117 protein-coding genes, 4 pseudogenes, 2 riboswitches and 1 other annotated feature (2 of these 124 cut by a window edge) are annotated in these 115343 nt (G+C 36.6%); of the genes and pseudogenes, 42 read left to right on the top strand and 79 right to left on the bottom strand.

Annotation, left to right across the window (positions count from 1 at the left end; translation table 11 throughout):
- The 4 genes in view from AC1M36_RS04520 to narI are tightly spaced (at most 19 nt apart) and all read left to right on the top strand, a layout consistent with a single transcriptional unit that may run on beyond the window.
- A protein-coding gene (locus AC1M36_RS04520; protein WP_336450462.1) for a nitrate reductase subunit alpha crosses the window boundary here: on the top strand, positions 1 to 2104 show its 3' portion. Its footprint begins 1580 nt before the window's first position; only the last 2104 of its 3684 coding nucleotides appear in the window; its start codon lies off the left edge, out of view; the stop codon is at positions 2102 to 2104.
- Entirely contained in the window at positions 2094 to 3569 is a 1476-nt protein-coding gene (gene narH, locus AC1M36_RS04515; protein WP_336450463.1) for a nitrate reductase subunit beta, read from the top strand. The genes AC1M36_RS04520 and narH overlap by 11 nt, the downstream gene beginning before the upstream one ends.
- 19 nt (positions 3570 to 3588) lie before the next feature.
- Positions 3589 to 4119 (top strand): nitrate reductase molybdenum cofactor assembly chaperone, encoded by a 531-nt coding sequence (gene narJ, locus AC1M36_RS04510; RefSeq protein ID WP_336450464.1) that lies wholly within the window; start codon positions 3589 to 3591, stop codon positions 4117 to 4119.
- 17 nt (positions 4120 to 4136) lie between these two features.
- Positions 4137 to 4835 (top strand): respiratory nitrate reductase subunit gamma, encoded by a 699-nt coding sequence (narI, locus tag AC1M36_RS04505; protein ID WP_479845619.1) that lies wholly within the window; start codon positions 4137 to 4139, stop codon positions 4833 to 4835.
- A 70-nt stretch (positions 4836 to 4905) separates the two neighbouring features.
- On the opposite strand, the gene AC1M36_RS04500 is transcribed toward narI, so the two are convergent.
- The 6 genes from AC1M36_RS04500 to AC1M36_RS04475 all read right to left on the bottom strand — a co-directional run bounded on the left by AC1M36_RS04500 (position 4906) and on the right by AC1M36_RS04475 (position 9344).
- A complete protein-coding gene (locus AC1M36_RS04500; RefSeq protein WP_336450466.1) occupies positions 4906 to 6276 on the bottom strand; it encodes a YHYH domain-containing protein in 1371 nt (456 codons plus the stop codon).
- Between the two features lie 210 nt (positions 6277 to 6486).
- The gene (locus AC1M36_RS04495; RefSeq protein WP_336450467.1) at positions 6487 to 6612 is read right to left on the bottom strand and encodes a hypothetical protein; all 126 of its coding nucleotides are present in this window, start codon (positions 6610 to 6612) and stop codon (positions 6487 to 6489) included.
- Positions 6613 to 6706: 94 nt separating this feature from the next.
- Positions 6707 to 7021: a hypothetical protein gene (locus AC1M36_RS04490; protein ID WP_336450468.1), complete on the bottom strand. Its 315-nt coding sequence runs from the start codon at positions 7019 to 7021 to the stop codon at positions 6707 to 6709.
- A 17-nt stretch (positions 7022 to 7038) separates the two neighbouring features.
- Complete coding sequence (locus AC1M36_RS04485) at positions 7039 to 7263, bottom strand: spore germination protein (protein WP_336450469.1); 225 nt, start codon at positions 7261 to 7263, stop codon at positions 7039 to 7041.
- A 91-nt stretch (positions 7264 to 7354) separates the two neighbouring features.
- On the bottom strand, positions 7355 to 7660 hold the full coding sequence (locus AC1M36_RS04480) for a rhodanese-like domain-containing protein (RefSeq protein WP_336450470.1): 306 nt from the start codon (positions 7658 to 7660) through the stop codon (positions 7355 to 7357).
- 562 nt (positions 7661 to 8222) lie between these two features.
- A complete protein-coding gene (locus tag AC1M36_RS04475; RefSeq protein ID WP_479845618.1) occupies positions 8223 to 9344 on the bottom strand; it encodes a homoserine O-acetyltransferase family protein in 1122 nt (373 codons plus the stop codon).
- A gap of 203 nt (positions 9345 to 9547) precedes the next feature.
- On the opposite strand from AC1M36_RS04475, the gene AC1M36_RS04470 reads away from it, so the two are divergent.
- The 5 genes from AC1M36_RS04470 (at position 9548) to AC1M36_RS04450 (ending at position 14467) form a co-directional block, all read left to right on the top strand.
- Positions 9548 to 11479 carry a spore germination protein gene (locus AC1M36_RS04470; protein WP_479845617.1) on the top strand — a complete coding sequence of 644 codons (1932 nt, stop codon included), beginning with the start codon at positions 9548 to 9550 and terminating at the stop codon, positions 11477 to 11479.
- Positions 11480 to 11496: 17 nt separating this feature from the next.
- Entirely contained in the window at positions 11497 to 12591 is a 1095-nt protein-coding gene (locus AC1M36_RS04465; protein ID WP_336450474.1) for a spore germination protein, read from the top strand.
- The gene (locus AC1M36_RS04460; RefSeq protein WP_336450475.1) at positions 12567 to 13646 is read left to right on the top strand and encodes a Ger(x)C family spore germination protein; all 1080 of its coding nucleotides are present in this window, start codon (positions 12567 to 12569) and stop codon (positions 13644 to 13646) included. Before AC1M36_RS04465 ends, AC1M36_RS04460 begins: the two co-directional genes overlap by 25 nt.
- Positions 13647 to 13769: 123 nt before the next feature.
- Positions 13770 to 13955 carry a hypothetical protein gene (locus tag AC1M36_RS04455; protein ID WP_336450476.1) on the top strand — a complete coding sequence of 62 codons (186 nt, stop codon included), beginning with the start codon at positions 13770 to 13772 and terminating at the stop codon, positions 13953 to 13955.
- 83 nt (positions 13956 to 14038) lie between these two features.
- The gene (locus AC1M36_RS04450; protein WP_336450477.1) at positions 14039 to 14467 is read left to right on the top strand and encodes a pyrophosphohydrolase domain-containing protein; all 429 of its coding nucleotides are present in this window, start codon (positions 14039 to 14041) and stop codon (positions 14465 to 14467) included.
- A gap of 410 nt (positions 14468 to 14877) precedes the next feature.
- On the opposite strand, the pseudogene AC1M36_RS04445 reads toward AC1M36_RS04450, so the two are convergent.
- The 14 genes and pseudogenes from AC1M36_RS04445 to AC1M36_RS04380 all read right to left on the bottom strand — a co-directional run.
- Positions 14878 to 15299: pseudogene (locus AC1M36_RS04445) on the bottom strand (hypothetical protein); the annotation flags it as partial.
- 146 nt (positions 15300 to 15445) lie between these two features.
- Positions 15446 to 17854, bottom strand: a complete 2409-nt coding sequence (leuS, locus tag AC1M36_RS04440) for a leucine--tRNA ligase (protein ID WP_479845616.1) — start codon at positions 17852 to 17854, stop codon at positions 15446 to 15448.
- A gap of 66 nt (positions 17855 to 17920) precedes the next feature.
- Positions 17921 to 18184 (bottom strand) — a binding site (T-box leader).
- A gap of 50 nt (positions 18185 to 18234) precedes the next feature.
- The gene (locus AC1M36_RS04435) at positions 18235 to 19428 is read right to left on the bottom strand and encodes an MDR family MFS transporter (RefSeq protein ID WP_336450479.1); all 1194 of its coding nucleotides are present in this window, start codon (positions 19426 to 19428) and stop codon (positions 18235 to 18237) included.
- 153 nt (positions 19429 to 19581) lie between these two features.
- Positions 19582 to 20739: an MFS transporter gene (locus AC1M36_RS04430; protein ID WP_336450480.1), complete on the bottom strand. Its 1158-nt coding sequence runs from the start codon at positions 20737 to 20739 to the stop codon at positions 19582 to 19584.
- A 299-nt stretch (positions 20740 to 21038) separates the two neighbouring features.
- Positions 21039 to 22271, bottom strand: coding sequence for a cation:proton antiporter (locus tag AC1M36_RS04425; protein ID WP_479845615.1), 1233 nt, complete (start codon positions 22269 to 22271; stop codon positions 21039 to 21041).
- Positions 22272 to 22274: 3 nt separating this feature from the next.
- On the bottom strand, positions 22275 to 22772 hold the full coding sequence (locus tag AC1M36_RS04420) for a cation:proton antiporter regulatory subunit (protein ID WP_336450482.1): 498 nt from the start codon (positions 22770 to 22772) through the stop codon (positions 22275 to 22277).
- Positions 22773 to 22813: 41 nt separating this feature from the next.
- Positions 22814 to 23380 carry a tyrosine-type recombinase/integrase gene (locus AC1M36_RS04415; protein WP_336450483.1) on the bottom strand — a complete coding sequence of 189 codons (567 nt, stop codon included), beginning with the start codon at positions 23378 to 23380 and terminating at the stop codon, positions 22814 to 22816.
- Between the two features lie 498 nt (positions 23381 to 23878).
- On the bottom strand, positions 23879 to 25744 hold the full coding sequence (locus AC1M36_RS04410; RefSeq protein ID WP_336450484.1) for an ABC transporter permease: 1866 nt from the start codon (positions 25742 to 25744) through the stop codon (positions 23879 to 23881).
- A 16-nt stretch (positions 25745 to 25760) separates the two neighbouring features.
- On the bottom strand, positions 25761 to 26522 hold the full coding sequence (locus AC1M36_RS04405; RefSeq protein ID WP_336450485.1) for an ABC transporter ATP-binding protein: 762 nt from the start codon (positions 26520 to 26522) through the stop codon (positions 25761 to 25763).
- A gap of 139 nt (positions 26523 to 26661) precedes the next feature.
- On the bottom strand, positions 26662 to 27024 hold the full coding sequence (locus AC1M36_RS04400) for a VOC family protein (RefSeq protein WP_336450486.1): 363 nt from the start codon (positions 27022 to 27024) through the stop codon (positions 26662 to 26664).
- A gap of 44 nt (positions 27025 to 27068) precedes the next feature.
- Positions 27069 to 27878, bottom strand: coding sequence for an AraC family transcriptional regulator (locus AC1M36_RS04395; RefSeq protein ID WP_336450487.1), 810 nt, complete (start codon positions 27876 to 27878; stop codon positions 27069 to 27071).
- Between the two features lie 107 nt (positions 27879 to 27985).
- The gene (locus tag AC1M36_RS04390; RefSeq protein ID WP_336450488.1) at positions 27986 to 29011 is read right to left on the bottom strand and encodes a DUF418 domain-containing protein; all 1026 of its coding nucleotides are present in this window, start codon (positions 29009 to 29011) and stop codon (positions 27986 to 27988) included.
- Positions 29012 to 29147: 136 nt separating this feature from the next.
- Positions 29148 to 29297, bottom strand: coding sequence for a glycogen biosynthesis protein GlgD (locus tag AC1M36_RS04385; RefSeq protein ID WP_241815049.1), 150 nt, complete (start codon positions 29295 to 29297; stop codon positions 29148 to 29150).
- Positions 29298 to 29313: 16 nt separating this feature from the next.
- Entirely contained in the window at positions 29314 to 29577 is a 264-nt protein-coding gene (locus AC1M36_RS04380; RefSeq protein WP_336450489.1) for a YtzC family protein, read from the bottom strand.
- Positions 29578 to 29688: 111 nt separating this feature from the next.
- Between AC1M36_RS04380 and mnmL the strand changes: the two genes are divergently transcribed.
- The 6 genes from mnmL (at position 29689) to AC1M36_RS04350 (ending at position 35181) form a co-directional block, all read left to right on the top strand.
- Positions 29689 to 30648 (top strand): tRNA modification radical SAM protein MnmL/YtqA, encoded by a 960-nt coding sequence (gene mnmL / locus AC1M36_RS04375; protein WP_336450490.1) that lies wholly within the window; start codon positions 29689 to 29691, stop codon positions 30646 to 30648.
- Complete coding sequence (gene mnmM / locus AC1M36_RS04370) at positions 30645 to 31217, top strand: tRNA 5-(aminomethyl)-2-thiouridylate-methyltransferase MnmM (RefSeq protein ID WP_336450491.1); 573 nt, start codon at positions 30645 to 30647, stop codon at positions 31215 to 31217. The genes mnmL and mnmM overlap by 4 nt, the downstream gene beginning before the upstream one ends.
- Before the next feature lie 191 nt (positions 31218 to 31408).
- Entirely contained in the window at positions 31409 to 32302 is an 894-nt protein-coding gene (locus AC1M36_RS04365; RefSeq protein ID WP_336450492.1) for an ABC transporter ATP-binding protein, read from the top strand.
- Complete coding sequence (locus AC1M36_RS04360) at positions 32271 to 32963, top strand: ABC transporter permease (RefSeq protein WP_336450493.1); 693 nt, start codon at positions 32271 to 32273, stop codon at positions 32961 to 32963. Before AC1M36_RS04365 ends, AC1M36_RS04360 begins: the two co-directional genes overlap by 32 nt.
- Positions 32964 to 33015: 52 nt before the next feature.
- Positions 33016 to 33696 carry an aspartate/glutamate racemase family protein gene (locus AC1M36_RS04355; protein ID WP_479845614.1) on the top strand — a complete coding sequence of 227 codons (681 nt, stop codon included), beginning with the start codon at positions 33016 to 33018 and terminating at the stop codon, positions 33694 to 33696.
- 174 nt (positions 33697 to 33870) lie between these two features.
- Entirely contained in the window at positions 33871 to 35181 is a 1311-nt protein-coding gene (locus AC1M36_RS04350; protein WP_336450495.1) for a PepSY-associated TM helix domain-containing protein, read from the top strand.
- A 52-nt stretch (positions 35182 to 35233) separates the two neighbouring features.
- Here the strand turns inward: AC1M36_RS04350 and AC1M36_RS04345 are convergent, their stop codons facing one another.
- The 4 genes from AC1M36_RS04345 to AC1M36_RS04330 form a co-directional block, all read right to left on the bottom strand.
- Positions 35234 to 35542, bottom strand: coding sequence for a hypothetical protein (locus AC1M36_RS04345; RefSeq protein ID WP_336450496.1), 309 nt, complete (start codon positions 35540 to 35542; stop codon positions 35234 to 35236).
- Between the two features lie 211 nt (positions 35543 to 35753).
- Complete coding sequence (locus AC1M36_RS04340) at positions 35754 to 36098, bottom strand: PH domain-containing protein (RefSeq protein WP_336450497.1); 345 nt, start codon at positions 36096 to 36098, stop codon at positions 35754 to 35756.
- 140 nt (positions 36099 to 36238) lie between these two features.
- Positions 36239 to 37300, bottom strand: coding sequence for a tetraprenyl-beta-curcumene synthase family protein (locus AC1M36_RS04335; RefSeq protein WP_336450498.1), 1062 nt, complete (start codon positions 37298 to 37300; stop codon positions 36239 to 36241).
- A 36-nt stretch (positions 37301 to 37336) separates the two neighbouring features.
- Entirely contained in the window at positions 37337 to 38140 is an 804-nt protein-coding gene (locus tag AC1M36_RS04330; protein WP_336450499.1) for an alpha/beta hydrolase, read from the bottom strand.
- 74 nt (positions 38141 to 38214) lie between these two features.
- On the opposite strand from AC1M36_RS04330, the gene AC1M36_RS04325 reads away from it, so the two are divergent.
- From AC1M36_RS04325 to AC1M36_RS04315, 3 genes and pseudogenes are all read left to right on the top strand, one after another.
- The gene (locus AC1M36_RS04325; protein ID WP_336450500.1) at positions 38215 to 38727 is read left to right on the top strand and encodes a gamma carbonic anhydrase; all 513 of its coding nucleotides are present in this window, start codon (positions 38215 to 38217) and stop codon (positions 38725 to 38727) included.
- A 146-nt stretch (positions 38728 to 38873) separates the two neighbouring features.
- Entirely contained in the window at positions 38874 to 39407 is a 534-nt protein-coding gene (locus AC1M36_RS04320) for a phosphatase PAP2 family protein (RefSeq protein ID WP_336450501.1), read from the top strand.
- A 12-nt stretch (positions 39408 to 39419) separates the two neighbouring features.
- Positions 39420 to 40565, top strand: a pseudogene (locus tag AC1M36_RS04315) (glycosyltransferase family 4 protein).
- 195 nt (positions 40566 to 40760) lie between these two features.
- On the opposite strand, the gene AC1M36_RS04310 reads toward AC1M36_RS04315, so the two are convergent.
- Positions 40761 to 41369, bottom strand: a complete 609-nt coding sequence (locus tag AC1M36_RS04310; protein ID WP_336450502.1) for a molybdenum cofactor guanylyltransferase — start codon at positions 41367 to 41369, stop codon at positions 40761 to 40763.
- Entirely contained in the window at positions 41366 to 41875 is a 510-nt protein-coding gene (locus AC1M36_RS04305) for a MogA/MoaB family molybdenum cofactor biosynthesis protein (protein WP_336450503.1), read from the bottom strand. The genes AC1M36_RS04310 and AC1M36_RS04305 overlap by 4 nt, the downstream gene beginning before the upstream one ends.
- Before the next feature lie 419 nt (positions 41876 to 42294).
- Here AC1M36_RS04305 and AC1M36_RS04300 point away from each other — a divergent pair, with 419 nt between their 5' ends.
- Complete coding sequence (locus AC1M36_RS04300; RefSeq protein WP_003208786.1) at positions 42295 to 42474, top strand: hypothetical protein; 180 nt, start codon at positions 42295 to 42297, stop codon at positions 42472 to 42474.
- Positions 42475 to 42582: 108 nt separating this feature from the next.
- Here the strand turns inward: AC1M36_RS04300 and metK are convergent, their stop codons facing one another.
- Positions 42583 to 43782: a methionine adenosyltransferase gene (metK, locus tag AC1M36_RS04295; protein WP_336450504.1), complete on the bottom strand. Its 1200-nt coding sequence runs from the start codon at positions 43780 to 43782 to the stop codon at positions 42583 to 42585.
- A 166-nt stretch (positions 43783 to 43948) separates the two neighbouring features.
- Positions 43949 to 44070: riboswitch (SAM riboswitch) on the bottom strand.
- A 229-nt stretch (positions 44071 to 44299) separates the two neighbouring features.
- Here metK and pckA point away from each other — a divergent pair.
- Positions 44300 to 45886, top strand: coding sequence for a phosphoenolpyruvate carboxykinase (ATP) (gene pckA, locus AC1M36_RS04290; protein WP_336450505.1), 1587 nt, complete (start codon positions 44300 to 44302; stop codon positions 45884 to 45886).
- 483 nt (positions 45887 to 46369) lie between these two features.
- Here pckA and AC1M36_RS04285 read toward each other — a convergent pair whose 3' ends face one another.
- Positions 46370 to 46741, bottom strand: coding sequence for an ATP synthase subunit I (locus AC1M36_RS04285; RefSeq protein WP_336450506.1), 372 nt, complete (start codon positions 46739 to 46741; stop codon positions 46370 to 46372).
- A 260-nt stretch (positions 46742 to 47001) separates the two neighbouring features.
- On the opposite strand from AC1M36_RS04285, the gene AC1M36_RS04280 reads away from it, so the two are divergent.
- Entirely contained in the window at positions 47002 to 47223 is a 222-nt protein-coding gene (locus AC1M36_RS04280; protein ID WP_174100125.1) for a hypothetical protein, read from the top strand.
- 28 nt (positions 47224 to 47251) lie between these two features.
- Here AC1M36_RS04280 and AC1M36_RS04275 read toward each other — a convergent pair whose 3' ends face one another.
- Together AC1M36_RS04275 and AC1M36_RS04270 are read right to left on the bottom strand one after the other, a co-directional pair.
- Positions 47252 to 48157: a DMT family transporter gene (locus AC1M36_RS04275; RefSeq protein ID WP_336450507.1), complete on the bottom strand. Its 906-nt coding sequence runs from the start codon at positions 48155 to 48157 to the stop codon at positions 47252 to 47254.
- A gap of 112 nt (positions 48158 to 48269) precedes the next feature.
- A complete protein-coding gene (locus AC1M36_RS04270) occupies positions 48270 to 48593 on the bottom strand; it encodes an iron-sulfur cluster biosynthesis family protein (RefSeq protein WP_336450508.1) in 324 nt (107 codons plus the stop codon).
- 305 nt (positions 48594 to 48898) lie between these two features.
- On the opposite strand from AC1M36_RS04270, the gene AC1M36_RS04265 reads away from it, so the two are divergent.
- Positions 48899 to 49135, top strand: a complete 237-nt coding sequence (locus AC1M36_RS04265) for a hypothetical protein (RefSeq protein ID WP_336450509.1) — start codon at positions 48899 to 48901, stop codon at positions 49133 to 49135.
- Between the two features lie 433 nt (positions 49136 to 49568).
- On the opposite strand, the gene AC1M36_RS04260 is transcribed toward AC1M36_RS04265, so the two are convergent.
- Together AC1M36_RS04260 and AC1M36_RS04255 are read right to left on the bottom strand one after the other, a co-directional pair.
- The gene (locus tag AC1M36_RS04260) at positions 49569 to 50195 is read right to left on the bottom strand and encodes an HAD family hydrolase (protein WP_336450510.1); all 627 of its coding nucleotides are present in this window, start codon (positions 50193 to 50195) and stop codon (positions 49569 to 49571) included.
- 24 nt (positions 50196 to 50219) lie between these two features.
- Positions 50220 to 50978, bottom strand: coding sequence for a DeoR/GlpR family DNA-binding transcription regulator (locus AC1M36_RS04255; protein WP_336450511.1), 759 nt, complete (start codon positions 50976 to 50978; stop codon positions 50220 to 50222).
- Positions 50979 to 51116: 138 nt separating this feature from the next.
- Between AC1M36_RS04255 and AC1M36_RS04250 the strand changes: the two genes are divergently transcribed.
- A complete protein-coding gene (locus AC1M36_RS04250; RefSeq protein ID WP_336450512.1) occupies positions 51117 to 51770 on the top strand; it encodes an HAD family hydrolase in 654 nt (217 codons plus the stop codon).
- A gap of 19 nt (positions 51771 to 51789) precedes the next feature.
- On the opposite strand, the gene AC1M36_RS04245 is transcribed toward AC1M36_RS04250, so the two are convergent.
- Positions 51790 to 52155 carry a winged helix-turn-helix transcriptional regulator gene (locus AC1M36_RS04245; RefSeq protein WP_336450513.1) on the bottom strand — a complete coding sequence of 122 codons (366 nt, stop codon included), beginning with the start codon at positions 52153 to 52155 and terminating at the stop codon, positions 51790 to 51792.
- A gap of 129 nt (positions 52156 to 52284) precedes the next feature.
- On the opposite strand from AC1M36_RS04245, the gene AC1M36_RS04240 reads away from it, so the two are divergent.
- Positions 52285 to 53661 (top strand): MFS transporter, encoded by a 1377-nt coding sequence (locus AC1M36_RS04240; protein WP_336450514.1) that lies wholly within the window; start codon positions 52285 to 52287, stop codon positions 53659 to 53661.
- A gap of 253 nt (positions 53662 to 53914) precedes the next feature.
- Here the strand turns inward: AC1M36_RS04240 and AC1M36_RS04235 are convergent, their stop codons facing one another.
- The gene (locus AC1M36_RS04235) at positions 53915 to 55135 is read right to left on the bottom strand and encodes an ATP-binding protein (RefSeq protein WP_336450515.1); all 1221 of its coding nucleotides are present in this window, start codon (positions 55133 to 55135) and stop codon (positions 53915 to 53917) included.
- 12 nt (positions 55136 to 55147) lie between these two features.
- Positions 55148 to 56380, bottom strand: coding sequence for an ATP-binding protein (locus tag AC1M36_RS04230; protein WP_336450516.1), 1233 nt, complete (start codon positions 56378 to 56380; stop codon positions 55148 to 55150).
- Positions 56381 to 56730: 350 nt separating this feature from the next.
- Here AC1M36_RS04230 and AC1M36_RS04225 point away from each other — a divergent pair, with 350 nt between their 5' ends.
- The 4 genes and pseudogenes from AC1M36_RS04225 to AC1M36_RS04210 all read left to right on the top strand — a co-directional run bounded on the left by AC1M36_RS04225 (position 56731) and on the right by AC1M36_RS04210 (position 61675).
- Positions 56731 to 57540, top strand: coding sequence for an alpha/beta fold hydrolase (locus tag AC1M36_RS04225; RefSeq protein ID WP_336450517.1), 810 nt, complete (start codon positions 56731 to 56733; stop codon positions 57538 to 57540).
- Positions 57541 to 57905: 365 nt separating this feature from the next.
- Positions 57906 to 59444 (top strand): spore germination protein, encoded by a 1539-nt coding sequence (locus tag AC1M36_RS04220; RefSeq protein ID WP_336450518.1) that lies wholly within the window; start codon positions 57906 to 57908, stop codon positions 59442 to 59444.
- A pseudogene (locus AC1M36_RS04215) lies at positions 59441 to 60542 on the top strand (endospore germination permease). Before AC1M36_RS04220 ends, AC1M36_RS04215 begins: the two are co-directional and overlap by 4 nt.
- The gene (locus AC1M36_RS04210; protein ID WP_336450519.1) at positions 60539 to 61675 is read left to right on the top strand and encodes a Ger(x)C family spore germination protein; all 1137 of its coding nucleotides are present in this window, start codon (positions 60539 to 60541) and stop codon (positions 61673 to 61675) included. The pseudogene AC1M36_RS04215 and the gene AC1M36_RS04210 overlap by 4 nt, the downstream one beginning before the upstream one ends.
- 170 nt (positions 61676 to 61845) lie before the next feature.
- On the opposite strand, the gene AC1M36_RS04205 is transcribed toward AC1M36_RS04210, so the two are convergent.
- The 16 genes from AC1M36_RS04205 to fdhF (AC1M36_RS04130) all read right to left on the bottom strand — a co-directional run bounded on the left by AC1M36_RS04205 (position 61846) and on the right by fdhF (AC1M36_RS04130) (position 78200).
- On the bottom strand, positions 61846 to 62223 hold the full coding sequence (locus AC1M36_RS04205) for a hypothetical protein (RefSeq protein ID WP_336450520.1): 378 nt from the start codon (positions 62221 to 62223) through the stop codon (positions 61846 to 61848).
- 153 nt (positions 62224 to 62376) lie between these two features.
- Positions 62377 to 62733, bottom strand: coding sequence for a Na-translocating system protein MpsC family protein (locus AC1M36_RS04200; RefSeq protein WP_336450521.1), 357 nt, complete (start codon positions 62731 to 62733; stop codon positions 62377 to 62379).
- 22 nt (positions 62734 to 62755) lie between these two features.
- Complete coding sequence (locus AC1M36_RS04195; RefSeq protein WP_336450522.1) at positions 62756 to 63166, bottom strand: phosphate-starvation-inducible protein PsiE; 411 nt, start codon at positions 63164 to 63166, stop codon at positions 62756 to 62758.
- Between the two features lie 373 nt (positions 63167 to 63539).
- Positions 63540 to 64019 carry a helical membrane plugin domain-containing protein gene (locus AC1M36_RS04190; protein WP_336450523.1) on the bottom strand — a complete coding sequence of 160 codons (480 nt, stop codon included), beginning with the start codon at positions 64017 to 64019 and terminating at the stop codon, positions 63540 to 63542.
- The gene (fdhF, locus tag AC1M36_RS04185) at positions 64019 to 66973 is read right to left on the bottom strand and encodes a formate dehydrogenase subunit alpha (RefSeq protein WP_336450524.1); all 2955 of its coding nucleotides are present in this window, start codon (positions 66971 to 66973) and stop codon (positions 64019 to 64021) included. Before fdhF (AC1M36_RS04185) ends, AC1M36_RS04190 begins: the two co-directional genes overlap by 1 nt.
- Positions 66974 to 67256: 283 nt before the next feature.
- Complete coding sequence (gene moaD / locus AC1M36_RS04180) at positions 67257 to 67493, bottom strand: molybdopterin converting factor subunit 1 (protein ID WP_336450525.1); 237 nt, start codon at positions 67491 to 67493, stop codon at positions 67257 to 67259.
- 3 nt (positions 67494 to 67496) lie between these two features.
- Entirely contained in the window at positions 67497 to 67961 is a 465-nt protein-coding gene (locus tag AC1M36_RS04175) for a molybdenum cofactor biosynthesis protein MoaE (protein ID WP_336450526.1), read from the bottom strand.
- A gap of 51 nt (positions 67962 to 68012) precedes the next feature.
- A complete protein-coding gene (locus tag AC1M36_RS04170; RefSeq protein WP_336450634.1) occupies positions 68013 to 69302 on the bottom strand; it encodes a molybdopterin molybdotransferase MoeA in 1290 nt (429 codons plus the stop codon).
- A gap of 20 nt (positions 69303 to 69322) precedes the next feature.
- Positions 69323 to 70339, bottom strand: a complete 1017-nt coding sequence (locus tag AC1M36_RS04165; RefSeq protein WP_336450527.1) for a MoeB/ThiF family adenylyltransferase — start codon at positions 70337 to 70339, stop codon at positions 69323 to 69325.
- A 195-nt stretch (positions 70340 to 70534) separates the two neighbouring features.
- A complete protein-coding gene (gene moaA / locus AC1M36_RS04160) occupies positions 70535 to 71551 on the bottom strand; it encodes a GTP 3',8-cyclase MoaA (RefSeq protein WP_336450528.1) in 1017 nt (338 codons plus the stop codon).
- Positions 71552 to 71600: 49 nt separating this feature from the next.
- The gene (fdhD, locus tag AC1M36_RS04155) at positions 71601 to 72404 is read right to left on the bottom strand and encodes a formate dehydrogenase accessory sulfurtransferase FdhD (RefSeq protein ID WP_336450529.1); all 804 of its coding nucleotides are present in this window, start codon (positions 72402 to 72404) and stop codon (positions 71601 to 71603) included.
- A gap of 93 nt (positions 72405 to 72497) precedes the next feature.
- Positions 72498 to 73547, bottom strand: coding sequence for a P-loop NTPase (locus AC1M36_RS04150; protein WP_336450530.1), 1050 nt, complete (start codon positions 73545 to 73547; stop codon positions 72498 to 72500).
- 780 nt (positions 73548 to 74327) lie between these two features.
- Complete coding sequence (locus AC1M36_RS04145) at positions 74328 to 74471, bottom strand: hypothetical protein (protein WP_336450531.1); 144 nt, start codon at positions 74469 to 74471, stop codon at positions 74328 to 74330.
- A 48-nt stretch (positions 74472 to 74519) separates the two neighbouring features.
- Positions 74520 to 74729, bottom strand: a complete 210-nt coding sequence (locus AC1M36_RS04140; protein WP_336450532.1) for a heavy-metal-associated domain-containing protein — start codon at positions 74727 to 74729, stop codon at positions 74520 to 74522.
- Positions 74730 to 74746: 17 nt separating this feature from the next.
- Positions 74747 to 75244: a helical membrane plugin domain-containing protein gene (locus AC1M36_RS04135; protein WP_336450533.1), complete on the bottom strand. Its 498-nt coding sequence runs from the start codon at positions 75242 to 75244 to the stop codon at positions 74747 to 74749.
- Positions 75219 to 78200: a formate dehydrogenase subunit alpha gene (gene fdhF, locus AC1M36_RS04130; RefSeq protein ID WP_336450534.1), complete on the bottom strand. Its 2982-nt coding sequence runs from the start codon at positions 78198 to 78200 to the stop codon at positions 75219 to 75221. The genes AC1M36_RS04135 and fdhF (AC1M36_RS04130) overlap by 26 nt, the downstream gene beginning before the upstream one ends.
- A 557-nt stretch (positions 78201 to 78757) precedes the next feature.
- On the opposite strand from fdhF (AC1M36_RS04130), the gene AC1M36_RS04125 reads away from it, so the two are divergent.
- Entirely contained in the window at positions 78758 to 78976 is a 219-nt protein-coding gene (locus AC1M36_RS04125) for a PCI domain-containing protein (protein WP_336450535.1), read from the top strand.
- A gap of 292 nt (positions 78977 to 79268) precedes the next feature.
- Here AC1M36_RS04125 and AC1M36_RS04120 read toward each other — a convergent pair whose 3' ends face one another.
- Complete coding sequence (locus AC1M36_RS04120) at positions 79269 to 81086, bottom strand: acyltransferase family protein (protein WP_336450536.1); 1818 nt, start codon at positions 81084 to 81086, stop codon at positions 79269 to 79271.
- Between the two features lie 571 nt (positions 81087 to 81657).
- Here AC1M36_RS04120 and AC1M36_RS04115 point away from each other — a divergent pair.
- Positions 81658 to 82167, top strand: coding sequence for a DinB family protein (locus tag AC1M36_RS04115; protein ID WP_336450537.1), 510 nt, complete (start codon positions 81658 to 81660; stop codon positions 82165 to 82167).
- Positions 82168 to 82292: 125 nt separating this feature from the next.
- Here the strand turns inward: AC1M36_RS04115 and AC1M36_RS04110 are convergent, their stop codons facing one another.
- From AC1M36_RS04110 to AC1M36_RS04100, 3 genes are all read right to left on the bottom strand, one after another.
- The gene (locus AC1M36_RS04110; RefSeq protein ID WP_479845675.1) at positions 82293 to 83132 is read right to left on the bottom strand and encodes a metallophosphoesterase; all 840 of its coding nucleotides are present in this window, start codon (positions 83130 to 83132) and stop codon (positions 82293 to 82295) included.
- A 322-nt stretch (positions 83133 to 83454) separates the two neighbouring features.
- Positions 83455 to 83688, bottom strand: coding sequence for a hypothetical protein (locus AC1M36_RS04105; protein WP_336450538.1), 234 nt, complete (start codon positions 83686 to 83688; stop codon positions 83455 to 83457).
- A 1-nt stretch (position 83689) separates the two neighbouring features.
- The gene (locus AC1M36_RS04100) at positions 83690 to 83986 is read right to left on the bottom strand and encodes a DUF3986 family protein (protein ID WP_336450539.1); all 297 of its coding nucleotides are present in this window, start codon (positions 83984 to 83986) and stop codon (positions 83690 to 83692) included.
- A 175-nt stretch (positions 83987 to 84161) separates the two neighbouring features.
- On the opposite strand from AC1M36_RS04100, the gene AC1M36_RS04095 reads away from it, so the two are divergent.
- Genes AC1M36_RS04095 through AC1M36_RS04085 form a run of 3 tightly spaced genes read left to right on the top strand, consistent with a single transcriptional unit; the run spans position 84162 to position 86687 of the window.
- A complete protein-coding gene (locus tag AC1M36_RS04095) occupies positions 84162 to 85112 on the top strand; it encodes an ABC transporter substrate-binding protein (RefSeq protein ID WP_420792325.1) in 951 nt (316 codons plus the stop codon).
- Positions 85113 to 85123: 11 nt separating this feature from the next.
- Entirely contained in the window at positions 85124 to 85888 is a 765-nt protein-coding gene (locus tag AC1M36_RS04090; protein ID WP_336450541.1) for an ABC transporter ATP-binding protein, read from the top strand.
- Positions 85881 to 86687, top strand: coding sequence for an ABC transporter permease (locus AC1M36_RS04085; RefSeq protein WP_336450542.1), 807 nt, complete (start codon positions 85881 to 85883; stop codon positions 86685 to 86687). The genes AC1M36_RS04090 and AC1M36_RS04085 overlap by 8 nt, the downstream gene beginning before the upstream one ends.
- Before the next feature lie 57 nt (positions 86688 to 86744).
- On the opposite strand, the gene AC1M36_RS04080 is transcribed toward AC1M36_RS04085, so the two are convergent.
- Positions 86745 to 86972, bottom strand: coding sequence for a hypothetical protein (locus AC1M36_RS04080; protein ID WP_336450543.1), 228 nt, complete (start codon positions 86970 to 86972; stop codon positions 86745 to 86747).
- Positions 86973 to 87142: 170 nt separating this feature from the next.
- Positions 87143 to 88267, bottom strand: coding sequence for a recombinase family protein (locus AC1M36_RS04075; protein WP_336450544.1), 1125 nt, complete (start codon positions 88265 to 88267; stop codon positions 87143 to 87145).
- A 260-nt stretch (positions 88268 to 88527) separates the two neighbouring features.
- Here AC1M36_RS04075 and AC1M36_RS04070 point away from each other — a divergent pair, with 260 nt between their 5' ends.
- Positions 88528 to 89178, top strand: a complete 651-nt coding sequence (locus AC1M36_RS04070) for an HAD family hydrolase (RefSeq protein WP_336450636.1) — start codon at positions 88528 to 88530, stop codon at positions 89176 to 89178.
- A 310-nt stretch (positions 89179 to 89488) separates the two neighbouring features.
- Here AC1M36_RS04070 and AC1M36_RS04065 read toward each other — a convergent pair whose 3' ends face one another.
- The 6 genes from AC1M36_RS04065 to dapA form a co-directional block, all read right to left on the bottom strand.
- Positions 89489 to 91579, bottom strand: a complete 2091-nt coding sequence (locus AC1M36_RS04065) for an N-acetylmuramoyl-L-alanine amidase (protein WP_336450545.1) — start codon at positions 91577 to 91579, stop codon at positions 89489 to 89491.
- 451 nt (positions 91580 to 92030) lie between these two features.
- Positions 92031 to 92510: an antimutator 8-oxo-(dGTP/GTP)ase gene (mutTA, locus tag AC1M36_RS04060; RefSeq protein WP_336450546.1), complete on the bottom strand. Its 480-nt coding sequence runs from the start codon at positions 92508 to 92510 to the stop codon at positions 92031 to 92033.
- An 85-nt stretch (positions 92511 to 92595) separates the two neighbouring features.
- On the bottom strand, positions 92596 to 92913 hold the full coding sequence (locus AC1M36_RS04055) for an HAD family hydrolase (protein ID WP_174100110.1): 318 nt from the start codon (positions 92911 to 92913) through the stop codon (positions 92596 to 92598).
- 304 nt (positions 92914 to 93217) lie between these two features.
- On the bottom strand, positions 93218 to 94525 hold the full coding sequence (locus AC1M36_RS04050) for an MFS transporter (RefSeq protein WP_479845613.1): 1308 nt from the start codon (positions 94523 to 94525) through the stop codon (positions 93218 to 93220).
- Between the two features lie 80 nt (positions 94526 to 94605).
- Entirely contained in the window at positions 94606 to 96090 is a 1485-nt protein-coding gene (locus AC1M36_RS04045) for an aldehyde dehydrogenase family protein (protein ID WP_479845612.1), read from the bottom strand.
- Between the two features lie 19 nt (positions 96091 to 96109).
- Complete coding sequence (gene dapA / locus AC1M36_RS04040) at positions 96110 to 97006, bottom strand: 4-hydroxy-tetrahydrodipicolinate synthase (protein WP_336450549.1); 897 nt, start codon at positions 97004 to 97006, stop codon at positions 96110 to 96112.
- A gap of 256 nt (positions 97007 to 97262) precedes the next feature.
- Between dapA and AC1M36_RS04035 the strand changes: the two genes are divergently transcribed.
- Positions 97263 to 97820: a helix-turn-helix domain-containing protein gene (locus tag AC1M36_RS04035; protein WP_336450550.1), complete on the top strand. Its 558-nt coding sequence runs from the start codon at positions 97263 to 97265 to the stop codon at positions 97818 to 97820.
- Between the two features lie 85 nt (positions 97821 to 97905).
- Here AC1M36_RS04035 and luxS read toward each other — a convergent pair whose 3' ends face one another.
- Complete coding sequence (gene luxS, locus AC1M36_RS04030) at positions 97906 to 98379, bottom strand: S-ribosylhomocysteine lyase LuxS (RefSeq protein ID WP_336450551.1); 474 nt, start codon at positions 98377 to 98379, stop codon at positions 97906 to 97908.
- Between the two features lie 326 nt (positions 98380 to 98705).
- On the opposite strand from luxS, the gene yidD reads away from it, so the two are divergent.
- On the top strand, positions 98706 to 98942 hold the full coding sequence (gene yidD / locus AC1M36_RS04025) for a membrane protein insertion efficiency factor YidD (RefSeq protein WP_336450552.1): 237 nt from the start codon (positions 98706 to 98708) through the stop codon (positions 98940 to 98942).
- On the opposite strand, the gene AC1M36_RS04020 is transcribed toward yidD, so the two are convergent.
- Entirely contained in the window at positions 98939 to 99502 is a 564-nt protein-coding gene (locus AC1M36_RS04020) for a beta-class carbonic anhydrase (RefSeq protein WP_336450553.1), read from the bottom strand. The two genes, yidD and AC1M36_RS04020, sit on opposite strands and share 4 nt — an antisense overlap.
- A gap of 222 nt (positions 99503 to 99724) precedes the next feature.
- Between AC1M36_RS04020 and AC1M36_RS04015 the strand changes: the two are divergent.
- Both AC1M36_RS04015 and cydB read left to right on the top strand, forming a co-directional pair.
- Positions 99725 to 101070 (top strand): annotated as a pseudogene (locus tag AC1M36_RS04015) (cytochrome ubiquinol oxidase subunit I).
- Positions 101060 to 102088: a cytochrome d ubiquinol oxidase subunit II gene (cydB, locus tag AC1M36_RS04010; RefSeq protein WP_336450554.1), complete on the top strand. Its 1029-nt coding sequence runs from the start codon at positions 101060 to 101062 to the stop codon at positions 102086 to 102088. Before AC1M36_RS04015 ends, cydB begins: the two are co-directional and overlap by 11 nt.
- 44 nt (positions 102089 to 102132) lie before the next feature.
- On the opposite strand, the gene AC1M36_RS04005 is transcribed toward cydB, so the two are convergent.
- Entirely contained in the window at positions 102133 to 102348 is a 216-nt protein-coding gene (locus AC1M36_RS04005) for a spore germination protein (protein ID WP_336450555.1), read from the bottom strand.
- Positions 102349 to 102545: 197 nt separating this feature from the next.
- Here AC1M36_RS04005 and AC1M36_RS04000 point away from each other — a divergent pair, with 197 nt between their 5' ends.
- On the top strand, positions 102546 to 103574 hold the full coding sequence (locus tag AC1M36_RS04000; protein ID WP_479845674.1) for a YdcF family protein: 1029 nt from the start codon (positions 102546 to 102548) through the stop codon (positions 103572 to 103574).
- A 62-nt stretch (positions 103575 to 103636) separates the two neighbouring features.
- Here the strand turns inward: AC1M36_RS04000 and AC1M36_RS03995 are convergent, their stop codons facing one another.
- The 4 genes from AC1M36_RS03995 to AC1M36_RS03980 form a co-directional block, all read right to left on the bottom strand.
- Complete coding sequence (locus AC1M36_RS03995; RefSeq protein ID WP_336450556.1) at positions 103637 to 104104, bottom strand: PIN domain-containing protein; 468 nt, start codon at positions 104102 to 104104, stop codon at positions 103637 to 103639.
- A gap of 26 nt (positions 104105 to 104130) precedes the next feature.
- Entirely contained in the window at positions 104131 to 104445 is a 315-nt protein-coding gene (locus tag AC1M36_RS03990) for a hypothetical protein (protein WP_336450557.1), read from the bottom strand.
- Positions 104446 to 104749: 304 nt separating this feature from the next.
- On the bottom strand, positions 104750 to 105289 hold the full coding sequence (locus tag AC1M36_RS03985) for a DUF2199 domain-containing protein (protein WP_336450558.1): 540 nt from the start codon (positions 105287 to 105289) through the stop codon (positions 104750 to 104752).
- Between the two features lie 24 nt (positions 105290 to 105313).
- A complete protein-coding gene (locus AC1M36_RS03980) occupies positions 105314 to 106177 on the bottom strand; it encodes a LysR family transcriptional regulator (RefSeq protein ID WP_336450559.1) in 864 nt (287 codons plus the stop codon).
- A gap of 99 nt (positions 106178 to 106276) precedes the next feature.
- Here AC1M36_RS03980 and AC1M36_RS03975 point away from each other — a divergent pair, with 99 nt between their 5' ends.
- Entirely contained in the window at positions 106277 to 107431 is a 1155-nt protein-coding gene (locus AC1M36_RS03975) for an MFS transporter (protein ID WP_336450560.1), read from the top strand.
- A 50-nt stretch (positions 107432 to 107481) separates the two neighbouring features.
- Here the strand turns inward: AC1M36_RS03975 and AC1M36_RS03970 are convergent, their stop codons facing one another.
- The 5 genes from AC1M36_RS03970 to AC1M36_RS03950 form a co-directional block, all read right to left on the bottom strand.
- Positions 107482 to 107715 carry a hypothetical protein gene (locus tag AC1M36_RS03970; RefSeq protein ID WP_336450561.1) on the bottom strand — a complete coding sequence of 78 codons (234 nt, stop codon included), beginning with the start codon at positions 107713 to 107715 and terminating at the stop codon, positions 107482 to 107484.
- 78 nt (positions 107716 to 107793) lie between these two features.
- On the bottom strand, positions 107794 to 108603 hold the full coding sequence (locus AC1M36_RS03965) for a DUF4247 domain-containing protein (protein WP_336450562.1): 810 nt from the start codon (positions 108601 to 108603) through the stop codon (positions 107794 to 107796).
- A gap of 12 nt (positions 108604 to 108615) precedes the next feature.
- Complete coding sequence (locus AC1M36_RS03960) at positions 108616 to 109122, bottom strand: DUF4178 domain-containing protein (RefSeq protein ID WP_336450563.1); 507 nt, start codon at positions 109120 to 109122, stop codon at positions 108616 to 108618.
- 21 nt (positions 109123 to 109143) lie between these two features.
- A complete protein-coding gene (locus tag AC1M36_RS03955; RefSeq protein WP_336450564.1) occupies positions 109144 to 109548 on the bottom strand; it encodes a DUF350 domain-containing protein in 405 nt (134 codons plus the stop codon).
- Between the two features lie 263 nt (positions 109549 to 109811).
- Positions 109812 to 110477, bottom strand: coding sequence for a PspA/IM30 family protein (locus AC1M36_RS03950; RefSeq protein ID WP_336450565.1), 666 nt, complete (start codon positions 110475 to 110477; stop codon positions 109812 to 109814).
- A gap of 411 nt (positions 110478 to 110888) precedes the next feature.
- Between AC1M36_RS03950 and AC1M36_RS03945 the strand changes: the two genes are divergently transcribed.
- On the top strand, positions 110889 to 111464 hold the full coding sequence (locus tag AC1M36_RS03945) for a lipoprotein BA_5634 family protein (protein WP_336450566.1): 576 nt from the start codon (positions 110889 to 110891) through the stop codon (positions 111462 to 111464).
- Positions 111465 to 111502: 38 nt separating this feature from the next.
- Here AC1M36_RS03945 and AC1M36_RS03940 read toward each other — a convergent pair whose 3' ends face one another.
- Genes AC1M36_RS03940 through AC1M36_RS03930 form a run of 3 tightly spaced genes read right to left on the bottom strand, consistent with a single transcriptional unit; the run spans position 111503 to position 113899 of the window.
- Positions 111503 to 111670 (bottom strand): FeoB-associated Cys-rich membrane protein, encoded by a 168-nt coding sequence (locus AC1M36_RS03940; protein ID WP_336450567.1) that lies wholly within the window; start codon positions 111668 to 111670, stop codon positions 111503 to 111505.
- 16 nt (positions 111671 to 111686) lie between these two features.
- The gene (gene feoB, locus AC1M36_RS03935; protein ID WP_479845611.1) at positions 111687 to 113675 is read right to left on the bottom strand and encodes a ferrous iron transport protein B; all 1989 of its coding nucleotides are present in this window, start codon (positions 113673 to 113675) and stop codon (positions 111687 to 111689) included.
- Positions 113672 to 113899: a FeoA family protein gene (locus AC1M36_RS03930; RefSeq protein WP_241814981.1), complete on the bottom strand. Its 228-nt coding sequence runs from the start codon at positions 113897 to 113899 to the stop codon at positions 113672 to 113674. Before AC1M36_RS03930 ends, feoB begins: the two co-directional genes overlap by 4 nt.
- Before the next feature lie 199 nt (positions 113900 to 114098).
- A riboswitch (TPP riboswitch) is annotated at positions 114099 to 114200 on the top strand.
- 95 nt (positions 114201 to 114295) lie between these two features.
- On the opposite strand from AC1M36_RS03930, the gene thiT reads away from it, so the two are divergent.
- Positions 114296 to 114961 carry an energy-coupled thiamine transporter ThiT gene (gene thiT, locus AC1M36_RS03925; protein ID WP_336450569.1) on the top strand — a complete coding sequence of 222 codons (666 nt, stop codon included), beginning with the start codon at positions 114296 to 114298 and terminating at the stop codon, positions 114959 to 114961.
- Between the two features lie 92 nt (positions 114962 to 115053).
- Here thiT and AC1M36_RS03920 read toward each other — a convergent pair whose 3' ends face one another.
- Positions 115054 to 115343 carry the 3' portion of a class D sortase gene (locus AC1M36_RS03920; RefSeq protein ID WP_336450570.1) on the bottom strand. The gene runs 331 nt beyond the window's last position, so the window shows 290 of its 621 coding nt (coding positions 332-621); the start codon falls outside the window, past its right edge; it ends in the stop codon at positions 115054 to 115056.

The following is a 115343-nucleotide window of genomic DNA, read 5'->3' as shown; positions in this document are numbered from 1 at the left end:
AATGATTATTGTCGGCGCTGGTATTAACCATTGGTTTAACTCTGATACGATTTACCGCGCAGTTCTAAATCTTGTTCTTCTCGTTGGAGCGCAAGGTGTAAACGGCGGAGGCTGGGCACATTATGTTGGGCAAGAGAAACTACGTCCAGCAGAAGGTTGGCAAACGATCGCAATGGCAAAAGACTGGCAAGGTCCACCGAAACTACAAAACGGTACATCTTTCTTCTATTTCGTAACGGATCAGTGGCGCTATGAAGATACACCAGTTGGGCACCTAGCATCACCAGTTGTCGGCAACTCACGCTATCAACATCACGGTGATTACAATATATTAGCTGCTCGCCTTGGCTGGCTCCCTTCTTATCCAACATTTGAGAAAAACGGAATTGAATTATATAAAGAAGCTGTCGCTAGTGGCGCAACAACCCAGGAAGAAATCGGAAAATATGTTGCGCAACAACTAAAAGAAAAAGAACTGAAATTTGCAATTGAAGACCCAGATAACAAAAACAACTTCCCGCGTAATTTATTCGTCTGGCGCGCAAACTTAATTTCAAGTTCTGGTAAAGGACATGAATATTTCTTAAAACATCTATTAGGTACAACAAACGGATTAATGAATGATGATAGCGATTCATTGCGACCAGAAGAAATAAAATGGCATGAAAAAGCACCTGAAGGAAAACTTGATTTACTCATTAACTTAGATTTCCGTATGGCTGGAACAGCACTTTATTCTGATATCGTCCTTCCTGCTTCAACTTGGTATGAAAAACATGACTTAAGTAGTACAGATATGCATCCATTCGTGCATCCATTTAATCCGGCAATCGGTTCACCATGGGAAGCACGCTCTGACTGGGATATTTTCAGCTCTCTTTCTAAAGCAGTATCTAAGTTAGCAACAGAACTTGACCTTGAACCAATGAAAGAAGTTGTCGCAACACCACTTCTTCATGATACACCACAAGAATTGGCACAGCCACTTGGCAAGATTAAAGACTGGAGCAAAGGTGAATGCGAACCAATCCCTGGAAAAACAATGCCGCAAATTCATGTTATGGAGCGGGATTACAAAACGATTTATGACAAAATGACTGCGCTCGGACCAAATGCTGGGAAACAGCCAATCGGTACGAAAGGAATCTCTTGGTCAGCAGAAAAAGAATACGAACAATTAAAGAGTCGATTAGGCGTTGTTCGCACTGATTCTATCGCAAAAGGATGCCCTGACATTAAAGAAGCAATCAATGCTGCTGAAGCAGTGTTAACCCTTTCTTCTACAACGAATGGTCATATGGCCGTAAAAGCATGGGAAGCTCTTGAAAAACAAACAGATTTACAGCTTCGTGATTTAGCGGAAGAACGTGAAGAAGAATGCTTCACATTCGAACAAATTACTGCGCAGCCAAAAACGGTGATTACCTCCCCTGCCTTTACGGGTTCTGAAAAAGGTGGACGTCGTTACTCACCATTTACAACAAATGTCGAGCGCCTTATCCCTTGGAGAACAGTAACTGGACGACAATCGTTCTACTTAGATCACGATATGATGAAGGAATTCGGTGAAACAATGGCTACATTTAAGCCAATTCTGCAGCATAAACCGTTCCGTAAATCACGTCCTGAAGTAGAAGGAAAAGAAATTACGCTGAACTATTTAACGCCGCATAATAAATGGTCGATTCATAGTATGTACTTCGATTCCTTACCGATGTTAACGTTATTCCGCGGTGGTCCAACTGTTTGGATGAACAAAGATGACGCAGCTGAAGCTGGCGTTGCTGATAACGACTGGATCGAATGCTTTAACCGTAACGGCGTTGTTGTAGCGCGTGCCGTTGTAACGCACCGCATACCAAGAGGAATGGCCTTTATGCATCACGCACAAGATCGTCACATTAATGTGCCTGGTACGAAACTAACGAGCAATCGCGGAGGAACACATAATAGCCCAACACGTATCCACGTGAAGCCAACACATATGATTGGTGGGTATGGTCAATTAAGCTATGGATTTAACTACTACGGTCCAACTGGCAACCAGCGCGACTTAAACGTCGTAATCCGCAAACTGAAGGAGGTAGATTGGCTTGAAGATTAAAGCGCAAGTCGGAATGGTAATGAACCTAGATAAATGCATCGGCTGCCACACTTGTAGCGTAACGTGCAAAAACACCTGGACGAATCGTCCAGGTGCTGAATATATGTATTTCAACAACGTGGAAACAAAACCTGGTATCGGTTATCCAAAACAATGGGAAGATCAAGATAAATATAATGGTGGCTGGGAATTAAAAAATGGAGAAATCCAGCTAAAATCCGGTTCAAAAATGAAACGCCTCATGAACATTTTCCATAACCCAGATCAACCTACTATCGATGATTACTTTGAACCTTGGAACTATGATTATGAAACATTAACAAACAGCCCGCAGCGAAAACATCAACCAGTAGCTCGCCCGAAATCAGCAATTACTGGTGAATTTATCGACAAAATTGAATGGGGACCAAACTGGGAAGATGATTTAGCAGGCGGACATATAACAGGATTACAAGATCCGAACGTCAAGAAAATGGAAGAAGATATAAAAACAGACTTTGAAAATGTCTTTATGATGTATCTCCCTCGTATTTGCGAACATTGTATGAACCCATCTTGCGTCTCTTCTTGCCCATCTGGTGCGATGTATAAACGTGAGGAAGATGGCATTGTCCTTGTTGACCAAAATGCATGCCGCGCTTGGAGATTCTGTGTATCTTCTTGCCCATATAAAAAAGTGTATTTCAACTGGCAAACAAATAAAGCAGAAAAATGTACAATGTGCTTCCCGCGTATTGAAGCTGGTATGCCAACGATTTGCTCTGAAACATGCGTAGGACGTATTCGTTATATCGGAGTTATGTTATATGACGCTGACAAAGTACAAGAAGCGGCTTCAGTAGAAGACGAAAAAGATTTATATGAATCTCAGCTTACTGTTTTTCTAGATCCAAACGATCCAGAAGTAGCAGCTGAAGCAAAAAAACAAGGTATTCCTGAAGAATGGATTAAAGCTGCTCAAGAATCACCGATTTATAAAATGATTATTGATTGGAAAATCGCCCTTCCTCTTCACCCTGAATATCGAACAATGCCGATGGTTTGGTATATTCCACCGCTTAGTCCAATTATGAACATGGTGGAAGGAAAAGGAAGCAACTGGCAGGCAGAAGAAATTTTCCCGGCTATCGATAATATGCGTATTCCAATTCAGTATTTAGCGAACTTACTGACAGCGGGCGATGAATCACACATTCGTCTTACATTGAAAAAAATGGCTGTCATGCGAACACATATGAGAGCACTGCAAATTAATAAAGAACCAGATGAAGCTGTCTTACAAAACTTAGGCTTAACGAAAGAAGATATAGAAGATATGTATCGCCTTCTTGCCATCGCAAAATATAAAGACCGTTTCGTTATCCCGACATCTCACCGTGAACAAGTTGCAGATTTATATAGTGAGCAAGGAAGCTGTGGCCTTTCCTTCGCAGGTGGTCCAGGTTCTTGTATGACAATCTCTTAAATAAAGGAGGCAGACAAATATGAAACAAAGTTTACAAACTACGTTTTCTTGTTCTTCCTTTCTTCTCTCCTATCCTGAACTAGGTTGGAGAGAAGCTTTACTAGAATTACAGGAAGAGATTCAAACGATTGAACACGAAGAAATCCGAGCATCACTTACAACATTTATAAAACAAGCGTTAGAAAAAACAAACGATCAACTCATTGATTCTTACGTATATACATTCGACTTTGGAAAGAAAACAAATATGTATCTCACTTACATGAACACAGGTGAACAAAGAGAGCGTGGAATTGAATTATTAGAGTTAAAACAACACTATCAAAAGGCCGGTTTTGCGGTAACAGATAAAGAATTACCTGACTATTTACCGCTTCTACTTGAGTTTCTTGCAAACGCCAAAGAAGAAGATAGTGAACCGATTATGAGTAAATACACAAAAAATATACAAGCATTACACGGGCAGTTAAAAGAAGCAAATTGTATGTACGAACCAATTCTTGCTGCTATTCTCCTCGCTATCGATGCCTGGGGCGTACAAGCGAATTAGAAAGGAGTGTCGTCAAAATGATGGATCGATTTTTATGGGTACTGTTTCCCTATATCATTTTCGCAATCTTTATCGGTGGACACATTTTCAGATACAACTATGATCAATTTGGCTGGACATCAAAATCTAGCGAACTATTAGAGAAGAACATGCTCCGAATCGGCAGTTTGCTCTTTCACTTTGGCATTATGTTCGTAATCGGTGGACATATCATGGGAATATTAATACCAGAATCTGTATATACCTCTTTTGGTATTTCTGAGCATATGTATCATATGGTTGCTATCGGTTTCGGTCTTCCTGCTGGAATCGCTTCTATTGTCGGATTAGTGATTTTAATGTACCGCCGCTTTACAGTGAAACGTATTATCGCAACAAGTACAAAAGGAGATTATGTGGCCCTCGTCCTCTTGTTCATCGTAATGTTAGCAGGTCTATCTTCTACATTTTTAAATATTGATGCAAAAGGATTTGATTATCGTACAACAATTGGCCCATGGTTCCGCAGCCTCTTTATTTTCCAACCGAAAGCGGAGTATATGGCAGAAGTACCTCTTTGGTTTAAAATTCATATCATTGCAGCGATGGGACTCTTTGCAACATGGCCATTTACAAGACTTGTACATGTATTTAGCGTTCCTGTGAAATATTTACGACGCAGTTATGTCATTTATCGTAAAAGACAGCCTGTCGGATCTAGCAAAATAAAAATGTAATAAAAACAGCACCTATCTCATTTTCCAATGATTAGGTGCTGCTTTCTTATTTAATCTTTCACTTTTACTTTTACTTTTTTAAATCCGCCATAGCTTCCATTTCTTCTAGTTCATACTGATACGTTAATACATGCTGACCTGATGGGATTCCCCATGCCGTGCTACCGCCTTGATTTGTTGAAATATTTAAGTATACTTTATTATTTTTTAATGTAAATTCAATTTTACCAGAATGTCCCCATCCATCATCATCAAAATGCAAGACCGCTTTATTATTTGTAAATGTTACAACTCCACTAGCTTCAGCATATCTTGTCCCCTGACTTGCCATGTATCCTACTCCAACTGATGCCTCATTTTCAGATATGAAATAAATCCCTGCACTTAGAACAGTCGGAATGTCTCTCCAATCTTCTACATCTGATACATCCACATTACTCCAACTTCCTTCGTATTGTGAAAGATTATCTGTATGTACAGCATTCGGATTCCAAACACCGTTACTTTCTAAGAAATACCACTTTCCATTATCCTGAATCCAACCCGTTTGCATTGCTCCGCTTCCGCTCATGTAGTACCAAGCACCACCGATTTGTTGCCAACCTGTTTGCATTGCTCCACTTCCATTGAAGTAATACCATACGCCGCTGATTGACTGCCAGTTTGTTTGCATTGCCCCGTTGTTATTGAAATAGTACCATGCTCCATTAATTGACTGCCAGTTTGTTTGCATTGCTCCATTGCTATTGAAATAGTACCATGCTCCATTAATTGACTGCCAGTTTGTTTGCATTGCTCCGTTGCTATTGAAATAGTACCATGCTCCATTAATTGACTGCCAGTTTGTTTGCATCGCTCCGTTGCTATTGAAATAGTACCATGCTCCATTAATTGACTGCCAGTTTGTTTGCATTGCTCCGTTGCTATTGAAATAGTACCATACGCCACCAATTTGCTGCCAACCTGTTTGCATTGCTCCACTTCCATTGAAGTAGTACCATACACCGCTAATTTGTTTCCAACCGGTTTGCTTCACACCATTTGCATTGTAGTAATTCCATACAGATCCATTTTTTTGCCAACCTGTCTGCCCTGTTTGATCCTGTTTCATCTTACCGTTAGCACCAATTATATGACCATCAATTGTTGTATTTACTGCCATTTGGCCATTATTGTAAAAATAGTACCATGCACCATTAATTTCCTTCCAGCTTTTCGCTTTCGTTCCACTTTGATCATAGAAGTACCACTTTCCATTCTCTTGTTTCCAATTGTTATGATAATGATATTCTCCTGTTGCAAGTCCATACTTTCCACAGTTTGTGCGGCAAGTATGTCCACCATTTTTATCCAATCCACCAGGACTCGCATAAGCAGCTGTCGTTGATCCCATCACAGTTAGACCCACTGCCATCGCTAAAATTTTCATATTATTACCCATAAATCCCCATCCCCTTTTCTCCCTATCTATGTCTCTATCAAGCACTATTATATGATAACTGAATGATATTAATAAAGATTATTTTTTATATATTAGGCCATCCTATTCTTTATCTATTGAATGATTTCTCTAAAAAATTATCCGATTATAACAATAACTTCTTTGTCAAAAATGATGTGGACGAGGTACCTTGTCTGTCTCGTCTACCTTTCATATTACAAAGTAGTAGTTTTCACCAATTGTATTTCCCATTTTTAACACAACGGATTCTACTTGTTGCTTAACATCAAAACAAATTTGCGCAATATCTAAAAATCGTTGCGAGTATCCTCTCATGTCGTTATCCTGTTTTCCTTGTAAACGAAGCAGAAGAAAACGATGATATGTTATAAGTATGTGAAAAACCCCCTGCTTTTGGCAGGAGGTTTTCCTATAAACCTGGCGCTGAATCAAAATCATCTGTATTCGGAACAGCTTGCATAGTACCAACTTGGCTCACACTTGGACCATTATTTGTATCAGTTCCTGCTGGTGTCCCTCTCGTATATGTTGTTGTTACCGTATCCCCTGGCTGTAAACAAAGCTTCGTTGTTGTTCCAATTACTGTAACAACATCAATACAAGTTGGTCCGGATGCTCCACTATATGTCTTTGATGCGGTAAATGAAGCATCCTTTAAATTATCTCCTGTAAATAAATTTCCATAGTTATTTACAATCACAAATTCTTTAATATTTGCCGGCATTACCAATCAACCTTCCTTTACGAACCTAATGTTAATTCACTCGTTTCTAACGGAGGAATAAATACAGTCCCCCTTGGTACCTCTGCTGGCATGCGTTTCCCATTCAAGAAAGTAGCAACACTAGAGCCACCAGATCCAGCATATATTTTCGCTACAGCAAATGGTTCGATACTATAACAATCGCCTACATTTACCGCTCCTCGATTATTTATAATTTTTATTTTACGAAGAAATGCGCTCATAAGTCCTCCCCTTTAAGAAATTGATTTCTTTGTACACTGTATGCAAAAGAAAAAAACTTGAAACAAACACGTTTCAAGTTTTTAGAATGAATTATTGAATTTCACCTTCATATTGCAGCATACCGCCGATCATATTCACAGTTTTAAAGCCTTGCTCATTTAAATAATGGCATACATTTTCACTGCGCATTCCTGATCTACAAATAAAAATATATTCATTTTCTTTATCAAAGAAATCTACTTTGTTCGGGATATCCCCCATTTTAATATGTACAGCTTCTGGAATTTTCCCTTGTGCTACTTCCTCATCTTCACGTACATCTACTAAAAATAACGTTTCTCCATTTTCTAAACGCTTTTGTACTTCTTCTGTTGTAATTGTTTTTACTTCAGTCATCTTCACAATTCCTCCTTATATACAATAAAACTTTAAGCAATCATTTTTTAGCAATCTATCCATCACCAATTTTAGCATGCAAAAGTACGAACGCAAAGAATCGAAGCTTCTCATATTTTTATTTTTTTCAACACAATTGTAAATGAATCTATTTACAAATCCAGCTTTTACATTGTATCCTCAATATACTTGTTTTACGAAAGGAGTCGATCGACATGACACTTTTTCTTTTCATTATAGGTCTCATTTTTTTAATTCTCGCTATCATTTCACTTGGTATATTTAATAAAAGAAAACCTACACCATCTTCTCAAGAGCGATCATTCATTTATTTATTACTTAGTATAGCTTGTCTTGGAATATGTATTGCTACATACGTCTTCCGTTTAAAAATTTTCTAAAAAGGTGCTTGCTTAACCGCTCGCACTTTTTTCACACCTTGTTATATATTGAAGAACAAAAGAAAGCTTGCACTCGCTTTCTCCTTTTGGTTTCACTTGGCATGGGGCTCAAAAAGGCACTGACCTCTTCTAACTAAAAAAGAGTTGGTTTTTATGCATTTTCAATTTACAGAAACCCTTCTCTTCAAAAACTCATTCACTTTCTTTTCAAATAAATGAACATCTAATACACCGGCCATATGGCCATTTATACTTTCAATCTCATAAACTTCTGCATACTTTCCTTGTTTCTGAAGCATCTCGACCATTTTATAATTATAGCGAGCAGGTTGCAGTAAGTCTTGTTTGCATGGAATCATAAGCACATCTGCCTCTATTTGCGAAATTGCTTCTTCTAAAGAAGAAAAACCGCGTGCAATATCATGTAATAATGTTGCTTTTGCTGTATACATCCATGAATTTGCATCAACAAAAGCGATGTTTTGAAGTGTTAATGTATCTATATTTTGTTCAAATGATGTCTGCACTGCAAAACTCTCATAATCTGCGGTTTCTATGCTATTACGCGGAAATGTCGTTTCATAATAATGAGCATCAAATGCATTTATAAACATCATCTTACCAGCCAAATGTAACCCTTTCGTTGGTTGTTCTTCTCCATAATTTCCACCATTCCAATTTGGATCTAATTGAATAGCTTCAATCGCATTTTGCAATACATTCACCGATGTCACAACCGGATTTTGCGGGTTTGTAATGACACCAATCATTCTTTCTATCATATGCGAATAATGAACAGCCCACTGCTGCGCAATCATTCCACCAGCTGATGGGCCTATGACAGTATGCAGTCTTGTAATTCCCATTGCCTTCACTAATTCGTATTGCACACGTGCTACATCTAAAAATGTAAATACCGGAAATTCCATTCCATATTCGAATCCTGTTATTGGATTAATCGACTTTGGACCTGTTGTAATCACATAAGGATTTTTCACTTGCACATTACAAATGTTGTCGGTACATATGACAAAATAGTGGTCTGTATCAATTGCTTTCCCCGGCCCAATCAGTCCATCCCACCAACCAGGAATGAGATCTTGTTCCGTATATTTTCCTGCCGCATGGCTCGTTGCACTAAAATAATGACAGACTAAAATCACATTTGATTTTTCTTTATTTAACTTACCGTACGTTTCATATCCAATCTGAACAGGAAGCTTTCTGCCATTTTCAAATGTGAATTCTTTCAAATGAAAGCTTTCCTTTTTCACTTGTAGCATAAATTTCCCCTCCATTGTAAATACGTCATTATGTATCAATCTTCCATAACAAATCGATTCCGTTTATCAAAACAATTATACGTTTCCAAAAGAAACCCTTCTTTTAACAAAAAGGATTTTCGTTCCCCCCTTAAACATGTGCATAATATACAAAATAAACCACAAACTAACATTATCTTACATAAATTAAAGAGGGACTACTTATGATATGGAAATGGTTTAGAAAGGAAAAAAAATCAAATAAAACAGGCTTAGAAGAGCAACATCAAACTACTGAAAAAGAGGAGCAAACACAAGGAAAGCAACACCAAGCTGCTCAAACTGCTAAACAAGACACTCAAATACAAAATAAACAACATCAAGCTACTCAAACGACTAAACAAGACGCGCAAATACAAAGCAGGCAACATCAAGCTGCTAAACAAGATATACAAACACAAAACAAGCAACATCAAGCTGCTCAAACTGCTAAACAAGACACGCATACACAAAGCAAACAACATCAAGTTGCTAAACAAGATATACAAACACAAAACAAACAACATCAAGTTGCTCAAACTGCTAAACAACAGGAGCACATACAAAACAAACAACATCAAGCTACTCAAATTACTAAACAAGACACTCATGCACAAAGTAATAATATCAATAGCATTTATGATTTCAGTAAACCTGAGAAAGAAAAAATTCACTCTCTGCAAGATTTATTAGAAAACCTAAAAGCATCTAGTGATTTTGTTAGTTATCACACGTCAGATGATGAAACAATGCCATACTGGATCTCCTATTATCGTCCATCACTTGATGGAGAAAAGCTGCAAAAATATTTAATGCCTGCTTTACTAGAGCGTACCTGCTCTACATTAGAAGAATTAAAAGAACATATTCCAATGAGCGGAATTACAATTACAAATGATCTCCAAAAAATTGAGGATATGGTTTTAAAAGGACACGCTATCGTACAGTTACATAAACAAGATCAAAAGTGTATCTTAGCAAATATCACAATTGATAATTATCGGGCGCCATCTATTCCATTAAATGAATCGACAGTTATTGGTCCACAAGAGGGATTTGTAGAAGATATTGATACCAATATTAACTTAGTACGTAAACGCCTTCCAGTGTTAGCACTACAAACAAAGGAAGTTATCATTGGAACATTCTCTAAAACAAAAGTTGTCATCATGTATTTAGAGAATCTTGCTGAAAAAGACAGTGTGGATTATTTAGAAGAATCACTTCGTGCAATTGAATACGATCAAATTAACGACAGCTCCTATATCCAAGAATTGATGGGAGAAAAATCTATTTTCCCGCTATTTATTAATACAGAGCGTACGGACCGAGTAACAACGGCACTAATCGATGGAAAAATTGCTATTTTTACGGATGGTTCACCAAGCGTCTTACTTACTCCTGTTTCATACTTTGATTTTTTTGTTTCGCCAGAGGATTATAACGTATCTTGGCTATACGCTACGTTCTCAAGATTTTTACGTCTCATCGCTGTTTTATTTTCTATCTGCGCAACACCTCTATATGTTGCCATTTTAAGTTACCATTACGAATTAATTCCGAGCGATCTACTCGAAACATTAATTTTATCAAGAGCACAGGTTCCATTTCCTCCCTTAATAGAAGCTCTCTTTTTAGAACTTGCTATTGATTTGCTGAGGGAAGCTGGAGCTAGACTTCCAATGAAAGTAGGACAAACACTCGGTATTGTAGGCGGTATTGTAATTGGACAAGCATCAGTAGAAGCAGGTCTCACAAGTAATATTTTATTAATCATTGTTGCATTATCTGCGTTAGCTTCCTTTATCACGCCAATTTACAAAATGGGAAATGCAATTCGTTTACTACGATTTCCATTCCTTTTATTTGCAGAATTAGGTGGGCTATTAGGCATTTCACTTGGATTTATCTTTTTATTTACACATCTATTCAGGCTGTCTTCTTTACGAAAACCATACGCGCTCTTTTATCCAGCAAGGCAACAAGCATTAAAAGACTCTTGGATTCGATTTCCGTTATCTATGATTGATACAAGAGATATTCAAGCAAGGCCACAACACGTAAAAAAATCAGCAAATGGGATTTCAACAAAACATACATCTGATTTTGATGAATAAAAAAGCGAGGTGCATATATGAGTAAAGTCAAAACAAAATATCAAATATCTCCTATCTTTGTTTTCTTTTTAGTTCATAGTGCACAATTCGGTGCTGGCGTTCTCGGATTTGCCCGAATTATCGCGAAGGCGGCTGGATACGATGGGTGGATAGGCGTTCTTATAACTGGCATGATCATTCATCTTCTCGTTTGGATGATATATTACTTATTAAAGAATACAGAAGGAAACATAATAGACCTTCATCAGCAAACCTTTGGAAAATGGTTTGGTAATGCTATTAATATTGTATTCATGCTTTATTTTCTTCTTGTAAGTATATCTGTTGTCCGAACGTATGTTGAGATTATTCAGGTGTGGATGTTTCCTACCGCTTCTACTTGGATGCTAACAATCTTTTTTTGCTTATTAAGTTATTACATCATTTCATCAGGATTCCGCGTCATTACTGGTATCTGTGTAATTTCTGTCGGCGGGACTCTCGGTTATATTTTCCTTAGCTGTTTTATGTTGAAATACGCACATTGGGAAAATTTGCTTCCAATTTTTTCTCATTCTTTCGGAAATATTCTACAAGCATCTCAATTATCAATTTATAGTATGACAGGCTTTGAAATTCTTCTTATGATCTACCCATTTGTGAAAAGTCCTGAAAAATCTCATAAATATGCACAATACGGAGCTTTATTTTCTAACATTTTGTATTTATTTAGTACGGTGTTAGCATTCGCTTTTTTTAGTGAAAAACAATTATTAAAAACGATTTGGTCTCAGTTGGCGATGACACAAGTTATTAAATTACCTTTTATCGAACGTTTAGAGTATATTGCAATCTCAGGCTATGCTCTTGTCATTATTACGAGTTTTCTTCTTCCTTTGTGGGCTGCTACAAGGGGAACGCACGAAATTTTTCATGTGAAGCAAAAATATGTTTTACTTTCTTTCATGTTCATTACAATTATTGTGTCGCAACTTTTAACAAACAGGCATGATATTAACGATTTCATTAGTCATTCTTCAAAAGTTAGCCTTTGGCTTATCTATGTGTATATCCCAATCTTATTTCTTATTGTGTGGGTGAAAAGAAGATGGAAAAAATCAAGAAAAAACTAATGCTCCTTTTTTGTATTTGTCTGCTCAGTCTAACTGGCTGCTTACAAAAAAATATCATTGATGACGTACATTTAATTCAAGGTGCTGTTTTTGATTCAGCAAAAGATGATAAAGTAAAAGTAACTTTTGTTTGTCCGGTACAGCAAAAAGGGAATAAAGTACAAGTCTTTGAAGGAATCGGTAATGCTGTTAAACAGGTAAAATCTGATACTTCTTTAGAGTCTTCTCAACCATTTGTAAGCGGACAAATGCGTATTGCTCTATTTACTACAAAAATTGCAAAAAAAGGATTATCTACTACCTTTGATACATTGCTTCGCGATGTAACGATCGGGAACTCATTATATGTTGGATTATTAGAAGGGAATGGCCTTGAGCTATTAACAGGAAAATATACAACTTCCGCTAATGTAGCGATTTATATAAAGAAACTGTTGGAGCATAGCATGAAAACTGGTCCTGTACCAACTGATAACCTATATTTAGGAGCATTCCGATATTATCGAGATGGCCAAGACTACTTTATTCCTGTTCTCAAAAAAAGCAAAGATAAAATCAAAATTACTGGTATCGCTCTTTTCAAGAAAGATAAATATATCGGAAAAATTGATCAACAAGATATGTTTATTTTTAAAGGATTATTAGAAAAGCACCGATTGGACTCACACGAATTTAAAAGTAATGATGGGTATGTAATGATTAATAATATACGTTCCAAACCAACATACATTGTAAATATAAAAGATGGAAAACCTTCCTTTCTAATTAAAATAAAAATGGATGCACGCATTTTAGAACTTTCAAAACAAATAAATCTAGATAATAAAAAGAACACACAAAAAATAGCAAAAGAAGTGGAAAAACAACTAGATGCCAAAGCTGCAAAACTGATTAAAAAATTTAAATCTCTAGATGTTGATCCACTTGGACTTGGAGCTAAATATAGACAACACTATCGACCGTTCAAATTAGATGAATGGAAAAAAATGTATAAAGATGTTCCCGTTACAGTAAAGTATAAAGTTGATATTACAAACTCAGGTGTAATCGAATAATGTGAAATATTGCTTTCTCAAAATGTAAGATTATGATTGAACTCCTCTCTCCGGCATGGTACAACGGAGAGAGGAGTTTTTAAATTACTTACAGAGAGAAAAAAGATATTTACGGGGGAGCTTATGTCTAAAAAGTTAGTAAAACCTATTTTAAATGGTATTCTGTTTCTCGGCGTCTTTTTATTTGCTCATACATACTTAAAAAATGTTTCATTTGTGCGTTATTTACTTGTTGTCGTACCCATGCTACTTGTGGGGATGTTTGGGATTGATCTTGTTTTGTCATTTTTAATAAAGAAAGAGGAATAGGGAGGAACATCTTATGAATAAGATGTTCCTCCCTATTTATGTTACAATGAAACTCGGCACAAAACGAGAAAGGATGAAACAACATGACAAACGAAAAGGGTTTAGATAAAGGATATGAACTTGTTGCAAAAATGCACGAAGTATTTGGACATCCTGTTACAGATGTACCAACAAAATTGACGGAAGAGCGTGCAAAAATTCGTGCAAGCTTTATGCAAGAAGAATTAGAAGAATTTTTAGAGGCAAGTACCGTAGAAGATCAATACGATGCATTAATTGACCTTATTTATTTCGCATTTGGAACATTTGCAGAAATGGGAGTTCGTCCTGATAAAGGCTTTGAAATTGTAAACAATGCCAATATGGCAAAACTATTCCCAGATGGAAAACCACGCTTCCGTGAAGGCGATGGAAAAATTTTAAAACCAGAAGGCTGGCAAGCACCAGAACCACAATTACGTGCTGAAATTGAGCGCCAACGTCAAGAAGCATTAGCAAAAGTAGGGAAATAAATAGCTCGGTTACTTCTATTTTTGTGTCTTATTTTATCGAGCAGTCGATATACTCTAAAAGCGCCGGTATATGATGAAAAGGAGCTATCTTTCTGTACAGATAGCTCCTTTTTGCTTATTTTTTCTTTTTCTCTACCGGTTGGCTTTGTTTAGCGAAATTAGATGAATCATCGAAATTCGGTTGCTTTTTACCAGCATTATTACTTCTGCCTTTTCCCATATGTACACCCCCTCTACTACTTACTATTCCCAAAATAAAAAATCACCTTGCTTCCAAGAGAATTTTTTAATATGTTCTTTTATCCCATTAATGACCAATGTGTCCTGCTTGCTCCTGCTGTTCCTGCTGTTCCTGCTGTTCCTGCTGTTCCCGTAACACTTCCTGCACTTCCCGCCCCACCATACCATATTTGATGTTGTGGATGATGTTGATTGTGGTGCTGGTGGTGACCGTGATGGTGATGGTGACCAGGGTGGTGATGGTGACCAGGGTGGTGGTGGTGACCGTGATGGTGATGGTGGTGACCATGTATCATTTGAGGAGACGTACCTACTCCGCCTACAAAAACAGGAGCAATACTACCAAATCCTGGTTGTGTCCCCACAGGTGTAGGAAAGGTGGTTGGTGCTCCTACGGGAACTCCGCCTACAAATGTTGGCATTCCTGTTTGCATACCCGCTACAGATGTAGGAGATCCTCCTGGTCCTCCGCCCATCCATGCATGCCACCATATCCTTGTTGCCCATGTCCTCCCATTTGCATCATCTGTGCATAACCATCCGTCTTACCTGGCATAAAACCGTGCGGTGCATTATTGCCCATCCCTTTCATTTCTTTCACCTCTTCTTCACAATTTAGCCTACCTTTTTTATCATATTTCACATGGAAGAATAGGTGTTTGTCTATGCCTGAATCCCGCTCTTTTTTCAATTGCCTCAAAAAAAGAGCAGCCCTCTCATGAGGACTGCTCTTTCGTATTAGTTTGCAACGATATTAACAAGTTTTCCAGGAACAACAATTACTTTACGTACTGTTTTCCCTTCAATTTGTTCTTTAACTGCTTGGATAGCAAGTTGTTCCATTTCTTCTTTTGATGCGTCTTTTTTCATTGTTAGTTTTGCACGAACTTTACCCATAACTTGAACAACGATTTCAACTTCATCTTCTACAAGTTTAGACTCATCAAATGTTGGCCAGCTTGCATATGTGATTGTTTCATTGTATCCAAGTTTGCTCCAAAGTTCTTCCCCGATGTGAGGTGCAACTGGCGCAATCATTTTTACGAAACCTTCTACATATTCTTTCGGAAGTGTTTCAGCTTTGTATGCATCGTTGATGAATACCATCATTTGAGAAATCGCTGTATTAAAGCGAAGCTCTGCATAGTCTTCTGTTACTTTCTTCACTGTTTGGTGGTAAGCTTTTTCAAGCTCTTTATTTGGTGCATCAGTAATTTTTTCACTTAATTCACCGTTATCTTGAACAAATAGACGCCATACGCGGTCTAGGAAACGACGAGCTCCGTCAAGACCATTTTCAGACCAAGCGATTGAAGCATCTAATGGTCCCATGAACATTTCGTATAGACGAAGTGTATCTGCCCCATGGCTTGCTACGATGTCATCAGGGTTTACAACGTTACCTTTTGATTTACTCATTTTCTCGTTGTTTTCACCTAAGATCATACCTTGGTTAAATAGTTGTTGGAACGGCTCTTTCGTTGGAACTACACCAATATCATATAATACTTTATGCCAGAAACGAGCATATAGTAAGTGAAGTACAGCGTGCTCTGCTCCGCCGATATAAATGTCAACTGGAAGCCATTGTTTTACTTTTTCAGGATCTACAAGTGCTTCGCTGTTGTTTGGATCAATGTAGCGTAGGTAGTACCAGCAGCTACCAGCCCATTGTGGCATTGTATTTGTTTCACGACGACCTTTTTTACCAGTTTCAGGATCAACAACATTTACCCATTCTTCAATGTTTGCAAGTGGTGATTCACCTGTTCCAGATGGACGAATGTTATCTGTTTTCGGAAGAACTAATGGTAATTCTTCTTCTTTCACAGCTGTCATTGTGCCATCTTCCCAATGGATAACTGGAATTGGCTCACCCCAGTAACGTTGACGGCTAAATAACCAATCACGTAGACGGTACGTTACTTTTTGATTTCCTGCGCTTGTTACCTCAAGCCATTCAATCATTTTTGCAATTGCTTCTTCTTTATTTAATCCATCAAGAAACGCTGAGTTTACGTGTGCACCATCACCTGTGTACACTTCTTTCGTAATGTCTCCGCCTTTTACAACTTCCTTCATCGGAAGGTTGAATACTGATGCGAATTCATAATCACGCTCATCGTGAGCTGGAACTGCCATTACAGCACCTGTTCCGTAAGTCGCAAGAACGTAATCAGCGATCCAGATTGGTAATTTCTCACCATCTACTGGGTTAACTGCGTAAGCACCAGTGAATACACCAGTTTTCTCTTTCGCAAGTTCTGTACGCTCTAGATCACTCTTCATTTTTACAGAATTAATGTAAGCTTCTACAGCTTCTTTTTGCTCTGCAGTTGTAATTTCTGCAACAAGTGCATGCTCTGGAGCAAGTACACAGTATGTTGCACCAAATAATGTATCAGGGCGCGTTGTGAAAACTGTGAATTTTTCGTCTGTACCATCAATATTGAAGTGTACTTCTGCACCTTCAGAACGACCAATCCAGTTGCGCTGCATGTCTTTTAAGCTTTCTGGCCAATCAAGATCTTCTAGATCTTCTAATAGACGATCTCCGTAAGCTGTGATTTTTAACATCCACTGTTTCATCGGACGACGTTCAACAGGATGTCCACCGCGCTCACTCTTGCCGTCGATTACTTCTTCATTCGCAAGTACTGTACCAAGTGCTGGGCACCAGTTTACAGGTACTTCATCAACGTAAGCTAAACCTTTTTCAAATAGTTTTAAGAAAATCCATTGCGTCCACTTATAGTAGTTTGGATCTGTTGTATTTACTTCACGATCCCAATCGTAAGAGAAACCTAGTGACTTAATTTGATTACGGAACGTGTTAATATTTTTCTCTGTAAATTCAGCTGGGCTGTTTCCAGTATCAAGTGCATATTGCTCTGCTGGAAGACCAAATGCATCCCATCCCATTGGATGAAGAACGTTATATCCTTGCATACGTTTCATACGAGATAAAATATCCGTTGCTGTATACCCTTCTGGATGTCCTACATGCAATCCTGCACCTGATGGATATGGGAACATATCTAGTGCATAAAATTTTGGTTTTTCTGTCTCATCTGGCGTGCGGAATGTTTTATTCTCTTCCCAATACACTTGCCACTTCTTCTCAATTTCTTGATGATTAAAGCTCATGAGATATCCTCCATTCAAATTGTATTTATTTTCACCGCCTAAAATACAAAAAACCTCTCATCCCTAGAAAGGGACGAGAGGTTGTAGATTCCCGCGGTACCACCCTAAATTAATGTAATAAAAGATGTTTATAACGTCCGGTAAAGATCGCTAAACAAGCATCCATATATACATTCGCTTAGATCCGTAACGTGGATGAACGGCAATTGCTACTTTGGTTCACAACTGCAACTCAAAGGCGAGTTCATAACGAAACGTGGATTGACTTGCACCAACCGTCAATTCTCTAAACCAGTTTCTATTACTACTACTCCTTCTCACTGTTATTACATATGAGTTAATTTAAATATATTCTAAAACAAGTTACATGTTCCGTCAAACTAAACTGCAATTTTTTCTTCTACTGTTTCTTCGACCTTTACTCGTTTATCATACATACGCGTTGCGATAAACGCTACTACAAGCATTACCATGATTGCGATAAACAATACTTCCATATTGTATAAGTCAACAATCGCTCCACCAACAACTGGTCCAAACATTTTCCCAACAGTCGCTGCACTATTTACAACACCTTGATAAAAACCGAGCTTATCATTTGGCGCAAGAATGTTTGCAATCGTTGGAACAGCTGGCCATACGAATAACTCACCAATTGTTAATGTCACCATTGCAACGAGGAACATTGTAAATTGCTGTGCTTGACTAAGCACGATAAATGACACTGCAAAAATACCGATTCCGATCATAATTTGTTGCTTTAAAGAACGCTTCATTGCGCGAATAATCATACTTACAAGTGGCTGCGCACAAACAATCATCGCTCCGTTTATCGTCCATAATAAGCTGTAATGACGAAGGCTAATATTTAATTCCTGCATATGTGTCGCAATCGCGCCTTGCCATTGTACATATGTAACCCAGCATAAAGCATATGCTACACATACGATAAGAAGCGCCTTGAACCCTGGTGTAAGTGACCAACCTTTTTTCGTTTCGACCTTTGTTTGTACACTTTGTTCTTTTTTGTCTTCCATACCGCGGAATCCAATAAAAGCAATTAAGAAGAAAATAAAGTATAAAATAAAGTTTGCTAAGAAAATATAATCAAAACGATAAGAAGCAACTAAACCACCGCACGCTGTACCAACAGCAATCCCAACGTTTTGCCCAACGTACATCGCATTAAACGCTCTTCTTCCGCCCTCTGGCCAAACCGTACCCACCATCGCATACATCGATGGAAAGACCATTCCAGAACCGAATCCGATTAACGCAAGCCATACCACATAAAATGGCCACCCATGGAAGAATACAAGGCCTAATATTGATAATAGTGTAATCACAATTCCAACTAAAATTGACTTATATCCACCCCACTTATCAAATAAAACACCGCCGAGTAAATTTCCGATTACTCCTGTTAACGAGTTAATCATCAACACCATTCCGGCTACAGATAGAGACTTTCCTAAATGATCATGTAAATAAATTGTATTAAAAGGCCATAAAAAAGAAGCACCCGTGACATTAATAATCATCCCAGCTACTAATAGCCATACTTTCTTTGGCATAGTTCCCCCTCCTATTCTGTTGTTTTTCGTTCTTATATAACAGTAAAATTGTAGTCGTTTTTATATAGGAAGGCAACTGATTAATAGTTGGTGAAATTCAGATAATAGTACCTACAACAAAACCCGCCTCTGCGTAGAGAGACGGATTTCTTTTTAACGCTTTTTCTTTTCTTTTACATAATCTATATAAACCAAAACAGCTACAAAAATAAAACTTATACTAACAATCCGGAAGATCATCTCTAAACTTACCCATTTCGCTACAATTCCTAATACAAATGCACTAACCCCAACGCCAACATCAAAACTTGAAAAGAAGGTTGCATTTGCCGCTCCGCTTTTTTCTGCGCTAACCTTTTGCACCGCCCACGTTTGTAAACAAGGCATAACCGTTCCGTAACCTGCTCCAAATAAAATCGCTGCAATAATAAGATATAAATTATTTGTCGCATAAGATAACATAACAAACGATAGAAATCCTAATATTGCTGAGACGATAATAATCGACCAAGGCCCTTTTTTATCGTACCATTTTCCCGTAAACGGACGTAGTAAAGTGGAAACAATTGCATTAACTAAGAAGAATAGAAAGATGTGATCTAATCCTTTTTGTTTTCCAAAAAGAACTAAAAAAGTGAGAATCGCTCCAAAACCGAGTGTTGTAATAACTGCTAGTAACGCTTGAAACCATACTTCTTTTTCGAAAATCATCTCAAAAAAGCGAAATGGTTGTTTCTCACGTTTTACAGGAGTAGGAGCATGAACAAATAAAAGCATAATAGTTGCTAGTAAACTAAGCGTTACTGACGACAAAATTAAAATCTCAAAAGAAAAAGTATTGTAAATAAAAATCCCTATACTTGACGCAATAATAGCTCCGACTGTTGTAGAAACAGAAAAATATCCCATTCCTTCTCCTAATCGCGCCTTAGGAATTAACTCCACAGCCATTGTACTGTTAGCAGTTGTTGATACGCCCCATGCAGCACCATGAAAAATCCGTACAAATAAAAACAGCCATACCATATTAAGAAACGGATATATACATGTAATGCTTAGTAAAGCTACACTTGCACCAATCGCCAAGCTTTTCCCTTTATTATCGATTAAATAGTATCCTACTAATGGTCTAATGAATACGGCACCTATCGTAAATAACGTTGTTACTAAACCTACTTGAGCAGAAGATGTATTCATACTTATTAAGTAGGCTGGCAAAACAGGGAGTATCATCTCAAACCCGATAAATATAAAAAAATTACTAAGAAATAAACAAATAAATGATCGATTCAATATTTTTTGATTTTCCATATCATGATTCCTCGCTTCTAAATTGTTTTTTAACTTAGAAGCGACCAGATCACTGAAACGTTTTTCAATCGTCTTAGTCTTTTAGCCAATTGAATCACCCTCTCTCGTTCACATTACAATCTATATCAAAATATCGTTTTAACCCCAAATAAAAATCCCGTATTAAAATAACACTTTTAATACAGGATTTTACTTTATATAATCATTTTTGGCAACTTCCTTTAGTATCCATTTAAGAATGAGCAACCTACCCAATTTAAGGTTTTTTGAAAAACTTCTATAACACTGGAATCGTTCCCTTACAAAAACCATCTAACTTCTTTTTTCCGTTTTGCACTTTCTTTAGAGCTCCATTTAAATATTTTGTCCAATAGAGAATATATTCTCGCAGATTCCTTCGTTAGTAAAGGTCCTAACGATGCCAATATTAAAACATATAAAGCTGAAAATGGTTTAATTGTTGCCATTAAGCCACCAGCTATTCCAATATTAGCGACAATAATGGAGAATTCTCCGCGTGATACAAGAGTTAACCCGATATTCGTAGAAGCCTTATGTGATAACCCGGCTTTACGACCAGCAATCATACCAGCTGTAAAGTTACCGATAATCGTTATCAAAACCGCTCCTAAAGTTAGCCAAACAGCTCCACCTAACGAAAAAGGATCTATACTTAAACCGAAGCTGAAGAAGAATATAGCTCCAAAGAAATCACGAAACGGAACGACAAGATGCTCAATGCGGTCACTATGCTCTGTTTCAGAAAAGACAAGTCCTAATAATAAAGCACCAATCGCCTCAGCAACATGGATTGTTTCTGAGAATCCAGCGACGAAGAATAAAATAGCGAATATTACGATAATAAAGATTTCATTAGACGAAATATCCAGCACTTTATTCAAGAACGGCGTAGCTGTTCTTGCAATCACAAAGAATAGCAACATGTATCCTAATGCAATTAAAACAGATATCAGAGCTCCTACAAATGAAGTCGCACCTCCGAGTACTAAGCCTGAAACGACAGATAAATATACTGCTAAAAAGATATCATCAAACATAATGATCCCTAATATTAGCTCTGTTTCTTTATTACCTGTTCTTCTTAAATCAACAATTACTTTCGCTACAATTGCACTTGATGAGATTGTAATAATCCCGGCAATAATTAATGTTTCTAACAGAGGAAAATCCATTACATATCCATAAAATAAACCTAATGTGAAATTAAGTGATATGTGAATCGTGCCTCCAATGGCGATTGATTTTCCTGATTTAATTAACTTTTTCATTGAGAATTCTAACCCTAAATAAAACAGGAGGAATATGACACCAATACGGCCTAGGAAAGCAATTACTTCTCCACTTTCAATGAACCTTAAGTCTATCATTCCTAAATCCGGGGCATGTGGTCCCACTAACATACCGAGGATAATGAGAAACGGAATAATCGAAAACTTTAGTCTTGTAGCAAGGATGGCCGCAAATGCCACTAATACTAACGCAGTTCCAACTTCAAAAATTAAAGTATCCATCGACTACGAATCACCTCCTGCTGAAAGCACTTCCTTAATAATTCTTTTAATTTCGTGCCTTTCCCCTGATAATACCAACATATCACCAGCATCAATAATAGAATCTGGGCCTGGATTAAAAAATTTCTTCATATTCTTCTTCAAAATAGCAATGACAGTTACGTTATACGTTTTTCTAATAGCTAAACTACCGATTGTTTGCTGAACCGCTGGCGCATGATTCTCCACTTTAAACCACTCAATCGATAATCCTTCAAACGCCATTTCAATCGTATCTAAAGCTTGCGGCCTGTATACCATTCCGCCTAAAATGGCTGCAATTTGCCTTGCTTCAGAGTCACGAAGAGAAATGCTTGAAATACTTTCTTCATGATCAGTATCAAAATGATACATTTCTCTTCGCCCATCATCGTGAATAACGATAACCATTTTTTCATTACCTTTTGTTATGACTTCAAATTTACATCCGATACCTGGAAGTTCGCTTTCTCTAATATTCATATTCATGCCTCCTAAAATTTTTTAGTTAAGGCTCTTCCCATTTACAAATCTACATCAATTTCTGTTTTGAACTTTTCATCTTTCGAGATCCCTAAATACTTTAATGTTTCTGATGGAGTTGCGTGATGAAAATGTTTTTGAAGAAGCGCAATCGCTATTCCTCTTTTATACGCATGAAATCCAAATGTTTTTCGCATTGAGTTCGTTCCGATCTTACCAGGAATTCCAATTGCTTCTGCCGCACGATGAATAACACGGTAAGCTTGTTGGCGCGTAATCGGATTTTTTGTTTTATTAGATTGAAATACGTAGTTCTCTCTTTCTATAACAGAAGATTGTACGTAATCCAAAAGCGCTTCTTTTACTTTTGTATTTAAATAAATATCTTGTTTAAATTTTTCATCTTTCACAGGAAGAGAGTAAAAATCTTTAACAGTTCCATCTTCATTTATTACATCTTCAAATTTCATGTTTAGTAGCTCTGTAATCTTTAATCCAGTATTAATTCCAATAACAAATAAAAGGTAATCTCGCTCTGAATGCTCTTTTAAATGTTTTTTCATAGCCTGAATTTGATTTATATCTGTTAACGCCTCTACACATTCCATACATGTATTCTCCTCATCTTATGATCGGTAAATTTTCTAATTATCTTGTTCATTTTACCTTATCATGCTAGAAGATTTCCATGCATTATCCATTTATAATTCCTTCATTTAATCTGTTATTGAAATTTCCAAAGCTAAACAACTGGAGCAATATACTTTAATACCCCAAAACATTCCGGATATTTATAATTTGGCAATTTACTATTATAAAAATAATGGGGGATAAGGATGAAAATAGTAAAACATCTTTTGATCTTAGCATTAAACCTATTATTTCAAGTCAAGATTCATCTTCTTCATGCAAGTAGAATTCCTCCTTTCATCTCTCTAATTTTTCATTTTTCACCTTCTTACACCTTAACTTTATGTTACTTAATTATATAATATACTATAATTAAGTAACATAACAAGGTTTTTTTATTACTTTTCTGAAAACAAATTCATTTTCCATTGGAAACAAAAAATACCGAGCACCCTCTGCTCGGTATTTTCTAATTCTTAGTCCTCTTTTGGAAGAACAATTCCTTTATACAATTGAACTGTAATGAAGTAGTAAATCGCATAAATGACTACGAAAATCACAATTGGCAGCCAAATACGGAAGTACGGATCAATTAAAATAAATCCAAAGATGTTCATACCAACTAATACGTGTACAATCCCGACAATCGCTGGGAATAAGAACACTAAGAATAACTCTTTATAAATTGATTTCGTTAATAATTCACGACGCACACCGATTTTACGAAGCATTTGGTAACGCGTAATATCACTTGATGCACCAGATAGAATTTTAAACATTAAACAACTTGCCATCATCGCTAAGAAAGCAATTCCGAGGAAGAAGCCCATGAATACTGTTCCGCTAGCAATGCTATAAAATCCAGTATACATTACATTTTTACTTTGTAAGCTTTCTTCTTTTACATTTTTATATTTATCTAGTTGCAAATCGTCAAGTTTTTTCCATTCTTTTGTATATGCTACAAAATCATCTGTTTTTCCAAGGAATACAATACCTTCTTTCCCTTGCACACTGTCATACATCTTTTTATCTACAATTTTAATCGTACGATCAGGATGTACATAGAAATGTTCAATTGTATGGAACGCTTCGCTCCATTCTTCTGGCATTTCTTTTGCATTAGGATCTTTTTCATTTCTATCTGAAACAGCTCCTACTGGAAGCTCTTCAGAAACCTTTTTAAACTTCGCAACATCTTTTAGTCCATTAGCATTTTTCTTATCAGGTATATCTCTTACTAAAGGACGATTTTTCTCTAAATCTTCTTTTAAATAGTAAATAAATTTATCGTCTACTTTATAGCGGTATTCACTTTTCTCTTTAAATGGAATATCATCTAAAATCTTCTTTTCTTCAGCTGTTGGATTATGAACCACTGAATCATATACTTCTAAAAGATCAACAGTCTTCATTACATTATTTTTGAATGCCATACCGCCAGAAATCGCTCCAGCACCAAGTGCAATTAACATCGCTACTGTTGCTAGTACTTTTGTTAAACTATTAATACGGAAGTTTAGCTGTGCAAATGTAAAGGCATTAAGTCCTTTTTCAGTACGCTTTTTATTACTTTTTAACTTCTTAATGAAAAGTGGTAGGAACGTTCCAAATAACATGTAAGTTCCTGATGTTACTGTAATTAATGCAATCACGATTCCCATTTCTCTTAACTTATCCATATAAATCATAGAAACGTAACCGATTGCTAATAAAATAATACCAATGACAGCAAAGAAAACGGTCTTGGCACCTTTCACAGAAACACGGTCTGTTTTTGAATCTGCATGTACAAGTTGCAGAACTGTAATACGTGATAACTTAATACTATTCATAATTGCTGATAGTACAAATAGTGCAAGGAAGAAAATACAAGTAACAATTGTAGATGGAACATAAAACGCATGGTATCCAGGAGCTGCAAAATCAAGTTGCTGCATTAGTAATTTACCAATTCCTTGTGCAAGCCCTACACCAACTGCAATCCCGACTACAAGAGATGCCACCCCTAATACAATTGTTTCGATAAACATAAGTAGTGTAACTTTATGTTTCTTTGCTCCTAACATCATATACATACCGAACTCTTTTTGACGAAGTGACAATAAGAAAGAGTTCGCATATAAAATGTAGAAGAATGTAATAATTGCTAGTAAGAATGAACCAGCTTGGAATACAAATCCAATTGACTTAATAACAGCATTCGCTTCAAGAAACGCTTTATTCAGCGCTAACGTTTGAAACATATAAAAAATTGAAATAGACATAACAAGACCAACAAGTAAGACGATATAGTCTTTCAGCTTACTTTTTAGTCCTGACATAGAAAGCTTAAATAACATGCCTGAACCTCCTTTCTTACGCTTTTTGTGTACCTAAGTCTGCAAGCACATCTAAAATTTCTTTATAGAACGCTTCACGCGTACCACCGCGGTGAATCTCTTTATATAGCTCACCATCTTGAATGAATAAAATACGCTCACAGTAACTTGCACTATATGGATCGTGCGTTACCATCATAATCGATACGCCTTGTTCTTCATTTAAGTTTGTCATCGCATCTAAAAGGCTTGTTGCATTTTTAGAATCAAGCGCTCCTGTTGGCTCGTCTCCTAAAATAATCGCTGGCTCATGTACAAGCGCACGCGCCGCTGCTGAACGTTGTTTTTGTCCACCAGATACTTCAGATGGGTACTTTTGAAGAATTGCTGAAATCCCTAGCATTTCTGCTACCTTTTCTACTTTTGGACCAATCTTTCTTGAAGGAACACCTTGAAGGGAAAGTGGCAACGCAATATTTTCATAAATTGATAGATTTTCGAGTAAGTTAAAGTCTTGGAAGATGAATCCTAATTTTTGAGAGCGGAAATCTGAAAGCTCACCTTGCTTCATCTTTGTAATATCCGTACCGGCGATTTCAACAACGCCGCCCGTTGCTTTATCCAATGTTGAAATAACATTTAGTAATGTTGTTTTACCAGAACCAGATGGCCCCATGATTCCAACAAATTCACCCTCTTGAATGGAGAATGATACACCTTTTAAGGCATGTGATTGGCTCTCACCTTTTTTACCGTACACTTTTTGGACGTTCTTTACGTCTACAACTGGTTTGTTCATCGTTATCCTCCTACGTTTGTTTTTCCGTTTCCTATTTTGCGCCTTTTCTAGGATATCTGCTATTGGTTAACATTACATTTACCTTACATTTTTGTAATATAAAAAAGCTGAGCTTATATCAGCTCAGCTTTTCATCGCATTACCCTTTTAAAACAAACTCATTTCCTTCATTATCTTTAAAGATAGAGAATGTACCCCAAGGCATTTCGTTTGGCTCTTGCGTAAATTCTACACCGTTATTCTTCATTGTTTCATACGTTTCTGTAATATTTTCTGTTACAAATACGATAGATGCCTTTAACTCATTTGCATTTGGCATCATTGTTTTGGGGTAAATGACTAAGTGAGAACGTGTCCCTTTTGGTCCTACTTCAATCCAGCTCGCATTTGGTCCCATCGGATCGTTACGATATACTTCAAATCCAGCTTTCTCTGTCCAAAATTCAAGTGCTTTTTGTTGATCATCTACATAAACTGCTACTGTACCGATATGTGCAATCATTATTTATTCCTCCAAATCTGTTCTAGGGCTTTAGTATAATATATTTACTCCTCACTTTCTTGTAAAAAAGCGACATCTTTACCGTCTCGTTTTATTTGCTTTATCCAAGTATGATACTCTTTCGGTGACATTCCTAAATAGTTTCGGAAATCCTTTGTAAAATGAGAATAATCGTAGTAACCGAATTTATACATAATTTCTTGCATACTCATATGGGGCGCAAAAATCATACAAGTTCTCGCTGCATCAAACCGCAAAATTGTGCTTAATTTCTTGGGTGACACGCCTATATGTTGTCGAAAGAACCTTTCCATCTGCCTTTCAGATATATAAAATTCCTCTGCCATACTCTTTATATGTATGTTTCCCTTTTTACTCTTTAACTTACTGACCATTGGAATCATGATTTCATTTTGAATCCCCGTTAATCTCTTAACTAAAAACTTTTCTAATATAGAAAGCGCCTCTTCTTTGTTTGCACCATATATCATTTCTTCCAGTAATTTCGCTTCGTATCCGATAAGAGTTTCCAGTGGAACCATTTGATTCGTAAGTTCCTTCATTGTTTCTCTAAAGAAAGATGCAAATCCCCATGGTTGAAAACGAACTCCCATTAAGCTAACATGTCCATCTGAAATAAGATCCATATATTTTGTTAACGGACCTATTACGAAACTATGTGGCATTTGGCGATTTTTATTGTAGTATCTTGAACCGTAATGAAAAAGTAACTCTACATTTCCATCTGGCCATACAATTTCTTTCTCATCTTGATGATACGTCCGCTCTAATGTCCAAAAACACTTTACATAATGAGCCAATATGCCTGTTGGTTTGATTTCTTGATACTTCATGTTCTACTCCTTAATCGGTGTATATACCCATAGTATGGCTTTCATTCCTTCTAAGGCTACTTCATAATATAACAAAAAACTGCTTCCTTTCTGAAGCAGTTTTCTTCTTATTTCTTTAACGGCGTAACCGTCCAATACGTAACCACACGCCAAATCCATTCAAATGGACCCATCTTAAAGAATTTCATCCAGATAATACTGAAAACAATTTGAATTGCATAAATTACGATACATACATATAAAGTCTGTACATATGTTAAATTTCCTGTGAAGTTAAACATACTACCCGCGATTAAAATCATTGCAGTTTGTCCAACATAATTTGTTAGTGCCATACGTCCGTAGTATTTTAGTGGTACTAATAATGTTTGAACTAATTTTGTTTGTAATAATAAAATTAATAATCCAACATAGAATGCCGAAACAATTGGTCCAACCATTACACCAATAGTCATAAACATATTTGCTTGTTCCATGTTTGGATCATCCACGCCACCTAAAATAACATTATCAAACGGCAAAGCAGGTACTTGTTGATACTGATACCATAAACCAATTGCACTTAGAATAAACATAATGGCTGTAAACACAGCAACTTGTGTTGTTTTCTCTCGAATATTTTCAAATACTCGATATTGTCCAGCTGCAAGTCCCAATAAAATAAGCGGAATTGGTAACAGCGTCTTACCGCCAAAAATACCAATAACAATTGTTAAAATAAGACCGATCACTAAATTGATTCGTTTGTTTACTTTATAAAACGGTAAAGTAATTAATCCACAAACCGCATAAATTGCTAAAGCTTCCCCTGGCTGAAACATTTGATGAATTACACCAAAAACAAATAATGCCACTAACCTACGTAAAAACAGAACATATCCATTTTTCCCTTTCGCAATGGCTCTTGTAATAAAGATATAGAACCCGACTCCAAATAAGAATGAGAAGATAGAGAAGAAACGTCCCTCTACAAATAAGTATAAAAATCTTTGATAGCTTGCATCAATCGTACCCGGATCTGGTGTTTTAATATTAAGTAGTGCAAGAATATTTACTAAAATAATCCCCAGTAATGCAAAGCCACGAATGTAGTCTAATTCGTCAATTCGTTTGTTTGTAATATTTTTTCCCATGCTACAACTCCTTATGCTAATTTTAATCCTCCTTTACTCTACTGGAAAAGTAAGACTCCACCTATCGCCTAACCTTACAGAAATCTTACACTTTTGTAAGATGACAAAATAAAACCAGGTCATATTGCGACCTGGCTTACTCTGATTGTTTCGATCTTTGTGGTTGTCCCTTTTTACGGTTACGCTGTTTTGCTTGTACGACTGGATCGAGCTCATTTGAAAACTCGGCGTTATGTCCATTTTGCGTTTTTTGCTCTGGATTGTTTTGATCTGAACGCTTTGCCATTTTCATTCCCTCCTTATTAGTGCGGCGTAATAATCATTTGATGCTGCAGTTGACGAACTGCCATACGCGCACGGTTTAACTGCTCACGCTGTTCATCATTCGCATGTTCTTGCATAACTTGTAAATCGTTATACGCTTGTTCTAATTGTAACTGAGCATCGGAATACTCCATTGTGTTGTAATGCTCTTGTCTACTTCCGATATCTAATTGCTTTTTTGCATATTCGATCGCTTGCTCTGCTTGCGTAATATATTCTTCAAGTGATTGACGCTCTGCCATTATGTTAGCCTCCTTACCTTTAATTCCCCTTTAGTGTGTCCCTTCCATATCGACCTTATGAGTATGTTATAATGGATTTTGTTTCATTTTAGGCACTAGGAGGGATATGTAATGAAGGTTCAAAACCCTTTTCCATATACAAATGACAATAAACGTTACCATACGTGGAATTATCACTTACGAAAAGAGTTCGGTGAAAAAATCTTTAAAGTTTCATTAGATGCTGGATTTGATTGCCCAAACCGTGATGGCACTGTTGCATACGGCGGTTGTACGTTTTGCAGTGCTGCTGGTTCTGGTGACTTTGCTGGTGATCGCCGCGATGATGTTGTAACGCAGTATCATGAAATGAAAGAAAAAATGCACTCGAAATGGAAAGATGGCAAGTGTATCGCTTATTTCCAAGCGTACACAAATACACACGCTCCATTAGAAGTATTAAAAGAAAAATTCGAACCACTTTTAGCTGAAAAAGATGTAGTTGGTCTTTCCATCGCAACTCGGCCAGACTGCTTACCTGACGATGTTGTTGAATATTTAGCTGATTTAAATAAACGCACGTATCTTTGGGTAGAACTTGGACTACAAACGGTTCATGAACGCACAGCAAATCTTATTAACCGTGCTCATGATTATCCAACATACGTGGAAGGTGTAAATAAACTTCGTAAACATGGCATTAGAGTATGCTCTCATATTATTAACGGACTCCCACTTGAAGACTACGACATGATGATGGAAACTGCCCGTGAAGTCGCAAAACTTGATGTACAAGGCATCAAAATTCATTTGCTTCATCTATTAAAAGGAACGCCAATGGTGAAGCAATATGAAAAAGGACAGTTAGAATTTCTCTCTCTTAAAGATTATGTAAGTCTCGTTGTTGACCAACTTGAAATTATTCCAGCAAATATGATTGTGCACCGCATCACAGGTGACGGTCCGCCTGACTTAATGATTGGTCCAATGTGGAGCTTAAATAAATGGGAAGTATTAAATTCCATCGATGCGGAATTCATGCGCCGCGGAAGTTGGCAAGGGAAATATGCAAACGAGGTGAAAACATTATGAAATTAGAACGTGTCTTGCCGTTTGCACGCACGCTTTTGCAAACAGCTGTTAAAGACGGAGATTACGCCGTAGATGCAACGCTCGGAAATGGTCATGACACTTGCTTTTTAGCGGAGATTGTTGGAGAAAATGGGAAAGTATTTGGATTTGATATTCAGCGTGAAGCGATCGAAAGTTCAACTACTCGCTTAAAAGAAAAAGGATTAGAAAAACGCACTGTTTTAATTCACGATAGCCATGATACGTTATTATCTGTACTACCAGAAGATGCGAACGGTAAAATAACAGGAGCCATTTTTAACTTAGGTTACCTTCCTGGCGGCGACAAACATATCGTTACAAAACCAAACTCAACGATAGCTGCTATTGAACAATTATTAGAAGTAATGGCACCAGAAGGAATCATCGTTCTTGTCATTTATCATGGACATCCAGAAGGACAAGTAGAGCGCGATGCGGTACTGAAATTTGCTGAAGAACTCGATCAAAAACAAGCTCACGTACTTCGTTACGGATTCATCAATCAGCAAAACAACCCGCCATTTATCGTGGCGATTGAGAAGCGTTAAATATATCGGCGATTTTTTTGATATATCGAACGTAACTTCAATTATATCGGCGCAAATTGAAATATATCGACTGCTCGACAAAAAACGCAATAAAACAGACGTGCATATGTTGCACGTCTGTTTTTATTGTTACACCTCAATATATACCATATAATGGATATATAAACATTCTAGAGAAGGAGTGTACCATTTTGCTGCTAGAACTAAAAGGGATACAAAAGAAATACGACAAACAGCTTATACTAGAAAACATCCATTTATCAGTTCCAAAAGGACAAGCAGTTGCCATTATCGGCGGCAACGGTACCGGAAAAAGCACTTTACTAAAAATCATCGCGGGATTTATTCATCCTACGGTAGGCACAATCCACAAAGCGTCAAATTTGAAAATCGGATATGTACCAGAACATTTTCCAAAAGATATTCGTTTTACGCTAGAAGATTATTTATATCATCTCGGTCGTATTCATGGTCTATCGAAAAAATATCTACAAACGAAAATTCCTTCGCTATTAGAAACTTTTCATTTACAGCATGCCAATCATTCCGTTATAAAAAACTTTTCAAAAGGAATGAAACAAAAAACGAATATTATGCAAGCACTCCTTAGTCATGTTGATATATTGATTTTAGATGAACCACTTTCTGGGCTTGATCCAAAATCTCAGAAAGAAGTTGAACATATATTACTTACATTGAAACGACAAGGTCTCACAATTCTCTTCACTTGCCATGAAAAACAACTCTTAGAAAGCTTTGCCGACCGAATTGTAACAATCGCTGATTATACCATTGCAGAGGACAAGCTTTTGGCAGCTGATATAACCCAAAAAGAACATATTTACATAGAAGCGACCGTACCACACACATTTTCCATCTCAGAATTACAGAAACAATCCGGTTATGTACATGTTACATATGACGCAAAACAGAGCTTCATTCAATTACAAATTGAAAAGACTTGTACAAACGATATACTTCACTATTTATTACATACCAATGCATCCGTTACATTATTACAACCTAAATTGTTAAAGCGAGAGGAGGATTTCTATGCTCGCACTCATTCGTTACAATTTTCTTGATTATACAAAGTCATATAAATATGTTCCACCAATCGCAATGTACATCGTAAGTTTACTTTTTGTTTATACTTATAAACCAAATCCAATTGTTGCAACGTATTTAGAAACTGCTCTTACGCTCTACTTACTGTCAGCTTGGATTACGATTACACTGTTTCATACGGAAGATTCTGTTCAAGAACAAATTACTCTTTCTCATACAAAAGACATACAGACTTTATACCTTGGTAAATATGTAACAGTTCTTCTTATTTGCGTAGTTTTATCTCTAATTTCGGTTATATATCCTATTGCCTTTCAAATGTTTAACGAAAAAATGACACTCTCATTATTTATCACGGGATTCCTTTCCCACTTTTCTTTATCTATACTTGGGATCTCCATTGCAATACTATTTACGCGAAACATCATAAAAAAAGCAAGTACAGCTTGGCTTAGCCTTTCATTTGTATTACTGATTACAATTGCATCCATTCGTCTCAAAAAAGACATGCCGGAATTATTATGGTTTTTCCCGCTTATCAATGATTTTATGATGCTTGGTTCTTATGAATACAACTTGGCTATCCATGCACTATGGCTTACTTCATGGGCTCTTTTCTATTCATTTGTTTTAATGAGTTTCTTTCTCTATCTTGTACGAAAAAGAAGGAACATGTAGACGGAAACAAGAATTTCTAAATTTAGATTATGCAATCAGGAGGATTACAATAATGATCGGAATACTAGCAGGAATGGGGCCGAAATCAACAGGTCCATTCGTTGATACAGTCGTTGAGCAATGCCAAAAAATATACGGTGCAAAACATGATATGGACTTCCCTCATATGATGATTTATTCTTGTCCAACACCTTTTTATATCGATAGACCGATTGATCATAAGGCGATGGAACAAACAATTATAACTGGTGCACAAAAACTTGAAAGTACGGGTGTCGATTTTATTGCCATGCCATGTAATACAGCTCACCTGTATTTTGATGAATTACAGAATTCAGTTTCCCTTCCCCTTCTAAATATGGTAGATGAGACACTGAAAGAAATACCAAATCACGTGAATAAAGTGGCACTCTTAGCAACTGATGCGACTGTTCAATCTGGTATATATCAAGCCGGAATTACAAAACGTGGTATAGACTATATACATAAAAATAGCTGGCAAACAGCTATCACTCAAATTATCTCGAAAATAAAAGTAGGGGACCTGCATGAGGCAAGTGAATTATGGCATACACTTTGCATAGAATTAGCTGAAGCAGTAGATAGCGTTATTATAGCTTGTACTGATTTAAATGTTGTATCAAATGCAGGCACAAATAACCTTTACTTTGTGGATTCATCGGTTTGTCTTGCTAAGGCGGTTGTTCATAAATATTTAGCAAATCAATTGTAAATTATATACATATTCTATACATCAAGAACAAAAAGACGTACATATGCTGTACGTCTTTTCCTATTTCCCGAAGATTTTTTATTTTTTTCACATTTTTTTCAAAGTAATCACACCTAGTCTCGTTATATTAAATACATATTTTATTCATATATGGAAGGTTAGGGGCATTAAAGTATGAAACTAAATCGTTCGCTTCACTACATTTTCTGGAGGTGGCATTTTTACGCCGGTTTATTTATTACACCACTTCTCATTACTTTATCACTCAGCGGCATTGGATATCTGTTTCGAGAGGAAGTTGAAAATTTCATTTATAAAGATTTATATTTTGGAAATAGTGAGCAGACCGAATCTCTGTCTATGTCTGAATCTGTTTCGCTAACAAAAAAGAAGTATCCTCACTATACCGTTACAAAAATTAGTCATTTTAAAGACGAACATAATACTAGACTTACAATGAAAAATGAACATACAGGTGATCAAAAATATGTTTATTTAGATAACAATAATCAAATTGTTGGAGATCAAAACGCAAATGAAACGTTTGCCAGTATAATGCGGGAATTACACAGTTCTCTTCTAGTTGGTGGAACTATTGTAAACTACTTAGTAGAACTTGCTGCTTGCTGGACCATTTTTCTAATTGTTACAGGTTTGTACATGAGTATAAAACGTTTCAAAAATACTCCGATAGCAAATGCTAGAGAGCGTTCAAAACGACTACACAGCATAATCGGTATCGTATTTACAATTCCACTCGTTCTCTTAGTACTGACAGGATTACCTTGGTCTGCTTTCATGGGGAAACAAATTTATAATATCACAACTTCAAGTGAATCACTTGGGTATCCAAAATTATATACGGCGCCACCAGAGTCTAAATTTAAAGAGCTACCGTGGGCAACTAGACAGGAAACACCACCGCAATCAAATTCAAACGAGCAGAAGGCTCTTTCAATTGATGCCCTAGAAAAAAAGGTTCAAATCGAGAAACCTTATGTAATTGCATTACCAGATGACCCAAAAGGAGTATTCACCGTTTCAAAATCTAGCGGATCAGGTATTACAGGAATGCATGTATCACCAAATGAAGAGATTACTGCATATTTTGATCAATATAGCGGGGAGCTCATTTCAAAAATTGACTATCGTGACTATGGATTATTTGCACAATGGTTTTCCTATGGTATCCCGCTTCATGAAGGACATTTATTCGGATGGCCAAATAAAATACTATGCTTACTTACAGCCTTATCCTTGTTATTTCTCATTTATTTTGGTGTTAAAATGTGGCTAGCAAGAAAAACAAAAGGTAAGCTCGGCGCGCCACCAAAACAAAAAGATAAGAAAAGCATATTGGCCTTCATACTTATTATGATTCTCTTAGGTATTGCCATGCCTTTATTTGGTTTATCTGTTCTTATTATTTTTATTGTTGAATTTTTACTATATCTATTCTCTAAAATCAAAGAACCAAAAGCATAAGAAAAAGCATTTGTACACTTTGTACAAATGCTTTTTCTACATGAGCTGAAAGCTATAATACGCCATTCGATATTTTCTTTAACACTGGATTTAATACTTTTAAGCATGAAAATATAACAGCAAATATAATAACGAATGAAACAACAGTTTTCAAAATCCCAACTGGAATATGACTCACAAGCCAGTTTCCACCATAATATATGGAAAGAAAAGCAATGAAAATTGCTATGACATATGAAATAAGAACACCGAAAAATTGCATAATAGTCAATTTTTTATACGTTCCTGTTATTTCCTTTCTATATTTTAATGTCACATATACAAATGCCATTATCGATAAAATTGAGAATATACTCCCCATACTTCCCCCTCCACTTTAACTTACTTTCTTCTTTTTATCACTCATCAAAAACAGAACATCTACAATAATAATAACCCCGATAACAACCTGTGTTATATAATCCATTGTAGTTGGACCGCCAGCTCTATTTATCATCGTATATACGCCAAGTAGGAATGAAACAGAAAGACATACTAACAATGTAACTCAATCATTACTTTGGGGACATTTTTTAAATTACCACCATTTCTTCGATTTTTTTTACGAATACACTAGGGTCTGTATGTTGAATATGTTTTATCTTGATCCAATCCGTCCCATGCTGAATGGAAATTTTCATCCCAAACAAACCTTCTTTCACTTTTATAGCGGATATTTGATCAAATGAAAATTCTTCAAATAATGTATTTCCAGCAATATCAGGCCCACAGAAAAAGAGCCTTCTATTCGTCAAAATGATTACACCTGATCGCATGACACTTCGATATATGAAAGTTTCTAAAGAACATTGCAGGTACGATATGATATTTTCATCCTCATATAATTTTTCTTTGGCTTGATTCAATACATTTTCCATGCTTCCACCGCCTTTTGAAATGACTATACTTTAATTATCCTAAAATTGGAATATAAAGTCAAAACAAAGTATAGCAAGGATTCTCGTCAAAAAACAAATCAAAAAGACGTGCTTCATATACACGTCTTTTCATCCTTCTATCACTGCGCCATTTTCTTTCTATACATCTTCCCGTTCCAATAGAAGAATCGTGAAGTGAACCCACCGTATTTCACAATACGCCGTGCCATTTGCTGCATATTCTTTTGCTCTGATACCTTTTGGTCCGATAAATAAATTCCAAGGAGACCACGGCTAATAAGACGATGAAACTTCGCATGCGGTAAGTCACCGATATTTCTTTCTGCTTCTTCTACAAAATGCTTCATTCGCTCTAATATGACTTGTTCATTTTCATAATAACTACAGAAGTTTAAGTCTCCGCCAAGACGATCTTCTTCTTGATCAATAAAATAATCAAGTAAAATATGAAGTCCTTGTACATATGGAAAATAACCTTGCTTAATCTTTGCAATATCTTCATCAAGTAATTCATCATGAAACGCATACGCAACAAGACAAAAGATTCCAAGTGTGGATCCTGCACATGCAGAAAATTCAAACCAGCTCATCGCTGGTACATTTTCTTTATGAGCTTCAAACCATGTTTGCAAGCGTGGTTCTCGCTCTTCTAATTTCACATGCTTATGAATTTGCAAATCACAATAGTAACAAGCAAGTTCGTGAAGGATTGGAGCAATTTTGTCATAGTGCTTTGTTTTTCTTAGCACATCTTGGCATGTTGCAACAAGCTCATCTAAATAACCACCATCATCTTGATCATCACGGTAACGATAGTAATTCGTTCCTTCACTTTCAGGTGTTAGTGCTGTTATCATTGATTCATGCAGTGCGGCAAAATCATTCGGATCAAGCGATGTACTACGATCACATAAATTATCTAAGTAATCACTAATCGTCTGATATGCCACAATAAAACGAATACAATCCTCACGGTGCTCATTTGCAAGCAGCGCTAAAATACCACCGCCTTCACAATGAAACGTTTTATGTTCAATACTTGCAATTGCCTGATTATGAAGCTCATCATTCGGAATATGGTAGGCACGCTCTTTCCACATCGCTAGCTCATGGTGTACAACCGGAAACACATCACGGTATACTTTCGCCATGAGCGTTATGGGATTACTCGGTACGTTCACTTCTTCCTTCATCTCCTCTATAAAATGTACAAATCATTATTTATTTGTTTCTATTATGTTATTTACATGTATTTCAGTAAATGCTTTGATATAGCTAAAAATTTCATCTCGCTCATACTCATTTAATAGCTCATGGTAACAATTTGACCATTCCTTATACGCCTTATCACTAATCTTTAAGTTATCAAACCATTTACGGACACGTGTTTTATCTACAAGTTTATCCTCACACGCCTGCATTAGCAAGAGCGGAACATCTGGAAACTCATCAATTTTGTCATGCGCAGTCTCAATAGATTTTATCAATTCACTATACCAACGAACTGACACCTTGCGCAAGAACAACGAATCATTTTCCATTGCATCACGAATTTCTTTATTCCTCGTTGACATTTCTACTGTAAGGTTGGTGGGAAATTGAAGTTTCGGCGTGAGAATATTTAACACTTTTGAGGCAGCTCGAAGCGGTGCGGCAGGTACCGCTAGAACCCCTAAGCACGGCGAGCTTAATACAATTCCATCTATATCTTCTCTCTTCGTTTCTTCCATCATTCGAATCACAATAAGTCCGCCCATACTGTGTCCAAATAAAAAAATAGGAAGCCGATATTTCCTTGCTTCTTTCACCCATAATTTCACTTCTTCTATGTATTCATCAAATGAATCAATATGTCCTCTATTTCTTGAAGTTGTTCCATGAGCCGGAAGATCTCCCATAACAACATGATACCCGAAATGATTCCACATTTCGGCTAGCGCTTCATAACGTCCATGATATTCCATCGCACCGTGCACAATCACGATTACCGCTTTAGCTGTTTCCGCTTCATAATTCCACATACGAAACTCCTCCATTTCACTCTTTTCTGTAATTTGATACACTAAAACTAGTTTCTAGGAAAGGAAGGCTTTACATGATATATCCTTATAAAGATAAAAATCCGAAAATTGCGAGTAGTGCTTTTATCGCTGACTACGTTACGATTACAGGCGATGTCACAATTGGTGAAGAATCAAGCATTTGGTTTCATACAGTTATTCGTGGTGATGTCTCACCAACAATCATTGGAAACAGAGTAAATGTGCAAGATCAATGTACACTTCATCAAAGCCCGCAGTACCCCCTTATTTTAGAAGACGATGTGACAGTTGGACATCAAGTGATTTTACATAGCTGTACGATTAAAAAAGATGCTTTAATCGGGATGGGCTCTATCATTTTAGACGGTGCTGAAATCGGCGAAGGTGCATTTATTGGCGCTGGTAGTTTAGTTTCACAAGGAAAGAAAATTCCTCCTAATACGCTCGCTTTCGGTCGCCCTGCAAAAATTATTCGCGAATTAGCAGATGAAGATCGAAAAGATATGGAACGCATTCGTAGACAATATGTTGAAAAAGGACAGTACTATAAATCACTGCAAAAATAGCATTTACTTGCTGCCACTAAAATGGCAGCTTTTTTTGTTAAAACGCTAACCTTTTCTTTACAAAATCTTATTATTCCCTCAATAAAATTTTATTAAAATAGAAGATATCATCTGAATATATATGTAAATGAGAGGAGAGAGGTTTCATGAAGGTCAGCTCCTTATATAAAATAGAATGTTACATTTTCAAAGGAATTAATCGTTACTTTGATCAAAAAACATTAAATATCTTTTTCCGCACGATTACACATATCGGTGGGGCAATCTTTTCTATCTCACTCACGTTATGCTTCCTTATCTTTTCAAAAGGGCTTCTGCACACTGCCGCAATTGCAGCAGCTCTTTCATTAGCAATAAGTCATATTCCTGTGCAAATTTTAAAAAGGTGGTACCCACGTAAACGGCCTTATTTAACAATTCAAGATGCAAAATACCCATTGCATCCATTACAAGATCATTCCTTTCCATCTGGTCATACAACAGCTATTTTTTCAATTGTTGTTCCATTTATTTGTCATGATACAAACTTGGCAGCCTTTTTACTTCCATTAGCAATGATTGTAGGAATTTCTCGTATCTATCTTGGGCTTCACTATCCATCAGATGTACTTGTAGGTATGTGCTTTGGCACATGTTCTGGCATCATCTCTTTTTATCAATTCATTCCACTTTTCATGTAAAGGAGCGATTGGATGAGAGTCGCCATATTTACTGATACATTTACACCCCAAGTAAACGGCGTGGCAAAAACATTAGATCGTTTGACCTGTTATTTTCAAAAACAAAATATTTCCTATTCCGTATTTGCACCGCAGCATACAGCAGAAGATGACTTCTTAGCCAATGTGAATAAAATGAGAAGTATCCCGCTGAAAATACTATATCCAGAATGCCGATTTGCATTTCCAAATCCACGTATTAAGCGAGAGCTTCTTAGCTTTAGACCCGATATCATTCATGTCGCTACTCCTTTTAACATGGGACTATGCGGCATGTATTACGCAAAAAAATTAAATATCCCTCTTGTCGGTTCTTATCACACTGACTTTAATGCCTACTTGAAGTATTATAAAATTGAATTTTTCTCCAATATGTTATGGAATTATTTAAAATGGTTTCATAGCCATATGCAAAAGAACTTTGTCCCTTCTCTCGAAACATTGCAGCAATTAGCTAAAAAATAATTTCAAAATTTATATATATGGGGACGAGGAGTAGATTGTTCTCTCTTCCATCCTGCTTACAATAAAGACGTATTCCGAAAAAAATATAATATTACTGCTCCATACATTCTTTCATATGCCGGACGCATCGCCCCTGAAAAAGATATCGAGACGCTTCGTATATTGATTCAAACAACACTTAAAGAACGAACAGATAATATTCATTGGCTTATTGCTGGAGATGGCCCCCTTGCCAAAGAATTACGTGAAACCGTGCCAACAACTAACGTGACCTTTACAGGATATTTACAAGGAGAAAACTTAGCAGAAGCTTATGCATGCTCTGATCTGATGGTATTTCCATCAGCCACCTAAACATTTGGCAATGTCGTACTTGAATCACTCGCATGCGGTACACCAGTAATTGGTGCAAATTCTGGCGGGGTAAAAAATATTATTACAGATGGAAAAACAGGTTTTCTTTGCGAGCCAAAAAATGCGAACTCATTTTTATCATCCATTTATCAGCTGTTAACTAACAAAGCAATGCGTAAACAAATGAGCATAACCGCTAGATCCTACGCCGCTACACAAAACTGGGATGATATTTTCCACGGCTTATACATGCAATATGAAGAGGTGCTTCAGCAAAACAATGCCGAACTACTTGCGTAATAGAAAAGTTCAACTCATAAAGTGAAACTTTAATCAGTAGTTTTTTTCTTCATCCCCACTGATTATTAGTTGAACGAATCAGGCTTTTACGGACAGTTCATCTTCCACCTAACTTCTTTTTTTCGCTGAATTTTGAGGTGGGAGTGTTACTGTCCGTTAATGCGGGATAAATGAAAAAGGTATGACGCTATAACGTCATACCTTTTTCTTCTTTTTCTCATTCAGTAACCGGACATATTCCTCTTGTGTATTTACATTCATAAACAATTCCTTCGCCACATTCCATTCTTCTTCCATCACATACTTTACATGACACTGCGATAAAAGCTGTCCCACACTTCGTTTTTCTTCATGTAACAATGCGTATATTTTTTCTTTTACACGATTATGATATGCCGCTAATAATGGCTGCTTTCTTCCATCAATAACCGGAATAATCGCTTCATATTCATCATTTATTTGCCCTGTTAATGCTGTAATCCACTCACTTGAAAGGTTTGGCGTATCACAAGGAGAAACGATATACCAATCTGCATTTATATGCTCCATCCCCGATACAATCCCCGCAAGCGGACCATCTCCTTTATAGGAAGGAGTATCTTCTATAACAGGAACGTCTACTAAAGTAACAATTCTTTCTTTTATATCAGGATGACTAATCACAACTACATCTTGCACGGCAGTCTGCATGACCTGAACAATGTGTTCGATAAAAGTATGTCCTTGCCAGCTTGCTAAGGCTTTCGGCTCACCAAAGCGTCTTGACATACCACCTGCTAATACAATTCCAGCGAGCCTTTTCATTGTCGATGCAGCTCAAATGTAATATGTCCAAGCTCTGGCAAAATCAATTTATTCATTGCAAGGCGAACAGCCCCGCTAGAACCAGGCATCGAAAAGACAACTTTTCTTCCGATTGTTCCACCAATTGCTCTACTTAGCATTGCAGCGCTTCCGATATCTTCTAAATAACTAATCATCCGAAACAGTTCACCAAATCCAACGATTTCCTTATCTAATAATGCTGAAACGGCTTCAATTGTCACATCACGCTTCGTAATGCCTGTTCCGCCGTTTGTTAAGATAACGTCAACATCTTCTTGGTGATAGCCAGATAATACAGCCTGTTTAATATCTTCTTTATCATCTTTTACAATTTCATAAGCCGTTACCATGTGTCCTGCTTCTACTAATAATTCTTTTAATAACTTGCCGCTCTTATCAGTCTCTTCTGTACGTGTATCAGAGACCGTAACAATTTTACAGCGCACTTTTTTGGGCGCTTGCTTTTTATGTTCTATTACACTCATTTTTATTCGCTCCTTCTTATGAACTACTCATCATTTTATCATATCGTATCGAAACTTTATGAAGTATGAAATACATCACATGTCTACAATTATGTATCAAATGAACAAAACATCATGATACAATATAAGTATATATAACCATAAAAAGGTATTTTTCCACAATCCAAATTGTATTTAACAATATAAAACAACTTGCACCAAGTCCCATTTTTAATTCATCTAAGCCACTATCAAATTATTTCCTATGGATGAGATATCAATATTGTAAAAACTCTCTATCCAAATGTCCGACGGTTCTGACCACACATACTTAACAAGTACAGCAATTCTTCTCGCCCTTTCCTATTGAATTGGATTTTGAATCGCGCGGAACAATCTGATGCAAACTAAACAAATTTTCATAATTAGGAGGCTTATTCATGGAACTTTATCAAAAACTTACAACGGTATTTATCCTTCTATTTGTCGCTTCCATCAGTGCTGGGATGGCATTAAAGGATGCTGTTCCTTATTCAGCAATCGGTGGCTGGGGATTCGCAACGCTCTTTTTGCTATGCAGTGCATTTTGTGCTGGAAAAGCGCGTCAGAAGAAAGGATGATAGCATTTGTTCCGTTAATGCGGGATAAACTATCCAAGCAAGCTTGAACTTATAATCCATACAATAAAAAAAGCTTTGCGCCTTCGCGCAAAGCTTTTTCTTCTTATATTATAGACCAGCTTGCTCTTTTAAAGCTGCTGCTTTGTCTGTACGTTCCCATGAAAGATCTACATCAGTACGTCCGAAGTGTCCGTAAGCTGCTGTTTGTTTGTAAATTGGGCGACGTAAGTCTAACATTTTGATAATGCCAGCCGGGCGAAGATCGAAGTTGTTACGAACTAGTTCTACTAGTACTTCTTCAGATACTTTACCAGTGCCGAATGTATCAACTGAAATTGATACTGGTTGTGCTACGCCGATTGCGTATGCAAGTTGTACTTCTGCTTTTTCAGCAAGGCCAGCTGCTACGATGTTTTTCGCAACATAACGAGCTGCGTATGCCGCAGAGCGGTCAACTTTTGTAGCATCCTTACCAGAGAATGCACCGCCGCCATGACGAGCGTATCCGCCGTAAGTATCGACGATGATTTTACGTCCTGTTAAACCAGCATCCCCTTGTGGTCCACCGATTACGAAGCGGCCAGTTGGGTTAATGAAGAATTTTGTTTCCTCATCCATTAATTCTGCTGGTACGACAGCTTTGATTACTTGCTCTTTTAAGTCACGATCGATTTGTTCCCACGTAGCTTCTGGGTGATGCTGCGTTGAAATTACAATTGTATCGATACGTACTGGTTTACCATTTTCATCATACTCAACTGTAACTTGCGTTTTACCGTCTGGACGTAAATAATCTAATGTTTCATCTTTACGTACTTCCGTTAAACGACGAGCTAATTTGTGAGCAAGTGAGATTGGAAGTGGCATTAATTCTTTTGTTTCATTACATGCGAAACCAAACATTAAACCTTGGTCCCCTGCACCGATTGCCTCAATCTCAGCGTCAGTCATTTGACCTTCACGTGCTTCTAACGCTTGGTCAACACCCATAGCGATGTCAGCAGATTGCTCATCGATAGATGTTAAAACTGCACAAGTTTCTGCATCGAATCCGTATTTTGCACGAGTGTAACCGATTCCTTGGATTGTTTCACGAACGATCTTTGGAATATCTACATAAGTAGAAGTCGTAATTTCCCCCGCTACCAATACTAAACCAGTTGTTACTGTTGTTTCACAAGCTACACGTGCATTTGCGTCTTTTGCTAAGATCGCATCTAAAATTGAATCAGAAATTTGGTCACAAATTTTATCTGGATGTCCTTCAGTTACAGACTCAGATGTGAACAGATGACGTTGTTTTGTCATGTGGTAAACCTCCCTACAGTAATTGTATATATTGTACGGAACTCATCCTTAATTTGCCACAAACTGCGACATTCATTTATTCTCCCACACAAGCATAAAGAAAAACCTTTCCTATTTATAGAGAAAAGGTTTAATTTGCTACTTGCATACTGCTTTTTGCCCTTCGCTCTTATCGTTCGAGACCTTGCGCCTCGCACAGGTTTTAGCACCTATTCACTTGTTTTTACCAATACAAGTGAGGTTGCTGGGCTTCATCGGGCCTGTCCCTCCGCCAGCTCGGGATAAGAGAGTATCCGTCCCAACCTATACTAAAGAAATGATATTCATTTGTCAATTAATATTCACATATTCCTACAAGTTTTTCGCATTTCTTGTCGAACAAAATATTAATAGGAAAATTATACATTCACACAAACAAAAATAAATAAATAGTATACATTATTTATATGATTGTGTTATACTCTTGGTGGGGATTACGAGAAATATTTCATTAAAATGAAAAGGATGGTATATAAATATGAGTACTGTGAATGTCCAAATTGGATTACACGAATTACTGAACGGAAGCAATGCACAGATTCAACTAAGCGTTCCACAATTAGTGGAAAAAGTACTAATGAGAAACGAAGGGAAATTAACTTCTACTGGTGCCGTCTCTGCTTCTACAGGAAAGTATACAGGACGTTCTCCTAAAGATAAATTCATTGTGAAAGAAGCATCGGTTGCAGATAAGATTGCTTGGGGATCTGTAAACCAACCGATTTCTGAAGAACATTTTAATAAATTATATACAAAAGTATTAGAGTACTTAAAGGAAAAAGACGAATTATTCGTGTTTAAAGGATTCGCTGGTGCTGATCGCAACTATCGTCTTCCATTACAAGTTGTTAACGAATATGCATGGCACAATTTATTTGTACATCAATTATTTATTCGTCCAACTGAAGAAGAATTAGCAAATCATGAATCTGAATTTACAATCGTTTCTGCACCAAGCTTTAAGGCAGATCCAGCGATCGACGGCACAAATTCTGAAGCATTCATCATGGTTTCATTTGAAAAACGCATCGTATTAATTGGTGGTACGGAATACGCTGGAGAAATGAAAAAATCAATTTTCTCTATTATGAACTTCTTACTTCCAGAACAAGATATTTTATCAATGCACTGCTCTGCAAACGTAGGTGAAGAAGGCGATGTCGCTTTATTCTTCGGTTTATCTGGAACAGGTAAAACAACACTATCTGCTGACCCACACCGTAAATTAATCGGTGATGATGAGCACGGTTGGTCTGATAACGGCGTATTCAATATTGAAGGCGGTTGCTACGCGAAATGTATTAACCTGTCTCATGAAAAAGAGCCACAAATTTTTGATGCAATTACATTTGGATCAGTGCTTGAGAACGTTGTAATTGATAATCAAACACGTATTGCAGATTATAATGATACTACATTAACAGAAAATACACGTGCTGCATACCCAATTGATGCGATTGATAATATCGTAGTGCCAAGTGTTGCAGGACATCCAAACACAATTATTTTCTTAACTGCTGATGCATCTGGAGTATTACCTCCAATCAGTAAATTAAATAAAGAGCAAGCTATGTACCATTTCTTAAGCGGTTACACTAGTAAACTAGCTGGAACTGAGCGCGGCGTAACTTCTCCGCAAGCAACATTCTCAACTTGCTTCGGTTCTCCATTCTTACCACTTGATGCATCTCGCTATGCTGAAATGCTTGGTGAAAAGATTGAGAAACATGATGCGAAAGTATTCTTAGTAAACACTGGCTGGACTGGTGGCGAATACGGCGTTGGAAAACGTATGAACTTAGGCTACACTCGTGCAATGGTACAATCGGCATTAAACGGCGAGCTTGATAACGCTGAAACAGCGAAACATGACATCTTCGGTCTTGAAGTACCACTACATGTACCAGGTGTACCTGATGAAGTATTAATGCCTGAACAAACATGGGCTGATAAAGCAGCTTACAAAGCAAAAGCAATCGAACTTGCAGATAAGTTCAAAGAAAACTTCAAAAAATTCGAGAACATTTCTGAAGATATTATCAAATTGGGCGGTCCAATCGCTTAATTTAAAACCTTTACTGTCTGAATGACCTTTACTCATATGAATAAGCATGTTGTAACCTAAAAGGATCGCGTACTCACCGACAAAACCCATGCGGCTTTGCTGGTTGCACATACTTACAATAAAAAAGAAGCTTACGATCAAAACGTAAGCTTCTTTCTTTTACTTTCGTGGTACTCCTAATGCAAATTTCCTACTCACCTGCTCCTTTTACTTTCACACGGCATGAAGCGAAAAAAAGCACTGACCGCCTTTATCCATGGCCGGACGTTCTCTCCCTACTCAAAAAGAAAAGGGATATACCAGGAGGGAAAATTTGTATATTTTGATTTCCCAACATACACATCACGGCTTCAGAAATAAAAATGGATTCCCCTCTCACTTGCTCCCTTTGTTTTCACACACGGCATGGAGCCAAAAAAGCACTGACCGCTGCTACACATCGCCGGACGCTCTCTTCTCAACTAAAAGAAAAGGTTTTTGTATTTATTTCTTCGCATCTCTCATGCTATAGTATCCTAAATTAATAACAATTAAAAAGTAACCACCCATAATCCCAACAGCAAACGCCCACATAACCATATGGTGTTCAATCTCATACATAATAATCGCACCGAGAATCGCTGCTGCAAAGCGATTAATCATACCAAGTGTTGGTGCTTTACTCTTTTTTACAATACTATCTCCAAGCTTTTCAATACGTCTTCCTAAAATCCAAACACAATACATACTAACAAGTAAACCAATCCCCGCACCTAGAAAGTGTGCAGAAAAAGGTGTCATCGCCCATCCTAATAGCATCGCACCTAACAAATAATACATTTGAATTTTAAATGACCTTAGTGACATACTAATCATGCAGTTCTCCTTTACCATTATCATCTTATTTACATATCATCAGACTTTATCTGTTATATTCAAAGAAAAACAACATAAACACTACACTTATGTTGTTAAAATATTTTTCGGAAATAATATTATACAAGATTTCTAGTTTGAAGGCAGGCGCAATTTATGACTTTTTTTCAAACATTTTTTCATAGTTTTACAAAAAAGTGATATCAATCTATAAACATATGGATATGATGTAGTAAGTACACAAGTAAAGGGGGCTTCTAATGATTTATTTTTTAATGGCTCTCATCCACCTCATTATCCCTGCACTTATAGGACTCTCGTTATATTGGTACACAAAAAAACATAGTATTTTCTATGCTGTCCTCGGTGTTCTTCTTCCTGGGATTATTCTCATTGCACTGTTTCGCATACCTTTTCTCAACTTACTTCCACTTATTACTGCTATTTTGTTCCTTATATTTCTGCCCAAAATAAAAAAATAGGAAAGCAGATCATAACTGATCTGTTTTCCTATTTTGATATATGTTCTGGCGCAATTGACTGCGTTTCAAACTTTTCAGATTTCACAAACCATAAACCGAGAAAAATAATCCCCCCGCCGATCATTTGTTGCAACGAAATATATTCCTTCGCCCATACCGCCGCAAATACAACTGCAACAAATGGCGTAATATACATATACACCATTGTATGAGAGGCCCCATTTTTTTGAACTCCAATATACCACATAACTAAGCCAAATACTGTGACAAAGAAAATAGAATATAATAGCGCAAACCATGTCATTCCTTGTTCAATTTGAAACGGCAATGAAAAAATATGCCATCCGCTTAGTATAGCGAGTGGAATAGCTCCAACAACTGCTGACCATGCAGTCACGCGAAGTGCTGAATATTTTTTAATCAGTGGTCCTGCTAGAACTGGATAAAGCCCCCAGCATATCGATGTAATGAGTCCAATCCCATTTCCATAAAAGGAACCAGCCAGTGAATGCCCAGCTAATAAAACAAGAGCAGCACCAATGCAAGCTACAATAGAACCGACTAGCTTTCGCTGAGAAAACTTCTCTTGTTTCAAAAAAACTGCAAACATCGTTGTAAAAATAGGTGATATAGAAATGAGTAAGGAAGCGTTCGTAGCAGATGTATATTTGATAGTTTCCATAAATAATGTTTGATACAGCACGATTCCCACAACACTAACTACAATGAGCCTCGGTATATCCCGTAACTCCATATGCAATGACTTTTCAATATACAATGTAAGTAATAATAATAGCGGTGCTGCTGTAATCATACGGAGCGCAGTAAACTCAATGGCTGTAAATTCTACAAGCCCGTATTTTCCAATTGTATAATTGACACCCCAAATTATAACTACACTTAAAAGTAATAATTCAATCCCCCATCTTCTCACACGTATCCCCTCCGCACGGAAAGTTATACAGAAAATTCAATCATATGTACATTTCATTACATGAAAAATTGCATCAGAAAAAGGAGCATTCAATTTGCTCCTCCTTAATAAGTTATACTCGAATATGAAGTTTCATATTTGGATTATAAAATTGACTTGGACTTTTCAATTGAAAATGTCCTCCTGATTCATGTAAATCAACAGTCAACTTATCATCCATAAAAACAAGCTTCGTACGATCCGCAATAAACTGCAATTGATTCGATTCAATATCTACATCACGTTCATCTTTTTCTGATACAGCTACTAAATCAATAATGCCACTCATCACGCAGCCGCACCCTTCATTATCGTAAAATAATTTGATAAACTTCGCTTCATTCGGAATCATATCCATAATTTTTTTATATGCTGCATCTGTTACAGTAACGTACATTCAATAGTCCTCCTACCTCTATACATCATTCTTATATTGTACCATTCTTTTTAAGAATTCTATCCATTTGTTGTATACAGAAAATTTCGACTACCATACAATATATGCGATAAAAGGGGATGTATTATGCCAGATTTAACACATTAGACTCTTTATTTCAAAGTGAACTCCCCACCACTTAACGACCTTACAGTCTGTTTGAATTGGGGGCTTCAAAAGTCAAAAGACTTTCTCTTTTATTGCTAATTCATCCACAAGCCTACTAGCTCATGTAACACTTCCCCTGAAGACGAATTAAAGAAAACGTGTGGGATCAATTATCTGAACATACGAAAGAAGAACTAAGTGACGGCTGGAAGAATGCTACAATTACAATCGAAACATTGCAAGCCGGAATATCTTCTGTCAAAGATTCCTCTTATATCGGAAAAAACGTCTATCGTGTTTCGTTTCCATCTGATCGTTCTTACACACTTGGAAATGTAGATGTTTTTGTTGATATGGATACAAAGAAAGTCATTAGATTTTATATGCGAGATTGATTATAAAAAAGGATTCACTAAGAATCCTTTTTTTGTTTCATATACATGTAACATCTTAAGGCTGAATCATTTTCAAATTAACCTTTTTTACACGTGACTTTCTTTCTTCTCTCTTGTTAAACACCCACCATAAGGGCGCATATATGAAAGCAAATATGATAAATCCAATTAATGTTTTAACACTGAAAAAACCGGAATCTGGTATTTCATATACATAAACAAGTACACTTAATACGATATCTTTTACTATCAAAGAAAAGAGCATTATAAAAAATATAGGCCATATGCCTTTAGAAAACATCTGTCTCCCCTCTCACAAAATACAAATTATTCTAATGCAGTTATTTATATATATATACTATAATATTTGTATTTTTCACAATAAGTTTTTTAACAATAGTAATTTTATATAACAAGAGATATGTAGCTAAGCCTACATATCTCTTGTTACTACCTGCAAAATTTCATGAGGAATTTGAAAAACATAATCAGCTTCTTCAAATCCCTTTGTTGTTTTTGCTCCCCAGAGTGCTAAACCAAATTTTGCCCCCGCTTGTTTTGCACATTGTAAGTCATACAGGGAATCACCTATATAGATTGTTTCGCTAGCATTGATATTTAGTCGTTGTAAGCATGTTAATAATGGTTCCGGATGTGGTTTGTGATTGCTTGTGTCTTCCACACAAATAGAATGCTCAAAGTATGAATGCAATTCAAATGGTTCGAAATCATCAACGAATTCTTGTCTTGTTTTCGAAGTGACAATCCCTGTTCGAATATTATATGGAGCTACCGCTTGTATCACTTCTTCGATTCCCTCGAAAACCTTTATTTCATTTTTAAATTCCGACATATTCTTAGTCCATTTCTCATGAACCCTTCCTATATTCGCTACCCTTAATTTCTGTAACGCAGCAATCCCCGGAATCCCTAATGCAAACCGTAAATCTTCTAAGTCGTACTGACCCCCTTCTTCCTGCAATGTTTTTCGTAATGAATATAAAACTGCCTTCTCCGTATCTAAAATTGTGCCATCAATATCAAAGATAATTCCCTTCATCTCCATATCCCCCTTTTTCTTGCACTACTCTCCCAGCACGACTTCAATACCATGATTTCTCACAACATCACTTAAACGCTCTGGAACGTTATCATTTGTAACAATCGTGTCAATCGCTTCTAACTGCAACGCTTTAAAGCTTTGACGCTGGTTAAACTTTGTAGCATCAATGAGTAAAAATACTTGATTCGTTTGTTTGATTAACTCACGTTTAAAATATATATCCTCTTCAAATGCATAGTAAACACCCTCTTCTGTAATTCCAGGCGCTCCAATAAATACTTTATCAAAATGATAATCCTTTAATTTTTCCATAGCTGCAAACCCTGTTACATGGCGCGATTGCTTATTCAAATGTCCACCTAAAATATGAATATTTACATTAGTAGTATCTGCTAAACGATTTACTGTATCAATGGAATTTGTTACAACTGTCACATTGTTTGCTTCTAAAAACGAAGCCATACAATTAACAGTTGTGGAAACATCAAGATAAATAATTTCATTATCTCGCACGAAAGATGCTGCTGTTTTTCCAATAGATTGCTTATACTCAGCCTCTTTCTCTTCTCGATTTACGTAATCCGAAATTTTGTGGTGAAAAGAAGGCAAAGCTACCCCACCATGCGTTCGAACAATTTCTGTTTCATTTGTTAGCTTCACAATATCCCTTCGTGCTGTATCTCTTGAGACACGAAACAATTCACACATCATTTTCAAGCTCATTGTTTTATGACCATTCAAGTATTCCGTTATTCTTATTAATCTTTCTTCCTGATTCATTTTATCACCTAATTCTATTTACTTTTAAGTTCTTTTAAGTTATTTTAAGTATAACACACAAACAAACAATCAATTATACTTATTTTAACTTAACATTAAGAAAGACTCATCAACAAATATGCTTGAAGGAGTGGGAAAATGCTACGTACAATTATTCTAGACTTTGATGGAACATTAGCTGATACATTGCCTTTATGTTATTATTCGTTTCAAAATGTATTTCAAGAATTTGACAATAAGATTCTAACAGACTCAGATATTCTTTCGATGTTTGGTCCGAGTGAGGTTGGGATTATTCATTCCAACTTACTTTCACATAATAAAGAAGCTGCTGTTGAAAAATATTACAAGTGGTATAAAGAAAAACACCATGAGTACGTAGATAAAAATATTGAAATAGCCAATCTTTTATTAGATTTAAAGAGAAAGGGATTCCAGTTAGCTATCGTAACTGGGAAAGCCCGCAGAAGTTTAGATATTTCTTTGGAAGCATTAGAACTAGATTCCTTATTTGATTACATTATTACTGGGGATGATGTAATCAAACCAAAGCCTAATCCTGAAGGAATTTTCCACGTCTTAAACGCATTGAATATAACAAAAGAACAAGCAGTATTCATAGGGGATAGTGATGCAGATATACTTGCAGGCAAGCAAGCAGGTGTACTCACAATTGGTGTCCAATGGTTATCAAACTATCAATCTCCAGAGTTCTCTGTACAACCAGATTATTTTATAGAAAGCATACAGGATTTTGTTCCTTTACTTGATACAAAACTAACCACAGTATAAAAAGAAAAGTACATCACTTTTAGCTAAGTGATGTACTTTTCTTTTTATCTTGTTCTAAATCTAAAACTCCCCACAAATCTCCCCACTCCCTCATCGCATCAAAAATCGAACGAAGTGTTTGTCCCTTTTCTGATAAAGAATATTCCACATGAGGTGGCATTGTTGAATAAACAGTTCGGTCTATAATGTTTTCATTCTCTAATTCTTTTAAGCGTAATGAAAGTGTTCTTGGACTAATACCAATTAGTGATTTTTCTAATTCTGCAAATCGCTTCGGTCCGTAAAATAAGTCTCGTAAAATGAGAAACGTCCACTTGCCACCGATTACATTCATCGTTTTTTCAATGGAACACTTTGATATGTTTTGCTCTTCTTTTCCGCACATTGTATCCATCCCCTTAACTATACAAAAGTGAAGTAGCTATATAAAAAATCAGTACTTCCATAAATAAAGCACTTTATTTATTATAGTGTTTAGGGAAATATTAGTAAATATCTATTAGGGGGCTTTGACATGAGTACACACTCAGTAGCACATGTAGAAACAAAACAAGTGAAACCTTCTAGCATCATCACTTTACTTACGCTCGCAATGGGGTTTATTATGGCCACGCTTGATGTGACTGTCGTAAATGTTGCGATTGTTGACATTCAAGACCATTTACATGTAGAACTTTCTAGTGCACCTTGGATTGTCGATGGATACATTTTATCATTTGCATCTTTCCTTCTTATCGGTGGGTCACTTGCAAATTGCTTTGGTGCGAAACATATGTATATAATTGGACTCGTTTGTTTCGTTCTTGCTTCACTTTTCTGCTCTATCGCATCAGCTGGAAATACTCTTATTATCTCACGGATTTTTCAAGGTGCAGGTGCAGCACTATTTATGCCAAGCTCTCTTAATCTTTTGGCTGCTTCTTATTCTGATGAAAAACAACGTGCAAAAATGTTTGGGCTATGGTCTGCTATCGTTTCAGTCGCTTCAGGAATTGGCCCTTTCATTGGAGGAGTACTCGTAAACTCCTTTGGGTGGCGGAGTATTTTCATCATCAATCTACCAATCGGGATCATTGGTATCTTCATGGCTTACTATGTTATTTCTGCTTCACCACGCCAGCAAATGAAACTAAATCTTCTCAGCCATGGATTAGGAGTGATCACTTTGGCTATCCTAGCTTTTAGTCTAATTGAAGGTCCCTCCTACGGCTGGACTTCACCTCAAATACTGGGAGGGTTTCTTTTTACAATTGTAACTGCTAGTTTATTTATCATCGCTGAGCGTAATTCAAAGCAACCAATTATTCCATTTTCATTATTTCGTAATTCACAATTTTCTCCGGCAAATATCGTCGGTTTTTTAATTAACTTTGCATTGTTTGGTGGGATTTTTATGTTCGGCTTATTCCTTCAACATGCGCGAGGCGCTAGTCCTTTTCTAGCTGGACTCGAGTTATTACCAATGATGGCTGTCTTTGTAATCGGGAATCTCTTATTCGCTAAGCTAGCACCTCGCTTCGGTTCCAAATTACTGATGCTCATTTCCTTACTTATTGCAAGCTTAGGCTCATTCTTTTTAATTTTTGTTTCACCAGACACACCTTATTGGTTGTTAGCAATCATATATGCGATTGTCAACCTTGGAATAGGTATCTCTGTTCCTGCCATGACAACGGCTGTTATGCAAGCTGCTGGTCGTGAACATGGAAATATAGCGGGGGCTACTTTAAATGTAAATCGGCAAGTAGGCGCATTAGTTGGGGTAGCAATTATGGGCATCATTCTACATGAATCTTCATCATGGTATGTGGGTGCAAAATATAGTTTCTTAGCTATGGGAATCTCCTATCTTTTTGCTAGCTTTCTTACTTGGCGATTTCTAAAAAGATAACCGCTTCCTTTTTTCTACGTAAACATCTACCTATCAATTGACTACGTTGTTCTAAACGATAATATGAAATATTGCATATCATTTCTTGATACTTTATATGATATAATCCTAAAGCAATCTGTCAGTAATCCTTCTTCTTGCAAATTGCTATCTTGGAAACTTAAGGACTACTAGAACCCTAATAATATGTAAGGCTTATGACATCAAAAAAGAGAAAATTCGTTTAGTGGACGAATTTTCTCTTTTTTTGTTATTACGAAATTGGGAGCACAATCTCAACCGTAGTCCCTACACCAACTTCACTCTCAAATTGTATTTTCCCTTGATGTTCTTCAATAATCTTATATGTAACCATTAATCCTAAGCCAGTTCCATCATCTTTCGTTGTATAAAAAGCTTCACTCAGTTTAGGAATTTTGTCTTTCGGTATGCCGCATCCTTCATCTGTAATCCGAATAATCATAGCATCTTTTACAGCTACCTGGGTTATAATTGTCCCACCCGTATGCATTGATTCAATCGCATTTTTTATTACATTTAAAAACACTTGTTTTAAACGTTTTTCGTTACATGTTATACTTGGTAACTCACCTTTATAAATGGTATGTATTTTAATTCCTCGTTCCGAAGCAGGCTGCCCCATAATTCTTACAACGTACGAAAGAATGTCTTTTATATTATGATTCCCGCATTCCATTGGCTTAGAAATTCCAAGCTCTACAAGTTCGGTGGCAATTGTATCGATTCTTTCGATTTCTTGCTCCATAATATCACAATATATTTTGTCCTCAGGATACTTTTCTTGTTGTTTGCTAACAAAGCTTTTTAATAGCATTAGTGGATTACGCATTTTAAACCCGATAACCGTCGCCATTCTTCCAATTACAGTCATCTTCTCCGATTGTTGCAATTCCTTATGCATCATTTCAATTGTGCGTATATAAGATTGGAACCTCAATAAAATTATCCATCCTATAATGGAAAATAAGCTACAAAGGACAATAGGAATAAGAACAATAAAAGAATTCACAACCAATCCCATTAACGCATACTTTACTATTGTCCCTCCCGTTACTAACCAAAAATAGCGTTTGTTCACAAAGAGTGGTGCAAAAAGGAAGAAAAATCCCTCTACTATATTCCCTGCATCAAACTCTAAACCTGTTCCATAGTAAATGATAAAATTATGAATGAAATCTAATATATTATATCCTATGAAAATAATATATTTCACAGCATATGGATTCTGTCGCTTCGCCACATATATTCCCACAAACACCAATATAACCATGAGAATATACAACCATATCCCTAAACCCCTTTCTAGAATTGGTGCCCCATCTCCTCCCCCTTCTAGCCTAGGCATAATATAATAATATGCAATATCATAAATAAAAAAAGTCGTAAAGAATAAACTTAAAAACAGCTTTAACGTTCGAATCTCTTCCTTTGTTAATTTATAAACACTGTCCATGTAGTAACTCCTCTATTCACAATAGATATGCTTCACCTCATCTTGCATTCTAGGTAAAATAATATCTACTTTCGTTCCTACGTTTCTTGTACTCGTAATATGTATTTCCCCATTATGTTCTTCGATAATTTTACAAGCAACCGTCAGCCCTAAACCTATGCCATTTTTCTTTGTCGTATAAAAAGCTTCTGTTAGACGCTGTAAATTCTCTTCCTGCACGCCGCACCCACTATCTACAATACTTACGATTACACCATCTTCATTTCTTTTGTTTATATGTATCTGAAGTGTTCCGGCATGTTCCATCGCTTCAATTGCGTTCTTTATTATGTATAGAAATACTCCTTTTAATTTACGATGATCACAATCTATTTTTATTTGATCAGGTGCGGCATCATAAGTGAGATACAGCTGTTTCCTCTTGATTTCTACACTCATTTCTTTCAACGCATTTGATACAATTTCTTCTATTAAATAACTATTGTAGGTAGAAGGCTTACAAGTTGCCATTACCATCAGTTCACTGATCATATTGTTTATATGCTCAATTTCATCAATCATCTGTTCATACACTTTATCCTCTATATATTTCTCTTTCTGCAATTGTGTAAATCCCCTTAATGATGAAAGTGGATTTTTAATTTCATGTCCAACAGACGCAGCCATTCTCCCAATAACTGCGAGCTTTTCAGACTCTCGTTTTTCTATCATTACATTGTTTACAGCAGAAAGGTACTGTAAAAATCGATTCAATAAGAGATACGTTACAAATAATAAAAGACTATACATAACCAACGGCATAAATGCCCCTTTTTTTCCCAGGACCAAAAATACACTATATTTCCCCATTAAAATCAAAAATAGCCACAGTAAATATCTTTTACTCATAAAAATTGGCACAAATAAAATAAAAACAAATTCAAGTATATTCCCATCATTAAATGCTACTTTATTGTGAATTGCATACCAATACAAATTAAAACTTTCCGAAAACATATAAGCTATTAAACATATGTACTTAACACGATATGCCTGTTCTCTTTTTATCAGATACATACTGCATGCGATTAAGCAAGCCCCATACAAAAACTTTGGAACTTGAACATCTAATCTTATAAGTGGTACAGAATCTCCTAGCATAATAGAATAAACTATTTCGTATATACCCCATACAATACTCAATACCCATAAAAAGAGGCAGGCATTTTTCTTTTCTTCTTGAAATGAAATAAAGTTTTCTTTCACTTTAACACTTCCCCAACCCCATATACTTTCAGTATATGATTACTAACACACATTATTATAATAAACGACTATTAGGTTTAACCAAAGCAATATCGAATAATGTAGGAAAATTTAACTTCATTTATACATTTGTGACAGCAATCCGACTAACTCGTTATTTCGTAATCATAAAAAATATGAAATATAATACTTATAATACGGGGGCTTTACACATCGAAGGAAAACCTGATGTCATAACTGGAGAAAAAACTACACTATTTTATACTGAATTTATTACGGCTATAACAAAATAACAATTTGGTGACCGAGTTAAAGAATAGGAAACTATTAAGTTAATGGGAGGCGAGGCAATGTTTGTTAAAGTCGAAAAAGATGTACATATTTTTGTACAGGATATTAACCCTGGCCCTGGCAGCAAGCCTGTTTTTTTTGTTCACGGTTGGCCACTAAATCATCAAATGTATCAATATCAATTTAACGTATTACCACAACACGGGTTCCGTTGTATTGCAATGGATATCAGAGGAAATGGACAATCTGATAAACCTTGGACCGGTTATTCCTACGATCGTTTAGCTGATGATATTGCGATTGTGTTAGACGCCCTTCAAATAGAAAATGCTACTTTAGTTGGTTTTTCTGTCGGCGGCTCCCTTTCAATTCGATACATGTCTCGCTATAACGGAAGACATATTTCAAAATTAGCACTAATAGATGCTGTTTCTCCTTCTTTTGTGAAAAAACAAGAGTCCCCTTACGGTGTTTCTAAAGAACAAGCTGATGCCCTTATTCATCAAATGTATATGAATCTTCCTAAATTTCTTAGCGATGTGTCCTTAATGTTTTTTAATCGGAATCTAGGTTCCGCTACGTTAGACTGGTTTTCCTACCTCGGACTGCAATCCGCTTCCTATGCTCTTATTAAAATCCTTCAAGCAGCCGCAAACGAAGATGTAACAAAAGATTTAAGTCAAATTCATGTTCCAACAATGATATTCCACGGGGTTCATGATCAACTCATTCCTTTCAAAAGCGCTGAGATTACGCAGCAACGAATTAGAGGCTCTAAATTATATCCCCTTACTAACAGTGGCCATGGATCACCAATTGATCAAGCAGATGATCTTAATAAGGTGCTTTTAGAGTTCTTGAACACGTAATGAACAATTCTAATAAGGTGAAACTTTAATCTGCGGGGGGTCTTCATCCCCCACCTAGTTTAGAGAGTCTTACTGCCCATTAATGCGTGAAACAAAAGACAACAGATTCTTGTTTTTGTGTCGCTATTTGCCGAATGGTCGATATCCTTTGTCGAATCGCTGATATATTGTGAGAAATGATCGATATATTTGAAAAATCGCCGATAAAATTTCATTTACCATTTTGCACGAACATCCTCTTCTGCAATATTTCATTTAGTTTCCTTACAATCGTTCATTTTCTCTATGATCTAAAAAAAGTATATGTCTTCGCCTAATCCTCCATAATAAACCATATGAAACACAACAAGGGAAAAGGTGAATGTATGGACTCTTTTCATAAACGGCTACGAGGGAAACAATCTTTTTCTACGCAGAAACAAGCTGACAATGTATTAAACAGCATGATTGCTTCTTCTATTTCCATAAATCTAAATCATTTGTCCAAGCTATTTGACGGAATTCCAGAGCTGATTACGCGAACCTTTCCATTAAAGAATGGACAAGGAGCTGCACTCGTGTATATGGAGGGATTAGTAGATAAAACTGTCATCAATATAGATATTCTTCGCCCCCTCTTATTTCAGGAATGGAATGAGCAAGATTTTTGGAAGTCTTCTGTTTCCATTGGGCAGATCAAAAAGGTTCAGAGATGGTCAGAAATTGAACAGGCTCTTCTACATGGTAAAAGCATTTTACTTATTGATGGTCAGGTAACAGCATTGGAACTCGAAACACAAGGGGGACCAAAGAGAAATATTCAGGAGCCATCGACAGAAGCCTCATTGAAAAGCTCACACCAAGGTTTTACGGAAATAGCTGGCGAAAATATTGCCCTCATTCGTCGTTACATCCCAAATCGTGAGTTAAAGGTCAAAAATTTCAATGTTGGAGAACGAGCAAGTGCCAAGGTTTCTATGCTTTATCTGGCAGATATTGCAAATGAGGATGCCCTTAAAGAGATGGAATGTCGTCTCCAATCTATCAAAATTGATACAATTCTTAGTACTGGTACGTTAGAAGGTCTTATTGAAGATAACTCATACACCCCATTTCCGCAGTTTTCTATAACTGAGCGTCCAGATACAACTGCACACCAGCTGCTGCAAGGTCGAATTGCTATTGTTGTAGACCGCTCACCAGGTGTATTAATTGGGCCTATGACTTTTCCAGCCTTTTTTCAAACCATAGATGATTACAGTGCAAGATCAGCTATCGCTTCATTTATACGTTTGCTTCGTCTTACGGCATTATTTATTGCGATTTTTGCCCCTGCTCTTTATATCGCTATGATTTCCTTTCATTATGAAGTTCTTCCGCTCAAATTGCTGTTAACAATTGGGCAATCACGTGCCAAAATTCCTTTTCCCCCTATATTGGAAGCATTATTAATGGAGTTGGTGCTTGAAATGCTCCGCGAAGCAGCCATTCGGCTTCCTGGTCCCATCGGACAAACGATAGGCGTTGTAGGCGGGATTGTGATTGGGCAGGCGGCAGTTCAGGCTGGGATTGTAAGTAATGTTATGGTGATTGTCGTAGCCATCACCGCGATTGCATCTTTCATTATTCCCAATTTGGAAATGTCATCAGGAATTCGTCTCCTTCGTTTTCCCATGATGATTATCGCCTCTATGTTCGGCATAATTGGGATTATGGTCGGGATGACAGTGATCATTATTCATTTACTTTCTTTAGAATCACTCGGTGTTCCTTATGGTAGTCCCGTTTCTCCCTTGCATATTTCCGATTTGAAAGATGCATTTATTCGTTTACCACAGCGGCTGCTGAAGAAACGACCACTATCTCTCCGACCTAAACAAGGAAACAAGCAAGGAAACATGAAAGAAAAGGGGGATCATAAGTGAACAAATGTGTAAAGCGGGAAATTTCTCTACTACAGTATATTCTAACGATTAGCGGTGTTCAAGTTGGATTCGGGGTACTGACGCTCCCGCGAGAGGTAGCCCAAGGAGCAAGCACAGACGGGTGGATTTCAATTATTATCGGATGGGCACTCACTACGTTGGTGAGTCTATGTATTGTGCAAATCATGGCAAAGCATCCTGGAGATACTTTACTTGATGTGCTGACTCGTTATTTAGGGAAATGGCTAGGAAAATTAGGGGATGATTCTCTGGATTCTATATTCTCTGCTCGCAGCTGTTTCCTTGGTTTTTTCTCTCTTATTGGTGGTTCATATTTGGATTTTACCTAGAACTCCAGGTTATTTAATTATGCTTTTATTAGCTATTCCAATGTATATGTTAACTCACGGAGGAGTGCGGATCATAAGTCGCTATGCAGTCTTTCATTTCTTCTTTACGCTTTGGATGCCACTCTTATTATTTATTCCGCTGAAAGATAGCCATTGGATCTATCTTCTCCCGCTTTTAAAGGAAGGGTGGCTGCCGATTTTTAATACGGTAAAATCAACCATAATTGCCTTTCTCGGATTTGAATTTGCATTTGTCCTCTATCCTTATCTGAATAACAAACAATCTGCAGGAAAAGGCATTTTCATCGCCAATGTAATTACGTTGTTCATTTATCTTCAAGTCACTCTCGTTTGTTTCGTTTATTTTAGCCCGGATGGGATAACAAAATTTTTATGGCCAACACTTTCTCTTGTTACACCATTTCACTTTTCATTTCTCGAACGATTTGAAATTATTTTTTTGTCGTTCTATCTCTTTGTTATCTTTGATTCTTGTATTCCCTACATTTTTACTGCTACGGATGGAATAAATGAATTATTTAATAAAAAAGGGGGACCGTTTCCTATTTGGATCTTACTATCCGCATGTGTTTTCATTTTTTTCTTCTACACACCTTCTTCTTACCAAATAGATGCGTTAAGGGAATTATGGGGAAGAACTAGTTATTTCTTTTCTTTTATATTTCCTGTTGTCTTTCTCTTATACATAACAGTTTGTCAACGGTGGCAAAGGAGGAGAAGTAAATGATACAGTTCATGAAGTTCATCTTGACCTGCTTTCTGTTAACCCTTCTGACAGGCTGCATGGACCGACTAGACTTGGAAAAACAATCTATATCATTAATTTACGGGTTTGATACGAATAAAAAAGGGAAATTGACAGTTTACAATTTAATCCCTAATTTTAATGAAGATGTTGAGAAAAAGTATGAAGTACATGAATCGCGAGTGAATACACCAAGGGAAGCGAAAGAAATGTTTAATAGCTCAAGTAACGGCTTAGTTTCTACTGAAAAATTACAACTCATCTTATTCAGCCAAAATTTTTTAGAAAAGGAAGGAGCTATGCCTTACCTTGATGTATGGTATCGTGATCCAAAAAACACAGGAAATATGCGTCTTGTTGCTGTGAAAGGACCCATTTCTTCTATTATATATAATGTCTTTAAAGATAAGCCGCCACTTCCTGAATACTTGACTGATTTGATTAATACAAACAAACTATATAATCGCACAGTTTTTACTACTTTTCATGAATTCCATCGACAAACTTTTAATAAGGGGATAACACCTGCAATCTCAGAGGTAGAAAAAGGAAAGAGGGAACTCGTAGTCACTGGTTCTGCGCTTTTAACTCGCCGAGGAATCTATAAGATGTCTTTAAATCGTACTGAAAGCGCCCTGCTTCTTATGCTGCAAAAGGAGGCAATCCCGCCCGTTTCCCTTACAATACATATACCTTCTGCACCAGTTGCAACCCATAGTTCTCTTCGGAATACAAAAGGAAAGGACTTTGTAACGATAAATGTTCTTGATATAAACAGGGATATTTCAACTCGCTATAATGGAAATCATTTTGTTTTTGATATGAAAATGAAACTCAAGGCTTCCATCGCAGAGCGTACATTTGATATAGACATGAAAAAAGATGTGGAGAAACTAACTGCACTTATTACGAAAAAGCTAGAGAAAGATTTCAATGACTTAATCCATAAGGTCCAAAGACAGAAGCTTGATCCATTCGGGTTTGGCGATTATGCACGTGCCTTTCAATATAAACAATGGAAAGAAATTGAAAATGAATGGCCCAATACGTTCTCAGAAGCAAGTGTTAAAGTAACACCCACTCTAAGAATTCTAGAAAATGGAATTATTGAATGAAAGATGTTACAAAAACGCAAGGTTTTACTTCATAGCATGCAGGTGCATACACTTATTCAATTGAACTATCCCCACCTACCTCTACACAAGCTTGAGGTGGGTGATTCTCCTGTTTTGGTCATAGTCCGGGGATATTCGCAAATGCATGATTCTTAACAAAAGAAAAAACATCAACTTCTTCTCTTTTCGCAGAAATTCCTTTCCATTTCACTTGTATCAAATTTAAAAACAATAGCTATTCCTAAAAATAGAGAAAATAAATTTAAAAACCAATCTTTATTGTTGTTTCTTGTTCCTAGACACTTAAATATTTCCTGAAATTGAATTCTTTCATCCGCAGCAACAATTGGAGCTGCACCAAAATATTTTAAAACCATATCAAATTTAAGATGAACCGCTAATACTAACATATCGTTTAAAATTTCAGTGTAATCTCTAATATCTTTTTTGTTATAAAGGTTTATGAGATTTCTGTGTATTTTGGAAATAAGTAATTCTGTATCAACCTCTGTTACCTTTATCATCTCTAACATTTTTTTGATATCCATTACTGCTCCTCCTTCTTTTTTATATCTTTATATGATTGTTTAATTGTTATAATCTTTAAAGAGTCTTCAAAGGCTAGGGTTTCATATGTAAACCCTAGCCTTATCATTTCCATTCTAAGATATAAGTCCATTGTTATTCAAAATGATAGATAATCATTCTCTATGAATAGTTTTGTCAAATACATAAATAGTCATTGCTGTATCAGTTTCTATATCAATATCTGTAAAGATATTCACAACTTTTGCTTCTGTTATTTCCTCAATTTTTTTCAAAACCACAGGATTCTTGTAAATCTGTTTTACTAACTTCGTTCGTGCCTCATGAACGACTCGTTTTCCTTCCGTTGAACCCATCATAAAATGTTCCACATTCGTCAGATTGCCTTTCATCTCACTAATAGCCCAAGGGCCTACAAAACGAGTCGTAATTTCTTTTGGCCCATTTCCAACATATTCTTTACGTATTTCACGAAGTAACATATTGAATTGATGTTCCACATTTTTTTTCATTTCATTTCTCCTATCTAATCCTTTAATCTTTTTTAGCTTCTGTAGTAGGTAAAATTATATAACTTATTGTAAGTACAAAAATTACTATAGATAACCAGAAATTTTGAATTGGTTCTCCGTTATTTACTATAATAAATCGAATTGTAGCTGTAATCCCAATGTATAGAAGGTATCGTAATGGAAAATGGTAATCTTCTTTGAAATATCGTACAATCATAGAAATAAAAGCGAAATATAAGAAAAATATTAGTATTTTACCAAAAATCTCATGAATATTCCCATTACCCCAGAAAATATCTTTTACAATGTAATAAAGTTCTCTAAAAAGAAAATAAGCAAGCATAAAGCTAAGAAAAATCAATGCTGCATTCAATATCGTTTGATATAGTTTTATCAGCCACTTCCCCTTTTTTAGCTTATCCGTTCCAAACATCAGTATCCTCCATCTTTATTATCCCCTTTCGCTTTGAATGGAATTTCCCCCAAAGACAACTTAATCTATTTTTTATTTCCATTTTTTACACCATGTATAAAAAGAATAATATTAGAAAGAATAAGTATGGAATGGATTCGGTGAAAGAACATACTCACAGAACCCTAAATAATATAGTCCATAAATATGAACTTTAGAAAAATACATCATTAAAAACAAAGATTAAAACTTTCCCTCATCTGTATCCAGAAATTACCGAAAACAGATGAAGAAAAATTCTTGAATCACAATCTAAGAGCCGTATAGAGCCAATTATGAACTTTCTATCCTGGCTACTAAATTGTTGTTTCTAATTATGAGTCCCCTACTGAGGCTAATCCTTTAGTCCTTCACCTAAGCCTTTTAATAAATCAATAGAAAATTTCAGAACACGATTCACATCAGGATCTCTCATTAATTTTACTAAATCAAAAACACTAACTTTTTTATTCTTCTGTAACCCTTCCTCTGCTTTTTGAAGACCTTTTGATAGGCCTCCCACCAATTTTTTTGTTGTTTCAGGGTTCATTTCTGTTAATAGTCCACCTGCAGCCATCGCATTATTAATAGCATTTGTTACAGGGGGACGTAACATTTGTCCTACTGCTATTTTGGCTACTTGTTCTTTTGCTTCAACGAGATTGTTAATTGCCCCAAGAATTCCACTTTCGTGGAGTTCTTGGAGAAGTTGCATAGTCTCTTTAATCCCATCAGCATTTTGGGATAAGTCTTGTAAAACCTCTTTCAGTGATTGATCTTGTTTTTCCTTTTCGGTAAGGATTGGCTCATCTATCTTCGTAATTGGCTTTGCCATTATTTTTTACCTCCTGATATATTCAAATCCGCAATTGCTTCGTAATCTTTGCGTGCCCATTTGCGTTCCACTTGGACACCTAGCTGAGGATTACGTTTTGCGTAACGAGGATTATACATCGGAAGCGGTCTGCGTCCTTTCGCTGGTACTACCTCCATTTTTACTTTGCTCTGTTTATAGGCTGGAGTCTGTGTCCGAACGTCTCCAACACTTCCAGTTAAAAGATTAATCGCATTTTCATGACTTACTGAGTGCATAGGAACATACAATTCTTTACCCTGAACTCGATCGGTTACAACTGCACGAAGCTTAATCGCACCATATGGAGAAATAAGGCGTACTAATGATCCATCTTCCACCTTCCGTTCCCTAGCAAGTTCAGGTGAGACTTCCACAAACACTTCAGGTAATTTATATTGAAGACCTTTTGATTTATTTGTCATATTTCCAACGTGGAAATGTTCTAAAAGTCGTCCATTGTTCAATGTAAGATCAAAATCTTGCGCAAATTCAATAGGCGGAATATATTCTGTAAGAGAAAAACGCGCCTTTCCATCAGGGAAATTGAACCGCTCTGTATAAAGAAGTGGCTCATCTGTGCCATCTTTTTGTACCGGCCATATTAAACTATTCCATCCTTCAAGTCTCTCGTATGATACTCCCGCAAAAGTCGGACAAAGATTAGAAATTTCGTCCATGATTTCGCTTGGATGTTTATAGCCCCAATCCAATCCCATATATTTAGCAATTTGTTGAATAATCCACCAGTCTGGTTTTGATTCCTCTAGTGGCTCAAGTGCCTGATATAGACGTTGAATACGTCGTTCTGTATTGGTGAATGTTCCATCTTTTTCAAGAGATGGAGCTGCCGGTAACACAACATCCGCAAACTGCGCTGTTTTTGTTAAGAACACATCCTGTACAACAAAGAACTCTAACTTACTAAGCGTTTCATGCACATGATTGGCGTTTGAATCTACCCATGCCATGTCTTCCCCCATAAGATACATCGCTTTTAGTTTTCCTTCTTCTGATGCCTTTAACATATCAATGTTCGTAAGTCCTGGTTTTTCAGAAATTTTTACGCCATAAGCTTTTTCAAACTTAGCGCGTGCTGCGCTGTCTGTTAAACGCTGATTTCCTGCGAGCCACTGTGGCAGAGACCCCATATCACATGAACCTTGCACATTGTTATGACCACGAAGTGGAAATGCTCCTGCTCCAGTACGACCGAAATTACCTGTTACGAGTAGAAGATTAGCAATCGCACCTGACGTATGAGAACCTGCGACATTTTGAGTCACACCCATTCCCCATAAAATACATGTTCCATCTGCTTCATGAATCATTTTAGCTGTCTTCATTAGTTGTTCTTTTGGAAGACCTGTCACTTCGACTGCGTAGTCGAGTGTATATTTTTTAAGAAGCTTTATATACTCTTTGTAATTATTTACACGAGCTTTAATAAATGCTTCATCGTGCCAACCTTGATCAATTATATATTTCGCAATAGCAGTTAACCAAACGAAATCCGTTCCTTGTTTCGGATGTAAAAATAAATCAGAACGCTCTGCCAGTTCATGCTTACGAAGATCTGACACAATCAATTTTTGTCCACGTAGTTTCTTCGCACGCTTCACCCGTGTCGCTAAAACAGGATGCCCTTCAGTTGGGTTCGCACCAACCGTGATAACAAGACCTGCCTTTTCAATATCTCGAATGGTACCTGAATCTCCTCCATACCCAACAGTGGCCAGTAATCCATCTGTTGCAGGAGATTGACAGTAGCGAGAACAGTTATCCACGTTATTTGTACCAAACACTTGACGAGCTAATTTTTGCATCAGGTATGATTCTTCGTTTGTTGTCTTCGATGAACTTACAAAGCCAATCGCATCTCCTCCAAACGTTTCTTTAATGGAACCCATTTTTTCCGCGATTAATGTAAGTGCTTCCTCCCAAGTAGCAGGAACAAATGCTTCTCCTTTTCGAATTAAAGGAGTCGTAAGACGTTGTTCACTATTCACAAAGCCCCATCCGAATTTCCCTTTCACACATGTTGAAACACTGTTTACAGGACTATTTTCAGTTGGTTCAACTTTTAAAATCTTGCGTCCTTTTGTCCATACTTCAAACGAACATCCTACACCGCAAAATGTACAAACTGTTTTTGTCTTTTTCGTACGTTTATCACGAGCAGCTGCTTCCACTTCTGATAATGCAAAAATTGTTTTATAATCCGGTTCGACTTCTTTAATAAGGTCAACCATAGGGTTTAGTAAGTCCTTTGGAATCGCGGTCATAAGCCCCGCTTCACCTAACATTGATTTTTCCATTAATGCATTACATGGACAAACTGTGGCACACTGTCCGCAAGATACACAAGACGATTCGTTGATAGACTTACCATCATCCCACACGACACGTGGAATTTCACGCTCCCAATCAATCGATAAGGTCTCATTTACTTGTAAATCTTGACATACTTCTACGCAACGTCCACAAAGGATACATTGATCTGGATCATATCTGTAAAAAGGATGCGACATATCCACCTCGTATCCTTTTTCCCTAAATGGACGAGTTTGATGTTCAATTTCTAACAGTTCTGCTGTGTTATGAACACGACAATTTCCATTGTTATTATCACAAACGGTACAATATAGTAAGTGATTCTCTAAAATGCGATCCATTGCTTCTGTTTGTGCATTTTTGGCTCTTTCTGAGGAAGTTAAAATATTCATGCCTTCTTCAAATTCTGTCGAACACGCTCTCAGAATTTTGCCATCGATTTCACACATACATGTATCACAAGTTTGAACGGGACCTAAAACTTCTGAATAACAGATGTGTGGATGTTCCACTCCTTGTTCTAAAAGATAATCAAGAATTCGAGTCCCTTCTTTTACTTCATGTTGCTGCCCATTAATTCTTACTCGTACTGTTCCTCCCATTGTTCATTCTCCTTTTTAAAGAAATCAAAAAAGCCCGCCATAAAATAGAGTGTATAATTGAAATACACGTTCTATTTTATGGCGGGCTAATAACTAAGCAGTTTGATCCTACTAGCAATCCTTCTCACCACGTATAATGAAAAGAAACAGGATGTTAAAGCAATTTGTCGTTACCCAACATCAATGATTTTTTTCATATTTGCGTTTATATTTTCATTATAATACTTTAAACATTTAACCTCAACAACAAATTCTTCTAATAGCTAATAAAGAAGTCCCCGTCTTATCCCCCGCTTACCGGAGGGATAAATGCAATGATATCTTCATTTTTTATCGTTTCATCATCTGCTACAAAGCTTTCGTTGATAGCTGTCATAACTTGATTAAAAGATGAAAGAGAATACTTATTTTGAAGATATTGTTTTAGTTGATGAATCGTCATATTCTCCGCTTCGACTACCTTTAATTCATCTAAGCCAATTTCTTCACGCATTCCTGCAAAAAATAAAACCGTAATCACTTCTTATTCCTCCTTGCCTGGTTGTCCTTCTGGATATTTAGTGGTCTCTAATTGATCTCCAATCCACATCGTTCCGTCTTCCCAAAATTCTTTTTTCCAAATAGGCACAATTTGTTTAATTCGTTCAATGGCATATTCATTTGCTTGGTACGCCGCTTTACGATGCGGGGAGGAAACCGCGATAACGACAGCAATATCTGTTATTTCTAATTTACCTATTCTATGCGTTATAGCGACCTGTGTATCCGGCCATTTCCCCTTAATTTCTTTCCCGATTTGGCTCAGCATTTTTACTGCCATTGATTCGTATGCTTGATACTCAAGAGATAATGTTCTCTTCCCTTTTGTAATTTCCCTCACAGTTCCAACAAAAATTGTAATTGCACCAGCTTCTCTTCTTGAAACTTGATTTGTTACTTCTTCTACAGATATCGTGTCATGTACAATTTTAAATAACTCTTGTTTCACCTGTTTTCACCACTTCTTCCATTCATGTTGTTTTGCCACTATTTTGAAACCCTATGATCTATAGGATGGAACAATGTTTTCCCAAGGCCATTCACTTCCTTGTACATCTTCTAATAGCAACACATCAACAACCATTCCCTTTTTATACCCTCTTGAGCCTCCTGGTAGAACAATAAATGCATCTGCTCTAGCTAAAGAGGAAACAGCGCCAGATTTATTAAAACCTGAAGGAGAAACGATTAACTGGCCCTTATTATAGGAAAGAGTTCCTCTTACAAATCGAGTAAATGGATTAGGTTTTACAAAATCCTCTCCTAAATATGCGCTTTCTCTTTTCAGATGTGGTTTGTCATTGAATAAGTACGTACGAATAACAGGACGAACAAATAATTCACATCCTACGTAACAAGCAGACGGATTTCCAGATAAACCAAATAATAGTTTCCCGTTCAATTGAGCTACTGTTGTTACACTGCCCGGCCTCATCGCTACTTTGTTAAAAAGAACCGATGCTCCTAACTTTTCATAGATAGCTGGTAAATAGTCATAGTCTCCTACTGACACGCCGCCTGTTGTAATGAGTATATCTACTTCGGATAAAGAGTTTTTGACAGCAGCAAAACAGCTATCAAATTCATCACTTAATTTTCCGAGATATTTAACATTTCCTCCAGCTCTTTCAATTTGGGCCAGAATCATGTACGAATTGCTATTTCGAATTTTTCCTAGCGCTAGTGGTTCACTTACGTCAAGAAGTTCACTTCCAGTCGCTAAGACTCCCACAACAGGCTTTTTAGCAACAGGTACCTGATTGTATCCGAATGTTGCTAATAGCGCTGAAATACCCGGATTGATATAAGTCCCTTTTTTCACTAAAACTGTTCCTTTTTTTGCATCTTCACCTGCAAAGGAGATGTTATCACCTTTATTAAGAGACCGCTTCATCTCAATAAACTTTCGATTACCCTTTGTATATTCTTTCACTAATTCAAGCATGACAACCGCATCACATCCTCTTGGAATTGGAGCACCCGTCATAATACGAACCGCTTCAAATGCCCCAACTTGTCCATGAAAAACTGTACCTGCACCGATTTCTCCTACCACTTTTAATGCTATTGGCTGATCAGAACAAGCTTTTTCGGTATCTTCTGCTCTTACAGCAAACCCATCATATGGAGAACGATCAAACCAAGGAACATTGTGATCAGCTATTAAGTCTTCCGCTAAGAAACGACCATAGGCGAATTCAAGCGGTATCATTTCCTTCATGCCATTTTTGGCATATTCCATTACTTTATGAACACATTCGCCTACAGCAATAGGGATTCGTTTTGTTATCATCATTCTCACTCCTCTTATTAACCTAATAGGCGATAATAAAGATTTTTAGCAAGCTGGATGTTGTTTGTTCCATGAATAAAAACACGTCCATCCCGAAATATAACCATCCGATAGTCTTGAAGCTGACAAGATAATAAATACGGATTTTTCGTGACTGTACCGTAAGCTTTTAATGATTTCTCTACTTGATCAAAACTATATTCGATACTTTTAGTAGGTCTAATTTGAACTGTATTTCTCCCACATAATACTTCTGTCTTTGTTTGATTTTCGTACGATAAATATGGATATGTTCTAAATGTTCCACAAGATGGACAACCTTCTGTTTTTATTTTATCTACATGGATAGAGTGGTACTGGTTACTCCATACATCAAATGTCAAAAATGTATTCCTTAATGCTGCAAAATCTTCTACAAGAATTTTGAATGCTTCTGTTACTTGATAAGCAGAAACAATTTGAACAGCCGGACTAATAATTCCTGCTGTATCGCACGTTGCACCTCCAGTAGGAACTCTTTTCAAGATACAATTCAAACATGGCATTCTTCCAGGAATAACTGTATAAGTGGCTCCATAACTTCCTACGCATGAACCATAAATCCATGGAATGTTATACTTATGTGAAAGATCATTTACAATAAATCGAATATCAAAATTATCTGTACCATCGATAATAATATCAACACGATCTAGCAAACTTTCTAAATTATCAGACCCCGCATCCATCACAAGTGCTTCAATTTCAACTTCTGAATTTATTTGTTCCAAATGCTTTTTGGCAGCAATTGCTTTTGGGATCTTATCATTCGCATCTTTTTCAGTATATAGTTGTTGACGTTGCAAATTGCTCCATTCAACATAATCACGATCAATAATCGTTAATTTTCCAATACCTGCTCTTACAAAAGCTTCAGCGCCAGCACTGCCCAATGCTCCAGCCCCTACGATTAGTACATGCTTATGTTTGATTTTTTCTTGCCCTTCAAAACCTATTTGTTTGAACATCTGCTGTCGTGAATAACGCTCAGTCAACGACCTCTCTTCCTTTCTTTCAAAGATTACATACATCAACCATGTATATCATTCATGTATGTAATCTTTGATAATCTACGTGTTAATTAGATTCATACTTTTTCTCTACCAATATTTTATTTCTAATCAAATTTCCATTTTTTCATTCATTCCAACCATGGAAGCGAATCGTTCTCCTTCATAAAGGTAATCATGTTAACCACCAATATGAGACATCTCTACTTTTGATCGGTTTATGGAATGGTTACCATTTGCTCTTTCATCAGAATAGCGGTCACCACGATGATTCCAAATATCGGTAATCATGTGAGTAATCACATCATCCGACTCCCCTGAACGAAGCAAATGACGAAGATCATACCCCTTTGATGCAAATAAACATGTATATAATTTCCCTTCAGCAGAAACACGAGCCCTTGAACAGGTTGAACAAAAAGAATCCGTTACAGATGAAATAATTCCAATTTCTTGCTCACTACCTATATAACGATATCGAGTTGCTACCTCTCCTTCATAATTTGGCTCAATTTGTTCAAGTGGCATAATTGCTCCAATTTGCTTTAAAATCTCTTGTTTCGTCATTACTTCTGTCATTCTCCAGCCATTAGAGTTCCCTACATCCATATACTCAATAAAACGAAGCGTATGTTTATGCTCTTTAAAATATTTCGCCATCGCAATAATATCTTGATCGTTCTTCCCTTTTTGAACAACCATATTCACTTTTACTTTTAGTCCTGCATGAGAAGCCGATTCAATGCCTTCTAAAACCCTTGTAACTTTGCTTTTATTGCCATTTAATTGATTGAAACGTTGATCATCTAAAGAATCAAGACTAACTGTCACCCGTCTTAACCCTGCATCAAACAGCGCAGGGGCGAATTTTTTTAGAAGCGATCCATTCGTCGTTATAGCAATATCCTCTACTCCGTTAATTGATTTCAAGCGATGAATAAGTTCCGGAAGATCCTTGCGTAATAGGGGCTCTCCTCCAGTAATCCGTATTTTTTTGACACCTAAGGAAACAAATATACGGGTTAATCGTTCCATTTCATCAAAAGGCAAAATTTTATCAGAAGACAAAAAAGGATAATCCGCCCCAAATATTTCTTCCGGCATACAATAACGACAGCGGAAATTACAACGATCTGTCACAGATAAACGAAGATCTCTCAAGGGGCGTTGCAATTTATCTAATATACCATTTTCCATATTTCTCTCTCCCTTCTAAGGCAAACGACCAACTACCATTAAATTCATCTTATGTTTTACTGTATTTTTGAATTCGTTCTGGACATGTGTAAATATTGAAAGATTGGTTTCGAATAAACCCTACTGTTGTAATCCCTAAGTCTTCTGCTAACTCTAATGCCAATTCAGTAGGAGCAGATTTCGAAAGAACGATCTCACACCCAATTTTCGCTACTTTCAATAAAATTTCTGAAGATATACGCCCGCTAAACACAATGATTTTATTTCCAATCGAGATGTTATTTTTCAAACAATATCCATATATTTTATCCAAAGCATTATGTCTTCCTATATCCATCCGACTTAGCATAAAACCATTTACATCACATAAGGCAGCATTATGAACTCCTCCAGTATCTTTGAAAATAGTAGCTGAGCCTTGTAACTGATTCATGAAATGAATGCATTCATCTGGAGAGATTTTGACTCGTATTTCATTCATTTTCTTAGCCGTTAATGCATCATTAATGAAAACAAACCCTTGTCTACTCATCCCACAACATGATGTAACATAACGCTTATTCTGGAAATTTTGATAATAAGGATTCAATTTATCGATTTTCACGTGCACATATCCTTCTTTGTCCTGAATCCAAATTTCTTTTATATCTTCATATTTCCGTATAACTCCTTCAGATGCTAAGTATCCGATAACCATATCTTCAATGTACTCTGGTGTACAAACCATCGTAACAAATTCTTGTCCATTAATTTTTACTGTCACAGGAAATTCTGTAACAACTATATCTTCAGCTTCTTTCATGGAGCCATCCGCGAATTTAAGAATCCCTCTTTTTCCTACTACCGGTTTCATATGGCGCCTCATCCTTTAAATTATGTTTTTCATGAAAAGTTCTATATTTTTCTCTGTTAAAATGAATGAACAAGCTTTGTTCTCATTCTATTTTTATTCTCTATAAATAAGGTCTTCAGCTAAAGATGTAAACATCTCCCCAGCAAGCGAATCTTCATCATATATATTTGAATCTTTGTTTTCCTCACGTTTGGCAAAAGGAATTCTTGCAATCACTTCGGATTGTAACTGTTCGGCTAGCATATCACCGCCACCTTTTCCAAAAAGATAGTTTCTTGAGCCGTCTTGCTCTTCATAATATGCCATATTTTCGACGATCCCTAAAATTTCGTGTTTCGTATATTTCGCCATCGCACCCGCTCTTGAAGCAACAAAAGAGGCAACGTTATGAGGAGTTGTGATGATAATTTCCTTCGCTTGAGGAATCATCGCGGCTACATCAATCGCTACGTCTCCTGTGCCAGGTGGTAAATCAAGAAGAAGATAATCTAGTTCTCCCCAATGCGTGTTTGCAAGAAAGTTTTGAATCCATTTATTGAGCATCGGTCCTCGCCACATCACCGGATTGTTATTATCTGTAAAAAATCCCATTGACATGATTTTAACGCCATGGCTGGTAATTGGGATTACTGTCTGATCAATCATAGTTGGCTTTTGTATCACTCCCATCATCGCAGGAATACTAAATCCGTATATGTCTGCGTCTAAAATCCCAACCTTTTTCCCTAAACGTGTCAAAGCAATAGCTAGATTAACAGTAACCGTGGATTTTCCCACGCCACCTTTTCCACTTGTCACAGTAATAAATTGTACACCTGAATCAGGTCGCAACATGCTAGGCATCCCTGTCTTTGTTGTAGAGCTTTTCTTCAACATTTGTGTCAATGCAGCACGCTCTTCTGCTGTCATAGAACCGAAAGTTAGCGCAACACTAGAAGCACCAATGTTGTGAAGCGAGCTTTCAACATCTTCTTTAATTTTTGCTTTTAATGGACAACCTTGAATTGTCAAAACAACTTCCAATTGAACATGAGTGCCATCAACCTGAATATTTCGTACCATGTTTAAATCCACAATACTTTTATGAAGCTCGGGATCTTGAACATGTTTTAGAGCGTTCATAATTTTTTCATGGGTCAACATACCTATCAGTCCTTTTTTAGTTAATGATTTTATCTTCATTATGGTCAATGAATTACTACAGAAAACAGATCAAATAGATTTGTTAAATTTTCTCTATACATATATGGGTACTGTTGATATTGAATTATTATCAGCAAGTATCATGAAATAACGGATATATGTTGCGTATTGCAAGTAGTAGAGACTTTAAAAATCTGTTCTATTTAGTGGTGCTCATTTTACTCGAACTATTCTCAGCATGATAACGCTCCTTTTTACAAACCAAAAAAGCTCACCATAAAATAAAATGTGTACGTACGGATACACAGTCTATTTTATGGTGAGCTAATTACTAAGCAGTTTTATCTGCTAGCGATTCCTCTTATCACATATAGTAAACATAAAAAAACAGGACATTAAGGCAATTTGCCATTACCTAATATCAATGATTTCTTATGCACTCATTATAATACTTTAAATGATTAACCTCAATAGGAAATTATAGTCACTTAGATGTGATTGAATATCTTTTCTGTAGCTATGACACATCGTATAACTTGGTAAATGAAATTTTATCAGCGATTCTCTGAATATATCAACCTTTTCTCACAATATATCAGCGCAATTTCAAATATATCGGCGATTCGACAAAGGATATCGACCATTCGGCAAATAGTGACACAAAAATAGATGTTTACGAGAAAGCTTTACTTACCTAAAGACATAACCTACAGATGAGAAACAATGTTTGAAAAGGTAGCATAGAAGGTTTTATCCCTTTTATGTTACCTTTTCAGTTATTTACAGCAATTCCTCATTCTCCAAAGACGGGAACTTGCGATCCGTTCTACAGTTTTCACATACATGAAGCATTCTTGTTCCAGTCGGTTCATTACCCTCTCGTTCCCTTTTCTCTTCAGAACCACAAACTTCACATACTCTCATCCTATTGCCCCCTCCTCAACTTATTCCTTATTTCTTCTACAAAAAAGCCTAATCCTGAATGTGAAATCCTGTATCTTTAACAGCCTGAAGAAAATCTGCACGTGAGGCAGCTTTCTCATCATAGCTAAACGTAGCCGTTTTGTTTACTAAACTTACTTCTGCTTCTCTTATCCCCCATACTGTATGCAGTGCCTGAAGGATTTTATTACTATCTTGCTCATTCTGTATCCCATCTATCCTAATACTTCCTTTTTCCAATTTACACATTCTCCTTTTTAATGCATCTCTCGCTTATCCCCCTGAAATACTTCTCCCATTCCCTCTAAAAACCCTAACATCGTAACGAGTGATTTCCTTACTTCTTCATTTTGAATACTGGTTCCAAGCTTCCACAAGCTTGCTTTTTCATTTTTATCAATCTTTTCTCCAAATTTCTCAAACCCTCGACTAACTCCGTTTAGAATAATTTGTAATTGATCAGGGTTCAATTGACCAAGGAATTTGAAAGTATTCATTCCATTTTTGATCGTATTATGCATGCTTGGCTGATTAATTTGCTGAATTGCAATTACTCCTACATCCGTACGTTTTTCAAGCAACCCATTCAGAGCATCTAAGATGCCCATATCGTGGAAGTGTTTTATAATTCCAATTGTTGACATGATGGCTTCTCGATTATTTGCTAAGGCGGCTATAATATCTGTAATCGCTTGTGATTGTTCCTGCTCAGGAGTGGGAATCTCTTTTTTAATTTGCTTGATCGCTTTCGCCAAATTCGTCTCCTCCTATTTTGAATAACTCTGTTATTGGAGTAAAATCATCCCGTTTCCACTTTTCTTCCACTCTGACACTGATTTGCGGCATACGATTGCCAAATCGATAATTTACCTTTGGTAACGGAGATTCACCTTTTTCTTCTAAAATTTCCATTTTGACACTCATTTCTTTATAGTTCGGTGTATGGGTAACTAGATCATGATAGCTACTTGTTAGGCGGTTAACAGCTTCCTCATCTTCCCGTGTATTCATCGTCAAATACAATTCCTTTCCTGTTACACGGTTCGTGACAATTGCTCTTACTTTGACCTGACCATAAGGAGACGCTAAACGCACTAACGTACCATCTTCAATTCCTCGTTCCTCTGCAAGTTCCAGTGAAACTTCAAGCCAAGGGTGTGGAACTTTATGTGTAAGCCCTTCAGATTTGTACGTCATATTTCCTTCATGGAAATGTTCTAGCAATCGACCGTTATTTAGGTGTAAATCATATTCCTCTCCTGCTTCAAAAGGAGGCGTCCAGTCCACTGGAATGAGTCGTGCCTTGCCATCTGCAAAAGCGAACCTTTCTTTGAAAAGGATAGGCGTATCTGTACCATCTTTGGCAACCGGCCAAATCTGACTATTAAATCCTTCTAGTCTTTTATAACTCACACCAGCAAAATAGGTAGCAAGACTCGCTGCTTCATCCATAATTTCGCTCGGATGTTGATAATTCCAGTTCGCTCCAAGATGATTAGCAAGCTCTTGGAATATAAGCCAATCTGGTTTTGAGTCTCCAAGTGGTTCAAGGACTCGGTAAAACCTTTGAATTCGGCGTTCTGTATTTACAAACGTACCGTCTTTCTCCAAGCTCGGGGCCGCAGGTAAAATAACATCAGCAAATTGTGCTGTTTTACTGAAGAACACATCCTGGACAACAAAAAACTCCAGACTCTCGAGCATAGAATCTACAAAATTTATGTTGGAATCCACCAATGCCATGTCTTCACCGAATAAATACAAAGCCTTTAGCTTTCCTTCCTTAACACCATCGAGCATTTGATGATTATCCATTCCAGGCTCTTTTGGCAAAGTAACCCCCCACGCCTTTTCATAACGCTTTCTAGCCTGCTCGTCTTGAATAGGCTCATATCCAGGAAGCCATGCAGGCATTGTCCCGAAATCACAAGCTCCTTGAACATTATTATGTCCTCTAAGAGGGAAAGCACCTGCTCCTGCTCGGCCATAATTCCCTGTGATTAAAAGAAGATTTGAGATTGCTGTACTAGTATCCGTTGCTCCTTTATGCTGCGTAACGCCCATAACCCATAGTATACAAGCTGACTTGGATTCATGGATCATTATTGCTACCTTAATGAGTTCGTCCTTTGTTAATCCTGTTGTTTTTGCGGCATAATCTAGTGTGTATTTATTTAAAGATTGAATATACTCATCAAGACCATTTACCCGTTTTTTTAAGAATTCTTTGTCTTCCCATCCCTGATCTAAAATGTATTTTGTTACAGCTGACAACCATATCAGATCCGAACTAGGCTTAGGATGAATAAATAGATCAGAGCGTTCTGCTAATTCGTTCTCCCGCAAATCTGCAACGATGAGTTTCTGTCCATGAAGCTTATGAGCTCGTTTAATACGAGTTGCAAGAACAGGATGGGATTCAGCTGGATTTGCACCAATTACAATGACCAGCCCTGATTTTTCAATGTCTTTTATTGTTCCAGCATCTCCTCCGATTCCGACTGTACGTAAAAGTCCTGCTGTTGCAGGAGATTGACAATATCTAGAACAATTATCTACGTTGTTTGTTCCCATAATAGCGCGAGCAAACTTTTGGAATAGGAAATTCTCCTCATTTGAACATTTGGACGAAGCAATGTAACCAATGGCATCAGGCCCCTGTTGTTCCTTAATATCTGTTAGTTTTGAAGCAATTAATTTCAGTGCCTCGTCCCAAGTTGCTTCCACGAATTCATTTCCTTTACGAATTAAAGGCTTTGTTAAACGCTCTTCACTATTAACATAATCCCAACCCCATTTCCCTTTTACACATGTAGAAATCCCATTAACTGGAGCATGCTCTTGGGGCTCAATTTTTAAAATATGACGGTCTTTTGTCCATACTTCAAAGCTGCATCCAACCCCGCAATAGGTGCAGACCGTTTTCGTACGTTTGACCCTGGCCTTTCTCATAGCTGCTTCCATTTCGGAAATTGCAAAAATCTCTTTGTATCCTGGTTCTACTTCCTTTGTCAAATCAATCATTGGTTCTAACACGTTCGGAGGGATAGACGTTAAATAACCTGCTTCACCTAGCATGGATTTCTCCATCAATGCATTACACGGACAAACCGTTACACAATGTCCGCATGACACACAAGACGATTCATCAATAGATACATCATTGTCCCAAATTACGCGAGGTTTTTCACGGTCCCAATCAATCGTTAATGTTTCGTTTACTTGTAAGTCTTGACAGGCTTCTACACATCTTCCACATAAAATACATTGATCTGGCTCATATCGATAAAAAGGGTGTGACATGTCTGGTGGGTATGGCTTTGCTTCAAATTTATATTTTTGGTGCTCAATTTCCAGATATTCGGCTGTATTATGAACGACACAATTCCCATTATTATTATCACAGACTGTGCAATACAGTTCGTGATTTTTTAAGATCCGTGACATTGCTTCATATTGTGCATCTTTCATAGTTTGAGAGAGAGTATCGACATTCATCCCAGGCTCTGCCTTTGTGGCACAGGCACGAACCAGTTTACCTCCTGCGTTCACAAAGCATGTATCGCAAGTTTGGATGGTTCCAAGATTCGGATGAAAACAAATACTTGGGATATACGATGCATTTGCCTGAGCGATTTCCAAAATTGTTTGCCCAGGGTAAGCTACGAATTCCTTCCCGTTAATTTGAATCGAAAATGAAGATTCTTTCATGCTTTAACCTCCTTATTTGGACTTTATCTTTAGGATGTGCTCTCGCCTGACATAACCTCAAAATTCAGAGAGAAACGCGAGAGAGAGTTTGAGCCGATAAAAGCCCGATTGGTGAGGAATAACCATCATTAGGGGATAAAGAATTCTTCACTGATGGAAGTTTCATTTTTATGTAGTCTCTATAGGATTTCCAATAGGCTACACCTTCAAACATCCTTCCTCCACTAAGGTTTCAGGGATAAAATTCGAACGAGAATCCATCCAACTAAGATGTCCTGAAAAAATAGCGGCTCCAAAACTTCCCCATTCTTTAGGTAAACCTGTCACTACTCGGATGACTAAAAGTTAGCCAATGGAAATATACATGCCTCTCATGCCATTCCCTCCTAAACTAACTTTATATTTACCCTCTTTTACGAATATTAGTAGTTAATGATTAAATTTCTGTATTGGAAGAGAGCATAAAACAACCTATAACGGGTTAATCTTATAAGGAATTATGTATCTCATTTCTTAATGATCTCTTGAAAAATGAATTGGGAAGAAGGTTTGAAAAAGTGGAAAAAGAAAAATTATATCAACGTGTAAGTGCTATGATTATTTCTTCATCAAAAAAACCGAAATATACGGCTCTCTCTACTGTAAAGATTGCTGATTTATTTCATGTGAAACCTGAGGATGTTGAGAAAACCTTGCAGGAATTAGTCAATGAGGGGCGGTTAAATAAATCAAAGCTAACTGATCCACCAAATTATGAAATATATTTACTACCGTAGAAATATAGAAGAAATGCTTTTATAACATTTTTTCAATCTATATATATCATAATTCACATAATTTTCAATAATATATTATCGAAAACGCTATCATATGCTATATACTAAATGTGTCAGGTTAAAGTAGAACTCCCCGTTCTTTATGTTTGAGCTGTTTTGTCTAGTTATAAGTTATACCCCCATTATTCAATATAAACCGAAAAAAGAACTTGTAGCGTATCTACAAGTTCTTTTTTATTCCAAACAATCTACTAAACGATAAAGAATATTTTTATACTATGAAACAAATCAATTATGGATTCACTGCTTTTGCTACAAGCGCAGTATATGCTTCTGCACCTGCTTTTGTTAAATGTACGCCATCTGGTTCAAAGTACGCTTTATTTCCAGCACTTGCTGAGTACCAATCGACTAGCGTCACATTTTGGTAGGCAGATGCGACTTCTTTTAATTTCTCATTCACTAATGATTCCCATGGACGCGGTACCCTCGTATTGACTAATATAATTTTACGTTCATTTCCAATCAATTGCACTAATGATACTAATTGATCCTTTGTAAAGGCTCCATTTGTACCTAATCCAATAATGACATGATTTCCTAAATCCCCTTGATTCTTTAGCTGTTCCACCGTTGGAATTGCTTTAGACAATTGTCGACCAATCTTTGCGTCAATCGTAATATTAGGAAATGTATTTTTTAAATACGGAGCGATATCAATCATAATAGAATCGCCTACAGCTGTAAATGTTTGAGGTTCCTTATTCTGCGTAGTAGCTTCTTGTTGTTCTTTATTTTGAGGCGGTTCTTCAGCTGGTTTTTCCCGAACTGCCACTGGGTGTTTCGGCTTTTCTTTTTGTTCCGTTTGTACTACTTCAGCCTTACCTTTTTGAGGATTATCCTTCGCTTGACTAGCTGTTGATAACCCAAAAACAGCTATCGTAGAAATAAATAATGCACCTACCAAAGCTAACTTGCCACCCAATGCTAAGTTTCTCATTCTCCAGTTCTTCGAGCCAATATTCTTCAATGCCCCTCGCCTGATTGGATCTTCAATAAACTTCCACGAAATTTGTGCAGCAATTATAATAAGAAGAAATTGAAGAATTGCTCGTGTAAGCGAAAACTCTCCAGCATTTACTTTCGGGGTTGTTAATGTAATAATCGGATAATGCCAAAGATAGATCCCATACGATCGTACCCCCATCCAGCGCAGTGGTCTAAAGCGTAAAAATTGAGCAATTCGGCTAGCTGGATGAGCAAGGTTCGCTACTAACAGAGCAGTAGCAAGCGATAAAAGAACCATTCCCCCGCGATATAGAAACGGATCATATTGATTCGTCTTCCAAAACATAGCGAGAATGATGATAAGAGCAATCCCTCCAACTATGTCAAGAACGAGACGTGCTTTTGGAATAATTTTATTCGCAAGCCTACTGCTTGGCCAAATTAAGGCAAGTGCCGCTCCAATCAATAAGGAAAAAGCTCTCGTATCAGTACCATAATAAATTCTACTCGGATCAGCTCCAGGTTCATACAAAATTGCCATCGCTAATGCAGACATGGCTGCCCCTAGAACGACGAATAAAATGATACGTGATTTCTTTTTTATGTAATAAAATGCAAGGCTAATGATAAATGGCCACACTACATAGAACTGTTCTTCAACAGCTAATGACCAAAAATGATTGAGCGGTGAAAGTTGATTAAAACTCTCAAAGTATGATAATTTGTGATAAATATACCACCAGTTACTGAAATACAATAAAGCTGCTAATGAATCCCCTCGCATCTTTCCTAGTAAGGAACTGTGGAAAATTGTAATCCACGCTAACACAATTACAAGCATAACGAGCATTCCAGGAAGTAATCGTCTTGCTCTGCTGAGCCAAAACCTCTTCAAGTCAATCCTCTTGTTTCTCTTCCATTCTATCGCCAGAATATCCGTGATTAAATAACCTGAAAGTACAAAGAATACAGTAACACCTAAAAATCCGCCAGGCATCCAATTAAAATTGATGTGATATAAAATTACACCTAGTATAGCTAGTCCCCTTAGACTGTCCAATCCAACCATATAGCGACCATTTTTCTTTAATGGTTTGGGCATCTAGCAATCACCCCCATGTTTCTCTAAAAATTCTGTAAATACTCACAATATACAACTCTATCAATTTATCCCTAAAAATATGAGCCCAAGCAAAATATTACAAAACTGTTTAATAAACTCTCTCTTTTTTTATGATTACATACACAGTAACTAAAATTTTATCATGTTATCTAACTACATAAAATAGTTTCATGAATAAACTTTAATGTAAAAAAAGAGGTTATCCTAAAAAATTAATTTCAGGATAACCTCTTTTTTATTAACCGACACTTTGAAATCTATCAATTTGTCCATCTTGTACTCTAACCACAAATAAAAATCTATTCCTATACTTGCTATTTTTCATTAAGATTTATTAATCAAATCCTTTTTAGACCTAGCGCTCATACTCGATATCTATACTTATTAAGCCAATTTTTTAATACCAAAAAAAATCATCTTCAACAATACATATAAAGATTTACATTAATAGGAACTTGAGTTAAAATGAAAAACAAACACAGAACATACGTTCCTGATTTTGTTGTACCCTTATATAATTTTACCCAATATACAAAGGAGGAATTTCAAAGTGTCACCTCTTGCATTACAGCTATACGACTATAACGTATGGGCGAATAAACAAATTTTCAATCGATTAAATGAACTTCCACAGAATATTTATCATAAAAACATTCAAAGTGTTTTTCCCTCTATATCTAACGCATTGGCTCATATTTACCTGTCCGATCTTGGCTGGCTAGATGTTTTCTCTGGAAAAAGTATGAATCATGCGTTGAGATTAGCTGAACAATTGAAAGAACAAACAGAAGCAAAAGGAATCAAGGAAATGGAGGCAATGTTCGCTGAGTTGGCTGAACGATATAAGATATTCCTTAATAAACAAGAAAATATAACAAAGACTCTTATAATTGAACATCCATCTGGTGACCTAATGAAAACTAGCGTCTCTGAATTGGTACCACATGTTGTAAATCACGGAACATATCATCGTGGTAATATCACTGCTATGTTACGACAACTAGGTTACTCTTCTGTTATGACGGATTATGGCTTTTATTTATATTTAAAACAAAAATAGCTTATTTAAATACACCTCCCAGTTTTAGTAAAATAATATGAGAAATGCTATCCTTCTTCTTAAAATATACAAAAAGGATGGCATTTCTTTTAGTGCACATATATTTAATGATTCATTTCATATACTCAAATTCTCCCTGTTCTCTGTAATACAAAAACAGAAAGCTCAGGCTTACTTAAAAACCGGACCGGCATTCTAGTAGTCCCCATACCACGATTCACATACAACTGTAATGGTTTACGCTTTCCTTCTAATGAATAAAGCCCTTCTACATATTTATTTGCTAGTGAAGTAGTAATAATAGGACCTATGAATGGAATCTGGACTTGTCCACCATGACTATGGCCGGATATTTGAAGATCTACTGGATATTCCAATATTTGATCGACAGCATCAGGTTCATGCACTAGTAGCAAGTTAAAATCCTCTACTCTAAGATCCTTCAAGGTTGGATGAATTTTAGGTTTTCCAAGTAAAAAATCATCGAGACCAGAAATAGTAATAGACTCACCATTCGCAGCTTTAATTTTTTTCGTTTCATTATTCAAAACTGTAAAGCCAGCTTTCTCCATATACTCTTTATATAAGTAACTACCTCCACCTCCTCGGTCATGATTACCAAACACAGCATATTTTCCAAGGGGAGCATGAATTTGTGCCAAAATAGTTTGTGAGTACTTTCTTTCTGCAGCATATTCTCCAAATTTATCAATTAAATCTCCTGTAAATGCTACAATATCAGGATTCAATTGATTAATTTTATCCACTAACATTTGTTGTTGTTTATGAGGAAAATTTGGTCCAAAATGTGTGTCTGAGAACTGGACGATCTTCACACCATGAAAACCGTTCGGGATATTTGGATTGTCAATATCATTCCATGTAACTGACAATGCCTTTGTTTCGAAATGAAAAGCATATACGTAAATTGTTATCGGAAGAATGAATAGTATGAGGGAAATCATACCTATTCGTCTCAACCACAATAAGGAAGTACCTTCTTTCTCTTGTTCTAAAGGAGGTACTTCCTCGTTCGAGTTCATTCTATTTGTTTTGGCGTGTTCTAAGTTCGTTTTCATATGTTCACCTCTAAATTCATCTTCATCAAAAGATACGCTTTACATAAAGTTGTAGCATTTCTATGTTACAAACGTATGTCTTTTTGAAAATTGAAGTGAACATGAACAAGCTACTCACATGCATCATGTAGTTCTTCTGTTAAGGGGGAAAATGATAGAATATTTACTACTAATACGATTAGAAGTAGTTTGGATGATTTTATAGATTTTACCTTATGAGAGGAAACAACCAAATTTTCCATATGATACATACAATTAGTATAAATGTATAATCACCAAAATCTAATTTCGGCCCTTTCTTTACATGCATATCTAGCCACATATGCATAAGTTTTACTTCCTTATATTTATGGATATTCTTTTTGGCAAAGCGATAAGAAAGTAACTGTAATATCATACAACCTGCTATAAATATAAGTAACAAAACGAGAAAGTCACTCACCTTATTTTTGTACTACCTTCTCTAATATCCGATGCTCTAAAATCCATTCTTCAAACTTGGCACTTCCAAATTCCCAGCTTAAATCATGGGCCTGTACAGAAAAAACATGATATCCTGAGTACGCATCCATGTATGCGTCTTCCTTTAATTCAACTTGCTGGATCCCATAAAAAGCAAAGTTAAAAAATACATCCCACACATCTTCATATTTTCTTTTATAAGCAATCGATTCCACATCATATTCTTCTCCAAAATAATCAAGATGTAAATGCAGGCTATCATCATATTCATACTTCATTTTTATCACCCCTTATATTTGTACTTCTTTATCATCCAAAAAATTCCTCCTATGTCCACTCACATCTAGGCACTTCTCTACATATTATGGAAATAGATTCATTTCTAGGAGGTGGCACCTATTGAAAAAATTTATAGCTGTTTTTTGTATACTTGTACTCACTGTTTTTACATTTGTGGCGTGTAGTAAAAAAGACAATACGAAGAAGCAGACGCAAAAGATTCGCATCGGTGAAGTTACCCATTCCCTCTTCTATGCCCCGCTCTATGTTGGAATTGAAAAGGGATTTTTTAAAGATGAAGGGTTAGATATTGATTTACAAACGACAGCTGGTGGCGATAAAACGATGACTGCGCTGTTATCTGGTGGAATTGACATTGCACTTGTCGGTTCTGAAACATCCATTTATGTTCACCAACAAGGAGCAAAAGATCCGATTATTAACTTTGCACAACTCACACAAACGGATGGTACATTTTTAGTTTCACGTAAAAAGTTAGACTCCTTTAATTGGAACGATGTGAAGGGCGTTACTTTCCTCGGGCAACGTAAAGGCGGTATGCCGCAAATGGTTGGAGAATACGTTTTGAAGAAAAATGGTATTGATCCGCACAAAGATACAAATTTAATTCAAAATGTTGAGTTTGCGAATATCGCTAATGCCTTCGCATCCGGTACAGGAGAATTTGTCCAGCTGTTTGAACCAACCGCAAGCATTTTTGAAAAGGAAGGAAAGGGTTATATCGTCGCTTCCTTTGGTTCTGAATCTGGAACCGTTCCTTACACAACATTTATGGCAAAAGAAAGCTTTTTAAAGAAAGACAAAGCAGCAGCCGAAAAATTTACGCGCGCATTATATAAAGCACAGCAATGGGTAGATACACATAGTCCAGAAGAAATTGCCGAGACTGTTACACCACTTTTTAAAGATACTTCAAAAGATATTACGGTAAAAGTAATCGAACGCTATAAAAAGCAACATTCGTATGCCACAAACCCATTATTAGATACGGAAGAATGGAAACAACTACAAACAATTATGAAAGAAGCTGGTGAACTACAAAAAGAAATTCCACATGAGGCGCTCGTTAATACAAAAATTGCCGAAAGTGTTATTAAGAAATAGAGGCGAATACAATGGGTTTCTTACAAATATCTCACGTTTCTCAATGTTTTTTTTCAAAGAAAAGTGCCCGGCTCATCCTTGAAGATATTAACTTACAGGTAGACGAAGGAGAATTCATATCCTTTCTCGGTCCAAGTGGCTGTGGTAAAACAACGCTCCTTTCTATTATCGCAGGACTACTAGAGCCAATTGAAGGTAGGGTCTTTGTGGATAATAAACCAGTAATAAAACCCACAGATTCAATGGGGTATATGCTTCAACAAGATTATTTGTTTCCTTGGAAAACAATTGAAGAAAATATTATGCTTGGATTGCATATTACAAAAACATACGGACAAGAAACGAAAGAACATACATTGCAACTTTTAAAGCAAGTAGGCCTGCAAGGCATAGAAAAACAATATCCTTCAGAATTATCCGGTGGTATGCGCCAACGGGCGGCACTCGTTCGTACACTTGCGACAAATCCGAAAATTCTTTTGCTTGACGAACCATTTTCAGCCCTTGATTATCAAACGAAATTAAAATTAGAGAATCTCGTATTTACTTTATTACACAAGTATAAGAAAACTTCCCTTCTCGTCACCCATGACATCGAAGAGGCTATCGCAATGAGTGATCGTATTTACTTACTTCGATCAAACCCTGGCAAAATTGCCAAAATATTTATCGTACCAGAAAGCATTCGCTCTCTACCACCATTAGAGGCAAGACACCACCCTGAGTTTCCAGCTCTTTTTCAAGCCATATGGAAGGAGCTTGAGAACCTTGGATAAAATAAAACAACTACATGAACAGTTTCGAAAAAAAGAGCGCCAGCGCACTTGGATAGTTGCCTCTTTACAATTATTACTTCTTATTCTCTTCTTTGTATTATGGGAAATTTCTAGTAAACAAGAGTGGATTGATCCTTTACTCTTCAGCTCTCCTTCAAGCATTTGGGAACTATTTTTAAGCAAATGGGGAGATGGATCACTTTGGATTCACATATGGACGACATTATTAGAAACAAGTATTGGATTTATTCTCGGGACAGTGCTCGGGACAATTATCGCAACCATCCTTTGGTGGATACCTCTTATCGCTCGTGTATTAGATCCATACCTTGTTGTGTTAAATGCGATGCCGAAAGTAGCACTTGGTCCAATTATTATCGTTATTTTCGGCCCAAATATCTCCTCTTCAATCGCAATGGGCGTCATTATTTCCATCATCATCACCATTCTTGTTATTTACAGTGCATTTCAAGAAGTGGACTCGAATTATGTAAAAGTAATGGATACGTTTGGGGCTAATAAATGGCAAACCTATCAACAAGTTATTTTACCTTCTTCCTTTCCAGCTATCATTTCAACTTTAAAAGTAAACGTTGGATTATCATGGGTTGGTGTTATTTTCGGAGAACTTCTCGTTTCCAAACAAGGGCTCGGTTATTTAATTAGCTATGGATTCCAAGTGTTTAATTTTACACTTGTACTGCTGAGTGTCTTACTGACATGTGTCCTAGCTACTCTGATGTATGTATTTGTTGAAGGATTTGAAAAATTACTTGTAGGGAAAAGAAAAAGAAGCTGACTCCAAATAATCATGATGGAGTCAGCTTCTTTTTTATTGTAAATTGAATTCATATATTTATTGTTGATCACATACTTTTGTATCGTTAACTACAGTGCTTCCTTGAATCGTGACCGTATGAAAACAATCTTTCACACGTACCTTTACAATATTATCTTGTCGATCTATAACATGATACTCATTAAATTGTTTATTTAACGCTGTACGAATTTGCTCTCCCTCGAAAATCGGAAGCCCATGCGACATGACCCAAATAAGACCAGCAATAGCAAGAATGGTTTTCATACGATTTCTACCTCCTTGAGAATAAATTCATTACATCTTTACTATGTATATTCTAATTGTGTCAATTTTGTGACAATTAATCTTTTATACTCTATTCTATTTGAAATTTCTAGTTCCTTCTTCTACGTAAAAAAAGCAACCTAATTATATTTGGGTTGCTTTTGCTACTTTTATTCTTTTAATTGTTGTGAAACCTCATATAATCCAGATAATACTTCAGCTCTCATTTTGACAAGCTCCGGATATTGATAGAAGAATGCTATCTTTTTATATTTCAGTTCTTGTCCCTCCTTCACTTTCTTTGAATCTTGTAAGATGAATGCTGTAAATGTATCAGCAATATCCTCTGCTATATTTGTTGTTCCATACTCAGAAACGAATTGATCATGCTTTTCTTCAAAAAATTGTATTTGCGCCTCTTCATCTGTTTCAATTTGCTTTTCTTTCCATTCACTTTCAATTGGCTTCCAGAAAGAATCATAGAATTTGTTAATATACGAATCTGCTTTCGCGCACCCTTCTTGCAAGAAAAGATTTTTACACTTATTTTGATAGGAAGAAACATCTTTCTCCGCTTCAAATGCCTTTACATACTTTTCATCTACTGGAATTTGTTTATCACTAAGCGTTAATACATGAGCAGTCTCATGTATTAATGTCTTCATTACTTCATCTATATTCACACCTGAATCAAGCGTATCTAAACTTAACACCCAATCTTTCGGATTCTCCATACTAGGAGTTACATGAGCAACAATTCCATCGTATCCATCTGTCACAATATCAAATTCTTTTATATTCTCTCGATACTTAGACGGAATTAACGTACGATAAATTCCCCACAGCGTTTCATGATAATCTCTATCTTCATGCTGCTCAATTATTTCTTCCTTCGCTTCTATATCATCCGCAAACACTTTCTGTAAACGCTTCTTATCTAGTTTTTCAAAATAAGGATCTACGATTTCTTCCTCATTAATATAGTAAGATGCTAAAAAGAAATAGTTTTCATCATCATCTTTCTTCTGTTCTGCTTCTTTCATGTTGTCTTTCTTTCCAGCGTTCTCTTCTGTATTTTCTTCCAAGCCTTTTACATCTTCCTCTGGTTCTTCCAGCTGAGACAGACTGTCCATTTTTTTATATACTTTTTGAACCATAGCATCTCCAAGCTTCGTACATTCATCTTCGGTTTTGCATATATCTTTCGTTTCCGCAACTCTTACCTCTTTACTGCACCCTGCTGTAACACCAATTGCTAAGATAAAACATAATAGCTTTCCACAAACCTTCCTCATATAAACCTCCATTATTCCATTCTACAAAGATATGATACAGTGAAACTTTAATCAGTGGGGGAATTTTTTCATCCCCCACTGATTATTAGCCCTCACCAATCAGGCTTTTACGGGTAGTTTATCTCCCACCTAACTCCCTTGCTTTCACTTAAAATTTAAGGTGGGAGTATTACTGCCCGCAAATAGCGGGTAATCATTTTCTGACAAATATGCGATAATTATTTTTAGGGAGTTTTTTACTTTTTGAGGGGGAATGTATGATGATACGCGCTGCATTATTTGATTTAGATGGAACATTGTTAGATCGACGTCAATCTTTGGAGAGTTTGATTAGCGATCAATATGAACGTTACACAGGGCATTTTACTGAGATAGAAAAAAACGAGTATTGCACTCGTTTCATTCAGCTTGATAATAACGGCTACACTTGGAAGGATAAAGTATATACTACTTTGCTCAACGAATATAACATTACAACTCTAACAGCCGATCAACTCCTGCATGACTACATAACAGAATTCAAAAATCACTGCATTCCTTTTCCAAATATGCATGAATTGCTACAACAACTGCAAAATCAAAATATCGCAATCGGAATTATCACAAATGGCTTTACCGAATTCCAGATGAACAATCTTTGTGCCTTACAGCTACATACTTATACAAATACAATTCTTATTTCGGAAGCAGAAGGCATTAAGAAACCTCATCCAGCTATCTTTGAACGTGCCCTTCAACAATTAAATGTAACAGCGAAGGAATGTATCTATGTTGGAGATCATCCTGAAAATGATGTAATTGGAGCTGAAAATGCCGGCATTACCGCTATTTGGAAGAGGGATTCATTTTGGGAGGGGTTTGAGCATTCTCGTGTGGCTAGAGATTTGCTTGAAGTACTTTTTTTTCTATAAAGTGAAACTTTAATCAGTGGGAGTTTTCTTCATCGCCCACTGATTATTAGCCCTCACCAATCGGGCTTTTACGGGCAGTTTATCTCCCACCTAACTTCTTTGCTTTCACCGAATTTTAAGGTGGGAGTATTACTGCCCGTTAGTGCGGGATAAATAGGTCATCAACCTTAAAAATTCACTTTTCATGTTAGTACAAAGCTAAAGTTATAATAAAAACGCCATCCTTTCCTAATCCTAGAGAAAAAATGACGTTTTTTTATTTTAATAGTGTATTTCTTTTTCCTAACTTAATCGTGATGTTACGCTACCTCTAATTAGAAAAATATTGTAAAGTTCCCTCAAACACTGATTGTGCCAATATATTTTGATATTTGTCAGAAGTCAATTTTACTCTTTCATTCACATTTGATAAAAATCCTGTTTCTACCAATATAGGCGGTGCACTATTATCAGCCTTTAACACACGAAGATCTGGTCGATCTTTTATGCGTCTATCTTTGGCACCTGTATTTTTAATTAAAGCATTCTGTACAGCATTTGCTAAATTAAGTACTTCTTTACTTTTTGGGTGTTCCGAATTATATAATGTTTCAATTCCTTCTGCCACAGTCGTATCAGCTGAGTTTACATGTACACTAACAAAAATATCTGCTTTGTTTTCATTTGAAATATGAACACGATCTTCTAATGGAATAAAAATATCTGTTGCTCGCGTCATCACAACATTTGCACCACTTTGAGCTAGTAAACTCTTTAACTTCAATCCTACTTGCAGGGCAATCGTTTTTTCATATATACTTTCATATAATGTCCCTGAATCATATCCCCCATGACCTGGATCCACTATAATTGTTTTACCAAATATGACTGGGTTTTCTATCCAAACACCATTTGTGTCAAAATAGTATACCTTACCATTCTCTTCTAACCATCCGATTTTCATTGCCCCATTGCCTTGCAGGTAATACCATGTTGCGTCTTCCTGTAGCCAACCTGTTTTCATCGCTCCATTGCCTTGCAGATAGTACCAAGTTGTTCCTTCCTGTAGCCAACCTGTTTTCATTGCTCCATTGCCTTGCAGATAGTACCAAGTTGTTCCTTCCTGTAGCCAACCTGTTTTCATTGCTCCATTGCCTTGCAGGTAATACCATGTTGCGCCTTCCTGCAACCACCCTGTTTTCATTACTCCGTTACTTCCTAGATAGTACCAAGCAGCTCCTTCTTGCAACCAGCCTATTTTCATCTCACCATCGCTTTCGAAGTAGTACCAAGTTGTTCCTTTCTGTAGCCAGCCTGTTTTCGCTGCTCCATCGCTTTCTAAATAATACTTTTTGTCCCCAAGCTGCAGCCAGCCTGTTTTCATTGCTCCATCGCTTTCGAAGTAATATTTTTTATCCCCAAGCTGCAGCCAGCCTGTTTTCATTGCTCCATTACTTTCGAAGTAATATTTTTTATCCCCGAGCTGTAGCCAGCCTATTTTCGCTGCTCCATCGCCTTCTAAATAATATTTTTTATCCCCGAGCTGCAGCCAGCCTGTTTTCATTGCTCCATCGCTTTCGAAGTAATATTTTTTATCTCCAAGCTGCAGCCAATCTGTTCTCATCGCTCCATTACTTTCGAAATAATATTTTCTATCTCCAAGCTGCAGCCAGCCTGTTTTCATTGCTCCGCTACTTTGCAGGTAATACCACGTTGTTCCTTCTTGTAGCCAGCCTGTTTTCATTGCTCCGCTACTTTGCAGGTAATACCACGTTGTCCCTTCTTGTAGCCAACCTGTTTTCATTGCTCCGCTACTTTGCAGGTAATACCACGTTGTTCCTTCTTGCAACCAACCTGTTTTCATTACTCCATCTTTTTGCAAATAATACCATGTTGTTCCTTCTTGCAGCCACCCTGTTTTCCTTGTACCATCTGGCTGAATATAATACCACTTATTATCTATATTTACCCAACCTCTTTGTGTTTTAGGTGCTTCTTGTACTGTTTTAACATTCACCTGGTTTATTTCACTAGTAACTAGTGGTTGTTCATTTTTTACATTCGTCTCATTCATTTTTATTTCGCTAGCATCTAGCGATTGTTCACTTTTTACATTCGTCTCATTCGTTTTTATTTCGCCAGCATCTAGCGATTGTTCACTTTTTACATTCGTCTCATTCGTTTTTATTTCACTAGTATCTAGTGATTGTTCACTTTTTACACTCGCTGTACCTTCATCTTCAGACTTTCTTGTTATGCTTGTCTGCACTTCCTTTGGTTCTTGCTGTTTAGATTGTTCTCGTTGCTCAGTGCTAGTTGTTTGTTCCGAAGGTAGCTGTTCATTTTCTGTTTCTGCCAAAGTTTGCATCGGGCTAAACACATAGCCTAATGTTAAAACAGCTACTACAGTCTTTTTCAACATGTGCAGTTCACCTTTCCTTACTTGATTGATTTAAAAATAAAAAATCTAATTCTAGTAAGATAATAAAAGACTCAACATTTTTATTCTATAAAAATAGTAAATAAAAAAAGCAGCCCTCAAACATTTTAAGACCCTATGTAGTGCGATATGACTACATAGGGCCTTTTAGTTTAGAGATTGCCATAAGTCAAGTCCTCAAAATCTACCATAATTAGGTATTACTATACAACTAATTTCCACAATTCAATTTAATTATAATGCTATAATATCAATATTCTAAATGCAATTAAAAAGATGAATATTCCTTTTTGAGTTTTTTGTTTCTATCTCATTTAACACTTCATACAATCCTTTCCACGAATATACATTGGTAGCATTATATTACAAATACTTCACTGGAATATATACCGAAATAAGTATAATTTTAATAACAAAAAAGAACTCGGCTCCTTTACTTCGTAAAACAGCCGAGTTCTTCTATATGTTTCATCGTACGCGCTAGTACATCATCGCGCATAATAAAGCTAAATTTTCTATCAGTTTTAATATTATCAGGAATGTTTTTTAATAGAACAGACCCTTTTGTCTCTTCGTAGTGCGTATGTTGTTCTACTGCACTAATTGTTGCGAAATAAATGTTTTTAATGATTATTTTGTCTTTTCCAGATACTTTATATTGTCCTAAGTAAGTTAATTCAGAAACAATGCCGCCGGTTTCTTCATGAACTTCCCTGACTGCCGCTTCTTCCGGTGTCTCCCCAATTTCTACTTTACCACCTGGAAATTCAAGACCGCGACGTAAATGATGCGTTAATAACCATTGATCCCCGTACCGGCATACAACCCAAACATGCTTTGGCTCAGGAGAAAATGGGTAACGTTCAAACGATAATTGTACAGTGTTGTGGTAATAATCTTTAAATTTGTACATGCCATTACTCCCCTATAGATGGTTACAAGTTTTTCCTACCACAAATTGTAGCACAATTCGCATTCATATGCATAATGTTATCCAACTATAATCCATTGATTATTCCCATTTGCGCGACTAATTCTTTCGTTTCATGATTGCCTAAATCATAAATCATCTGATATGCTTTCTGCAGCTCAGCATCATATCGATCATTATTTGAGTCATGATGATACTCAACATATGGAACGTGAGAACGTACAAAAGAGCCCAAGTCCTCGCGGTATGCTTGATCGAAATACTCCCGAAGCTGAATAATTTCCTCATCATTTGCCTGAATTTCAAAGCTATATGTATCTGCCGTTTTCACTTGCGAAATCTGTCCATTTCCTACTGATATATAATAAGTTTTCTTGTTCTCCATATAACACCCTTCTTTCACCCTTTTAATTTCTAGTGTTTTCAACAATTACAAATTTATGTAAAACGAAGTTTCGTTTAATGATAAAATGGAGAAAAGGAGGGTTCTATTTGAGTGAACTACCCACCACTTAACGACCTTACAGTCTGTTTGAAGCGGGGGCTTCAAACAGACTTTCTCTTTTATTGCTCCTTCATCCCCCACCTACTCGCTGGGCCACGCCCTTCTCGCTCCTTGAGGAAGGGGACTTCTTTTCGGAAAATATGTTAAAGAAGGGATAAGTTTTTTTTCATCTGTTAGCAGGAACTCACCTAACCTCAATTGGCCTTCTCACAATAAACCAATAACAAAGCGCCCCGCATCCAGCAATGATTCCACCAGAGATAAACGCTAATGCGTAAGAACCCGTTGTATCAACAATCATTCCAGCAACAACAGGAGAGAATGCTCCACCAAAGTACCCACCAAAACTTTGAATCGAACTCACAGAGGCTACGGAAGATGCAGGAGCTACATCACCAGCAAGTGCCCAAGCCCCACCTGTAATAGAAGAAATAAAGCAGATAGCTAACGTCATGAGTGCAACTGTAGATACAATATCATGTACAAATGGCAGAATGATGAGGACGATTGCTGTTAAAACTGCACTAATGCTAATTAACATACGTTTTGAATTAATAGGTGAAGCCATTCCTTTATCCACCATTTTTTTAGTAAGATAGCCACCAAATATATTTCCAAACACCCCTCCAAAGTAAGGAATACTCGCATAAATTCCTAGTTCTGTTAAAGAAATATGATAGGATTCGACCAAGTATAATGGTAAAAATACGAGAAAGATATTCCAGCTCCAAATGGTACAAAAATACCCTAGAATAAGCCCCCACATCGTACGATACGTAAATAGTTTCCCCCATTTAATTTTTCCCTTTTGATTTACCTCTGATTCTTCTATACTGTCAGATTGAATATAATCTAATTCTTCTTTTGAAAGTTTACGACTTTTCTTCGGTTCGTGATAAAACATAAGAAATATAATACCGAAAATAATCCCAATTAATCCTGTTACAAAAAAGAGGCCGCGCCAGCCAAATGTCACCATGAAAAAAATAAGAATCGGCGGTGAGATAGCTGGTCCCCATTTTGAAGCTGAATCCCAAATTCCGGTCGCCAGTCCCCTTTCCTTCTTCGGAAACCATTCAGAAGTAATTTTTGCTCCCGTTGGCCAACAGGGTGCTTCTCCTATCCCGAGTAAAATACGCGCGATAATAAACATGAAAAAACTATTGAGAATACCTGTTAAAGCAGTGGCTACACTCCATAACATAATAGCAATAAAATAAATTCTTTTTGCTCCGTATTTATCAATAAGCCAACCAGCTGGCAGTTGTATCGTTGCATATACCCAAGCAAATATCGTACCTAATAGGCCAATCTGTGTTTTTGTGAAATCTAAATCTTTCATAATTTCGGGAGTAGCAATTGATAAATTCGTGCGATCTAAATAATTAATAATCCCACCTGCCAAAAGCCAAAAAACAACAGTCCATCTAAACTTTTTTGTTGTGTCAGCTGGATGCACATCTAGTTTTGGATTTATTCCCCTCTCCATCATTCAGCCTCCCTTTTTGAACAAAAAACAGACATATATTTTTGTATAGAAAAAGGATATGGTATCCATATCCTTCTCTCAAACTACTCCAAACTCACCCAAATACTCTTCACTTCTGTATAATTATCAAGCGCATACGAACCCATTTCACGGCCAATACCAGATTGTTTATATCCTCCAAATGGCGATGCAGCATTTTCTAAGTTATAACTATTAATCCACACTGTACCTGCTTTTAATTGGTTTGCAACTTGATGTGCTGTTTTTACATTTTCCGTCCATACGCCAGCTGCTAGTCCGTACGGTGTATGATTTGCTCGTTCAATGACTTCTTCTATCTCATCAAAAGGGAAAATAGAAACAACTGGTCCAAAGATTTCTTCTTGCGCAATTTTCATATTATCGGTTACATCTGCAAATACAGTTGGCGCTACAAAATACCCTTTTTCAAATTCCTTCACGCCGCCCGCTACCAGTTTTGCACCTTCTTCTATGCCGCTCTTAATGTAAGCCAGTACGCGTTCTTGTTGCTTCTTCGATACGAGCGGTCCCATTTCTACTTCAGGGTCTAATCCGTGCCCTAACTTCACTTCATTCGCCATTTCCCCTAATTCTTGAACAACTTGTTCATAATGCTTACGATGAACAAATACACGCGAACCTGCACTACAGTTTTGCCCATGGTTATACATAATGCCGTTGAATGCCCCAGGGATTGCTTTAGAAAGATCGGCATCTTCTAAAATAATGTTCGGTGATTTCCCGCCAAGCTCTAATGTGACGTGCTTTGTCGTTTCAGCCGCTTTACGCATAATCCCTTTTCCAATCACAGTTGATCCTGTGAAAGCAACTTTATCGATATCCGGATGATTCACAATTGCTTCACCAGCACCTTCGCCAAATCCTGGAACGAAATTGACTACGCCATCTGGGAATCCAGCTTCTTTAAATAACTGCGCTGTATATAGAAGAGAGAGCGGTGTTTGCTCTGCTGGCTTTAGAACAATTGTGCACCCTGTCGCAAGTGCCGCCCCTAACTTCCATGCAGCCATTAATAATGGAAAGTTCCACGGAATAATTTGCCCAACAACGCCAATCGGTTCATGGCGTGTATAGTTCAAATATTCCGGTGAAATGGGGATTGTTTGCCCAAGAATCTTTGTCGCCCATCCTGCATAATAACGGAAATGATCAACCGTACCTGCAATATCATCTTCAAGCGCCTGTTTATACGGCTTTCCATTGTCTAATGCCTCAAGTTGCGCTAACTCTTCTTTATTTTCATCAATTAAATCTGCAAGTTTGTAAATGAAATGGGCCCTTTCTGCTACACTTATTTTTGACCAATCTCCTTCTTCAAACGCTTTGCGTGCAGCTTTCACTGCGAGATTTACATCTTCTTCTCCTGCCTCACTTACGACAGCAAGCACTTCCTCTGTCGCTGGATTCCAAACGTCAAATGTTTTTCCACTCACTGCCGGAACAAACTTTCCATCGATGAATAGTTCCTTTTTTTCATCTAGAAACGCTTGAACTTTCGATTTTAAATCTTGATTTGCCGTTAGCATACTCCTCTCTCCCTTCTTTTTATTTTTGCAATGTTAATAGACTTTCTAAAATCCCTTGTAACTTTTGATCTTCTTCCTCTGTTAATGGCAGGCGTGGTTTACGAGATGGACCACCAGCTTGCCCTTTTAAATCCATGACCCTCTTAATGATTTGAACATATTTCCCAGACTCTTCAATAAAGCTACAGAGCGGTAAAATTTTATCGTATAACTCCCACGCTTGCTCTAGTTCCTTATTTTGCACTGCATCAAATAATTCCGTTACAAGTTTTGGCACCGCATTACCCGCAACTGAAATCCAGCCTGTTGCCCCAACTAAAAAGGATTCTAATACTAAATCATCCGCACCGCAGAATGTTTCAATATCCCCTTTTCCTTTTCTCGTAATATCACGCACTTTACGAATATCACCGCTCGATTCTTTTACATGCGTAATATTTTCTACATCACGACCGACGCGTAGAATCGTTTCTGTACTAATATCCACGCCCGATGTAAATGGATTATTATAAATCATGATTGGAAACTGAACAGATTCCGCTACTGCTTTAAAGTGTTCGTAAATCTCTTCTTCTTTCGGATGGGCGTAGTATGAATTAATGAGTAATGCACCGCTTGCTCCAGCTCTTTCTGCTTGCTTTGTATATTCAATCGCTTCTTTTGTCGTTTCAGCCGCCGTTCCAACAAGAAGCGGAATACGTCCGTTAATTTGTTCCACCGCTGTTTCCACAACTTTGAAACGTTCTTCCTTTGTTAAACTAACGAACTCTCCTGTACTTCCATTCACAACTAAACCAGCTACTCCTTCACTGATAAAATGCTCAATATTTTTCTTTAAGCCTTCCCAATTAACCTCTTCATTCTGGTTCATCGGTGTAATAATAACTGGATATGCCCCTTTAAATGTTTGATACATGTTTCTTCCTCCCATCACTAAATTTAACTAAACGTGAAATAAATTGAAGTGGCACTTCAATTTATTTCGTAAAAAAAACGAATTTCATATCATCTATACACTTACGGTCATTATAATGCAGAGGAAATAGATTTACAACATATTAATATAATTTTCTGAATTTTTATTTAATGACAATTTGCAAAACTCAAAACTTTCCTTTACACTTTTTTCATAAGAAAAATTCTATCTAATATATTAGTCGAGGGATTATCATATGGACGAAAATATCGGAAACAAAATTAAAGCGCTACGCTTAGAAAAAAGAATGACATTAAAACAAGTCTCTGAAAAAACAGATCTATCTATCAGTTTTATCTCTCAAGTAGAGCGTTCGAAATCTTCTATTACACTAGAATCATTGAAAAAAATATCAGAAGCACTTCATGTCAGCCAAAGTTATTTTTTTACAGCTGAGCAAAAAACAAATACAAGTATCATACGCCGCAGGCAGCAAAATGAAGAACATGTAAATTACTCTCATTTTATTTACACGAACCTTTCTGGAAGTGTTTCAAATCCACATTTTGAGCCAATTTTAGTGACACTTCATCCTGGTGAAAAAAAAGGGAATCCGTATTCTCACAACGGGCAAGAATTCGTGTTTGTATTAGAAGGTGTACTCACCATTCTATTAGAAAACGAGGAGCATGATCTACATCCTGGCGACAGCATTCATATGGAATCTGCTACACCACATAATTGGTTTAATCATACAGAAAAGCTGGCTAAGTTTTTATTTGTAAGCTCACCTCCGATGTTCTTTCAGAAATAACTTTTTCGTCACATATATCGACCATTCGATATGACATACCCAAGAACTAAAAAAGCTGCCTTTTCACAGGCAGCTTCCTCATTTTTTATCCGAATACTTTTTCAAGATCCTCTTTATCTTGGCTTAACCAGAAATTCATTAAGCGTTTTGCCCCTTCTAAATCATGAAGCTTCGCTTGACCACACTGCGTTTCGTTTGCAGCTGGAATTTCTGTAATTTGAACCGCATCTTGTAATGTAAGTTCTAATAAATCAATGATTTCACGAACAGTTGGTGTCCCGCTTACCACAAGATAATATCCTGTTTGACAACCCATTGGTGAAATATCGATAATATCAAAATGCGGATAACGATCAATATATTTACGTAAATTAAATGCTAATAAATGTTCTAACGTATGAATGACATCTGGTTTCATTGCTTGTTTATTTGGTTGGCAAAAACGAATATCGAATTTATTCACAATACCGTCGCTACCTACTTTATGAACACCACAATGTCTTACATAAGGTGCTTTTACAATCGTATGGTCTAATTCAAAGCTTTCTACTGATGGCATACAACATCTCTCCCGCTTTAATTTTAATTCCGTTATATCCAATATGATATAACGGAAATCCGAATTAGTAAAGTAATATATAAATCCAAGTTAAAAAACGAAGAACATCAAACCATTCTTTTCAGATGAGAGAGAGCATCCGGTCATGCATAGAAGCGGTCAGTGCCTTTTTTCGCCCCATGCCGTGTGAAAACAAAAAGAGGAAATAAATGGAGAATTATTTTTACTTTCATAGCCGCAGCTCATATGTCGAAAAATCAAAATGGATTTATATATAGAGCCCTCATGCTATAATACTAGAAGAATATGCTGGAAGGGAGACCATTATGAAACAGATTTTTATCGGAATCATACGCTTTTATCAAAAATTTATTTCTCCGATGACACCACCTACATGTCGCTTTTATCCATCATGCTCTCATTATGGATTAGAGGCGTTTCAAAAACACGGTGCTTTCAAAGGATTCTGGCTCACACTAATACGTATATTAAAATGTCATCCTTTTCATCCAGGAGGATTTGATCCAGTCCCAGATAAAAAGGATGACAAAGTAAAACCTTAAGCTTCGTAGCCGTTCACAACTAAATCTAATTTTCCTGTATCAGGGTGAATGACAAGCCCATGAACCGGTACTTCTTCTGGAAGTAATGGATGGTTACGAAGTACAGAAACGCTATGCTCTACACTTTCTTCCACACTAGAGAATCCTTGTAAAAATTTATCTAAATCAATTCCAGAATATTGAAGTGTATCTAAGTTGGCTTCTGTCACACCGCGCTCTTTCATTTTTTCAATTGTACTGCTTGCCTGTATTTTTGCCATACCACAGTCATGATGGCCAACAACGCATATTTCATCTGCGCCAAGTTCATATACAGCAACTAATACACTGCGCACAATACTTCCAAATGGATGCGAAATAACAGCGCCCGCTACTTTAATAATTTTCACATCACCGTTACGCATATTCATCGCTTTTGGTAATAGTTCAACAAGACGTGTATCCATGCAAGAAATGATTACCATCTTTTTGTTTGGAAATTTCCCCGCCTCATACTCTTCATATTTTTTCTCTGCAACAAATTTTTCATTGTACTGCAAAATCTCTTCTAATGACTTCATAGTAAAAAACCTCTTTTCTTTCATTTCCACTACATACTTAGTTTACCAAAATCTAAAAAATCCCAAAAGGATATTACTTTATTGCAAATATACAATTTTCCAGATAATCGACATAATTCTTTCATAATATCCACACACCTCTGTAACAACTCTTCTCTACTTTGCTCATATTTCCACTATAAACTAAATGTAGATAATGTTAAAAAGGAGTGAATCTTTATTATGTCCGACGTTCTGTTACTGAGTCGTTTTCAATTTGCAATTACTATTTTTCATCACTTTTTGTTTGTACCTTTGACAATCGGACTTGTTATTTTAGTAGCGTGTATGGAAACACAATATGTACGTACATTAAATCCCACTTATCGAAAAATGGCGAATTTCTGGGGTAAGCTATTTACGATCAACTTCGTAATGGGGATTATAACCGGTATTACGATGGAGTTCCAATTTGGGACAAACTGGTCAGAGTACTCAAAATACATGGGGATATCTTCGGTTCACCACTCGCAATCGAAGCACTTGTTGCTTTCTTCTTAGAATCTACTTTCATGGGAATTTGGTTATTCGGTAAAGATAAAATCTCACCAAAGTTCCGTGCTTTTTGTATGTGGATGGTTGCACTTGGAACAAATATTTCTGCGCTTTGGATTATTACAGCAAATGGATTTATGCAAAACCCTGTTGGCTACGTGGTGCGTAACGGCCGCGCTGAATTAAATGATTTCTGGGCACTTGTTACCAATCCTTACGCATGGCACATCTTCTTCCATACAGTTGTTGGTTGTTATATCGTTGGTGCTTTCTTCATTATGGCAATCAGTGCGTACCATCTATTACGTAAAAACGATGTGGAGTTCTTTAAAAAGTCATTTAAATTTGGGTTAGTTTTAGGATTATTAGCAGCAACTGCAATACCTTTCATCGGTCACCAATCCGGTGCTTTCGCTGCGAAAATGCAACCTGCAAAAGGCGCTGCAATGGAAGCAGTTTGGGAAACTGGTAAAGGTCAAGGCTTCTCAATCATCCAAATTCCCGATGTGAAGAATGAGGAGAACTTTGAATTATTAACAATTCCAAAACTCGGCAGCTTCTTCTATACAAACTCATTTGACGGAGAAATTGTCGGTTTGAAAGATATTCCGAAAGAAGATCGTCCGAATGTAAACCTTGTTTACTATAGCTTCCGTTTAATGGTTGCACTTGGCGTATTCTTCATGGCATTAACTTGGTTTGGTTTCTATTTAAACCGTAAAGGAAAACTAGAAAACTCAAAACGTTTCTTAAAAATTACAATGTGGTCTGTCTTACTTCCATATGTTGCGATTAACGCTGGATGGATTGTTGCTGAAGCAGGTCGTCAGCCGTGGACGGTATACAAATTGATGCGCACAGCTGAGGCTGTCTCACCAATTTCCGTTCCACAAATTTGGTTCTCATTAATTAGTTTAGTATTGTTCTACACATTGCTCTTAATTGCCGATGTATATTTAATGCTGAAGTTCGCGAAAAAAGGACCTGCAGCATTAGAAGAACCTACTAAGGAAGGTGCAGCTCATGTCTCATGATATGCTTGCAGTCATTTGGTTTGGTTTATGGGGCGTGATTTGGACAGTTTACTTTATTCTCGATGGCTATGCACTTGGTAACGGAATGATTTTCCCATTCGTTACGAAAGATCGAAAAGAACGAAATCAAATGCAAGAAGCAATCGGACCGTTCTGGGGCGGTAACGAAGTATGGTTAATTACAGCAGGCGGTGCAACATTCGCTGCCTTCCCAATCACATATGCAAATATGTTTAGCTACTTATATACACCGTTATTTTTAGTATTACTTGCTCTTTTTGCTCGTGCAGCAGGGCTTGAATTTATGCACAAAGACGATTCACCAGTTTGGCAAAGTACTTGTAAATGGGCGTTTGCAATTGGCAGCTTCCTTATCGCCTTCTTATTCGGTGTGACATTTGCAAACCTATACTACGGACTGCAAATCGGAAAAGATGGTTACGAAGGAACATTATTCAGCCTATTAAATCATTACGGTATTTTAGGTGGTCTCTTCTTCACCGCAATCTTTATCGTATCCGGCGCACTTTGGGTGATGATTAAAACATCTGGTGAAGTATCAGAACGTGCTTATAAAATCGCAAAACCATTTTCAATGGCAGCGGCGAGTCTTTTAGCCATCTTCTATGTGGCAACTGCAAACCGTACAAACTTATTCCAAAACTTTACGGAATATCCTGCATTATTCATTCTTCCGGCGCTTGCGATGCTAATGAGTGTCCTAGCAATTATTATGGTCTACAAACATAAAATTGGTCTTGCATTCACATTTATTTGTCTAACAATCGCAATGTTTATGACAACTGGCTTTGCAGGTATGTTCCCAAGAATGTTACCATCACGCATTAACGATGCATATAGTACAACGTTATACCAAGCAGCAGGCAGTGAATTAAACTTAAAAATTATGTTCTTCGTCGCAATGGTAATGGTACCGATTGTTATCGGATATCAATTATGGAGCTACACAATCTTTAAAGAAAAAATTCATAAAGACTCTGCGAAAGGGTATCACTAGAATAAAAAAGGCACTCAAAACGAGTGTCTTTTTTCACTTCAAGCTCATAGTGTAAACTGTATTCCTTGGTCATTCACATCTTTATCATACACATCTGTAGCACTAATTCCATTAAAGGCTCTCACAGAAAAACCTGAATTAGACGATCCAGAACCATTATATGATTTTTCTTCAAATATCGGGCGCACATTGTATTTATCCCCTAGATTAATTGTTCCATTGCAATTTTGTATGATTACACCATCAATAACAGCTGGCATCGTATCACTCACTTTCCTTATGTTATTTTCATTTTATGAAGAGAGCCTAGAAAAATAGCATGTTTGCAGCAAAAAAGAAAAATACATTCTCCAACAATGTTTATCATGAATTTTTTTTCAATTACGTTATTTACAAAATGTAATATATAATAAATGAGGCAATTATTCATAAAAAAATTGAGGTGTTTACAAAATTGATGTTTTTTGGAAGTATTACGCTTATTTTATTCCTTATTTTTCTATTCTTTTATTTTAGGGATCCTAGAAGTTTAATAATCGGATTTTTATTTAACCTGTTTTTTTGCTCATCGCTTATTCTTTTCCTTTATTTAGGTTTCAGCTCAAATTCTGAGATATTAAGAATTATTGCAATTATACCGTTTATTATCATCTTCTTAATGCTAACTTTTGGTGTATTCGCATTAATGATTGGACTATTTCTTAACGCAAGAATCTTAATGAGAAAAGAAGGACGTCGTTTATCGAACTGCTTAACCCTAATTGCTGGAATGGGTATGTTACTTGCTATGATATCCTTAGTAGTTGATCCAACTCGATTTTTCTCTCCTCATTTCCAGCCGATTTTTGCAGGAGTATCTTTAATCATGGTATATTTCTTTTTCCATATATCAACTTTCTTAACAGCTTATTTTTTATATCAATTTAACAGACCACGACGCAATCAAGATTTCATTATCGTTCTTGGCAGTGGATTAATTAATGATAAAGTACCACCGCTTTTAGCAAGTCGAATTAATAAAGCAATCGAATTTTACCATAAACAAGCTGCTGTCACGACTCCGCCTACAATCATTTTCTCTGGTGGACAAGGGCCCGATGAAAATCTTCCCGAGGCTGAAGCGATGCAAAATTATGCTGTTGAAAAGGGCATTCCTATCGAACATACAGTGCAAGAAAATCGTTCTGTCAATACGTATCAAAATATGCTCTTCTCAAAACAAATTATGGATTCGCTAAAAGACAAGTACCGAAGTATCTTTACAACGAATAATTTCCATCTATTCCGTGCTGGATTATACGCAAGACAAGCTGGGCTCAACAGCCAAGGAATCGGTTCAAAAACCGCTTTCTATTACTGGCCAAATGCGATGATTCGGGAATATATTGCAATTGTTGTAATGAGCCGAAAGTTTCATATGAAAGTGGTAGGCGCTATTTTAGGGTTCTGTGTCTTCTTATCTGTCATTAGCTTTTTAGTTAGTTAATTCAAAGTAAGCAAATCCTTTTGTACAGCAAAAAAAACATCTAATTACAAATTAGATGTTTTTTATATTTCTTGCGCTCTAATATTCATGATATCTTCAAATTCCTTAAAACTTATAATTCTTATACCTTCTGCTTCTAGCTGAAACTTAACAGTTTCTAAATCATCGCTATTATTCGTTACCATATAATCAACTTTCTTAAAAATAGCAGCCTGATAAAGGTGAAAATCATCTTTATCCTTGAGAAAACGTCTTAACTCTAAATCGATATTTGAATATGAACTTATACAATAAAAACAGGGTTCCATAATATCCATCATTTTCTTACTACTCTCTGAGAGTTTTTTAGCATGTTCGAACCCTAATTTCTTCAGCTTTGTCATTGTCACCGTTCTATACAACTCACCAATAATATGGGGTGACCAATAACATTCACATAACTCTTCATAAGCTGCATCATAGATAAATTTACGACATTCATGTCCGAATAGGACATTTGTATCAAATAACGCTGAAATTATTTGTTTCATCCCCTGATTCCCTTTTCTATACGAAATTATCCTTCAATCTCATCTTCTTCAATGTTTAACCAAGCAGTTGTCTCTAATTCCATTCTTCTTTTTCTTGCACTTACAAATGAAACATCTTCTTGTTCTATAAAGTTTTTAACAGACTCTATTAGGACAATAGGCTCTTCTAAAATTGCAGTAGTTCCATTTAATTTTTCTGTAGTTTGGATTTTTCCCTCTTTAATCCATTTAATAATAGGAATGCAAGAATTAACACTTAACAAATCAACCAAATCCTTAACTGAAACAGCATTAGAATTGAGCTGAGTTTCCTGTAATTTTTCAATTGTTGTAGGAGTCATCAGATTTTTCTCCTCCCCGTTTAGAAAATCTTTATTATACTTAGGATTATTATACATGATTTACACACCACCGTTTAAAGGCTTTTTTAGAATTTTCCCCCAATTCACTCGTGGTTAATCAAATATATTGTGAAATTAATTCTCTCCCTATTTCATATTCCCCTTTTTCTTACTTTAGAAAGTGAATTTTCATTCTCTTATTTTTATCCATGTTGATAGAAGAGCTTCAGACGCAAAACAAGCTGTGGAGAAGACTTTCTCCACAGCCTAGAAAAGCTTTCCTTTCGTAAGGATACTTTTCTTTCTAACTATGCTTAAGCACAATTTCTTTTATTTCCTTAACTCTCTCTAACGTAATCCCTTCTCTTTGTTCAACTGCTAAAGGATGGTTCGTTGGTTCTAATTCAATTAAAGGCCTAACTCCAACGGCTCTTGTATGAACGTTCGTCTTCAAGTTTAATGTTTCTGGATAACCTGGAAGTGACGTAGAAAGCCAACCAAAATAAGGCTCTTCTCCCTCTCTTCCTTCCGTTTCCCATAACTCCATTGTTCTATCAAAATTCGCTTCACTTAAAGAAACCCAAACATCCCACATGAATACTTCATTATCATCTAACACCGGTATTTCAATGCACCCTCGAATGAAATAATGTTCTCCATCCATAATACAAAGATCATCATTTAATTCAAAACGCTTTTTTCTTTCTTCCTCAGGAGTAACGTCATAGTAAAAAGGTGTATCACTTCCATAGCACATTGGTAATTCTGATTGCAAATGATTACATGTGAATTTTTGCTGAGGCATTTCTTTTTCATTCTTTCTCCCATATGTTCTTCTGCGCATTCTTGTTCATCTCCTTATGTACTCCTACGAAGAAATCGATAATTGATTACATACAAGAAAAGCATCAATGATAGGTGATCTTTCTTTAAATGCTAAATGAATATGACGATATTGTTTCTGCTTTAATTTTTTCATGTCAATATTTTTATGTGATTTAAAAAATAGCTCAGGCCCCATTGTAATTCCAATATTTTGCGAGACCATGTTCACAATCGTTTCGCAATTTAGTACTTCTAATATAATATTTGGACGTACTTGATAATCAGCTAAATTTTTTATCACTAATGGCTGATACGGACCTTTTGGCATAATAAAATCCATTCCATCAATTTGCTGAACATCCGCTACTTTTTGATTCATCAATGAATGATTTTTCGGTAACCCTAATACGATTTCATCTTTGCTAACCAGGATTGATTTTATTTGTTTCTTTGTATTCGTTTCTAATATAAACCCTATATCAACTGTACCATTATCAATCCATTCCGCTACTTCTTCGTATGTCCCTTCGAATAATAAAACTTTCACACCTGAGTAACTCTGTTTAAGATGCAATAACATGGCAGGTAATATTTGAGCTGCTGCACTTGTAAATGCTCCGATTTTCAATGTGCCTTCCAACCGGTTATTTTGCATAGATACTTCTTGTTTAATAGCCGCTTCGTTCTTCAATACATTTTGAATATGAGGAAAAAGACGATTTGCAAACTCAGTCATTCTAATCTCAGATTGCTTATTCCGGTGCAACAAAGGATATCCTAATTCTTTTTCTAAACTAGCAATCGCATGACTCACAGCTGATTGCGTCATATTCAATTGTTCTGCTGCTCTAGTAAAATTACCTAACTCTACTACCTTTTGAAACACTTCATATCTAGCTATCGTCATGAATCTTACTCATACCTTTCATGTAAAATATGAATTTCACTAATTTCATTATACTCGTTACGATGAGATTAGAACAAATCATCAAAAGGGGGACTCACATTGAATAAAATTTTTTTATTAACATTTGGGATGTTTGCACTAGGAGTAGATGCTTATATAATGGCAGGAATCTTGCCTCAAATCGCCGATGACTTTCATGTTTCAATTGGGACTGCTGGACAAACAGTAAGCATCTTTACAATTTGTTATGCGATTGCGGCACCTTTATTTGCTGCATGTATGAAAAAGACAAACACAAAACATACATTATTAGCAGCATTATTCCTTTTCACATTTTCTAACTTTCTGACCGCTGTAACTCATCATTTTATGATTCTCTTAATTTCTAGAGGCCTAGCTGGCATAGGTGCTGGCCTCTACTCACCATTAGCGTCGTCAGCTGCTGTTACATTAGTTTCTGAAAAAAGAAGGGGTAGAGCTTTAAGTACTGTTTTACTTGGAATGAGTGCTGGCACCGTAATTGGCGTTCCATTTGGCATATATATCGCTTCCATTTATGAATGGCGTATAGCGATGTGGTTTATTGTTGTGATTGGGACAATCGGGATATTTGCTCTCTTTGCTAAATTTCCTATGATAGAATCTAAACCTTTACCAACGCTAAAAGAGCGGCTAAATATGTTTAAAAATAAAAAGATTTCACTCGTCATGCTTATCACAATGGTATTAAGCTTTTGCAGTTTAGGTTTATACACATACTTAGATACTATCATTACTGCATATGGCTTTCAAAAATCTATCATGTTTATTTGGATGTGGGGAATTGGTGGTATTGCCGGAAGTTTTATAATTGGGTTTATAATGGATTTCTATAAGAAGCCAAAAATCATATTACTGTACTTAATGGGAATCATGTTTTTCTCGTTTATATGTATGGGGATTTTCCATGAAACTGCATTATTGTTAGCTATCTGCTTCATTCTTTGGGGAAGTACGGGGTGGGCGGCACTCGCTACTCAGCAAAAGACACTCTTAGAAATTAGCCCAGATCACGCTACCATTTCAATCGCTTTGCTTAGCTCTATTAATTATTTTTCTGGTTCTATCGGGACGGTGACAAACGGAATGTTTTTAGAAAAAGGAATAGCTCCTATTACTTTACCCTATATAATAGCTGGTGTATTGCTTTTTGCTATAGGAGGCCAAATTTTTTTTATAGGTAAGGAAATTGTAAAAGCACGTGAACTTCACTAAATTATGATTCAAAAATAAAAGTCCCTATCTTCTAAGATAAGGACTTTTTCTTACGCCCTTCCCCATTTCCCACCACACTTCACCCACTCCACATACTTATGAAACATAGGTACTTGTTCTCGAAATTGAAAAGGAACATATAAGAAAAGAAGATATAGCGGTATATACATAATTACTAACACTAAAAATCCGGTTCCAACATTTGAAGCTACTGTTGTACTTGTAAACAGACTCATGAACAATACGAGGAATAACACGAAACTAAATCTTTTATAAGTAGTCATGAATCATCCCTCCTCTATAACTTTATAGTAGCATAAAAAAAGCCCAAGAAGCATCTACTCTGCTCCTTGGGCTTTTCTCTATCTTCTCTTCGTAATTTTCCCTGAACCACCAACCCTTGTTTTTGGGGGAGACGTATTCCTTGGCGGGCTTTTAATGGATGATTTTGGTTTAACATCAGATCCGCTAGAACCACCAGGTGATTTTGTGATTTTCCCTTTTTTCTCTGTAGATGGTGGAACCGTCTTTGTTCCTTTTTCGACAATGCTTCCTTGGTCTCCTACAGATGGTTTCGGCTCAATCTTATCACTTCTTTTAATAATAGAACCCTTACCTTGTTTTGTAATAGGCGGTGGTGTTTGTTTCTCTTCTTTTGTAGGCGGCCTGTCTGGAATAACCGGTTTATGATCTTTCCGATCTGTATATCCTCGGTAATCACCATGATACGATTTACGTGAATCAAATATATCATTTAATATACTCGCCATAATATATCCTTGTAAAAAGGACGGGTGATAATTTTGACGAACGTATTCTTTATTACTAATTTCAATTAATGTATCAGACGGTTTTTCTTTATCCTTCTGAAGATTATATAACTTATCAGAATAGACAAGGAACATCTGATTTTCATCTTCTTTAGATACTTGCTTCGGCTTTTTCTCATCAATCAGTTCTTTTGCAACTTCTGGAACTGACCGATTAGCAGCCCTATACACATAAGATTCTTGCTTACCATCTTTTGCGACGGATTCTAGTGGATAACGATCTTGAATCGATTTTTCACTTTGACACCCTGATAAAGCATATCCAGCAATTACAAGTAATGTAACGATGGCAAGTATAGGGATTACGAATGATTTAATCATGGTAAACAATCGGTTTGACATGATTACGCCCCCTTACGTTGCCCTTATAATTTGTACATCAGCAGGAAGAATCGATTCTCCCTCATACATCATTGTACGTCCGTCTTGCCACTCAATGCGAAGTAGCTGCCGGTTATCAGATTGAAACTCCCACACATATTGTTCATCAGAGACAGCAAACGGTGTTTTTCCCATCACAACAACACGTCCGCTATATTGTTCTTCCATATGATACTCGATATCATCCATTTCAATTGTCGTTGGAATCTCATCTATCGAATCTAACCGGCCATCAATTGGTGTATACAACTTATAATACGTACTTTCACGATTTTCAATTTTTAAATAGCGAATTGTTTTCCCGTCCTGTAATGTTAAGACAATTTCATTCCGAGAATGCATGCTTGTTTTTCCGATCAATTCATACATCACTAATGAAACTTCAATCATATCGCCAGGGGCTAACGTGAGTAACGATTTCTCTGGTTTCACAGGCTCTGGACTTTTTATTATATTTTTAATACGTTTAAATAAACTCATGATGTATCCCTCCTTTTCTCGTTATAGACAAGCTGCTAAAATGAGGGCTCCAACAATATGTAACGAACCAGCTAATAAAGCATGTGCGACATGACCTTGCTTCGTTCCCTCTTCTAAATCTAAACCTGCTACTTTTTTCAAAATCAGTTCAATAAACATCTCTACAACTAATAAAATAACGAATGAAACCGCTGACGCAAGGAGCGCCTGCCATAAATCATTTGCTTTCGTAATTGATTGTGACAAAATATATCCTTGTGCAAAAAGCTTCATAATAAAACGTGTTGTAACCGCCATATTACCTTTTTTAATCTCTGTCAAATCGTTATATTTCGTAAAAATAGAATCAACCCACATAAGTGCAAATAAAAGAACAGCACTTGCTCCTGTCCATACGAGCATGGCTAACACATTCATCCATGTCATACAAAAACCTCCTCCTAGAAAAATAATAAGAAAACCGACATGATTGCTTTCCATGACATGCCGGTTTCTTTATCTACTATATATCTATTTTGATTTCCCGCATCTAAACTACAGCTTTGAAAATAAAAACAGGTTTCCTCTCATTCCCTATTTCTGTTCTCACACGGCATGGGATCCAAAAGAGCACTGACCGCTCCTACACACGGCCGGACACTCTCTTCCACCCAAAAAAGAAAGGTTTTTAGTCCTTCATTTATATATTATTATTTCTCATACTGCTTCATAATACGTGCTAATTCATCATCCACAGCTGAATTTTTATTTAAAGCTGCAAATTCCTCATCTAACGACTTTTCTTTTTTGTAAATTTCGCCGCTTGCCTCTGCTTCAGCTTCTAATTGAAGAGCTTTTTCTTCCATACGGCTTAGGCCTGCTTTTGCAGTATTGGCATCGAATCCAGACATTGCTTGATTAATGCTCTTTTGCGCCTTCGCAGCATTCACACGCGCTACAAGTGTTTCACGTTTATTTTTCAGCTCGGTTAATTGCTTACGCATTTCTTCTAACTTCGCACGAAGGTTATCAGCAGCTGCTTTATTTTGCTCATAGCTCGCTTTATATTCATTCATCTTTTGCTCTGCATTTTGCTTTTCCTCTAAAGCACGGCGCGCAAGATCAATATTATTCGCTTGAACAGCCATATGTGCTTGTTCTTCACGTTTCTTTACAAGTGCTTCTTGCTCTTCAAATAATAATTTAAACTTTTTCTCAAGCGCGATTTGAGCTGCTACACTCTTCTCAGCTTCTTGTACATCTTGCTGCATATCGCGTAAATATTGATCTGTCATCTTCACTGGATCTTCAGCTTTTTCAATTAGTGCATACACATTTGACATCGTTAAATCTCTTAATCGTTTAAATACAGACATTCATATTCCTCCTATGGATTACCTTATATTTCAAATTTACTTCCGGAAAAACTTTCCTTTACAGTAAGAATATTCATTTCCAAAGCCTACGTGTACATTATATCAAAACTAAGATGTCCTTACATGTTATTTACTAAATATACACCCTATAATCTGACATTGTTATTGCAATATGTACCCAACACCATAACTTTCATCTATATATTCTCTCCTTTCCATGATATTTTCAGCTCTTTTCAATACATTACATAATTGTAATGTTACTGTAAGCTAACTCGATAGTTAGAAAAACGTTATTCTTATAAAATGAAATCAGAAGCGAGATGAAACAAAAAAACAATTTTGCTTCTCTAAATTTAAAAAACAATACATTTGTATTTACTATAACGTATAGAAAAAGGAGACAAGAAAATGAAAAAATTAGTAGGAATCGGGTTAGCAGCAGCAATTTCATTAGGAGCGTTATCAGGTTGTTCTTTATTAGGTGAAAAAGCAAATGGCTTAGTATTATACGGAACGGATCAACAAGTCGAGCAAATAGCAGATAAGAATAAAAAAGATGTAAAAGAAAAAGATGTATATAAAATGAAACTTGCAATATTAGAAGATAAGAAAGTACTTGTAATGGACAAAAAGACTGGTGAAGAACTAGTGAAAAAAGAACTACTTAAGAAAGTAGAAAAAGATGACACAAAAGCAATCGATAAACTACCAGCAGTAACAGCGGATCAAGGTGTATTATTTGCGAAAGAAAAAGTAGAGAATGCGACAATTGATGGAGCGAAATTAAAATATGAGAGTAACACAATCATCGGTGATGGTCGTTCTTATGCAGATATGTTTGCAATTGTTGATGATGCTGCATATGGTAATGTGAAGGGCGAAGAGAAGACTGTAGGTGTACTAAAATTTGATAAAGACCCTAGTAAAGAATTACCTGGAGCAAACGGAGTAGAGGCTTCACAACTTGTAAAAATTAAAAAGTAGGTCATAAAAAAGCTTTGCGAAATTCGCAAAGCTTTTTTCTATTTATTCACGACCTGCTCCATATCGGGACTACAACTCTTTGACTGACATGATTTATTCAAGGAACACGCTGCACATTTCCCTTTTTTACTTCTCTTTACAAAATTGAATAATGTATATCCTGCATAACCAAAAATGACAGCTCCAATTACAATATTGACTATCATTATGATACATCCCCTTCTAGAATCCAAGCATGGATCCGACTTGGTATATAACGAGCGTTAATGCATAAGCAATGATAAGTGGATAAACAACAGAGAAAATCGTCCATTTTATAAACCCTGTTTCACGACGAATCACAGCTACTGTTGCTAAACATGGAACGTATAACAAAATGAAAAACATGAACGCATAGGCTGATAATGCAGTATAGTGCGCCCCCATTACATTTCCAAGCACATCTTCTTTCACTGCATAAATAATCGCCATTGTTGAAACAACAACTTCTTTTGCTAAAAATCCTGTTAAAAGCGATGCTGCCGCTTGCCATGTTCCAAAACCGAGCGGTGCTAAAATTGGTGCCACGAACCCACCAATCATCGCTAAGAAACTATCTCCCATATCTACACCAAATCCAGATGGACCAGCATAGTTGAGTAACCAAATGACAACAGACCCACCAAAAATAAATGTACCAGCTTTACGTACGAAACCTTTTCCTTTTTCCCATGTGCTCAGCCACAATGTTTTTGCTTGTGGCATACGATAAGGCGGAAGCTCAATCACAAAAATAGACTTTTCTTCTTTTAAAACAGTCATAGACATTACCTTTGTAACTAATAGCGCAAGTACAATCCCTGTAATGTATAAAGAGAACACGACAGTCGCTTGGCTATTCGGAAAAAAGACTCCCGCAAATAATGCATACACAGGTAACCGTGCTGAACAAGACATAAATGGTGTTACTAAAACAGTAAGCAGCCTCTCTTTCTCTTGTTCAATTGTTCTTGCTGCCATAATGCCTGGTACGTTACAACCAAAACCGATAATCATTGGAATAAACGCCTTCCCATTTAAACCGAAGAATTCCATAATCCGGTCCATAACAACTGCAATTCGTGCCATATATCCTGAGTCTTCTAGTAATGAAATAAAGAAAAAGAGTGCAAAAATTTGTGGGACGAATACTAATACAGCACCAACACCAGCAATAATCCCCTCTGTAACAAGCGCTTGAATAAAATCAGAGGCACCAATAGTTGTTAAGCCCGCTGTTACCCAATCGGTGAGTTGCCCACCGAAAAATTCATCAAGCATATCCGACAAAGGCGTCCCAATCCACGTAAACGTAACCTGAAAAATAAAAAACATAACTGCTAAAAAGATTGGAAGTCCCAAAACTTTATGTGTAATTAACTGGTCAACTCTTTCCGAAAAAGGAACCTTTCCTTCTTTTTCATGCTGAATGACATTTGTTTTGAACTTTTCAATATACGCTGCACGTGTATTATAAATATGCTGCTCTAATGTACCATCAAGTTCTTCTTCCAGATTAGAGCGAATTGCCACAAGTTCCTTATAAATCGGTAATCTACTCACTTCTTGTTCCACTACTTCATTATTGCTTAAAAATTGAATTGCAAGCCATCTTGGGTGTTCATAATTTTCCTTAGTTAAAAATCCCATAATCTCTGCAATTCCTACATCTATTTTTTCACCATATGAAAGAACGAACGGCTTTTTCTCTTTTTTATCACTCTCATGCAAAGTAGCAAGTAACTCTTCACAGCCTTTCCCGCTTCTCGCAACAACAGGAACGACCGTTACTCCTAATATTTCTGATAATCTTTTTACATCAATAACAATCCCGCGCTGCTTTGCAACATCGATCATATTTAACCCAATTGAAACTGGCTTACCAAATTCCAGCAGTTGCAATGTTAAATGCATATTGCGCTCAAATTGAGAAGAGTCAACAATATTCAGCATATGTTGAAATTCTTCTTTTAATAGAAAGTTTGTAACGACACCTTCATCACGCGAGACAGGATTTAAATCATATACACCTGGTAAATCAATTAATGTCCCTTGCTTATTCTTTAACTTACCAATCTTTTTTTCTACCGTTACCCCGCTCCAGTTTCCCACGTATTCATAGGAACCAGTTAACGCATTAAATAATGATGTTTTTCCTGTGTTCGGATTCCCTAGCAATGCAACCTTATTCACGCTAATTCCACCTTTATCATTTTCGCGTCACAATGACGAATACTAATTAATTGCCCACGGCATTCTAGTGTACATGGTCCCTTGAACATCGCTTTTTGTTTTACACGAAGTTCACTTCCTTCAGAAAGACCAAAAGCAGCTAATCTCCGCTTTAACAACTTATCTAACGCCTGTATATTTTTCACTAGTGCCTTTTCACCTATTTTGATGTCAACTAGACTCATAATCCCCCTCCTCAAAAGAGAATGATAATTATTTTCAGATAAATTATATCATATTGCATGAATCACTCACTATAGCATTCCCCTACCTATTTGTTAACATTTTTGAACAATTCTATTTTCATACTTTTTCCGTTATATAAATACCCATTTGCCATTCTCATCCATTTCAATTACAATGAATCTAACAATCAAAGAATCTCGTTATCACAGGGGGAGCCTCGTTGCTGAGAGGGAATATAATATTCCGACCCTTAGAACCTGTTAGTTAATGCTAACGTAGGAATTGTGCAAACGTCGAAATACATCTACCCCATCATTTTTTATTTACGTATTTCATATCTCCCTATGATACATTATTCTTTTTTTGTGCAACTTGGATTTAGGGGGAATGACAATATGCGTAACACCAATTTACAAGCGATGATTGAATCTGCAATCCTGGCAGCCTTTGCCTTGATCATCGACATTTTACCACTATCAATTAAACTTCCAACAGGCGGTTCTGTTTCATTTGCTATGATTCCTATTTTTATTATCGCTTACCGCTGGGGATTCAAAACGGCTTTCTTAGGAGGCTTGATTTGGGGACTGCTGCAAATTGTAGTCGGAGATGCTTATATTTTAACGCCAGTGCAAGCATTCATTGAGTACTTCGTTGCCTTTGCTTTTGTCGGCTTTGCCGGTTTATTCTATCGTCCCATTCAAAAAGCACTTGGAACATCCAGTCCTAGTAATGAACCATCTAGTCTAGGTAGTCGCAAAGATAAATCTTCACCAAAAAACAATCAGGGGAAAAAAGTGGTCGCTTATATTATCCTTGCTACATTTGTTGGTAGCTTTGCACGTTATTTCTGTCACTTTATTGCCGGTGTTATCTTCTTTGGAAAATACGCACCGCCAGGACAGTCAGCTGTTCTTTATTCATTGATTGTTAACGGTAGTACGATGCTTGCTTCTTTCGCTTTATGTACAGTATTATTACTCCTTCTATTTACAACAGCGCCACGCTTATTCAAAAGTGCAGGTGTATATAATATAAACACAAAAAAGAAGAGTGCTTAAATGGCGCTCTTCTTTTTAATTTAGTGAGTTATATCAATGCTCTATTTCACATTCTCTCATTCTAAATAGCTAAAGACAAAAATACTGTAATCTCATTTTGAATCAGTAGCAATTAATTTTGCCTCAATAATATATCGATCCGGGGCATCGCCTATGTAATCAAATGGATAACAAGTCGTCAATGTTAATGTTGGTGCTTCTTTCTTTACAATAACTGTGCGATCATCAGCATCTGTAATCCATATTTTTTGAATTTCATACGAGTAAATTTTATTATCATATTCCACGATAAGATGATTTTTTTCTTTCAGCTCTCCTAATTCTGTAAATACAGTATCACGATGTCCACTTAATACAGTATGTCCTCCTTGGGGTGGTACTG

This window comes from Bacillus sp. Medicinal_06, from assembly GCF_056711665.1.
This window is presented reverse-complemented; position numbering and strand designations above follow the sequence as displayed.

What these genes read in the sequence shown, in the direction of transcription:
- narJ (WP_336450464.1), top strand. Translation starts at nt 3,589, where the DNA reads ATGAAACAAAGTTTACAAACTACGTTTTCTTGTTCTTCCTTTCTTCTC.
- narI (WP_479845619.1), top strand. Translation starts at nt 4,137, where the DNA reads ATGATGGATCGATTTTTATGGGTACTGTTTCCCTATATCATTTTCGCA.
- AC1M36_RS04500 (WP_336450466.1), bottom strand. Translation starts at nt 6,276, where the DNA reads ATGGGTAATAATATGAAAATTTTAGCGATGGCAGTGGGTCTAACTGTG.
- AC1M36_RS04495 (WP_336450467.1), bottom strand. Translation starts at nt 6,612, where the DNA reads ATGAGAGGATACTCGCAACGATTTTTAGATATTGCGCAAATTTGTTTT.
- AC1M36_RS04490 (WP_336450468.1), bottom strand. Translation starts at nt 7,021, where the DNA reads ATGCCGGCAAATATTAAAGAATTTGTGATTGTAAATAACTATGGAAAT.
- AC1M36_RS04485 (WP_336450469.1), bottom strand. Translation starts at nt 7,263, where the DNA reads ATGAGCGCATTTCTTCGTAAAATAAAAATTATAAATAATCGAGGAGCG.
- AC1M36_RS04480 (WP_336450470.1), bottom strand. Translation starts at nt 7,660, where the DNA reads ATGACTGAAGTAAAAACAATTACAACAGAAGAAGTACAAAAGCGTTTA.
- AC1M36_RS04475 (WP_479845618.1), bottom strand. Translation starts at nt 9,344, where the DNA reads ATGCTACAAGTGAAAAAGGAAAGCTTTCATTTGAAAGAATTCACATTT.
- AC1M36_RS04470 (WP_479845617.1), top strand. Translation starts at nt 9,548, where the DNA reads ATGATATGGAAATGGTTTAGAAAGGAAAAAAAATCAAATAAAACAGGC.
- AC1M36_RS04465 (WP_336450474.1), top strand. Translation starts at nt 11,497, where the DNA reads ATGAGTAAAGTCAAAACAAAATATCAAATATCTCCTATCTTTGTTTTC.
- AC1M36_RS04460 (WP_336450475.1), top strand. Translation starts at nt 12,567, where the DNA reads ATGGAAAAAATCAAGAAAAAACTAATGCTCCTTTTTTGTATTTGTCTG.
- AC1M36_RS04455 (WP_336450476.1), top strand. Translation starts at nt 13,770, where the DNA reads ATGTCTAAAAAGTTAGTAAAACCTATTTTAAATGGTATTCTGTTTCTC.
- AC1M36_RS04450 (WP_336450477.1), top strand. Translation starts at nt 14,039, where the DNA reads ATGACAAACGAAAAGGGTTTAGATAAAGGATATGAACTTGTTGCAAAA.
- leuS (WP_479845616.1), bottom strand. Translation starts at nt 17,854, where the DNA reads ATGAGCTTTAATCATCAAGAAATTGAGAAGAAGTGGCAAGTGTATTGG.
- AC1M36_RS04435 (WP_336450479.1), bottom strand. Translation starts at nt 19,428, where the DNA reads ATGCCAAAGAAAGTATGGCTATTAGTAGCTGGGATGATTATTAATGTC.
- AC1M36_RS04430 (WP_336450480.1), bottom strand. Translation starts at nt 20,739, where the DNA reads ATGGAAAATCAAAAAATATTGAATCGATCATTTATTTGTTTATTTCTT.
- AC1M36_RS04425 (WP_479845615.1), bottom strand. Translation starts at nt 22,271, where the DNA reads ATGGATACTTTAATTTTTGAAGTTGGAACTGCGTTAGTATTAGTGGCA.
- AC1M36_RS04420 (WP_336450482.1), bottom strand. Translation starts at nt 22,772, where the DNA reads ATGAATATTAGAGAAAGCGAACTTCCAGGTATCGGATGTAAATTTGAA.
- AC1M36_RS04415 (WP_336450483.1), bottom strand. Translation starts at nt 23,380, where the DNA reads ATGGAATGTGTAGAGGCGTTAACAGATATAAATCAAATTCAGGCTATG.
- AC1M36_RS04410 (WP_336450484.1), bottom strand. Translation starts at nt 25,744, where the DNA reads ATGTTATTTAAGCTTTCTATGTCAGGACTAAAAAGTAAGCTGAAAGAC.
- AC1M36_RS04405 (WP_336450485.1), bottom strand. Translation starts at nt 26,522, where the DNA reads ATGAACAAACCAGTTGTAGACGTAAAGAACGTCCAAAAAGTGTACGGT.
- AC1M36_RS04400 (WP_336450486.1), bottom strand. Translation starts at nt 27,024, where the DNA reads ATGATTGCACATATCGGTACAGTAGCAGTTTATGTAGATGATCAACAA.
- AC1M36_RS04395 (WP_336450487.1), bottom strand. Translation starts at nt 27,878, where the DNA reads ATGAAGTATCAAGAAATCAAACCAACAGGCATATTGGCTCATTATGTA.
- AC1M36_RS04390 (WP_336450488.1), bottom strand. Translation starts at nt 29,011, where the DNA reads ATGGGAAAAAATATTACAAACAAACGAATTGACGAATTAGACTACATT.
- AC1M36_RS04385 (WP_241815049.1), bottom strand. Translation starts at nt 29,297, where the DNA reads ATGGCAAAGCGTTCAGATCAAAACAATCCAGAGCAAAAAACGCAAAAT.
- AC1M36_RS04380 (WP_336450489.1), bottom strand. Translation starts at nt 29,577, where the DNA reads ATGGCAGAGCGTCAATCACTTGAAGAATATATTACGCAAGCAGAGCAA.
- mnmL (WP_336450490.1), top strand. Translation starts at nt 29,689, where the DNA reads ATGAAGGTTCAAAACCCTTTTCCATATACAAATGACAATAAACGTTAC.
- mnmM (WP_336450491.1), top strand. Translation starts at nt 30,645, where the DNA reads ATGAAATTAGAACGTGTCTTGCCGTTTGCACGCACGCTTTTGCAAACA.
- AC1M36_RS04360 (WP_336450493.1), top strand. Translation starts at nt 32,271, where the DNA reads ATGCTCGCACTCATTCGTTACAATTTTCTTGATTATACAAAGTCATAT.
- AC1M36_RS04355 (WP_479845614.1), top strand. Translation starts at nt 33,016, where the DNA reads ATGATCGGAATACTAGCAGGAATGGGGCCGAAATCAACAGGTCCATTC.
- AC1M36_RS04350 (WP_336450495.1), top strand. Translation starts at nt 33,871, where the DNA reads ATGAAACTAAATCGTTCGCTTCACTACATTTTCTGGAGGTGGCATTTT.
- AC1M36_RS04345 (WP_336450496.1), bottom strand. Translation starts at nt 35,542, where the DNA reads ATGGGGAGTATATTCTCAATTTTATCGATAATGGCATTTGTATATGTG.
- AC1M36_RS04340 (WP_336450497.1), bottom strand. Translation starts at nt 36,098, where the DNA reads ATGGAAAATGTATTGAATCAAGCCAAAGAAAAATTATATGAGGATGAA.
- AC1M36_RS04330 (WP_336450499.1), bottom strand. Translation starts at nt 38,140, where the DNA reads ATGTGGAATTATGAAGCGGAAACAGCTAAAGCGGTAATCGTGATTGTG.
- AC1M36_RS04325 (WP_336450500.1), top strand. Translation starts at nt 38,215, where the DNA reads ATGATATATCCTTATAAAGATAAAAATCCGAAAATTGCGAGTAGTGCT.
- AC1M36_RS04320 (WP_336450501.1), top strand. Translation starts at nt 38,874, where the DNA reads ATGAAGGTCAGCTCCTTATATAAAATAGAATGTTACATTTTCAAAGGA.
- AC1M36_RS04310 (WP_336450502.1), bottom strand. Translation starts at nt 41,369, where the DNA reads ATGAAAAGGCTCGCTGGAATTGTATTAGCAGGTGGTATGTCAAGACGC.
- AC1M36_RS04305 (WP_336450503.1), bottom strand. Translation starts at nt 41,875, where the DNA reads ATGAGTGTAATAGAACATAAAAAGCAAGCGCCCAAAAAAGTGCGCTGT.
- AC1M36_RS04300 (WP_003208786.1), top strand. Translation starts at nt 42,295, where the DNA reads ATGGAACTTTATCAAAAACTTACAACGGTATTTATCCTTCTATTTGTC.
- metK (WP_336450504.1), bottom strand. Translation starts at nt 43,782, where the DNA reads ATGACAAAACAACGTCATCTGTTCACATCTGAGTCTGTAACTGAAGGA.
- pckA (WP_336450505.1), top strand. Translation starts at nt 44,300, where the DNA reads ATGAGTACTGTGAATGTCCAAATTGGATTACACGAATTACTGAACGGA.
- AC1M36_RS04285 (WP_336450506.1), bottom strand. Translation starts at nt 46,741, where the DNA reads ATGATTAGTATGTCACTAAGGTCATTTAAAATTCAAATGTATTATTTG.
- AC1M36_RS04280 (WP_174100125.1), top strand. Translation starts at nt 47,002, where the DNA reads ATGATTTATTTTTTAATGGCTCTCATCCACCTCATTATCCCTGCACTT.
- AC1M36_RS04270 (WP_336450508.1), bottom strand. Translation starts at nt 48,593, where the DNA reads ATGTACGTTACTGTAACAGATGCAGCATATAAAAAAATTATGGATATG.
- AC1M36_RS04260 (WP_336450510.1), bottom strand. Translation starts at nt 50,195, where the DNA reads ATGAAGGGAATTATCTTTGATATTGATGGCACAATTTTAGATACGGAG.
- AC1M36_RS04255 (WP_336450511.1), bottom strand. Translation starts at nt 50,978, where the DNA reads ATGAATCAGGAAGAAAGATTAATAAGAATAACGGAATACTTGAATGGT.
- AC1M36_RS04250 (WP_336450512.1), top strand. Translation starts at nt 51,117, where the DNA reads ATGCTACGTACAATTATTCTAGACTTTGATGGAACATTAGCTGATACA.
- AC1M36_RS04245 (WP_336450513.1), bottom strand. Translation starts at nt 52,155, where the DNA reads ATGTGCGGAAAAGAAGAGCAAAACATATCAAAGTGTTCCATTGAAAAA.
- AC1M36_RS04240 (WP_336450514.1), top strand. Translation starts at nt 52,285, where the DNA reads ATGAGTACACACTCAGTAGCACATGTAGAAACAAAACAAGTGAAACCT.
- AC1M36_RS04235 (WP_336450515.1), bottom strand. Translation starts at nt 55,135, where the DNA reads ATGGACAGTGTTTATAAATTAACAAAGGAAGAGATTCGAACGTTAAAG.
- AC1M36_RS04225 (WP_336450517.1), top strand. Translation starts at nt 56,731, where the DNA reads ATGTTTGTTAAAGTCGAAAAAGATGTACATATTTTTGTACAGGATATT.
- AC1M36_RS04220 (WP_336450518.1), top strand. Translation starts at nt 57,906, where the DNA reads ATGGACTCTTTTCATAAACGGCTACGAGGGAAACAATCTTTTTCTACG.
- AC1M36_RS04210 (WP_336450519.1), top strand. Translation starts at nt 60,539, where the DNA reads ATGATACAGTTCATGAAGTTCATCTTGACCTGCTTTCTGTTAACCCTT.
- AC1M36_RS04205 (WP_336450520.1), bottom strand. Translation starts at nt 62,223, where the DNA reads ATGGATATCAAAAAAATGTTAGAGATGATAAAGGTAACAGAGGTTGAT.
- AC1M36_RS04200 (WP_336450521.1), bottom strand. Translation starts at nt 62,733, where the DNA reads ATGAAAAAAAATGTGGAACATCAATTCAATATGTTACTTCGTGAAATA.
- AC1M36_RS04195 (WP_336450522.1), bottom strand. Translation starts at nt 63,166, where the DNA reads ATGTTTGGAACGGATAAGCTAAAAAAGGGGAAGTGGCTGATAAAACTA.
- AC1M36_RS04190 (WP_336450523.1), bottom strand. Translation starts at nt 64,019, where the DNA reads ATGGCAAAGCCAATTACGAAGATAGATGAGCCAATCCTTACCGAAAAG.
- fdhF (WP_336450524.1), bottom strand. Translation starts at nt 66,973, where the DNA reads ATGGGAGGAACAGTACGAGTAAGAATTAATGGGCAGCAACATGAAGTA.
- moaA (WP_336450528.1), bottom strand. Translation starts at nt 71,551, where the DNA reads ATGGAAAATGGTATATTAGATAAATTGCAACGCCCCTTGAGAGATCTT.
- fdhD (WP_336450529.1), bottom strand. Translation starts at nt 72,404, where the DNA reads ATGAAACCGGTAGTAGGAAAAAGAGGGATTCTTAAATTCGCGGATGGC.
- AC1M36_RS04150 (WP_336450530.1), bottom strand. Translation starts at nt 73,547, where the DNA reads ATGTTGACCCATGAAAAAATTATGAACGCTCTAAAACATGTTCAAGAT.
- AC1M36_RS04145 (WP_336450531.1), bottom strand. Translation starts at nt 74,471, where the DNA reads ATGAGAGTATGTGAAGTTTGTGGTTCTGAAGAGAAAAGGGAACGAGAG.
- fdhF (WP_336450534.1), bottom strand. Translation starts at nt 78,200, where the DNA reads ATGAAAGAATCTTCATTTTCGATTCAAATTAACGGGAAGGAATTCGTA.
- AC1M36_RS04120 (WP_336450536.1), bottom strand. Translation starts at nt 81,086, where the DNA reads ATGCCCAAACCATTAAAGAAAAATGGTCGCTATATGGTTGGATTGGAC.
- AC1M36_RS04110 (WP_479845675.1), bottom strand. Translation starts at nt 83,132, where the DNA reads ATGATTTCCCTCATACTATTCATTCTTCCGATAACAATTTACGTATAT.
- AC1M36_RS04100 (WP_336450539.1), bottom strand. Translation starts at nt 83,986, where the DNA reads ATGAAGTATGAATATGATGATAGCCTGCATTTACATCTTGATTATTTT.
- AC1M36_RS04090 (WP_336450541.1), top strand. Translation starts at nt 85,124, where the DNA reads ATGGGTTTCTTACAAATATCTCACGTTTCTCAATGTTTTTTTTCAAAG.
- AC1M36_RS04080 (WP_336450543.1), bottom strand. Translation starts at nt 86,972, where the DNA reads ATGAAAACCATTCTTGCTATTGCTGGTCTTATTTGGGTCATGTCGCAT.
- AC1M36_RS04075 (WP_336450544.1), bottom strand. Translation starts at nt 88,267, where the DNA reads ATGAGGAAGGTTTGTGGAAAGCTATTATGTTTTATCTTAGCAATTGGT.
- AC1M36_RS04070 (WP_336450636.1), top strand. Translation starts at nt 88,528, where the DNA reads ATGATACGCGCTGCATTATTTGATTTAGATGGAACATTGTTAGATCGA.
- AC1M36_RS04065 (WP_336450545.1), bottom strand. Translation starts at nt 91,579, where the DNA reads ATGTTGAAAAAGACTGTAGTAGCTGTTTTAACATTAGGCTATGTGTTT.
- mutTA (WP_336450546.1), bottom strand. Translation starts at nt 92,510, where the DNA reads ATGTACAAATTTAAAGATTATTACCACAACACTGTACAATTATCGTTT.
- AC1M36_RS04055 (WP_174100110.1), bottom strand. Translation starts at nt 92,913, where the DNA reads ATGGAGAACAAGAAAACTTATTATATATCAGTAGGAAATGGACAGATT.
- AC1M36_RS04050 (WP_479845613.1), bottom strand. Translation starts at nt 94,525, where the DNA reads ATGATGGAGAGGGGAATAAATCCAAAACTAGATGTGCATCCAGCTGAC.
- AC1M36_RS04045 (WP_479845612.1), bottom strand. Translation starts at nt 96,090, where the DNA reads ATGCTAACGGCAAATCAAGATTTAAAATCGAAAGTTCAAGCGTTTCTA.
- dapA (WP_336450549.1), bottom strand. Translation starts at nt 97,006, where the DNA reads ATGTATCAAACATTTAAAGGGGCATATCCAGTTATTATTACACCGATG.
- AC1M36_RS04035 (WP_336450550.1), top strand. Translation starts at nt 97,263, where the DNA reads ATGGACGAAAATATCGGAAACAAAATTAAAGCGCTACGCTTAGAAAAA.
- luxS (WP_336450551.1), bottom strand. Translation starts at nt 98,379, where the DNA reads ATGCCATCAGTAGAAAGCTTTGAATTAGACCATACGATTGTAAAAGCA.
- yidD (WP_336450552.1), top strand. Translation starts at nt 98,706, where the DNA reads ATGAAACAGATTTTTATCGGAATCATACGCTTTTATCAAAAATTTATT.
- AC1M36_RS04020 (WP_336450553.1), bottom strand. Translation starts at nt 99,502, where the DNA reads ATGAAGTCATTAGAAGAGATTTTGCAGTACAATGAAAAATTTGTTGCA.
- cydB (WP_336450554.1), top strand. Translation starts at nt 101,060, where the DNA reads ATGTCTCATGATATGCTTGCAGTCATTTGGTTTGGTTTATGGGGCGTG.
- AC1M36_RS04005 (WP_336450555.1), bottom strand. Translation starts at nt 102,348, where the DNA reads ATGCCAGCTGTTATTGATGGTGTAATCATACAAAATTGCAATGGAACA.
- AC1M36_RS04000 (WP_479845674.1), top strand. Translation starts at nt 102,546, where the DNA reads ATGTTTTTTGGAAGTATTACGCTTATTTTATTCCTTATTTTTCTATTC.
- AC1M36_RS03995 (WP_336450556.1), bottom strand. Translation starts at nt 104,104, where the DNA reads ATGAAACAAATAATTTCAGCGTTATTTGATACAAATGTCCTATTCGGA.
- AC1M36_RS03990 (WP_336450557.1), bottom strand. Translation starts at nt 104,445, where the DNA reads ATGACTCCTACAACAATTGAAAAATTACAGGAAACTCAGCTCAATTCT.
- AC1M36_RS03985 (WP_336450558.1), bottom strand. Translation starts at nt 105,289, where the DNA reads ATGCGCAGAAGAACATATGGGAGAAAGAATGAAAAAGAAATGCCTCAG.
- AC1M36_RS03980 (WP_336450559.1), bottom strand. Translation starts at nt 106,177, where the DNA reads ATGACGATAGCTAGATATGAAGTGTTTCAAAAGGTAGTAGAGTTAGGT.
- AC1M36_RS03970 (WP_336450561.1), bottom strand. Translation starts at nt 107,715, where the DNA reads ATGACTACTTATAAAAGATTTAGTTTCGTGTTATTCCTCGTATTGTTC.
- AC1M36_RS03965 (WP_336450562.1), bottom strand. Translation starts at nt 108,603, where the DNA reads ATGTCAAACCGATTGTTTACCATGATTAAATCATTCGTAATCCCTATA.
- AC1M36_RS03960 (WP_336450563.1), bottom strand. Translation starts at nt 109,122, where the DNA reads ATGAGTTTATTTAAACGTATTAAAAATATAATAAAAAGTCCAGAGCCT.
- AC1M36_RS03955 (WP_336450564.1), bottom strand. Translation starts at nt 109,548, where the DNA reads ATGACATGGATGAATGTGTTAGCCATGCTCGTATGGACAGGAGCAAGT.
- AC1M36_RS03950 (WP_336450565.1), bottom strand. Translation starts at nt 110,477, where the DNA reads ATGTCTGTATTTAAACGATTAAGAGATTTAACGATGTCAAATGTGTAT.
- AC1M36_RS03945 (WP_336450566.1), top strand. Translation starts at nt 110,889, where the DNA reads ATGAAAAAATTAGTAGGAATCGGGTTAGCAGCAGCAATTTCATTAGGA.
- AC1M36_RS03940 (WP_336450567.1), bottom strand. Translation starts at nt 111,670, where the DNA reads ATGATAGTCAATATTGTAATTGGAGCTGTCATTTTTGGTTATGCAGGA.
- AC1M36_RS03930 (WP_241814981.1), bottom strand. Translation starts at nt 113,899, where the DNA reads ATGAGTCTAGTTGACATCAAAATAGGTGAAAAGGCACTAGTGAAAAAT.
- thiT (WP_336450569.1), top strand. Translation starts at nt 114,296, where the DNA reads ATGCGTAACACCAATTTACAAGCGATGATTGAATCTGCAATCCTGGCA.